Annotated in this window: 91 protein-coding genes (2 of these 91 running past the window's edge); 34 read left to right on the forward strand and 57 right to left on the reverse strand. The window is 68.9% G+C overall.

Annotation, left to right across the window (positions count from 1 at the left end):
• The 3 genes from HEP74_RS21275 to HEP74_RS21285 all read right to left on the reverse strand — a co-directional run.
• Window positions 1–1,133: the start of a TonB-dependent receptor domain-containing protein gene (locus HEP74_RS21275; RefSeq protein WP_185814559.1), read on the reverse strand. It extends 1,894 nt beyond the left edge of the window; 1,133 of the gene's 3,027 nt are visible here — the first part of the coding sequence; its start codon is at window positions 1,131–1,133; its stop codon lies beyond the left edge, outside the window.
• Window positions 1,134–1,224: 91 nt separating this feature from the next.
• The gene (locus HEP74_RS21280; RefSeq protein WP_185814560.1) at window positions 1,225–2,289 is read right to left on the reverse strand and encodes a LacI family DNA-binding transcriptional regulator; all 1,065 of its coding nucleotides are present in this window, start codon (window positions 2,287–2,289) and stop codon (window positions 1,225–1,227) included.
• Window positions 2,286–5,351 carry a galactose-binding domain-containing protein gene (locus HEP74_RS21285; protein WP_185816757.1) on the reverse strand — a complete coding sequence of 1,022 codons (3,066 nt, stop codon included), beginning with the start codon at window positions 5,349–5,351 and terminating at the stop codon, window positions 2,286–2,288. Before HEP74_RS21285 ends, HEP74_RS21280 begins: the two co-directional genes overlap by 4 nt.
• Before the next feature lie 388 nt (window positions 5,352–5,739).
• Between HEP74_RS21285 and HEP74_RS21290 the strand changes: the two genes are divergently transcribed.
• Together HEP74_RS21290 and plsB are read left to right on the forward strand one after the other, a co-directional pair.
• Complete coding sequence (locus HEP74_RS21290; RefSeq protein WP_185814561.1) at window positions 5,740–6,684, forward strand: hypothetical protein; 945 nt, start codon at window positions 5,740–5,742, stop codon at window positions 6,682–6,684.
• Window positions 6,684–9,356, forward strand: coding sequence for a glycerol-3-phosphate 1-O-acyltransferase PlsB (plsB, locus tag HEP74_RS21295; RefSeq protein WP_185814562.1), 2,673 nt, complete (start codon window positions 6,684–6,686; stop codon window positions 9,354–9,356). The genes HEP74_RS21290 and plsB overlap by 1 nt, the downstream gene beginning before the upstream one ends.
• Window positions 9,357–9,496: 140 nt before the next feature.
• On the opposite strand, the gene HEP74_RS21300 is transcribed toward plsB, so the two are convergent.
• From HEP74_RS21300 to HEP74_RS21320, 5 genes are all read right to left on the reverse strand, one after another.
• Window positions 9,497–10,075: a DUF488 domain-containing protein gene (locus HEP74_RS21300; protein ID WP_185814563.1), complete on the reverse strand. Its 579-nt coding sequence runs from the start codon at window positions 10,073–10,075 to the stop codon at window positions 9,497–9,499.
• The gene (locus HEP74_RS21305; RefSeq protein WP_003469862.1) at window positions 10,072–10,266 is read right to left on the reverse strand and encodes a YdcH family protein; all 195 of its coding nucleotides are present in this window, start codon (window positions 10,264–10,266) and stop codon (window positions 10,072–10,074) included. Before HEP74_RS21305 ends, HEP74_RS21300 begins: the two co-directional genes overlap by 4 nt.
• Before the next feature lie 165 nt (window positions 10,267–10,431).
• Window positions 10,432–11,448, reverse strand: coding sequence for a glycoside hydrolase family 43 protein (locus tag HEP74_RS21310; RefSeq protein ID WP_185814564.1), 1,017 nt, complete (start codon window positions 11,446–11,448; stop codon window positions 10,432–10,434).
• 31 nt (window positions 11,449–11,479) lie between these two features.
• The gene (locus HEP74_RS21315; protein ID WP_185814565.1) at window positions 11,480–12,964 is read right to left on the reverse strand and encodes an MFS transporter; all 1,485 of its coding nucleotides are present in this window, start codon (window positions 12,962–12,964) and stop codon (window positions 11,480–11,482) included.
• Window positions 12,965–13,141: 177 nt separating this feature from the next.
• Window positions 13,142–16,081: a TonB-dependent receptor gene (locus HEP74_RS21320; protein ID WP_185814566.1), complete on the reverse strand. Its 2,940-nt coding sequence runs from the start codon at window positions 16,079–16,081 to the stop codon at window positions 13,142–13,144.
• Between the two features lie 492 nt (window positions 16,082–16,573).
• Here HEP74_RS21320 and HEP74_RS21325 point away from each other — a divergent pair, with 492 nt between their 5' ends.
• The 5 genes from HEP74_RS21325 (at window position 16,574) to HEP74_RS21345 (ending at window position 24,543) form a co-directional block, all read left to right on the forward strand.
• A complete protein-coding gene (locus tag HEP74_RS21325; protein WP_185814567.1) occupies window positions 16,574–17,884 on the forward strand; it encodes an MFS transporter in 1,311 nt (436 codons plus the stop codon).
• Between the two features lie 99 nt (window positions 17,885–17,983).
• Complete coding sequence (locus HEP74_RS21330) at window positions 17,984–18,964, forward strand: endo-1,4-beta-xylanase (protein WP_185814568.1); 981 nt, start codon at window positions 17,984–17,986, stop codon at window positions 18,962–18,964.
• 58 nt (window positions 18,965–19,022) lie between these two features.
• Window positions 19,023–20,441 (forward strand): glucuronate isomerase, encoded by a 1,419-nt coding sequence (gene uxaC / locus HEP74_RS21335; RefSeq protein WP_185816758.1) that lies wholly within the window; start codon window positions 19,023–19,025, stop codon window positions 20,439–20,441.
• 101 nt (window positions 20,442–20,542) lie between these two features.
• Window positions 20,543–23,248 carry a beta-galactosidase GalB gene (gene galB / locus HEP74_RS21340; protein WP_524540808.1) on the forward strand — a complete coding sequence of 902 codons (2,706 nt, stop codon included), beginning with the start codon at window positions 20,543–20,545 and terminating at the stop codon, window positions 23,246–23,248.
• A gap of 95 nt (window positions 23,249–23,343) precedes the next feature.
• Window positions 23,344–24,543, forward strand: coding sequence for an endo-1,4-beta-xylanase (locus HEP74_RS21345; protein ID WP_185814569.1), 1,200 nt, complete (start codon window positions 23,344–23,346; stop codon window positions 24,541–24,543).
• 120 nt (window positions 24,544–24,663) lie between these two features.
• Here the strand turns inward: HEP74_RS21345 and HEP74_RS21350 are convergent, their stop codons facing one another.
• Together HEP74_RS21350 and HEP74_RS21355 are read right to left on the reverse strand one after the other, a co-directional pair.
• Window positions 24,664–26,007, reverse strand: a complete 1,344-nt coding sequence (locus tag HEP74_RS21350) for an XVIPCD domain-containing protein (protein ID WP_185814570.1) — start codon at window positions 26,005–26,007, stop codon at window positions 24,664–24,666.
• An 11-nt stretch (window positions 26,008–26,018) separates the two neighbouring features.
• Window positions 26,019–26,492, reverse strand: coding sequence for a hypothetical protein (locus HEP74_RS21355; protein ID WP_255427825.1), 474 nt, complete (start codon window positions 26,490–26,492; stop codon window positions 26,019–26,021).
• Window positions 26,493–26,852: 360 nt separating this feature from the next.
• Between HEP74_RS21355 and HEP74_RS21360 the strand changes: the two genes are divergently transcribed.
• Both HEP74_RS21360 and HEP74_RS21365 read left to right on the forward strand, forming a co-directional pair.
• Window positions 26,853–27,890 (forward strand): SMP-30/gluconolactonase/LRE family protein, encoded by a 1,038-nt coding sequence (locus HEP74_RS21360; RefSeq protein ID WP_185814572.1) that lies wholly within the window; start codon window positions 26,853–26,855, stop codon window positions 27,888–27,890.
• Between the two features lie 64 nt (window positions 27,891–27,954).
• A complete protein-coding gene (locus tag HEP74_RS21365; protein WP_185814573.1) occupies window positions 27,955–28,443 on the forward strand; it encodes a DMP19 family protein in 489 nt (162 codons plus the stop codon).
• A 441-nt stretch (window positions 28,444–28,884) separates the two neighbouring features.
• Here HEP74_RS21365 and HEP74_RS21370 read toward each other — a convergent pair whose 3' ends face one another.
• The gene (locus HEP74_RS21370) at window positions 28,885–29,760 is read right to left on the reverse strand and encodes an aldo/keto reductase family oxidoreductase (RefSeq protein WP_185814574.1); all 876 of its coding nucleotides are present in this window, start codon (window positions 29,758–29,760) and stop codon (window positions 28,885–28,887) included.
• 112 nt (window positions 29,761–29,872) lie between these two features.
• Here HEP74_RS21370 and HEP74_RS21375 point away from each other — a divergent pair, with 112 nt between their 5' ends.
• A complete protein-coding gene (locus HEP74_RS21375) occupies window positions 29,873–30,769 on the forward strand; it encodes a LysR family transcriptional regulator (RefSeq protein WP_185814575.1) in 897 nt (298 codons plus the stop codon).
• 187 nt (window positions 30,770–30,956) lie between these two features.
• Here the strand turns inward: HEP74_RS21375 and HEP74_RS21380 are convergent, their stop codons facing one another.
• The gene (locus HEP74_RS21380; protein ID WP_185814576.1) at window positions 30,957–31,520 is read right to left on the reverse strand and encodes a DUF6891 domain-containing protein; all 564 of its coding nucleotides are present in this window, start codon (window positions 31,518–31,520) and stop codon (window positions 30,957–30,959) included.
• Between the two features lie 208 nt (window positions 31,521–31,728).
• Window positions 31,729–32,166: a SymE family type I addiction module toxin gene (locus tag HEP74_RS22010; RefSeq protein WP_255427826.1), complete on the reverse strand. Its 438-nt coding sequence runs from the start codon at window positions 32,164–32,166 to the stop codon at window positions 31,729–31,731.
• A gap of 573 nt (window positions 32,167–32,739) precedes the next feature.
• Between HEP74_RS22010 and HEP74_RS21390 the strand changes: the two genes are divergently transcribed.
• The 7 genes from HEP74_RS21390 (at window position 32,740) to HEP74_RS21420 (ending at window position 37,143) form a co-directional block, all read left to right on the forward strand.
• Window positions 32,740–33,153: a hypothetical protein gene (locus HEP74_RS21390; protein WP_185814577.1), complete on the forward strand. Its 414-nt coding sequence runs from the start codon at window positions 32,740–32,742 to the stop codon at window positions 33,151–33,153.
• A 639-nt stretch (window positions 33,154–33,792) separates the two neighbouring features.
• Window positions 33,793–34,380 carry a hypothetical protein gene (locus tag HEP74_RS21395; RefSeq protein WP_185814578.1) on the forward strand — a complete coding sequence of 196 codons (588 nt, stop codon included), beginning with the start codon at window positions 33,793–33,795 and terminating at the stop codon, window positions 34,378–34,380.
• 83 nt (window positions 34,381–34,463) lie between these two features.
• Window positions 34,464–34,976: a hypothetical protein gene (locus HEP74_RS21400; RefSeq protein WP_185814579.1), complete on the forward strand. Its 513-nt coding sequence runs from the start codon at window positions 34,464–34,466 to the stop codon at window positions 34,974–34,976.
• Between the two features lie 79 nt (window positions 34,977–35,055).
• Window positions 35,056–35,439, forward strand: coding sequence for a hypothetical protein (locus HEP74_RS21405; protein WP_185814580.1), 384 nt, complete (start codon window positions 35,056–35,058; stop codon window positions 35,437–35,439).
• A 60-nt stretch (window positions 35,440–35,499) separates the two neighbouring features.
• Window positions 35,500–35,742 carry a hypothetical protein gene (locus HEP74_RS21410; RefSeq protein WP_185814581.1) on the forward strand — a complete coding sequence of 81 codons (243 nt, stop codon included), beginning with the start codon at window positions 35,500–35,502 and terminating at the stop codon, window positions 35,740–35,742.
• 71 nt (window positions 35,743–35,813) lie between these two features.
• A complete protein-coding gene (locus tag HEP74_RS21415) occupies window positions 35,814–36,347 on the forward strand; it encodes an NIF family HAD-type phosphatase (RefSeq protein WP_185814582.1) in 534 nt (177 codons plus the stop codon).
• Between the two features lie 310 nt (window positions 36,348–36,657).
• Window positions 36,658–37,143, forward strand: a complete 486-nt coding sequence (locus HEP74_RS21420) for a metal-dependent hydrolase (protein WP_185814583.1) — start codon at window positions 36,658–36,660, stop codon at window positions 37,141–37,143.
• 120 nt (window positions 37,144–37,263) lie between these two features.
• Here the strand turns inward: HEP74_RS21420 and HEP74_RS21425 are convergent, their stop codons facing one another.
• Entirely contained in the window at window positions 37,264–38,193 is a 930-nt protein-coding gene (locus HEP74_RS21425) for a LysR family transcriptional regulator (protein WP_185814584.1), read from the reverse strand.
• 139 nt (window positions 38,194–38,332) lie between these two features.
• Between HEP74_RS21425 and HEP74_RS21430 the strand changes: the two genes are divergently transcribed.
• Entirely contained in the window at window positions 38,333–38,731 is a 399-nt protein-coding gene (locus HEP74_RS21430) for a RidA family protein (protein ID WP_185814585.1), read from the forward strand.
• Window positions 38,732–38,817: 86 nt separating this feature from the next.
• On the opposite strand, the gene HEP74_RS21435 is transcribed toward HEP74_RS21430, so the two are convergent.
• Both HEP74_RS21435 and HEP74_RS21440 read right to left on the reverse strand, forming a co-directional pair.
• A complete protein-coding gene (locus HEP74_RS21435; RefSeq protein ID WP_185814586.1) occupies window positions 38,818–39,180 on the reverse strand; it encodes a VOC family protein in 363 nt (120 codons plus the stop codon).
• A 213-nt stretch (window positions 39,181–39,393) separates the two neighbouring features.
• Complete coding sequence (locus HEP74_RS21440) at window positions 39,394–40,035, reverse strand: TetR/AcrR family transcriptional regulator (RefSeq protein WP_185814587.1); 642 nt, start codon at window positions 40,033–40,035, stop codon at window positions 39,394–39,396.
• A gap of 88 nt (window positions 40,036–40,123) precedes the next feature.
• On the opposite strand from HEP74_RS21440, the gene HEP74_RS21445 reads away from it, so the two are divergent.
• Entirely contained in the window at window positions 40,124–40,789 is a 666-nt protein-coding gene (locus tag HEP74_RS21445; RefSeq protein WP_185814588.1) for an O-methyltransferase, read from the forward strand.
• 159 nt (window positions 40,790–40,948) lie between these two features.
• Here the strand turns inward: HEP74_RS21445 and HEP74_RS21450 are convergent, their stop codons facing one another.
• From HEP74_RS21450 to HEP74_RS21490, 9 genes are all read right to left on the reverse strand, one after another.
• Complete coding sequence (locus HEP74_RS21450; RefSeq protein WP_185814589.1) at window positions 40,949–41,347, reverse strand: hypothetical protein; 399 nt, start codon at window positions 41,345–41,347, stop codon at window positions 40,949–40,951.
• Window positions 41,348–41,431: 84 nt separating this feature from the next.
• Window positions 41,432–41,752 (reverse strand): immunity protein CdiI family protein, encoded by a 321-nt coding sequence (locus HEP74_RS21455; protein ID WP_185814590.1) that lies wholly within the window; start codon window positions 41,750–41,752, stop codon window positions 41,432–41,434.
• A gap of 66 nt (window positions 41,753–41,818) precedes the next feature.
• Entirely contained in the window at window positions 41,819–42,343 is a 525-nt protein-coding gene (locus tag HEP74_RS21460; protein WP_185814591.1) for a carboxypeptidase-like regulatory domain-containing protein, read from the reverse strand.
• 61 nt (window positions 42,344–42,404) lie between these two features.
• The gene (locus HEP74_RS21465; RefSeq protein ID WP_185814592.1) at window positions 42,405–43,868 is read right to left on the reverse strand and encodes a mannitol dehydrogenase family protein; all 1,464 of its coding nucleotides are present in this window, start codon (window positions 43,866–43,868) and stop codon (window positions 42,405–42,407) included.
• 253 nt (window positions 43,869–44,121) lie between these two features.
• Window positions 44,122–46,866 (reverse strand): glycoside hydrolase family 3 protein, encoded by a 2,745-nt coding sequence (locus tag HEP74_RS21470; RefSeq protein WP_255427827.1) that lies wholly within the window; start codon window positions 46,864–46,866, stop codon window positions 44,122–44,124.
• A 3-nt stretch (window positions 46,867–46,869) separates the two neighbouring features.
• On the reverse strand, window positions 46,870–48,522 hold the full coding sequence (locus HEP74_RS21475) for a glycoside hydrolase family 43 protein (protein ID WP_255427994.1): 1,653 nt from the start codon (window positions 48,520–48,522) through the stop codon (window positions 46,870–46,872).
• Between the two features lie 53 nt (window positions 48,523–48,575).
• A complete protein-coding gene (gene manD / locus HEP74_RS21480; protein ID WP_185814594.1) occupies window positions 48,576–49,835 on the reverse strand; it encodes a D-mannonate dehydratase ManD in 1,260 nt (419 codons plus the stop codon).
• Window positions 49,836–49,845: 10 nt separating this feature from the next.
• Window positions 49,846–51,837, reverse strand: coding sequence for a sialate O-acetylesterase (locus tag HEP74_RS21485; RefSeq protein ID WP_185814595.1), 1,992 nt, complete (start codon window positions 51,835–51,837; stop codon window positions 49,846–49,848).
• Window positions 51,834–54,035: an alpha-glucuronidase family glycosyl hydrolase gene (locus tag HEP74_RS21490; protein ID WP_185814596.1), complete on the reverse strand. Its 2,202-nt coding sequence runs from the start codon at window positions 54,033–54,035 to the stop codon at window positions 51,834–51,836. Before HEP74_RS21490 ends, HEP74_RS21485 begins: the two co-directional genes overlap by 4 nt.
• Window positions 54,036–54,217: 182 nt before the next feature.
• On the opposite strand from HEP74_RS21490, the gene HEP74_RS21495 reads away from it, so the two are divergent.
• Window positions 54,218–55,294 carry a LacI family DNA-binding transcriptional regulator gene (locus tag HEP74_RS21495; RefSeq protein WP_185814597.1) on the forward strand — a complete coding sequence of 359 codons (1,077 nt, stop codon included), beginning with the start codon at window positions 54,218–54,220 and terminating at the stop codon, window positions 55,292–55,294.
• Between the two features lie 28 nt (window positions 55,295–55,322).
• On the opposite strand, the gene xylA is transcribed toward HEP74_RS21495, so the two are convergent.
• Window positions 55,323–56,663 carry a xylose isomerase gene (gene xylA, locus HEP74_RS21500; RefSeq protein ID WP_185814598.1) on the reverse strand — a complete coding sequence of 447 codons (1,341 nt, stop codon included), beginning with the start codon at window positions 56,661–56,663 and terminating at the stop codon, window positions 55,323–55,325.
• 522 nt (window positions 56,664–57,185) lie between these two features.
• Between xylA and ttcA the strand changes: the two genes are divergently transcribed.
• From ttcA to HEP74_RS21515, 3 genes are all read left to right on the forward strand, one after another.
• Window positions 57,186–58,073, forward strand: a complete 888-nt coding sequence (gene ttcA, locus HEP74_RS21505; protein WP_185814599.1) for a tRNA 2-thiocytidine(32) synthetase TtcA — start codon at window positions 57,186–57,188, stop codon at window positions 58,071–58,073.
• A 132-nt stretch (window positions 58,074–58,205) separates the two neighbouring features.
• The gene (locus HEP74_RS21510) at window positions 58,206–59,114 is read left to right on the forward strand and encodes a recombination-associated protein RdgC (protein ID WP_185814600.1); all 909 of its coding nucleotides are present in this window, start codon (window positions 58,206–58,208) and stop codon (window positions 59,112–59,114) included.
• Window positions 59,115–59,706: 592 nt separating this feature from the next.
• Window positions 59,707–60,486, forward strand: coding sequence for a YgjP family zinc-dependent metalloprotease (locus HEP74_RS21515; RefSeq protein WP_185814601.1), 780 nt, complete (start codon window positions 59,707–59,709; stop codon window positions 60,484–60,486).
• Window positions 60,487–61,183: 697 nt separating this feature from the next.
• Here the strand turns inward: HEP74_RS21515 and HEP74_RS21520 are convergent.
• The 3 genes from HEP74_RS21520 to hemH all read right to left on the reverse strand — a co-directional run bounded on the left by HEP74_RS21520 (window position 61,184) and on the right by hemH (window position 65,489).
• The gene (locus HEP74_RS21520) at window positions 61,184–63,364 is read right to left on the reverse strand and encodes a methyl-accepting chemotaxis protein (RefSeq protein ID WP_185814602.1); all 2,181 of its coding nucleotides are present in this window, start codon (window positions 63,362–63,364) and stop codon (window positions 61,184–61,186) included.
• Between the two features lie 320 nt (window positions 63,365–63,684).
• Window positions 63,685–64,533, reverse strand: coding sequence for an alpha/beta fold hydrolase (locus tag HEP74_RS21525; protein WP_185814603.1), 849 nt, complete (start codon window positions 64,531–64,533; stop codon window positions 63,685–63,687).
• Complete coding sequence (hemH, locus tag HEP74_RS21530; protein ID WP_185814604.1) at window positions 64,530–65,489, reverse strand: ferrochelatase; 960 nt, start codon at window positions 65,487–65,489, stop codon at window positions 64,530–64,532. Before hemH ends, HEP74_RS21525 begins: the two co-directional genes overlap by 4 nt.
• A 165-nt stretch (window positions 65,490–65,654) precedes the next feature.
• Between hemH and HEP74_RS21535 the strand changes: the two genes are divergently transcribed.
• The 4 genes from HEP74_RS21535 (at window position 65,655) to tatC (ending at window position 68,186) form a co-directional block, all read left to right on the forward strand.
• Window positions 65,655–66,563: a lipid-binding SYLF domain-containing protein gene (locus tag HEP74_RS21535; RefSeq protein WP_185814605.1), complete on the forward strand. Its 909-nt coding sequence runs from the start codon at window positions 65,655–65,657 to the stop codon at window positions 66,561–66,563.
• A gap of 87 nt (window positions 66,564–66,650) precedes the next feature.
• On the forward strand, window positions 66,651–66,878 hold the full coding sequence (gene tatA, locus HEP74_RS21540) for a Sec-independent protein translocase subunit TatA (protein ID WP_179570189.1): 228 nt from the start codon (window positions 66,651–66,653) through the stop codon (window positions 66,876–66,878).
• Window positions 66,879–66,894: 16 nt separating this feature from the next.
• Window positions 66,895–67,446 (forward strand): Sec-independent protein translocase protein TatB, encoded by a 552-nt coding sequence (tatB, locus tag HEP74_RS21545; RefSeq protein WP_185814606.1) that lies wholly within the window; start codon window positions 66,895–66,897, stop codon window positions 67,444–67,446.
• Complete coding sequence (tatC, locus tag HEP74_RS21550) at window positions 67,443–68,186, forward strand: twin-arginine translocase subunit TatC (protein WP_179570192.1); 744 nt, start codon at window positions 67,443–67,445, stop codon at window positions 68,184–68,186. Before tatB ends, tatC begins: the two co-directional genes overlap by 4 nt.
• Before the next feature lie 236 nt (window positions 68,187–68,422).
• Here the strand turns inward: tatC and HEP74_RS21555 are convergent, their stop codons facing one another.
• The 7 genes from HEP74_RS21555 to HEP74_RS21585 all read right to left on the reverse strand — a co-directional run bounded on the left by HEP74_RS21555 (window position 68,423) and on the right by HEP74_RS21585 (window position 78,451).
• Window positions 68,423–69,322 carry a BPSS1780 family membrane protein gene (locus tag HEP74_RS21555; RefSeq protein WP_185814607.1) on the reverse strand — a complete coding sequence of 300 codons (900 nt, stop codon included), beginning with the start codon at window positions 69,320–69,322 and terminating at the stop codon, window positions 68,423–68,425.
• 48 nt (window positions 69,323–69,370) lie between these two features.
• Window positions 69,371–70,120, reverse strand: a complete 750-nt coding sequence (locus HEP74_RS21560; RefSeq protein ID WP_185814608.1) for a glutamine amidotransferase — start codon at window positions 70,118–70,120, stop codon at window positions 69,371–69,373.
• A 169-nt stretch (window positions 70,121–70,289) separates the two neighbouring features.
• Window positions 70,290–72,983 carry a bpX6 domain-containing protein gene (locus HEP74_RS21565; RefSeq protein ID WP_185814609.1) on the reverse strand — a complete coding sequence of 898 codons (2,694 nt, stop codon included), beginning with the start codon at window positions 72,981–72,983 and terminating at the stop codon, window positions 70,290–70,292.
• Window positions 72,976–74,829 carry a hypothetical protein gene (locus HEP74_RS21570; protein WP_185814610.1) on the reverse strand — a complete coding sequence of 618 codons (1,854 nt, stop codon included), beginning with the start codon at window positions 74,827–74,829 and terminating at the stop codon, window positions 72,976–72,978. Before HEP74_RS21570 ends, HEP74_RS21565 begins: the two co-directional genes overlap by 8 nt.
• Window positions 74,826–75,236: a bpX5 domain-containing protein gene (locus tag HEP74_RS21575; RefSeq protein ID WP_185814611.1), complete on the reverse strand. Its 411-nt coding sequence runs from the start codon at window positions 75,234–75,236 to the stop codon at window positions 74,826–74,828. Before HEP74_RS21575 ends, HEP74_RS21570 begins: the two co-directional genes overlap by 4 nt.
• Window positions 75,233–76,363 carry an AAA family ATPase gene (locus tag HEP74_RS21580; RefSeq protein ID WP_185814612.1) on the reverse strand — a complete coding sequence of 377 codons (1,131 nt, stop codon included), beginning with the start codon at window positions 76,361–76,363 and terminating at the stop codon, window positions 75,233–75,235. Before HEP74_RS21580 ends, HEP74_RS21575 begins: the two co-directional genes overlap by 4 nt.
• 267 nt (window positions 76,364–76,630) lie before the next feature.
• The gene (locus HEP74_RS21585; RefSeq protein WP_185814613.1) at window positions 76,631–78,451 is read right to left on the reverse strand and encodes a GspE/PulE family protein; all 1,821 of its coding nucleotides are present in this window, start codon (window positions 78,449–78,451) and stop codon (window positions 76,631–76,633) included.
• Between the two features lie 75 nt (window positions 78,452–78,526).
• Between HEP74_RS21585 and glyQ the strand changes: the two genes are divergently transcribed.
• Window positions 78,527–79,435 carry a glycine--tRNA ligase subunit alpha gene (gene glyQ / locus HEP74_RS21590; protein ID WP_003469925.1) on the forward strand — a complete coding sequence of 303 codons (909 nt, stop codon included), beginning with the start codon at window positions 78,527–78,529 and terminating at the stop codon, window positions 79,433–79,435.
• A 162-nt stretch (window positions 79,436–79,597) separates the two neighbouring features.
• Window positions 79,598–81,829, forward strand: a complete 2,232-nt coding sequence (glyS, locus tag HEP74_RS21595; protein ID WP_185814614.1) for a glycine--tRNA ligase subunit beta — start codon at window positions 79,598–79,600, stop codon at window positions 81,827–81,829.
• Between the two features lie 601 nt (window positions 81,830–82,430).
• Here the strand turns inward: glyS and rep are convergent.
• Window positions 82,431–84,407 (reverse strand): DNA helicase Rep, encoded by a 1,977-nt coding sequence (gene rep / locus HEP74_RS21600; RefSeq protein ID WP_185814615.1) that lies wholly within the window; start codon window positions 84,405–84,407, stop codon window positions 82,431–82,433.
• Between the two features lie 135 nt (window positions 84,408–84,542).
• Here rep and HEP74_RS21605 point away from each other — a divergent pair, with 135 nt between their 5' ends.
• Both HEP74_RS21605 and HEP74_RS21610 read left to right on the forward strand, forming a co-directional pair.
• Window positions 84,543–85,163 (forward strand): thymidine kinase, encoded by a 621-nt coding sequence (locus HEP74_RS21605; RefSeq protein ID WP_185814616.1) that lies wholly within the window; start codon window positions 84,543–84,545, stop codon window positions 85,161–85,163.
• Between the two features lie 295 nt (window positions 85,164–85,458).
• Window positions 85,459–86,214, forward strand: a complete 756-nt coding sequence (locus tag HEP74_RS21610; protein ID WP_185814617.1) for an SEL1-like repeat protein — start codon at window positions 85,459–85,461, stop codon at window positions 86,212–86,214.
• A gap of 403 nt (window positions 86,215–86,617) precedes the next feature.
• Here HEP74_RS21610 and HEP74_RS21615 read toward each other — a convergent pair whose 3' ends face one another.
• The 6 genes from HEP74_RS21615 to mutM all read right to left on the reverse strand — a co-directional run bounded on the left by HEP74_RS21615 (window position 86,618) and on the right by mutM (window position 94,578).
• The gene (locus HEP74_RS21615) at window positions 86,618–88,222 is read right to left on the reverse strand and encodes an OpgD/OpgG family glucan biosynthesis protein (protein ID WP_185814618.1); all 1,605 of its coding nucleotides are present in this window, start codon (window positions 88,220–88,222) and stop codon (window positions 86,618–86,620) included.
• Between the two features lie 58 nt (window positions 88,223–88,280).
• Window positions 88,281–89,243, reverse strand: coding sequence for a DUF4380 domain-containing protein (locus HEP74_RS21620; RefSeq protein ID WP_185816762.1), 963 nt, complete (start codon window positions 89,241–89,243; stop codon window positions 88,281–88,283).
• Window positions 89,244–89,779: 536 nt separating this feature from the next.
• Window positions 89,780–90,127, reverse strand: coding sequence for a low molecular weight protein tyrosine phosphatase family protein (locus HEP74_RS21625; protein WP_255423943.1), 348 nt, complete (start codon window positions 90,125–90,127; stop codon window positions 89,780–89,782).
• Window positions 90,128–90,264: 137 nt separating this feature from the next.
• Window positions 90,265–93,111: a serine/threonine-protein kinase gene (locus HEP74_RS21630; protein WP_185814620.1), complete on the reverse strand. Its 2,847-nt coding sequence runs from the start codon at window positions 93,109–93,111 to the stop codon at window positions 90,265–90,267.
• 18 nt (window positions 93,112–93,129) lie between these two features.
• Window positions 93,130–93,696, reverse strand: coding sequence for an ECF-type sigma factor (locus HEP74_RS21635; protein WP_185814621.1), 567 nt, complete (start codon window positions 93,694–93,696; stop codon window positions 93,130–93,132).
• A 69-nt stretch (window positions 93,697–93,765) separates the two neighbouring features.
• Window positions 93,766–94,578: a bifunctional DNA-formamidopyrimidine glycosylase/DNA-(apurinic or apyrimidinic site) lyase gene (gene mutM, locus HEP74_RS21640; RefSeq protein WP_185814622.1), complete on the reverse strand. Its 813-nt coding sequence runs from the start codon at window positions 94,576–94,578 to the stop codon at window positions 93,766–93,768.
• An 87-nt stretch (window positions 94,579–94,665) separates the two neighbouring features.
• Between mutM and HEP74_RS21645 the strand changes: the two genes are divergently transcribed.
• The gene (locus HEP74_RS21645; RefSeq protein ID WP_185814623.1) at window positions 94,666–95,124 is read left to right on the forward strand and encodes a hypothetical protein; all 459 of its coding nucleotides are present in this window, start codon (window positions 94,666–94,668) and stop codon (window positions 95,122–95,124) included.
• 60 nt (window positions 95,125–95,184) lie between these two features.
• Here HEP74_RS21645 and HEP74_RS21650 read toward each other — a convergent pair whose 3' ends face one another.
• Entirely contained in the window at window positions 95,185–95,520 is a 336-nt protein-coding gene (locus HEP74_RS21650) for an EF-hand domain-containing protein (protein WP_524540809.1), read from the reverse strand.
• Window positions 95,521–95,576: 56 nt separating this feature from the next.
• Entirely contained in the window at window positions 95,577–96,773 is a 1,197-nt protein-coding gene (locus tag HEP74_RS21655) for a DesA family fatty acid desaturase (protein ID WP_185814625.1), read from the reverse strand.
• 141 nt (window positions 96,774–96,914) lie between these two features.
• Between HEP74_RS21655 and HEP74_RS21660 the strand changes: the two genes are divergently transcribed.
• Complete coding sequence (locus HEP74_RS21660; RefSeq protein ID WP_185814626.1) at window positions 96,915–97,757, forward strand: ABC transporter ATP-binding protein; 843 nt, start codon at window positions 96,915–96,917, stop codon at window positions 97,755–97,757.
• A gap of 373 nt (window positions 97,758–98,130) precedes the next feature.
• Here the strand turns inward: HEP74_RS21660 and HEP74_RS21665 are convergent, their stop codons facing one another.
• From HEP74_RS21665 to HEP74_RS21705, 9 genes are all read right to left on the reverse strand, one after another.
• Complete coding sequence (locus HEP74_RS21665; protein WP_185814627.1) at window positions 98,131–99,765, reverse strand: MFS transporter; 1,635 nt, start codon at window positions 99,763–99,765, stop codon at window positions 98,131–98,133.
• Complete coding sequence (locus HEP74_RS21670; protein ID WP_185814628.1) at window positions 99,758–100,177, reverse strand: DoxX family protein; 420 nt, start codon at window positions 100,175–100,177, stop codon at window positions 99,758–99,760. The genes HEP74_RS21665 and HEP74_RS21670 overlap by 8 nt, the downstream gene beginning before the upstream one ends.
• Window positions 100,178–100,270: 93 nt before the next feature.
• Window positions 100,271–102,169 (reverse strand): amidohydrolase, encoded by a 1,899-nt coding sequence (locus HEP74_RS21675; RefSeq protein ID WP_185814629.1) that lies wholly within the window; start codon window positions 102,167–102,169, stop codon window positions 100,271–100,273.
• Window positions 102,162–102,443: a DUF1427 family protein gene (locus tag HEP74_RS21680; protein WP_185814630.1), complete on the reverse strand. Its 282-nt coding sequence runs from the start codon at window positions 102,441–102,443 to the stop codon at window positions 102,162–102,164. Before HEP74_RS21680 ends, HEP74_RS21675 begins: the two co-directional genes overlap by 8 nt.
• A 13-nt stretch (window positions 102,444–102,456) precedes the next feature.
• Entirely contained in the window at window positions 102,457–103,110 is a 654-nt protein-coding gene (locus HEP74_RS21685; RefSeq protein ID WP_185814631.1) for an isochorismatase family protein, read from the reverse strand.
• 116 nt (window positions 103,111–103,226) lie between these two features.
• On the reverse strand, window positions 103,227–104,651 hold the full coding sequence (locus tag HEP74_RS21690; protein ID WP_185814632.1) for an alginate export family protein: 1,425 nt from the start codon (window positions 104,649–104,651) through the stop codon (window positions 103,227–103,229).
• 8 nt (window positions 104,652–104,659) lie between these two features.
• The gene (locus HEP74_RS21695) at window positions 104,660–105,589 is read right to left on the reverse strand and encodes a VOC family protein (protein WP_185814633.1); all 930 of its coding nucleotides are present in this window, start codon (window positions 105,587–105,589) and stop codon (window positions 104,660–104,662) included.
• A 288-nt stretch (window positions 105,590–105,877) separates the two neighbouring features.
• Window positions 105,878–107,323: a DUF4832 domain-containing protein gene (locus HEP74_RS21700; RefSeq protein WP_185814634.1), complete on the reverse strand. Its 1,446-nt coding sequence runs from the start codon at window positions 107,321–107,323 to the stop codon at window positions 105,878–105,880.
• 587 nt (window positions 107,324–107,910) lie between these two features.
• The gene (locus HEP74_RS21705; RefSeq protein ID WP_524540810.1) at window positions 107,911–108,294 is read right to left on the reverse strand and encodes a winged helix-turn-helix transcriptional regulator; all 384 of its coding nucleotides are present in this window, start codon (window positions 108,292–108,294) and stop codon (window positions 107,911–107,913) included.
• A 240-nt stretch (window positions 108,295–108,534) separates the two neighbouring features.
• Here HEP74_RS21705 and HEP74_RS21710 point away from each other — a divergent pair, with 240 nt between their 5' ends.
• Window positions 108,535–109,443: an NmrA family NAD(P)-binding protein gene (locus HEP74_RS21710; RefSeq protein ID WP_185814636.1), complete on the forward strand. Its 909-nt coding sequence runs from the start codon at window positions 108,535–108,537 to the stop codon at window positions 109,441–109,443.
• A 24-nt stretch (window positions 109,444–109,467) separates the two neighbouring features.
• Here the strand turns inward: HEP74_RS21710 and mnmE are convergent, their stop codons facing one another.
• The 3 genes from mnmE to yidC all read right to left on the reverse strand — a co-directional run.
• Window positions 109,468–110,808: a tRNA uridine-5-carboxymethylaminomethyl(34) synthesis GTPase MnmE gene (gene mnmE / locus HEP74_RS21715; protein WP_185814637.1), complete on the reverse strand. Its 1,341-nt coding sequence runs from the start codon at window positions 110,806–110,808 to the stop codon at window positions 109,468–109,470.
• Window positions 110,809–110,837: 29 nt separating this feature from the next.
• On the reverse strand, window positions 110,838–113,579 hold the full coding sequence (locus HEP74_RS21720) for a polysaccharide deacetylase family protein (RefSeq protein ID WP_185814638.1): 2,742 nt from the start codon (window positions 113,577–113,579) through the stop codon (window positions 110,838–110,840).
• Between the two features lie 93 nt (window positions 113,580–113,672).
• Window positions 113,673–115,343, reverse strand: partial view of a membrane protein insertase YidC gene (yidC, locus tag HEP74_RS21725; protein ID WP_185814639.1) — the 3' portion only. The gene runs 72 nt beyond the window's last position; 1,671 of the gene's 1,743 nt are visible here — the last part of the coding sequence; its start codon lies beyond the right edge, outside the window — the gene reads right to left on this strand; it ends in the stop codon at window positions 113,673–113,675.

Consider the following 115,343-nt stretch of genomic DNA (forward strand, 5'->3'; position numbering starts at 1 on the left):
TTGGCGATCTGGGTCTCGTCGCGGTACAGGGTGCTCAGTTCGATGCGGTCGCGATCGGTCGGCTCGAAGTCGATCTTGCCGAACACCAAGTCCTCTTCGAACGGCATGTTCGCCGCGCCGAACTGGCTGGACAGGTTGGCCGGCAACACGCCGACGAAGGGCTGCGCATTGGCCTCGGCCTGCACGCTCTTGGGCGCGACGTTCTCCTTGCCTTCGTAGGCGACGAAGAAGTGCATGCGGTCCTGCAGGATCGGGCCGCCCAGGGAGAAACCGTATTCCTTGGTCTGCGAATCGATCTTGCCGTTGTCCTCGTCCGGACGCTTGTCGCGCAGGTCCTGGTCGGTATAGCGGTAGAACGCCTCGCCGTGGAACTCGTTGGTGCCGGACTTGGTCGCCGCGGTGATCGCCGCGCCGCTGACCTGGCCGTACTCGGCCTTGTAGTTGGAGGTGATGACCTTGTACTCGCCGATCGCCAACTGCGGGAACGGGTTGCCCTGGGTATCGGCCTGGCCGGCGATGCCGCCGCTGCGCACGTAGCTCTTCTGGCCGACGCCGTCGATGTACAGGTTGCCGGCGCTGGCGTTGGCGGCGCCGCCGCGCAGCTTGGTGTTGCCGTTGCCGTCGATGGTGAAGACCATGCCCGGCACGATGTCGGCGAACTCGAGGAAGTTGCGCGTGGCTTGCGGCAGCTGCTGGATCTGGTGCAGCGAGACGACGTTGCCGACCTCGGAGGTCTTGACGTCCTTGAGCGACGGCGGCGCGGTGACGTTGACCGTGCCCAGCGTGGTGGCGTCGCCACTCGGCGCGGCAGCCGCACTGGCGTCGAGATCGACCGTGGACGAGGAGGCGACCTGCAGCGTCACGCTGCGCTTGACGCCGTTGGACTCGACCGTATAGCTGCCCGGCGGCAGGCCGATCACGGTGTAGTTGCCGTTGGCGCCTACCGGCGTGCGACGCACCGAGCCGGTGGCGGTGTTGGTGACGATCACTTCGGCGCCGGCCTGGGCCTGGCCGCGCAGGATCGCGTTGCTGGACTGCGCCATCGCCGGCATCGTCGCGAACAGGCTGGTCGCCAGGGCGCAGCACAGCAGGCTGCGTGCGGGCATATTGGAAGCGGAACGCTTTCTCTTCATGACAGAAACCCCTCCCAGGGCAGTAAACGGGTTCATTCGTTGTTTCTTCTAGTTGGATGCAAACGGTGATGGCCAAACGCGATGGGCGGTGTCAGTCCATGGCGGTTCCTCGCTGGGCACTGGACGCACGGACGATCAGTTGCGGAGCGATATCGGTGGCGAGCGGGGCCTGTGCGGCGGCCGCGGCGGACTGCGGTTCCAGCGCAGCGATCAGCATCTGCATCGCGCGCGCACCGAAGCCGGCAATGTCCACCCGCATTGTGGTCAGCGCCGGGTGCACGTAGCGCGCCATCGGCACGTCGTCGAACCCGGCCAGGGCGATGTCGTCGGGCACGCGCAGGCCGGCGTGGGTGAAGGCGAACAGGCAGCCCAACGCCATCATGTCGTTGGCCGCGAACACCACGTCCGGACGCTCACCCTGCAGCAGCGCCTGTCCGGCGCGGTAGCCGGAGGCTTCGTCGAAGTCGCCCGGCAGCACCCGCGGCAGCGTCTGCGGACTGCGCTCGTGCAACTCGTCGCGGTAGCCGCGCAGGCGTTCGCGCGCGTCGAAGTTGTCGTCCGGCCCGGCGATGAAGGCGATGCGGCGATGGCCGCTGTCGAGCAGGTGGCGGGTCATCGCCCGCGCGCCGCCGTAGTTGTCCACGTTGAGCACCTGCGCGTCGGCGATGCGCTCGGCGCAATTCATCAGCACCGCCGGCAGCGTGCCGGGCAGCATGTCGGCGGCCTCGTCGGCGTCGGTGCTCAGATAGGGCGACATGATCAGCAGCCCGTCCACGCGCCCGGGCATGCGCCGCACTGCCAGCCGCTGCTCTTCCGGCTCGCCGTGGTAGCTGGACACCAACAGGTGCAGGCCGCGCTCGCGCGCGACCGTGTCGATGCCGCGGATCAGTTCGGAGAAGAACTCGCCGTGCAGGTCGGGCAACACCACGCCGATGGTGTGGGTGCGGCGGCTGCTGAGGCTGCGCGCGGCATGGTGCGGCACGTAGTGCAGGGTGCGCGCGGCTTCCAGCACGCGCGCGCGCACCGGTTCGGCCACGTGCTGGTGGCCGTTCATGGTGCGCGACACCGTCGCCACCGAGACGTTGGCCAGGCGCGCCACATCCTTGATGGTGATGCTGGCGCGCTGTTCCGGCGCGTGTGCGATGCGCGGATTCACCAGCGTGCCTCCAGGGTCCGGAACGGCTTGGCCAGCACGACGCCGGCGGCGTCGTAGGCGTCGATGCGCCGCCCGTCCACGCGCAGCTGCGCCGGCCGCGTGCGCGAGGGCCAGGCCACGCGCACCGCGGTGCCCGCGCGCAGGCCGCTGCCGAGCTCGATCCGCAGCGTGTCGCCGCGCTGGCGCGCGCGCATGCTCAACTGGCCGTAGGCGGTGGGCAGGCGCTGTACCGCCAGGCCCTCGCCCTCGACCCAGGCCGGCGGCGCGCCCGGCAGCAGCACCAGCGCGTCGTCGCCCTCGTGCATCAGCATGCCGAACACGGTGCGCGCGTACTCGGCGCCGATCCAGGTGTGCGGCATGTCGCCGAGGTAACGCGGGAAGCGCGGCCGCGAATGCACCACTTCGGCCAGCACCTGCCATTCGAACGGGCGGCGGTCGCGCAGCATGTCCTGCAGCAGTTCGTCGGCGACCTGCGGCTGGTCCAGGTGCACGTAGGTCAGCACGTTGCGCATCTCGTAGGGCGAATACGCCCACAGCGCGTTGGGCTGCTTGCGCTTGCGCACGTCGTCGAGATAGCGCGCGAAGGTGGTGCGCAGCGCCGGTTCCGGCAGCAGGTCCTGCTGGCCGGTGGGATCCAGCGCGATCGACACGCTGCTCGGATCGCCGTCGCCCAGGTCGGCCGCCGCGGGGATGAAGTCGGCGCCCTTCCACGCCATCGTGGCGCGGATCGAGGCGGCCAGCGAGGTACGCAGCGCGGCGTACTGCTCGCGCGCCCAGGCCGCGGTGGCCTTGTCGCCCAGCGACTCGGCCAGCCATGCGCCGTCGTGCCAGCCCTTCAGCGCCCAGTAGTCGTCCCAGTAGCTGTGGGTGGGGCTGGAATAGCCTTCGTGGCTGATCGATGGCGCCAGGATGCCGCGGAAGCGTTCCGGCGCCGGTTGCTCGCCCATGTAGCCCGGCACCAGGGTGCGCTCGCGCAGTTGCTGCATGAACTGCATCGCCAGCTTCACCTTCGGCAGGTAGGCGCGCACGCTGTCCGGGCCGCCATCCAGGCGCGCCACGTCGGCGACCAGGGTGATGTATTCGCCCTGGCTGTCGTATTCCAGGTCCGAGCCGAAGCCGTCGTTGACGCTGCCGTCGTCGTTGAGGATCGGCGACACCAGCCCGTTCGGGTGCACCGCGTGGTCGCTGTACCACTGCAGGTAGTCGCGCGCGACCTTGGCCTGGCCCATGCGCAGCAGGATCGCCGAGGTGGCCATGCCGTCGCGGATGAAGGAGCGGTTGTAGTTGCGCGGGCCGGGCTGCATCGCCGGGCCGGTCTGGTTGATCAGCATGTACGCGGCCTGCGCGCGCAGCATGTCGACCAGGCTGGCGTCGGGCAGGCTCAGGCCGACGTTGCCGAGCCGGCGTTGCCAGTCGGCGGACACGCGCTCGGCCAGTGCGTCGAAGCCGCGGCCGGAGTCGCGCGCATCGGCGCCGAGCAGCGCGGCGCGATCCAGCGCCGGTGCAGGTGGTAGCCGGCCCTGCGCATCGGCGCTGGCGGTACCGAGCGGGAACGCCAGCACCACGTCCTGCTGCGCGCCCGGCGCCAGCGTCACCGCGTAGTTCAGCATCGCCGCGGCCAGGCCGTCGGCGTCGTGCGCTGCGCGCTGCGCCGGCACGGTGCCGGCGGCGACATGGCGGGTGATCTCGGTTTCCCCGTGCGTGCCGAACGCCTCGGCGCCGGCGCCGCTGGGCGTGCTCAGCGATTCCAGCAGCAGGCGGCCGTTGACGAGCACCGCGGCGTCCTCGACGGCGATGTCGTGGATCGGCGACAGGCCGCCGTTCTGCCACGGCGGATTCATCTGCATCGGCCGCACCAGCAGCGACAGCGTGCCGCTGACCGGGCTGCTGCCGGTATTGCGCAGGCGGTGGCGCAGCAGCGTCACCGGTTGCCCGCCGTGTTCGATGGTGAAGGTCTCGCTGCGCAGTTCCAGCCCCGGCTGCGGCGACCAGCTCACCGACGGCATCGGCTTCCAGCCATCGCGCAGCGCATGCGTCAGCGCATGGCCGTCGGCGCCGGCGGCAGCGCCGGACGCATCGCGCCACAGCGGCTGCACCAGCGGCGCGCCCTTCCACGCCTCCAGGTTGCCGTACTCGTCGAAGATCGATTTCTGCCGCCCGGCGTGGATGCCGACGGCGGTCCAGTAGGTCTGCTGCATGTGCAGCGAGGCCGGGAACAGCGCGCCCTGGCTGCGCTGCGCGGCGACCTGGTAGCGCTTCATCGGCGTCATCACCGCCTTCGGCCCGAGCAGGCGCAGGCGCCGCAGCGCCGGTGCGGCGGCGCCGGGCGCGGCATCCACGCTCAGCCGCAGCGCGCGCGCCTCGACCGGCGCGGTGCCGGCCAGATAGGCGCTGTCGCTCTGCCCGGCCTGCGGATCCTCGGCCAGCGTGCGCCAACGGCCCGCGGCGTCCTGCGCCTGCAGCCGCGCCGCGCCATGCGCGCCGGCGAATTCGACGATCAGCCCGGCGCTGGCGAAGGCGCGCGGGAAGGCGATGTCCAGCTGCCGCGGCTGCGCGCCCTTGCCGGGCATGGCCAGCGCCGCGCCGCCTTGCCACAGCGCCGCCGCCGCATCCGCCGGCACGCCGCGCAGGCGCGCGCTGGCCGCTTCGCCCAGCGGCTCCATCTCGAAAATCGAGATGCCCCAGTCGGCGGTGCGTTCGGGACTGGCCAGGCGCAGGTAGCGCGCGCTACGCGGCGCGAAGAACAGCGTTTCGGTGCCACCCATCGAATCGGCCATGGTGTAGACCGTGTCCCAGCGCTGGCCGTCGCGCGAGGCCTGCAGCAGGAAACCTTCCGGATTGGCGCTGTCCCATTGCAGGCGCACGCCGCCGAGCCGCGCCTCGCGACCCAGATCGACCTGGAACCAATGGCCGGGACTGAACGCGCCGCCGGTGCGGGTGGTGGCATCGCCGTCGATCAGGTAACCGATCGCCTGCGCCTTGACCTGGCTGGAAGAACTGGACGCGCGCCATGCCTCGCGCGGCGGCAAACGGCCGTCCTGCGCGTGCGCGGGCAGGGTCATGGCCAGGCCACACAGGACGCCGGCCAGGGTCAATCCGCCACGGCCGATACCAGCGTGACACAGTGCGCGGAAGATTTCGGACATGTATCGCACTGGGACCCCCGTCCAGTACCACCTCGAGGCAAGGTGGGCGGACGGTAACAGCAACTGCAAGCGGTTACATGATGCGCCGCAACATTGCGTAATGTGGCGGCACACTGTGCGATACGCCGACATCGCACCGACATCGTTGTCTCGACCGGTCCGATCGGGTCAGGAATTGTCCCGATGCGACATCGGCATCCAGCCGCGGCAATCGCCACGACCGCACCGCCAGCGGCGCACGGCTTGCCCGAATCGCGCGCGCCCAGCAAGATGCGGAACGTTTTGGGGAACGAGCCAGCACCATATGTCGCCACGTCCGACCCGGCTCACGCCCTTGCATGTCGTTCCCGCGCTGCTGCTGGCCGCGCTGGCCCTGTCCGGGTGCAAGCGCAGCCCCGCCGAGCTGCCCGGCGCCAGCGCCGAACCGGCCGCGGCCGTGCGCGAACTGGCGCACACGCTGCAGCGCAACGACCTGGCCGGCTATGCCCGCGCCGCGGTGCCGCCCGCGCACTATCAACGGTTGCAGCAGGCCTGGAGCGAAGACCGCAGCCGCTGGCCGCTGACCCAGCTGCCGCTGGCCGAACGCCTGCCCGAGGTGCTCGACACGCTGTCCGCGCCGGATGCCGAACGCCAGCTGCAGCGCGCCTTCGACGCGCAGTTCGGCGGACAGACCGCGAGCCTGCGCCAGGCCGCGCACTCGCTGGGCCTGTTCGGCGTGCAATACCTGCGCAACCAGGGCGACTACACCCCGGAACAGCGCGGCCACTACGTGCAACTGGTGCAGGCGCTGAGCGGCTGGGCCGAACACGCGCCGCTGGCCGAGCGCAAGCGCGCGCAGGCGGCGATCGCGCAGCTCAGCGCCGCCGCGCGCCGCACCGGCCTGCGCAGCGACGCCGACCTGCGCGGCCTGGGCATGGAGCAGAGCCTGCAGCGGCTCGGGCCGTTCCTGGGCGAGCTGAAGACGGTGCTGGCCGGCTATGGCCTGGACCTGGACGCCAGCGCGCGCGAACTGCGCACGGGGCTGGTCAGCCAGCAGGGCGATCAGGCGGTGGTGCGCATCCAGTACCCGCTGGGCAGCGCGCAGATCGACACCACCGCGGTCCTGGTGCGCCGCCAGGGCCGCTGGTACCTGCGCGATACCCTGCACGAGGTGGACGCATTGCTGGCCGCCGCCGCGGCACCGCACACGGCCCCGGCCGAGGCGCCGACGGCGCCGCCCGCCGACTCCGCAACGCCGGCTAAGCGATAATGACGCCGATGCCAGAACAAAACCCCCTACCCTTCCCCGACGACGCTGCGGCTGCGCGCGCCTCGGACCCGGCGCACGCGCCCGCCTCCGCGACCGGTGGCGATGCCGCCGGCAGCGTGCCGCCGGCCACCGGCGCCGCCGCGCTGCCGAGCCCGGTGCTCGCCGCGCGCGCCGCCAAGCGGCCGCTGTGGGCGCGCCTGCTCGGGCGCGTGGCCGATCCGTGGCTGGGCCTGAACATCGAACCGGCCGAACCCGGCCAGTACGACGACGGCCGTCCGGTGGTCTACGTGCTGGAGGACTACGGCCTGTCCAACGCGCTGATCCTGGACAAGGCCTGCCGCGAGGCCGGCCTGCCGTCGCCGCTGGTGCCGCTGCCCGGCGATCCGCTGGGGCGCAAGCGCGCCTATCTGGCGCTGTCGCGGCGCAGCAGCAACAACGCGCTGATCCCCGAGCAGCGCGGCGCCAAGACCCACTCCGATTCGCTGGCCAAGCTGCTGCAGGCGCACCGCGAACGCCCGGACCTGGACATTCACCTGGTGCCGGTGTCGATCTTCGTCGGCCGCGCCCCGGACAAGCAGAGCGGCTGGTTCGCGGTGCTGTTCTCGGAAAACTGGGCGCTGGTCGGCAGCTTCCGCCGCCTGCTCGGCGTGCTGCTCAATGGCCGCAGCACCATCGTGCGCTTCGCCCCGCCGGTGTCGATGCGGCTGACGATCGAGGAAGGGCTGCCGCCGGAACGCACCGTGCGCAAGCTGCAGCGCGTGCTGCGCACGCATTTCCGGCGCATCCGCGAGGCGGTGATCGGGCCGGACCTATCGACCCGACGCCTGCTGGTGGACCAGGTGCTGGCCGCCGAACCGGTGCGCGAAGCGATCGCCGCGCAGGCCAAGCGCGACAACAGCAAACCGATGGACGCCTGGCGCAAGGCCCACGCCTATGCCTGGGAAATCGCCGCCGACTACTCCAGCCCGGTGGTGCGTTCGGCCAGCTTCCTGCTCACCCACGTGTGGAACCGCATCTACGCCGGCGTGCTGGTGCACCACCTGGACAAGCTCAAAGAGGCCGCGCCCGGGCACGAAGTGATCTACGTGCCCAGCCACCGCAGCCACATGGACTACCTGCTGCTGTCCTACCTGCTGTACGAACGCGGCATCGTGCCGCCGCACATCGTGGCCGGCATCAACCTCAACCTGCCGGTGGTCGGACAGTTGCTGCGCAAGGGCGGCGCGTTCTTCATCCGCCGCTCGATCCGTGGCAACGCGCTGTACTCGGCGGTGCTCAGCGAATACGTGGCGCAGCTGGTGGCCGGCGGCTACTCGATCGAGTACTTCGTCGAAGGCGGGCGCTCGCGCACCGGCCGGCTGCTGCAGCCCAAGGGCGGCATGATCGCGATGACCCTGCGCGCGTTCCTGCGCCAGCCGCGCAAGCCGGTGCTGTTCCAGCCGATCTACGTCGGCTACGAGAAGCTGATGGAAGGCAACAGCTATCTGGACGAACTCAGCGGCCGGCCCAAGGAAAAGGAATCGATCTGGGGCCTGCTGTGGAGCATCCCCAAGGTGCTCAAGCAGAACTACGGCCAGGTGGTGGTGAACTTCGGCGAGCCGATCGCGCTGAGCCAGGTGCTGGCGCAGCGCGCGCCGGACTGGGACGGCCAGCCGCTGGGCGAGGACGAGAAACCGAGCTGGTTGAACGGCACCGTCGATGCGCTGGCCGAGCAGATCCAGGTGCACATCAACGCCGCCGCCGACGTCAATCCGGTCAACCTGCTGGCGCTGGCGCTGCTGTCCACGCCCAAGCACGCGATGGGCGAAGCCGACCTGATCGCGCAGATCGAACTGTGCAAGAAACTGCTGGCCGAACTGCCGTACTCGGACCGGGTCACCGTCACCCCGCATTCGCCCGAGCGCATCATCGCCCACGCCGAGGAGATCAACGTGCTGACCCGCACGCCGCATCCGCTCGGCGACGTGCTCAGCGTCAACGGCGACAACGCGGTGCTGCTGAGCTACTTCCGCAACAACGTGCTGCACCTGTTCACCGCCTCCTCGTGGGTGGCGTGCTGCTTCCAGAACAACCGCCGCATGAGCCGCTCCGGCCTGCTGCGGCTGGGCCGCACCGTCTACCCGTTCCTGCAGGCCGAACTGTTCCTGCCGTGGAGCGAGGACCAGTTCGCCGAGCGCATCGAGCGCACCATCGAGGTGTTCGCACGCGAAGGGCTGTTGCTGCAGGTCAACGACGACGACGGCGGCGTGCTGGCGCGCAACACCGGGCAGACCGACGAGGTGTTCCGCCTGCGCGCGATCGGGCATTCGCTGCAGCAGGCGTTCGAGCGCTACTACATCGCCATTTCGGTGCTGGTCAAGAACGGCCCCGGCAAGCTCGGCGCCGGCGAACTGGAAAGCCTGTGCCAGCAGGCCGCGCAACGCCTGAGCCTGTTGTACGCCCCGGCCGCGCCGGAATTCTTCGACAAGACCCTGTTCCGCGGCTTCATCCAGAAGCTGCGCGAACTGAAGCTGGTGTGGCCGGACGAGAACAGCAAACTGATGTTCGACGAGCGTTTGGACGCATGGGCCAAGGACGCCAAGTTCATTCTTGGTCGCGAACTGCGCCATACGATCGAGCGGGTCAGCCCGGAAGCGGCGAAGCCGGAAGAGCCGGTGGTGCCGCAGGATTGAGCGGCTCCACCGCATGGTGCTTTTCTCGCCGCTAACGGCATATCTGTAGGAGCGGCTTCAGCCGCGACAGACACCACCCGGCGAGACCCTGTCGCGGCTGAAGCCGCTCCTACAGGGTGACAGCGTGCGGGTCGAATCGCTCAGCCGCCGAACAGATCGCCAGTGACCGGCCCGGCAGGCGCGACATCCGCCGGATACACCAGCTGCCCATTCGCATCGCTGCGCGCGGCGGGGTTGAGGACCGCCAGCTCCTGGCGCCTGGCATCGATCAGGTGGATCACCGGGTGGCCGTGGTGCAGCAGATGGTCGCAGACGATCTGGCGGTGGCATTGGCGCCAGTAGGCTTCCGCGCACATCACCGCGCACGCGCCGCGGCTGCCGAGGTCGCGCAGGTGGGCGAAGGCCTCGCCGAATTCGGTGCCCAGCGCGTAGTCGGCATAGTTGTGGAAGCTGACGCTGCGCCAATGGCCGTTGCGCTGCGGGTCGATGCCTGGCTGCTTGCCGCGGCGCCCGCCCAGCGCGCGGAAGTGCGTGTAGCCGATGCCGGCCGCGGCCAGACTGCGCGCCAGTGCGCTGCCGTCGAACTGCGGAAAGCGCCGCGAGGACGGAAACGCGCGCACGTCGGCCAGGTGCGCGATCTGCGCGCCGTGCAGGATCTCCAGGAACGCGTCCAGGCCACGCGTGGAGTGGCCGATGCTGAAGAACGTCGCCGCGCTCACGCCGGTTCGTCGGGGATCAGCAGGTTTTCCAGGCGCATGATGCAATCCTTGAGCTGCAGCTTGCGCTTCTTCAGCCGCTTGGCCTGCAGTTCGTCGTCGAGGTTGGCCGGGGTGCGCTGGATCTGTTCGTCGAGCGCACGGTGCTCGCGACGCAGGGCGTCGATGCGCAAGGAGATCTCGGCGGGCGTCATGTCTTCCACTAGGCCCGAGCATACACAGCAGATGGGGCTGCCGTCACCGTGCATGGCGACGGCAGCTGGATCGGCGGCGGCGCCCTGTCGGGAATCGCGAACCGGTGATCCGTTCCGGCGCGCCGGTCGCGGCCGGCTACGTGAACCGACCGGCCCGCGCCGTCCTCACTCCCCGTACGGATGGACCAGGGCGATGCGCCCCTGCGCGTCGTGCTGCAGTTCGGTGAGCTTGATCGAGCGCAGGTGGGTGACGCCGCCGGACAGCATGGCGTCGTGATAGAACAGGTACCACTTGCCCTGGAACTCGCAGATGGAGTGGTGCGTGGTCCAGCCGATCACCGGGCTCAGCAGCGGCCCCTGGTAGGTGAACGGGCCGTAGGGCGAATCGCCGATCGCATAGCACAGCAGATGCGTGTCGCCGGTCGAATACGACAGGTAGTAGCGGCCGCCGTACTTGTGCAGCCACGGCGCTTCGAAGAAGCGGCGCGCATGGTCGCCGGCCAACAGCGGCTGGCCGTGTTCGTCGACGATGCTGACCTCGCGCGGCGGCTCGGCGAACTGGGTCATGTCCGCGCGCAGCCGCGCCACGCGTGGGCCCAGCGCCGGCTCGGCATCGGCCGGTTCCTCGTGCGCCTGCGCGTAGACGTTGTCGCGGTACTTCTGCAGCTGCCCGCCCCAGATCCCGCCGAAATACAGGTAGTGCTCGCCATCGTCGTCGGCGAACGCGGCCGGATCGATCGAGTAGCTGCCGTCGATGGCCTGCGGCTCGGCGGCGAACGGCCCTTCCGGGCGCGCACCGATGGCCACGCCGATCTGGAAGATGCCGTCGGCGCGCTTGGCCGGGAAATACAGGTAGTAGCGTCCGTCCTTGCACGCAGCGTCCGGCGCCCACATCTGCCGCTGCGCCCACGGCACGTCGTTCACATGCAGCGCCACGCCGCAGTCCACCGCCGGGCCGTCGGCGCTGTCCATGCGGAACACGTGGTAGTCCTCCATGTCGAAATGGCCGCCGTCGTCGTTGAAGGCGATGCCGGCATCGATGTCGTGCGAGGGATAGATGTACAACGCGCCCTCGAACACGTGCGCCGACGGATCAGCGGTGTACATGTGGGTCACCAGGGGTTGCGAGATGGCCTTGCTGGCCAGCCTGCGCAGGTCTGCGGCATCGGTGTCGGCGGACATTGCGTACCTAGAGCGTGAGGGGGAGGAAGCGTCAGTTGCCGAGCGCGGCGGCCTGCAGGCGGCGCGTGTCCAGGTCGCGTTCGATGCGCGACTCCAGCGCCTTGTCGATCTCGTACAGGAACAGCAGCGCCACGCCGAGCAGGAACGGAATCGCGCAGTACACGCTGACCGCCAGGCGGATGCCGCCGGTCACCGCGGCGCTCTGCTGCGGCAGCGCGGCGTCGTAGCCGTAGAACGCGAGCAAGCCGGCGACCAGCGCGCCGCCGACGCTCAGGCCGACCTTCAGCCCGCACAGCATCGCCGAGAAGATGATCGCGGTGGCGCGGCGGTGGTTCTTCCACTCCGAGTAGTCGGCCACGTCGGCGATCATCGCCCACAGCAGCGGGATGGTGATGCCGTAGAAGAACCCGTGCAGCACGTAGGAGCCGAACACCAGGCCGATCGCCTGCGGCGGATACACCGCGAACGCCAGCAGGAACAGCGTGGACACCAGCAGCGCCGCGCCGAACACGTTGCGCTTGCCGTAGCGGTCGGCCAGGCGCTTGGAGCAGCCGATGCCGACGATCATCGCCAGGATGCCGCCGGCGCTGAACACGCTGAAGGCGGAGGTCGGCGCGTCCTGCGGCCAGTGCAGCGCGGTCAGCCCGGCGCTGGCGAGCAAGCCGTTGATGCTGGCGATGAACCCGTTGAACCCGGCCTGGTCGAGGAAGCGCGTCAACGCCGCCGCATCCAGGTAGTACTTGAAGTAGTACACGTACATGCCGCCCTTCATCGCCAGGTTGACGAACACCAGGATGGTCAGCGCCAGCATCACCAGCCACGGCTTGTTGCGGACCAGGTCGCCCAGATCCTTGCGCACGCTGGACGGTTCGGCGGCGATCGGCAGCACCCGCTCGCGGGTGGTGAGGAAGGTGATCAGGAAGCAGATCGTGCCGACCACCGCGAACAGCGCCATGGTGCGCTGGAAGCCTTGCGCCTTGTCGCCGCCGCCGAGGATCAGCACCAGCGGCAGCAGCAGCACCTGGATCACGAACTGGGCGATGGTGACCGCGAAGAAGCGGTACGCCGACAGGCTGTTGCGCTGCTCCATGCTGCCGGTGAGCACGCCGCTGAGCGCCGAATACGGCAGGTTGTTGGCGACGTAGATCAGCACCAGCAAGGTGTAGGTGGTGAACGCGTAGATCACCTTGCCCTGCTCGCTCAGCGCCGGGGTGCTGAAGGCGAGCAGCGAGATCGCGCCGAACGGCAGCGCGGTCCACAGGATCCACGGCCGGAACTTGCCCCAGCGCGTGCGCGTGCGGTCGGCGAGCACACCCACCAGCGGCGTGAACACCAGCGCGCCGAACAGGCCGACCACCGAGATCAGCGTGGCCGCGGTGCCGGCGGGGATGCGGTAGATGTCGGTGTAGAAGAACGCCAGGAACGTGATCAGGGTCTGGAAGATCAGGTTGGCGGCCAGGTCGCCCAGGCTGTAGCCGATCTTTTCGCTGAGCGGGAGGCGGTGCGTGCTGGTCATGGGCCTGGGAGTCGCGGGAGGAGCTTGCTGCCCTCTCCGCCGGGAGAGGGACCGGAGGACGAGGGTACGGCGAACGCGGAAGCAGGTGCAGCGGTTGCGGCGCGTCTGGCCGCAGGCCCACTGCCGGCCGCGCGCGCGGTGCCTCGCCGCAGCGGGGCACCGCGCCCGGCGCCAGGATCAGAACGAGCCGCGGATACCGAGCATGATGGTGCGTCCGGGCTGGTACAGGTCGTAGGTGGCGTTCGGATACTGGAAGGTGGTACGCAGCGGTTCGTCGGTGAGGTTGGTGACGTTGAGGGTGATCTGCGGCGCCGAGCGCATCCACGCCAGCGTGTAGCTGGCCGACAGGTCCAGCTGCCCGCGCGCGTCGGCCATCAGCCGCGCGTCGGGAATGCCGTTCTGGTTGGCGCCGGAAATGATCATGTCGTCGTTCCAGGCGTAGGACAGGCGCACCGAGGCGTTGTTCTTCTCCCAGTACACGGTGCCGTTCCACAGGTTCGGCGCCACGCCCACCGCCACCGCCTGGATGCCGTCGCCCTCGGACTCCTGCTTGACGTGGGTGTAGTTGAGGCTGAAGCCCAGGCCGTCGAGCAGGCGGTCCAGCGGCTGCACCCAGATCGCTTCCAGGCCGCGGATGTTGAGCGTGCCGTCGGCGTTGACCTGGGTCTGCACGTCCACGGTCGCCGCGTTCGGACCGCCGCGCTGGTCGATCGCGGCCTGCTGGGTCGCGGTCAGGTCGCTGTAGGCCACGCCCAGATCCTGGAACGGAATGCGGCGCACGCCGTTGACGGTGAAGCCGTCGATGCGCTTGTCGAACAGGGTCAGGCCGACGAAGCCTTCGCCGCCGGTGTACCACTCGCCGCCGATGTCCACGTTGGTGGACCGGTACGGCGCCAGGTTGGAATTGCCCTGGGTGGCGGTCTGCGCGGAGGGATCGCTGAAGTTGGTGTTGGGCAGCATTGCGCTGGGATCGGGCCGGGTCAGCGTGCGCGAGCCGGACAGGCGCAGCACCACGCTGTCGGCCACGTCCCAGGCCACATTGAACGAGGGCAGCAGTTCGTTGTAGTCCGAGTTCAGCACCTGGTAGCGGCGCACACCGCCGACGGTGACCGGGCCGCTGATGGTCTGGTCGGTGGTCACGTAGCGCACGCCGGCGTTGAAGCGCATCGACCGGTTCCACACGTCGGTCTCGGCGTTGGTCTCGACGTAGAAGCCCCAGTTCTTTTCCTCGATGCCGCCGGTGGAGGCGCCGGTGTTGGCGGCGTTGGTCTCCGGCGCGGCGGCGCTCAGGCCGTAGTAGCCGCTGTCGCGCAGGAAGCGATCGAAATCCACGGTGATGAAGCCGCCCTGGCCGGATTTCAGGTACGAGGCCAATGCCGATTGCGGGATCAGCGAGCCGGGGCCGCCGGTGCAGGTGGTGCCGGCGCCACGACACACCAGGGTCTCCCAGGCAGTGCTGTTGTCGAAGCCGCGGATGCGGCGCTCGGCCTGGTCGTAGGCGACGCCGACCTTGATGTTGCGCTTGTCCTCACCGAACTGCAGGTCGGCACGGGCGCCGCGGGTCTCGGTCTCGCGCTTCTCGTTGCTGATGTTGAGCCGGCCGCCGGTCCAGCTCCAGCCCAGGTTCGGATCGTTGAGGTCCAGCGGGCTGTCGATCGAGGGCTGGTCGCCACCGGTGTTGCTGTAGTCCACGGTGGTGAACGGCGAGGTCACCAGGATGCTCGGCGACTGCCGCTCCATCCAGCTGCGCGTGGCATTGGCCTGCACGTTGAGCTTGATGTCCTGGTTCGCGCCGAACAGCAGTTCGGCGCCCGGATTGACGCTCCAGAACTTGACGTCCTCGTGGTACGGACGCGCTTCCAGGAAATACTGGGCGTTGGTGAAGGTGGCCTCGGTAACGACGTTGTTGCCGTCCAGCTGCATGTCCAGCGGGATCATGTTCCCGTTGCGCCCGATCAGGTTCATGCTGGTCCGATCGGTGGTGCGCTTGGCCTTGGAGAACATCGTGTCCAGGTAGAAATGCGCGGTGTCGCTGGGCCGCCATTCCAGCGACATCACCGAGGCGTCGCGGTCGCGGTCGCCCTGCATCTGCACGCGGCGGCCCAGACGCGGGATCAGTGCGTCGCTGATCTGCGCGATGCTCAGGCCGGGGTTGTGCGCCAGCAACCAGGCGGCGTCGATGCTCTCTCCCGGAGTGAGTCCGGCGCCGGCGGTGACCGGCACGGTGTCGGGGATGCGCCAGTTGCCGCCGCCGTTGGCGTTGCACGCGGCCGGTTGGTTGGTCGACGGCGTGCCGGCCGGCGGCGTCAGCCCGCATTGCGCGTAGGTCAGGCCCGGATTGGTCCAGCCGATCGTCTCGAACCCTTCCACGCCGATCTTGCTGCGCACCGAGGCCACGCCGAACAGCGCGCCGAAGGTGCCGGCTTCGTTGGTCCAGCTGCCCATCACGGCGCCGCGCGGCGTGGTCTTTTCGCTGGTGCTGTTCCAGTCGCCCTGCAGCTGGTAGGTCAGATGCGTGCCGGGCCGATCGAACGGCCGCGCGCTGCGCATGTCGACCACGCCGGACACGCCGCCTTCGAGCATGCTCGCGGTCGGCGTCTTGCTCACCGTCAGCTGGGTGAAGAACTCGGTCGGAAACAGGTTGAGGTCGACCTCGCGGTTCTGGTTCTGCGCGTTGATCCCGATCGAGGCGGTGGCGATGCTGGCGCCGTTGAGCGTGGTCTTGGTGAAGCTGGTGCCCAGGCCGCGGATGGCGATGTTCAGGCCTTCGCCATTGACGTCGCGCGCGAGCTGCACGCCGGGGATGCGGTTGAGCGACTCGGCGATGTTCATGTCCGGGAACTTGCCGATGTCCTCGGCGAACACGGTATCGCTGAAGGTCACCGAATCGCGCTTGGCGTCGGTGGAGAACTGGATGCTGCGGCGGTAGCCGGAGACGGTGACCGTATCCAGTTGCTTCACCGCATCGTCGCCGGTCGCCGCGGGCGCTGGCGCCGCCTGCACCGCAGGGGCTTCTGTGGGCGGTGCGGTCTGCGCCCAGGCGCTGCCAGCGGCCATGCCGAGCAATGCGGTGGCCAGTGCATGAGACAACGTGGTGCGCGCGTAACTGTTCTTCACCGTGATCCTCCCCAAAAAACAGGCGACCTGCGGCTCCGTGCAGTGTGACGCGGAGCGACCAGCCGACGAATTGCCCGAGTGACGGAAAAACGTGCAGCGACTTCAAATGCCCATGCTTGGGCAGTGGCCGCGGATGTTAGCGCTACCAGGATGGCTGTCACGCTGCAGGGCAACATAAACCCGCTGCACACCGATACATTCCGGAAAACGTGCGCCTGGTATGGCGGATGCACGTCGCATATCGGCGTCGGCATCGCGTTCGTGCTGCTGTGCACGATGGATCGCCTGTGGCGGCGTGCTAATGATAGCGCTACCAAACGGCGGCGATCGCCGCGCCCTGTGGGGATCGAAGCGTATGCACCGAGCCGGGAACAGCGCAGATTACGTGCTGCATCGCAATATCCGACAACTGCAAAGATGCAGCGCCGCATACCGCTGCCGACCTCCGCAGTGCGGCGCGTGTATCCGTGTCGCCATGCCGGTGCCGCGCACATGATTCCCTCGCCCGGCGCCGATGCCACCGACACCGCCGACACCGCCACCGGCGCCCGCCTGGGGCGCATGCGCTGGCGCATCTGCGCGCTGCTGCTGGCCGCCACCACCATCAACTACATCGACCGCCAGGTGCTCGGCGTGCTGGCGCCGTTCCTGCAGGTGCAGATCGGCTGGAACGAGATCGAATACGGCTACATCGTCACCGCGTTCCAGGCCGCCTACGCGCTGGGCCTGCTGTGCAGCGGCGCGGTGATCGACCGCTTCGGCACGCGCGCCGGCTACGCGCTGGCGATCGGCATCTGGAGCCTGGCGGCGATGAGCCATGCGCTGGCCTCCACCGTCATCGGCTTTGCGATCGCGCGCTTCTTCCTGGGCCTGGGCGAATCGGGCAATTTCCCGGCGGCGATCAAGACCGTGGCCGAATGGTTTCCGCGGCGCGAGCGCGCGCTGGCCACCGGCGTCTTCAATTCCGGCTCCAACATCGGCGCCATCGTCGCCCCGCTGCTGGTGCCGGTGATCGCCAGCACCTGGGGCTGGCAGTCGGCGTTCCTGTTCACCGGCGCGCTCAGCGCCACCTGGCTGGCGGTGTGGTGGCTCAACTATCGCGCGCCCGAGCAGCAGCCGCGCCTGAGCGCGGCGGAGCTGGCGCATATCCGCAGCGACCCGCCCGAACCCATGCAACGCCTGAGCTGGGCGCAGGTGCTGCGCCACCGCCAGGCCTGGGCGTTCGTGGTGGCGAAGTTCGTCACCGACCCGATCTGGTGGTTCTTCCTGTTCTGGCTGCCCAAGTTCCTGCATGCCGAGTACGGGCTGAGCCTGCTGCAGCTCGGCGCGCCGCTGATCGTGATCTTCGTGCTCGCCGACGTCGGCAGCATCACCGGTGGCTGGATCGCCGGGCGCTTCATCGCCCGCGGCTGGAGCGTCAACCGCGCGCGCAAGACCGCGATGCTGATCTGCGCGCTGTCGGTGGTGCCGATCGTGTTCGCCGCGCGCGCCGACAACCTGTGGCTGGCGGTGGGCCTGATCGGCCTGGCCACCGCCGCGCACCAGGGCTGGTCGGCGAACCTGTTCACCCTGCCCTCGGACATGTTCCCGCGCCACGCGGTGGCCACCGTGGTCGGCATCGGCGGCTTCGCCGGCGCGGTCGGCGGCATGCTGATCGCCACCTTCATCGGCTTCCTGCTCGAGGCCACCGGCAGTTACGTGCCGGTGTTCCTGATGGCCGGCTCGGCCTACCTGCTGGCGCTGGCGCTGGTGCAATGGCTGGCGCCGCGCCTGCAGCCGGCACAGTTGGAAGACCATGCCTGATCGGGCCTGCCCAGCACATGCCGAAAAGCGCGCAAGCGCGAGCGTATCCGCATCCATCCGACACCGTTCCACCCCACTCTCCCACCGCGAGATGCCACGATGAAAACGATCGCATCGATCCTGTTCGCACTGTCGCTGGCCGTTTCCGCTGCGGCCGGCGCCGCGCCGCTGGCCGCCGGCAAGCAGCGCTTCCTGGGCAGCGCCTATGGGCCATCGCAGACGCAGGACTTCACCCGCTACTGGAACAAGGTCACGCCCGAGAACGCCGGCAAATGGGGCAGCGTGGAAGCGGTGCGCGGGCGCATGGACTGGAGCGCGCTCGATGAGGCCTACAACCTGGCCAAGCGCAACAACATGCCGTTCCAGATGCACGTGCTGATCTGGGGCAGCCAGCAGCCGCTGTGGATGCGGACGCTGTCGCCGACGGAGCAGCGCGCCGCGATCGAGCAGTGGTTCGCCGCGGTGGCGCAGCGGTATCCGGACATCGACCTGCTGGAGGTGGCCAACGAAACCCTGCCGGGCCACAATCAGCCCGACGACAGAAAAGACGACAGCGGCAACTACCTGCGGGCGCTGGGCGGCACCGGCAGCACCGGCTGGGACTGGGTGCTGCAGTCGTTCCGTCTGGCGCGGCGCCATTTTCCCCATGCCAAGCTGATGATCAACGACTACGGCATCACCAACAGTGCCGACGCCACGCGCCAGTACCTGCACGTCATCCAGCTGCTGCAGCGCGAGCGCCTGATCGATGCGATCGGCCTGCAGCAACATGCCTTCGAGACGCGGGCGGACGTGCCGATCTCGGTCCACCGCGCCAACCTCGACACGCTGGCCGCGACCGGCCTGCCGATCTACGTCACCGAACTCGACCTGGACGGCCCCACCGATGCGCAGCAACTGGCCGACTACCAGCGCGTGTTCCCGCTGTTCTGGGAACACCCGAGCGTGCGCGGGGTGACCCTGTGGGGCTTCCGCCGCGGCCTGTGGCGCGACAAGGAAGGCGCCTACCTGATCCGCGACGACGGCAGCGAGCGCCCGGCGCTGGCCTGGCTGCGCGGCTACGTGGCGAGCAAGCCGTAGCGCCAAGCGCGCTGCTTCCGACCATCATCATTCCACGACCCGCATCCCGCCCATGACCCTGTCCTCTCCCGCCCTGTCCCTGCATCCCGACCGCCTGCTGCCGCCGGAGCCGGGCATGCGCGCGATCGCGCGCCGCCTGTACGCGCAGGTCGCCGCGTTGCCGATCGTCAGCCCGCACGGCCACACCGATCCAGCCTGGTTCGCCGAGGATGCGCCGTTCGCCAACGCCACCGAACTGCTGCTGGTGCCCGACCACTACGTGTTCCGCATGCTCTACAGCCAGGGCGTGGACCTGGACGCGCTGGGCATCCCGCGCGCCGACGGCAGCCGCGCCGCGGTGGATCCGCGTGCGGCCTGGCGCGTGTTCGCCGAACGCTTCCAGCTACTGCGCGGCACGCCGTCGGCGCTGTGGCTGAATCATGTGTTCCACGAAGTGTTCGGCCTGCGCGTGCGCCTGGACGCGGCCAGCGCCGACCTGTACTACGACCACATCGGCGAGGCGCTGCAGACGCCGGCATTCCGGCCGCGCGCGCTGTTCGATCGGTTCGGCATCGAGGTAATCGCCACCACCGAGTCGCCGCTGGATCCGTTGCAGCACCACGCCACGATCCGCGCCAGCGAGTGGAACGGGCGGGTGATCACCGCCTACCGCCCCGACGCGGTGATCGACCCGGAACACGAGCAGTTCCCCGATGCACTGCACCGTTTCGGCGAGCTGACCGGCGAGGACGTGTATGCCTGGGACGGCTACCTGCGCGCGCATCGCCAGCGCCGCGCGTTCTTCGCGCAGATGGGCGCCACCTCCACCGACCATGGCCATCCCAGCGCGGCCACCGCCGACCTGCCTGCGGCCGAGGCGGCGCGGCTGTTCGCACGGGTGCGCGGCGGCGGCGCCAGCGCCGCGGATGCGGAACTGTTCCGCGCGCAGATGCTGACCGAAATGGCGGCGATGAGCGTGGACGATGGCCTGGTGATGCAGTTGCACCCAGGCTGCTTCCGCAACCACAACCGCAGCCTGTTCGCACGCTACGGCCGCGACAAGGGCGCCGACCTGCCGCTGCGCACCGACTACGTACACGCGCTCAAGCCGCTACTGGACCGCTTCGGCAACACGCCGGGCTTCACCCTGATCCTGTTCACCCTGGACGAGAGCACCTACGCGCGCGAACTGGCGCCGCTGGCCGGGCACTACCCCGCCCTGCTGCTCGGCCCGGCCTGGTGGTTCCATGACGCGCCGGAAGGCATGTGGCGCTTTCGCGAGCAGACCCTGGCCAGCGCCGGTTTCTACAACACAGTCGGCTTCAACGACGACACCCGCGCGTTCCTGTCGATCCCGGCGCGGCACGACGTCGCGCGCCGCGTCGATTGCGCGTTCCTGGCCAAGTTGGTCGCCGAGCATCGCCTCGACGAGGACGAAGCGGCCGAGGTCGCACTGGACCTGGCATATCGGTTGCCGAAGCGGGCCTACCGGTTGTGACAGCGGGTGCCGCCTGCGCCGACGCCGCATCGGCGCGCGAACCTGCGCGCACGGCCGGGGCGCTGCCCAGGCGCGCACGGCGACACGCGCTCGCACCGCTGCTGGCGCTGGCCTCGCTTGCCGCCGACGGCGTTGACGCAGCGCCGTCGCAGCAGTCGCCTTCCCCACGCGAACGGCTGTCGCTGGATGCCGATTGGCGCTTCCATCGCGGCGATGCGCCCGGCGTCGGCGACACGCTGGACTACGACGTGCGCCCGGACATCGAGCGCAGCGCCGACGGCAAGGTGGCCGATGCCCGCCCCGACACCGCCGCCGACCATGTCGCGGCACGCATCCGGCCGGTACTCAAGCCGTGGATCCTGCCCACCGGCAATGCCTTCATCGCCGACCCGGCGCAACGCCACCAGCGCCCGCCCGGCGACCCGGGCAGCGACGTGGCCTTCGTGCGCGCCGATTTCGACGACAGCGCCTGGACCCGCGTGGACCTGCCGCACGACTGGGCGATCGCCGGGCCGTTCCTGAAAGACGGTCCATATGGCGGCATGGGCCGGCTGCCGAGCTGGGGCGTGGGCTGGTACCGCAAGCGCCTGGACATTCCCGCCAGCGACCGCGGCCGCGCGGTGTTCCTCGACATCGACGGCGCGATGTCCTACGCCACGGTCTGGCTCAACGGCCACCTGGTCGGCGGCTGGCCATACGGCTACAGCTCCTGGCGCGTGGACCTGACCCCGTACCTGGTGCCCGGCGGCAGCAACCAGCTGGCGATCCGTCTGGACAACCCACCCGAATCGGCGCGCTGGTATCCCGGCGGCGGCCTGTACCGCAGCGTGTGGCTGAGCAAGACCGCGCCGGTGCATGTCGGCCAGTGGGGCACGCAGGTCAGCACGCCGCAGGTGTCGGCGCAGGCGGCGACGGTGCGGGTGGCGATGACACTGGACAATAGCGGCGACGCGGCGGCGCAGGTGCAGGCCAGCACCGCGATCTATGCACTGGATGCCGAGGGCCGCCGGCAAGGCGCGGTGGTGGCTAGGATCGCCGCGGCCAGCACCCGCATCGCCGCGCACGCCAGCGCCACGCTCGACGGCAGCGCACGCATCGCCAAGCCGCAGTTGTGGGGCCCGCCGCCGACGCAGAAACCGCACCGCTACGTCGCGGTCACCGAGGTGACGCAGGACGGCCGCGTGATCGATCGCTACGAAACCCCGTTCGGCGTGCGCACGCTGCGCTGGGATCCGGCGCGCGGCCTGCTGGTCAACGGCGAACACGTGCCGATCCGCGGCGTCAACAACCACCACGACCTCGGCGCGCTCGGCGCGGCGTTCAACCTGCGCGCTGCCGAGCGCCAGCTGCAATTGCTGCAAGGCATGGGCGCCAACGCGATCCGCATGAGCCACAACCCGCCCGCGCCGGAACTGCTGGAGCTGACCGACCGCATGGGCCTGCTGGTGGTCGACGAGATTTTCGACAGCTGGGAAATGAAGAAGACCCCGCTGGATTTCCACCTGCTGTTCGCCGACTGGCACGAGCCGGACCTGCGCGCGCTGCTGCGCCGCGACCGCAACCACCCGTCGGTGATCCTGTGGAGCGTGGGCAACGAAGTCGGCGAGCAATACACCGGCGAAGCCGGCGCGGCGATCGCACAACGCCTGCAGGCCATCGTGCACGAAGAAGATCCCACCCGCCTGGCCACCGCGGCGATGAACTACGCCGCGCCGGACATGCCGCTGCCTGCGGCGCTGGACGTGATCGGCCTCAACTACCAGGGCGAAGGCATCCGCGACACGCCGGAGTTCGCCGGCACCGAGCGCATCCGCAAGCCGCCGCAATATCCGCTGTTCCATGCGCGCTTCCCGCACAAGCCGATCTTCAGCAGCGAGACCGCCTCGGCGCTGAGCAGCCGCGGCGTATACCTGTTCCCGGTGAGCGCGGACAACAGCGTGCCGGTGCGCGACGGCCGCGGTGGCGATTCGGTTGCGCACCAGGTCAGCGCCTACGAACTGCACGCGGTGGATTTCGGCGCCAGTGCCGACAAGGTGTTCGCGTCGCTCGACACGCATCCGTTCGTCGCCGGCGAGTTCGTGTGGACCGGCTTCGACTACCTGGGCGAGCCTACCCCGTACTATTCCTCGCGCAGTTCCTACTCCGGCATCTTCGACCTGGCCGGCTTTCCCAAGGACCGCTACTGGCTGTACCAGGCGCGCTGGCGCCCCGAGTTGCCGATCGCGCACCTGCTGCCGCACTGGACCTGGCCGGGCCGCGAGGGCCAGGTCACGCCGGTGCACGTGTTCACCTCCGGCGACGAGGCCGAACTGTTCGTCAACGGCATCTCGCAAGGGCGCAAGAAGAAAGCGCCGCTGCAGTACCGGCTGCGCTGGGACGAGGTGGTCTATGCGCCGGGCGAACTGCGCGTGCAGGCCTACAAGGACGGCAAGCCCTGGGCCAGCGAGCGCGTGCGCACCGCCGGCCCGGCCGCGCGGCTGCAGGCCACGCCCAACCGCACCACGCTCCGCAACGACGGCCGCGACCTGGCCTTCGTGACCGTGCGCCTGCTCGACCGCGACGGCACTCCCGCGCCCACCGCCGGCGACCGGTTGCACTTCCGCGTCGAGGGCCCGGGCGAACTCGTCGCCACCGACAACGGCGATCCCACCGACCTGGAATCGTTCGCCGCGCCCGCGCGCAACGCGTTCAACGGCCTGGCGCTGGCGATCGTGCGCACCCTGCCGGGCAAGACCGGCACCATCACCTTGCATGTCGAATCGGACACGCTGCAGGCCGCCAGTACGCAGATGCGGGTGCAGCCATGAGCGGCGCGCTGGCCGGCATGCAGGCGCCGCCTGCACGTCGCCGCACACGCACCACGCCTCCGCATGACATCCACGCTCGAACAAGGACCGCCGCCATGCCTGCATTGCGCAACACACGCATCGCGACCCTGCTGCTGGCCTGCCTGCTCGGCACGGCGACGGCCAGCGCCGCCGATCAACCTGCCGCCGCATCGCGCACGCCGTCCGCAGCGGCGGACGGCCGCGGCCTCAAGGACGCCTACGCCGGCGCGTTCCTGATCGGCACCGCGGTCAACGCCGACATCGTCTCCGGCAAGGACGCCGCCTCCGCCGCGCTGGTGCCGCGGCAGTTCAACGCGATCACCGCCGAGAACGCGATGAAGGCCGAGGTGGTCAATCCGCGCCCGGGCGTCTTCGACTTCGCCGCCGCCGACGCCTTCGTCGAGTACGGCCGCCGCCACGGCATGTTCGTGGTCGGCCACACCCTGGTCTGGCACAACCAGACCCCGGACTGGTTCTTCGTCGATGCGCAGGGCAAGCCCAACAGCCGCCACGCACAGATCGAACGCATGCGCGCGCACATCCAAGCGGTGGCCGGGCGCTACGTCGGCAAGGTGCAGGCCTGGGACGTGGTCAACGAGGTGATCGACGAGGACGGCAGCTACCGCAACACCAAGTGGGTGGAGCGCGTCGGCGACGGCGACGAGCTGGTGCGGCAGGCGTTCCGTTTCGCCGCGCAGTACGCGCCGGATGCGCAGTTGTACTACAACGACTTCAACGCCTGGCGCCCGGAAAAGCGCGACGGCATCGTGCGCATGGTGAAGATGCTGCAGCGCGCCGGCATCCGCATCGACGGCGTCGGCATGCAGGGCCACTGGGGCCTGGACTATCCCAGTCAGCATGACATCGAAGCGGCGATCGACGCCTACGCCGCGCTCGGGGTCAAGGTGATGATCACCGAGCTCGACGTGGACGTGTTGCCGCTGACCAAGGAAGGCCAGGTGATCGGCACGGGGATGGCGCACAAGCAGTTCCAACTGCCCGAGTTCAAGCGCTACCTCGATCCGTACCGCGACGGCCTGCCGGCGGACGTGCAGGCGCAGCTGCGCGATCGCTATGCCGAATTGTTCCAGCTGTTCTGGCGCAAGCGCGACAAGCTGGCGCGGGTCAGCGTGTGGGGCGTGGACGACGGCATGTCGTGGAAGAACGACTACCCGGTGCCGGGGCGCCGCAACTATCCGCTGCTGTTCGACCGCGAACGCAAGCCCAAGCCGGCGTTCGACGCGGTGCTGGCGGTGCCAGCGCAGGCGCAGTAGCGCGCCCGGGCGGCGCAACCACAACGGCTTCGACCGCCGCGGCACGCCCTGGCCTTTTCGCCAGGCAACCAGCCGCACAGCCGCGAAGGCCGGCGCGCGTACCGGCGCGCCGGCAATGCCTCAGCGCGTCAACACCTGCGGCGCCTGGGCCTGGGCCTGGGTCTGCGCCTGCGTGGCCTGCTCCTGTGCCTGCACGGTGCGCTGAGTCTGCGCCTGCTGCGCGGTCTGCTCCTGCAGCTGCTGGTAGGTTTCCTGCGCCGGCCGCGCGATCGCCTCGCTGGTCGGCATGTGCGCGCGGTTGGCGTAGGGATCGGGCGACGCCGAGGCGCCTTCGCGGTACACGAACGCCAGCTCGCCGCCCTGGTGCGCCCCGGTGGGCCGGTTGAAGCCGACCGACAACTGGTCGCGCTCGCTGAAACCGCTCTGCCTGGCCAGCAGGGTCAGGCTGGCGGTCATGCGGTCGCTGTTGTCGTCCCAGCCCTTGCCCAGCGCCTGCTCGGCCTGGGCGACGCCGCTGCGCACCTTGTCGTGCAACGCGCGATCCGCACCGGTCGGCTCGGCCGCGGGCGCAGCGGCGCGCGGCGCCGGCGGAGTCGCGCCGGTATCGCGGAAACCGTTCGGGATCCACTCCGGCCGTACCTTGTCCTGGTCGATGCCCAACGCCTTCAGATCGGCGCGCACTTCCGGCGGCGCGCGCTTGGGATCGCGCAACTGCGCGGCATCCTCGGCTTCGGCGACCATGCCCAGGTCGCGCGCGCCGTATTCCTGCGGATAGCCGCGCGCGTCGTAGAACAGCTTGCCCATCGCCTCGACGTTCTTCGGCGCGTTCGCGTCGATCTTCAGGTCGTTGCCGAAGGTCAACCCATCCTTGGCCTTGTAGGTCGCCTTGGCGCCCTCGCCGTCCTTGTCGATGTAGCTGGCCATCTCCGTGCTGGCGTTGTACAGATCCTTCAGCGTCGCCTTGGGATTGCTGTGCTTGACGTAGTCGGCCAGCGTGTTGATCCCGGCGATCTCGTCCTTGGACTCGCGCGTGCGCTCCTCGGCGCTGTGCTCCTTCAGTGCCGCGGTGTAGTCGTGCGGCGAGGGCGACTTGGCGATCTCGTCGATCTTGTCCTTGAACGCGGTATCGGATGTGTCGATCGCCGCCTTGTTGATCGCATGGCCGATCTCGTGGCCGAGGATGATCCGCGCGGTATTGGCCGAATCGTCGCGCGGCGCATCCATCTTGGCGGTGCGCAGCACGTCCATCGGCAGCAGGATCTCGCCGGTGCTCGGCCGGTAAGCGCCATTGCCGTCGCGCGGGTGCGCCCCGAACCCGGACAGCTGCTTCTGCTCGATCGCCTGCTCCACCCGCGCCTTGAGCTCGGGCGTGTTGTCCAGCATCTGCCGCAGCGCCTGGCCTTCCTTGGCATGCGTCGCCTCGAAGGTGTCCACCATCTTCTTCAGGTCATCGTCGGTCGCCATCACCCATCTCCTTATGCGGTGGCCAGGATCTGCAGCAGCGACACGCAGGCCTGCGCGTCATCCGCGCCGGCAGCGTTGCCGACGAACGCATACACCACCACGGCGCCGCGCTCGAAGTGCCAGCGCCCCGGGCTGCCCAGTCGCGGCGGCGCGATCCATTGCGCGGCGAAACCGGCCTCGGTCAGCGCCTGCTTGTACGCGCCTAGCGGCTGCGTGCAGCGCGCCGGTGAATCGGATGCCGGCGCGAAGGCGAAGTCCAGCCGCGACGGCGGCTGTCCATCGGCGTCGGCGACCGACTCCAGCGAATAGCGCCCGCCGCCGGCGACCGGGCCGGACGCGCTGAACGCATGCGCGGTGTCGCCGGCGTCCACCTGCAGGCCCGCGTGCGCGGCGACCTGCGCCGGGGACAGGTCCTGCTTGCCGCCGATCGCCAGGATCAGCCGCACTACGCCTTGTGCCAGTTGCTCTGGCGTCATCTCCGACATGGCCCGCTCCTTTGTAGTGGGAATCGATGAAGGTTGGGAATGTGCACCGGCGCAGGCGGCCAGCAGCGCCGCCGCCAGCAGGGCAGCGCCGCGCTGCACGAGCCGGCGCCCAGCGCGCGGCGGTGGGCGGATGTCGCCGGGGGAAACAGAGTCCATGGTGCGCCTCTCCTTTGTACGCCTGTCGCGCGTCTCCGCGGCCAGGCATGTTGCCGGCGATTGTAGCCATCGCGCCGGTACGCTGCAGCCGCACGCGCGGCGCCATCGTGGCCGCGAGCATACGCAGCCGTGCGTACGCGCGGAGGTGAAGAGCGCGCGCCCGGCAGATGGCATCATCGCCCCACACCACCCAGGAATCCTCCGATGCGATTTCCGACCCGCGTCCTGCTCGCCGCCGCCGTGCTGGCGTTGCTCGCCTGTTGTGCGAAGAGCCAGGCGCCCGCGCCGCGCTTTCCCGTGATCGGCCATGTCACCGCGTTCGACCCCGCGTTTAGCGACACGGTGGCCGCTGACGCGCGCATCGAGCGCATCGCCGAAGGCTTCACCTGGGCCGAAGGCCCCGCCTGGGTCCGCGACGGTGGCTACCTGCTGTTCAACGACGTGCCGCAGAACACCATGTACCGCTGGTCCGAGCGCGACGGCCTGTCGGTCTTCCTCAAGCCCTCCGGCTACGCCGGCCCGCCGCTGGACGTCTTGCGTGAGGCCGGCGCCAACGGCATGCACGCCGAACCGGCCGGCAGCGTGCTGCTCGCCGATTCGGGCACGCGCGCCGTGGCCCGGCTCGATCCGGCCACGCGGCGCAAGACGATCTTGGCCAGCGCCTACGACGGCCACCGCCTCAACAGCCCCAACGACCTGGTGCGGCGCAGCGACGGCGTGGTGTTCTTCACCGATCCGCCGTACGGCCTGAAGGACGGCGACAACTCCCCGGTCAAGGAACTGCGCTACAACGGCGTGTACCGGCTGGACACCGACGGCAGCGTGCACCTGCTCGACGACAGCCTGAGCCTGCCCAACGGCATCGCCCTGTCGCCCGACGAACGCACCCTGTACGTGGCCAACTCCGACCCGGCGCGGCCAATCTGGACCGCCTACACGCTGGACGCGCGCGGCGCGGTCACCGGCAAGCGCGTCTTCGCAGATGCCTCCGACATCGTCGGCGACGCCAACCCCGGCCTGCCGGACGGCATGGCCGTGGCCAGCGACGGCCGCCTGTTCGCCACCGGTCCCGGCGGCGTGCTGGTGTTCGCACCCGACGGCCGCCGCCTGGGCCGCATCGAGACCGGCGGCCCCGTCGCCAACTGCGCCTTCGGCGACGACGGCCGCACGCTTTACATGACTTCGCACAAGATCCTGGCGCGGGTGCGGGTGAAGGCGACGGGGTTGGGTTTTACGCCATAACCGACCGGCGGGTTCCGCCCGTCCATTCAAGCCGCCTCGTGCGGCCAATGCGGACATTGGATCTATGGAAATCACCGGATTCGCGGATGCAGTAGAGCTGGATGAACCCGCATATGCGGTCTTCAAGGCTGCGCTCGACCTAGTCTTCGACAAAGGCGACGGAATTACGGAGCATATCGACCGCCTCTCTCCTGAAGCGCGGCTTGTTTACTTGCTGTGGTGCTTAGATGGAGAGATCCACAATGGTGGCTTCGACCAACTTTTCACGAACTCGCTAGGCAACCATTGCGTCGAGATCCTTGGCCACTTGCAGACCATCGGCGCGGGCAAGTCCCACGACCTTCTGTCCAAAGCGGTTTCGTGGTTTCCGAACGCATTGCCATCCAACGATCGCCGGGTCAGGTGGTCGCAACATCAAGCCTTCTCCGGCACGCCTGAGTACGAGGCTGAGATGGACAGGCTGGACGCCGAGTTCTACAAGTACGAGGACAATCTAGGTTCACTGCTGAACTCGTATGTGGCCGAGCACCCCAATGCATCGATCAGGGCCTGATCCATTCAAGCGATCGGTCTCTTGTTAGGCATTCCATGGCTTGCCCTGGTGTCCACTTCGCCTTGCCGGGCGAAGACGCCACCATTCTTACATCTAAGCAAAGTAACGAAGAAGGCCTGGCCTTCTTCCAGTAAAGAAGTCGAGGGGCGCTACTTTGAGGAGCCCGGAACTTACCCTCCCTTCTCCCCCCGGGAGAAGGTGGCGCGCAGCGCCGGATGAGGGTACGTCCGCCCGAGGCATTTGCACGGCCCGCCAGACTGCTCCTTTCACGGCAGGCATCCACAGTGGACGCTCTTCAATCCAACCATTCGCGTCGCCGTGATGTCTGCCGCTTCGTTCGTCGCGGCTGAAGCCGCTCCTACAGGAGGAATTCAACCCGCTTCGCGCTGGAGCTAGGACGCGGCGTCGCTGCGAAACACACACTGATTTACGTTGAATTTCTCAGCCAGCCTTTTGCCCGATCCGATCCAACGCGGCCAGCACATCGTCCGATAGCGACAACTCAGCCGCCGCCAGGTTCTCCCGCAAATGCGCAACCGACGAAGTCCCCGGGATCAGCAGGATGTTCGGCGCACGCGCCAGCAGCCAGGCCAGCGCCACCTGCATCGGCGTCACGCCAAGTTCCTGCGCAATGGACGACAGCGCGTCGGACTGCAACGGAGAGAAACCGCCGAGCGGGAAGAACGGCACATAGGCGATGCCCTCGCGGCCCAGCGCGTCGATCAACGCGTCGTCGGCGCGGTGCGCCAGGTTGTAGTGGTTCTGCACGCACACCACCTTGGCGATGCGCCGCGCCTCCTGCACCTGCGCGGCCGTGGCGTTGCTGATGCCCAGATGCCGGATCAACCCGCGCTGCTGCAGTTCGGCGAGCGCGCTGAACTGTGCTTCGATCGAACCCTCGCTGGGCTTGTACGCATCCAGCATCACCCGCAGGTTGACCACGTCCAGGACCTCCAGGCCAAGGTTGCGCAGATTGTCGTGCACCGCCTGGGTCAGCTCGGCGGGGCTCTGCGCCGGCAGCCAGGACGCGTCGTCGCCACGCACGGCGCCGACCTTGGTGACGATGGTCAGCTGCTGCGGATACGGATGCAGCGCCTCGCGGATCAGCTGGTTGGTGATGTGCGGCCCGTAGAAATCGCTGGTGTCGATATGGTCCACGCCCGCGGCCACCGCCTCGCGCAACACCGCCAGCGCCGCGGCGCGGTCCTTGGGCGGGCCGAACACGCCCGGCCCGGCCAGCTGCATCGCGCCATAGCCGATGCGCGTCACCGTACGATCGCCGAGGGAAAAAGTGCCTGCTGTCGAAAGCTTGCTCATGACTGCCTCCAGAAGTGGTGGGCCGAAGCCCGGGTGAGGCCTGCACTGTAGGCCGCGCGCCGATGCGCGATAATCCGGTCGAATCGGCACGGGCTGTGCGGGAACTCGAACAATGACCACCGACCTGCAAGACCTCTTCGCCTTCCTGGCGGTGCTGCGCGGCGGCGGCTTCCGCGAAGGCGCGCGGCTCAGCGGCAGTTCCGCCTCCAGCCTGAGCGAAGCCGTGCGGCGCCTGGAAGCCCGCCTTGGCGTGCGCCTGTTCAACCGCACCACCCGCAGCGTGCTGCCCACCGAAGCCGGCGCGCGCCTGGCCGAACGCCTGATCCCCGCCCTCGGCGAAGTGGAAGCGGCACTGGACGTGGTCAACGGCTTCCGCGACCGCCCCAGCGGCACCCTGCGCCTCAACGTGCCGGGCGCCGCCGCGCGCCTGGTGCTGCCGACCATCGTCACCCCGTTCCTGAAGGCCTATCCCGAGATCAGGCTGGAAGTGATCGTGGAGGACAGCTTCGTCGACATGCTGGCGGCCGGCTGCGACGCCGGCATCCGCTACGACGAGCGGCTGGAGCAGGACATGATCGCCGTGCCGATCGGCCCGCGCGTGCAGCGCTTCGCCACCGCCGCGGCGCCCGACTACCTCGCCGCGCACGGGCACCCGCAGCACCCGCGCGACCTGCTCGCGCATGCCTGCCTGCGCGGCCAGTTCGCCAGCGGCGCCATCCCCGCCTGGGAATTCGAACGCGACGGCGAAGTGGTGCTGGTCGAACCTACCGGCCCGTTGCTGGTGCGCCTGGGCGCTGCCGTGGACCTGGCCATCGACGCCGCCGTCGGCGGCCTGGGCGTGATCCACCTGTTCGAAGACTGGCTGCGCCCGCACCTGGACAGCGGCGCGCTGCAGCCGGTGCTGGAACCATGGTGGCAGCGCTTCAGCGGCCCGTTCCTGTACTACCCCGGGCGCCGTCATCTGCCGGCGCCGCTACGCGCGTTCGTGGATTTCATCCGGACGCCGTGATCGCGGTGCAGGCGGAGACGCCACGACGCCTCTCCGGCATTCGGAATGCATCGCCAACCGCCGCTCCCTGCTCCCTGCTCCCTGTAGGAGCGGCTTCAGCCGCGACCCGCCTCACCGACAACGCCCAGCGCGCCTGCCGGAGGCACGCCATCCGCCATCGCCCCGCTACTTGCAAGAAAACTCCCAGCTACTCCCGAAACCGCCGCAACCAAACAAACCCAGGCACCGCGATCCGCATCTTCGACGTCCCATCCCACGCCAATACAAACCCCGCTTCCACCAACGCCGCAGCGACCTGCCGCCCGACCGCAAGATCCGCATCCGCCCCACCCTGCAAATCCCCGAACGCGATAAACAACCCACCACCATCCACAGCGCACTCCACATCCTGCCCGTGGTAGAAACAATAGCCGCGGTACTCGCCCTCGGGCGCTTCCGCCACCGCCTCTGTCACCTCGGTATGGCCATCGGACATCGTGTAGCCGGCATTCGCCAGCGCGCAGATGCCCACGTCGTGCAACTGCTCGAACACCGCGTCCAGGCGATCGCACTCGGTCTGCGCAGGCCAACCTTGCTCCGCCTGTTGCTTGGCCAGCCACTGGCCGGCGACCGCGGCGCGCAGCATCGGCTCGTCGCAATCGTCTTCCAGAATGTCGTCGAGCATCTCCTCGCGGATCTCGGACTCAGAGTAGTAGCCGGACCAGACCCACTGCCGGATCGCATTGAGCACATATGCATCGGTCTCGTTCACGCTCGCTCCTTTGGAGGCCAGGCACTTGCCTGGCGCGCACGGTAGCAGGACGACGTTTCGATCTTGGAAACGCCGAGTGAATCTCAGGATCGAGGCCAGCGCTATCGAAGCAAAAGTCGACAACCGACACCACGCCAGTCGCCGCCTCGTGCAACGCTGGCGTGGCCACGACGGCGCACGCCACACGGGCGTACGCATACCAATAACGTCAGACCTTGGATCGCAGCGGATGCGAAGCGGCGCGCGTTGCCCGCGCCTTCTTCTTACCCGTAGCCCGCGCCGATGGCACGACCGCAGCCGGCACGCGGCTGATCAACAACACCCCGCGCCCCACCGTCACCCGCAATGCATCGCCTACGGCAAAACCATACTGCTCCAGCCAGCGCCCGGAAAGGCGCAGCTTGGGCACGGCACAGCCGACGACATCCTCGGCGCGGCGCACGTCGTAGTGCTGGTAACTCATCGTGCAGCGCTCGGGCACGCGGAAGCGCAGGCGCGACGCGGCCGGTGTGACGAATGGGGAGGCATCGGCGGTCGCAGGGTGCTCAGCGGCCTGCGTGTCGGCTGATCGAGCGCGGCGCTTGGTTGTACGCGACGCGGACGCAGCCTTGGGGGGAGTGAAGGTGGTTCTGTTGAAACGGTGCATGTCGGACTCCTTGTGTGCTGAGGAATCCACCGACTCGCTGTCAACCGAGGTGGCGGACGGTGCGCGGTTGACAGACCGGCCACAAGGAACCGGCAGACCTTTCGGCCTCCGCACACCGCCCGCCAAAGGACGAGCACGCGACCCATCCCGAAAGCCGGACAAAAGAAAAGCGCCGACATCGAGCAATGGGCGCTGGTGCGCCTTGTGGTTTCAGGCTGTCAATCCCGGCTGCGGAATGTGCCGCAGCGTTTCGATCATGCGACTTGGCATTGAATCCTGTCAATGGATTTCTATACACGATTTCAAGCAACTTGCTGGCAAAAGGAACCTGGCGACAGCAAATCAAACGTCTACCAGCCCGATAGCTAGAATGCTTGCGGCCGTCGAATTGTGCTGATACCGTCACATTGATAAGCTACGGGGAAGGACAACATGATTAGGCACAAGGATTACACACCTATCGAAGGTGAATTTGTTGGTGTGATAAGTTCGCCACGCCAGATTAGTCTAAGGAAGTCAGGATTAGATACCTCGATTACAACCCAAACTATCGCCGAATAGTAGTTAGACACTATGGGAACCAGCGTCGCCTACGATCTTGTAATGGCTCTTGTGCCGGGCTCAGCCGCCGGCTACTACGCTGGCTTGCTCATGGCAAAGCAGTCCAAGTTCAACTCCCTGAAATACGAAGCACTCCGAATTGTTCGAGGCATCAACTACATTAGAGATGACGCCAGGACTCAGATATTAAAATCGGACAAAGTAGAAGACCTACATTTAATTGCCTCAGAACTCTTTCAGTTAAAGCACAAGACGGCTGGTGAAAAAGTTCTTCTTGTAAGCCGCGAAGTTTCAAACGCAATCGCATCCTGCGAAATTTCCAACTATTCTGCGGAATCCCTTATGGAAAATATTGCGACGTGGCAGAAGCAGTTACGTGAAATTCGTGTCAGCAAGCGCTTCTTCTTGCCCTGGGGTCAAATCTAGCAATTTTTTCTAACAATTCATTCGAGCCAAACCCGCTTCGCGGCTCGGCTTAATTCGGGCATTAGGTTTCACCACAGACATGACAGACTTTCCGGCGCCGGCTATAGCTTTACTTACCACGCTAGTTGGTGGCTTGCTGCTGCTTTACGTACATCGCAAGAATGCTCGTCGCGCTGCCACTTCCAAATATCGGGGCACTCTCTTGGAGGCGTTTTCCGGGCTTTATCCAATCCCTAGCAACTGGCCTAAAAATGTGGATGCACATTTGCGCCAGTTATTCCCAATAGTACAGCGTGCGGTAGCAGAGTTTCGACCATATGTTCCTTTGCACTCCCGCAAGCGATATGACAAAGCCTGGTTCATCTATCGGCTAGGCGAGGATGGTCGGGAGATTGATAGGCACGTCTACCATCAGTACATGGGCTTCACTTCTCCCGGAGAGCCTGTCGTCGATCCTAAAGATACTTTCCGGACTAATGTTGGCAAGCTGTTGGAGTTCGCGGGTGAGACCTAACAATTCAAGCCGAACCCACATCAGGGCGGCGCCTGAGTAAGCGCCATCGGCTATATTTGCACTCAATCGCCGTCCCGCTGCGGGCCGGCTTAATTGAGGTGTTAGGCGCTCTTAGGAGAATACGTGTGACGACTGAGGTTCAGGCAACCAAAGACCAATGGCAACGATACATGGAGATGTTTTCGAAAGAGAGTGATCGAGCCTGCGTAATCTTGACGGTCTCCTTCTTAGACGAGCTCTTGACACTGTGCCTCAGAATGAAGCTCGTAGCGAATCCTAGCTCGGTCGACTGTCTTTTTGAAGGCGGAAATGCTCCCTTCTCAAGCTTCAGCTCGAAGATCGATGTGGCCTATAGGCTAGGTGCCATTAGCAATCGCCTCTGTCGCGACCTACACCTCGTCCGAAAAATCAGGAATGACTTCGCCCACAACATCGAGGGCTGCCACTTCTCTGATCAAAAGGTGAACAACAGGGTTCGTGAGCTCCGTAACGAATTTGCCGACCTCATCGATATATACAAAACAGAAGAGGCGGCGAAACTTTTCCAGATTGGCGATCGCGGCGATTTTCAATTCTGCTGCTCGTGGATGATCGATTACCTTTACAAACTTTCAAAATCATCGAAGCCGCTCCAAGAGGCTCCGCTGGAATGGGCCTACGATCGCCCAACAATGATCGAAAGGAAGCGCGGCGCCAATGCGAAGAGCGCCTAACAAACCTCAGGGTCAGGTTCACTTAAGAAGTCAACCTGACCCTGAGGTTTAGAGTCAAACTTTGGGCACCATAGGGAGTGCACGTGCTGAGTCTGCAAAGCAATCATTGGTCGGAGCTTCGGCATGCGTATGGCAGTGCGGCTGATATCCCCGAGCTGCTTGCACGCCTTCGCGGGCTTCCGAAGTCCGAGGCGGGAGCCGAGCCGTGGTTCACGCTCTGGAGCGCCTTGGCACATCAAGGCGATGTCTATTCAGCGTCCTTCGCAGCCGTTCCACACGTGATCGAAGCACTTGCTATCGCTCCGTCCGAAGCCAGTGATTCCTTCTTCCAGTTCCCAGCATGGATAGAGATCTGCCGTGCGAAAAACCGCATCGAGATTCCGCAAGATCTGGAGGCACCATACTTCGAGGCGCTTGCGCGCCTTCCGAGCCTGGTTGCGCAGGCGTCCGAGCGCCATTGGAACGCTGATTTTCTGGCGTGCGCATTATCTGCCATAGCGGCGGCGAAGGGTCAGCATAAGATCGCCGAAGCAGTGCTCGAAATGTCCTCGCCAGAAGCAGCTGAGGAGTTCCTAAATTGGCATTTTGAGCAATGACGCCCAACTCCTCCTTCAAGCAGACAGTCAACCGGCTACGCCCGTTGCCTGCCGCTTAATTCAAACGTTAGGTTGCCCAATGGTGCCATTCCAAGAAGGATGGACAGAGCAGGACGTTGAAGCTGTACTTGCCCGCGGGTTGCCCGATGAGCTGCTCTATGTACCGATCGTGATCACCATGGACCCAACCGACTGCGCATGGTCTGGGCGCATATGCCTCTCGCTGGCCTCGCACGACCACTTCAACGTTCGCGGCAATGCGGTACTTGGCTTCGGGCACCTTGCGCGTACTTGCGGACACCTTGACTTGGAGGCTGTCGTTCCCGTCATTGCGGCAGCTCTCCACGATGAGCACGAGTACGTTCGCGGCCACGCGATGGATGTAGCGGATGATTTGCTGCACTATCTGGGCGTCGGTGTGCCGGGTGAACTTCCGGTGCCGGACAATGAAGGCGCCGCATAACAGTTCGTCCGAGCCGACGCCGCTTCGCGGCGTGGCTTAACTCAGGTAGTAGGCGGGCCTATGGAACAGAACGAGTATGCGCAACTAGAGAAGCTCACAGATCGTGAGCTCTATGACTTCGTCACAGAAAAAGATTCGTCTCAGCGAAAATGGGTTGCGCTCCATCTGCTCGAGGAGCGTCGGAATGGGCGCCTCACCGCTGCCGCCAAGTCGTCCGCCCGTGCAGCCTGGGTTGCAGCTATCATCGCGGGCATCTCGGCAGCCGTAGCGCTGGGTGCATATTTCCATGGCGCGGCTGCCTAACAATTCGTCCAAGCCGACGCCGCTTCACGACGCGACTTAACTCAGGTATTAGGGCCCACACCCAGCATTTCATGACACTCTTGGTTCTAGATCTTGACGAGACACTCATCCATGCAACCGAAGGTTGCCTGGATCGTGATCCCGACTTTGAGGTTGGACCGTACGCTGTGTACAGGCGACCGGGCCTTGACTCGTTCCTGTCTACGGTAAGTTCGCACTTTGACCTAGCGGTTTGGACTTCTTCTACTCGTCTTTACGCGGCGCCGGTTGTCGCGGCCATCTTCCCACCCGACATCGACCTCAAGTTCATATGGTCCCGCGAGCGCTGCACGATGCGCTTTGATCCAGAGTATCAAGACTATGAGTGGGCAAAGAATCTTGGAAAAATAAAGCGCCGGGGTTATCGGCTTGAACAGGTGCTGATGGTAGATGACACTCCCGCCAAACTGGCCAAACACTACGGAAACCTCGTCAGGGTAAAGCCGTTCTTTGGTGATCTAGCGGACCAAGAGCTGTTCCAGCTGGGTGAGTACTTGCCCACCCTCGCAAAGGCACCAAATGTCAGAAAGATTGAAAAGCGCTTCTGGCGAAAAATCCGCTATTGAGTCCTAACAATTCATTCAAGCCGAACCCGCTTCGCGGGTCGGCCTAGTTGAAGCGTCAGCCTTTGATGGAGAGCTGCACCTGCGGTACTCGCGCTGCTCTTCAACACGGCCGCACACGCCGAGCGTAACATGGGGCCAGAGTGTAATTTTGTCCAGGTCTTGCGCTCCTAGAAGTGCACTGTGACCCCAGTTCTTATCGCACGACAGCGGCAGGCAGGCGACTCACCACAGGATGGGATCATGAGACAGTCCTTCCGAGATCACGAGCTCGGCATACGGTTTTACCTCACATCTTAGGTTCGCGACCGAAATGCCCTTCACACCCATACATCTCGGTCCAGGACTGGCTTTCAAGGCAGCAGGAGGGCGCCATTTCAGCTTTATGGTGTTTGGCGGCTCGCAAGTCCTCATGGACATCGAGCCTCTGATTGGAATCCTGCAAAACAAGCCGATCCTCCACGGCGTTACACACACACTGTTCGGCGCCACGGTCATCGGCAGTCTAGCGGCGGCCACTGGCAAACCCGTCAGCTCAGCCGTGTTGAAACTTCTCAGGATTCCCCACCCGCCACTCATATGGACTGCCGCAGTGTCGGGCGCGTTCGCCGGGACTTACTCCCATATCGTGCTTGACGGCATCATGCATTCGGACATCATGCCTCTGTGGCCACTGGTTTCAGGCAACCCGTTGTATCGCGTCGTTGACATCGATCAGCTTCATATCGTTTGCCTGCTCGCTGGCGTCATTGGCCTTGCGTGCCTCGGGCTGAAAGCGGCGTTCAAACGGCGGACCTGAGGCATGCGAGCGTTGAGCCGCAGGAAGATCACAAAACGTGGCCAGAGGAAATATCTAACCTCAAGCGCACACTCCTCCTTCTTGTGTTCTCCAGCTTTTTAGCTCGACCCGCAACCTTCCTCACCCTTCCGGCGGATGCCGCACAGGCGCATGCACCGCCATCAGCGCCGCGATCCATTCGATGAACACGCGCAACTTGGCGCTGACGTGCCGGTTGGGCGGAAACGCGACGTACAGCGGCATTGGCTCCAGCCGCCAGTCGGCGAACACGGGCACCAGTTCGCCGCTGGCCACGTGCGGCCTGGACATGTAGTCCGGCAGCCACAGCACGCCCATGCCTGCCAGGCCCGCGGCGAGATAGGCATTGCCGTCGTCCACGGCCAGCACGTGGCGGCCTTGCACGCTCAGCCGCTCGCCGTCGCGTTGCATGGCATAGGCGATGACCTTCCTGCCGCGACTGGCGCCGGTGAAGCCGACGATGCGATGGTGCGTGTCCTCCAGTTCGCGCGGATGCGCCGGCATGCCGGCGCGATCCAGATAAGCCGGGGCGGCGAACACGCCGGCCTGCAGCTCGCCGATGCGCCGGGCGCTCAGGGATTGCTCGTTGGGGACACCGCCGCGCACCACGCAGTCCACGTTCTCGCCGATCAGATCCACGCGGCGATCGCTGACCCCCAGATCGAGCTGGATCTCCGGATAGCGCGCGTGGAAGGCCGGTAGCGCCGGCACCAGGATCAGGCGCGCCAGCGGGCTGGGCACGTCCACCCGCAGCCGGCCGCGTGGCGCGGCGGCGGCGCCGGACAGGCTGGTTTCGGCATCGTCCAGATCCGCCAGCAGCTGGATCACGCGCTCGTAGAACGCCGCGCCATCGGCTGTCGCGTTGACCTTGCGCGTGGTGCGATTGAGCAGCTTCACGCGCAGACGCGCTTCCAGCTGCTGCACCGCTTGGGTGACGCTGGCCTTGCCGACGTGCAAGGTCTCCGCCGCCTTGGTGAAGCTGCCGGTTTCGACCACCCGCGCGAAGGCCAGCATCGCCTCGAACCGATCCATCCATGCTCCAGTGTGGTTGGGATTGTTCGGATTCTACAAACAGTGATGCAGCGATGCGCCGGTTTATCCGCCGGCATCCTGCGCGTACCGTCTGGCCATCGTCATGACTGGCCCACGCGGGCCGAGGAAGAGAAGACAGATGGCCACACGCGACGTTGTTTTTCCGCAGGGACGACAGGCCCTGTACGAGCGCAACCGCTATTCGCCGGCGGTGCGCGCCAATGGCTTGCTGTTCGTGTCCGGACAGGTCGGCAGCCGCGAGGATGGCTCGCCCGAGCCGGACCTGGAAACGCAGGTGCGGCGCGCGTTCGACAACCTCAACGCCATCCTCGCCGCGGCAGGTTGCACATTCGATGACGTGGTCGATGTCACCTTCTTCCTGGTCGACCCCGAAGCGACGTTCGACACGGTCTGGAAGGTGCTGCCCGCGTATTGGGGCGAGGCGCCGTATCCGACCGTGACCGCCGTGGGCGTCACCTGGCTGTACGGGTTCCAGTTCGAGATCAAGGTGATCGCGACGCTACCCGAGCTGCAGTAGCAGGCGGGCGCGGAGCGCTGACGCCGAACGACGACGATGTCCGCACCCCGCCCGGACGCGATCCGGGTGGTGCCGGCCGCCTTGACTCACCCCTCGGCCGGCCACTCGCGAAAATTCACGCACACCGTGGTCTTGTCCAGCATCGCGAATTCGCGCGCCCCCCAGGGCCTGAGCGCGACGGTGTTGCAATTCGGATGCAGCAGATGCGGCACGCGTGCGGACATTTCCGCGAAGATCGCATCGACATCGTCGGTGTCGATGCTGAGCTCCGGACGGTCCTTCGCCGCCCACTCGGGATTCTCGACCAGATAGGCCTTGGCGCCGTCGCGGGCGACGACGGCCATCGTGGCGTCTTGGTACTGCACCGCAAAGCCCAGGCCATCGACGAAGAAGTCGAGTCCGTCCTGCAGCTTGTCGTAGAAGATCTTCGGGATGAGGTTCTTGAACATTGGGCTACCTGCGTTGATGGAGGTATTTCAGCAAGGCGAGCGCTACCGCTCTACATCGGCACGAGCGCTTGCCGCCTATCACCGGGACGTCTTCGGCTAGAGCAGCATATGCGGTCCGGGATGCCTCGACCAAGCGTGTCCGCCCGCGCGGACAGGCCCGGTGCGCTGGCAGTGCTGCACCAGCGTTCCAGCCGCTTCCGTGGGCCGCTCCCGCTATGTCGCCGGACGCGACGCGAGCCGTTGCAGGTACGCGCAGAACATATCCGCCATGGCGTCGGCATAGGCGCGGATCTGCGCAGCGCTACGCGGCGTTTCCGAAAACTCCTTGGCCCCCGCCCCGAGCGTCGTCTTGATCAGGTTGCCGGCCAGGGTGCGGGTGGCCGCCGGCGCATCGGGCAGGACCTCGCGCATGAAGCGTCGCAACGTGCGCTTTCCCGAGGCGCGCGCCTGCTGCGCCTCGGGCGCGTCGCGGTACAGCGGTGCGGCGGTGGCGAGCGCCGTGCGCATCTGCGCCTCCTCGCATTCCGAGCGTACGAAGGCGTGCACCAGCAGGCGCAGCCGTTCCAGCGGCGGACGCTGCGCGTCCTCGAGGATGCCGCGCAGCAGATCGCTGGTCTGCCGCCATTCGTCGCTCTGCAGCCGGAACAGGATCGCCGCCTTGTTCGGGAAGTACTGGTACAGCGACCCGATGCTCACCCCGGCCTTCTCGGCCACCCGCGCGGTGGTGAAGCGCTGCATCCCTTCCTTGGCCAAAACCTGAGTTGCCGCTTCCAGGATGACCGCCACTAGCAGGTTGGAACGCGCCTGTTGCGGCTGTTTTCTCGGGGAAATCCTGGTTTTCCGGCGCTCGTTCATGCGGTCGGCCAATGCGAATAGCGAATGTGACGGATCAATCGCATTCTATTCCGGTCCGATGACGGACGCACAAAAACGGCAACTATCGATGAGCACCCTGACCACTGCACCACTCGCTCCCCTGCTCGACCGCCTGTTCGATGAGGCCGCCGCGACGACGGCGACGGCGATGTCCGCATTCGCGCAGATCCCGGCCGACGAGCGGGAGCGCCTGATGCGAAGCAAGACCGACTACGTGGAGTTCTACAGCCGGCTGAAGGACCTGCCGCTGGCCGTCTCGCGCGAGACCGGCGTGCTGCTGTACATGCTGGCGCGCAGCTGCCGCGCACGCACGATCGTCGAATTCGGCACCTCCTTCGGCATCTCCACCCTGCACCTGGCCGCGGCGCTGCGCGACAACGGCGGCGGGCGGCTGATCGGCAGCGAGTTCGAGCCGTCCAAGGTACTGCGCGCCCACGACAACCTGCGCGCCGGCGGACTTGCCGACCTGGTGGAGATCCGTGAGGGCGATGCCTTGCAGACGCTGCGCAGCGACCTGCCCGACAGCATCGACCTGCTGCTGCTCGACGGCGCCAAGGCCTTGTACCCGCAGGTGCTGACGCTGCTGGAAACGCGTCTCAGGCCCGGCGCGCTGATCGTCGCCGACAATGCCGACTACAGCCCCGAGTATCTGGCGCAGGTGCGCTCGCCCGACGCGGGCTACCTGTCCATCCCGTTCGCCGAGGATGTGGAGCTGTCGATGCGCATCGGCTGATGGCGATGGGTTCTCGGGCGCAGAAGGCAAGCAGGCGTCCGCTTGCGGTCGCCACTCGCGAAGATTACGCACACCGTGGCCTTCCAGCATCGCGAACTCGCGCGAACCTCAAGGCTTGAGCGCAACCGTGCCGCAATTCTGGAATGGAGCGGCTGTTGCTCACAACTCCGCGGCATCCTCCGCAAGCGCCCATTCCTTCATGTCCGGGATCACCTGCCCCGCCACGAACGCGAACACGTCTTCGAAGCTGGCGACGACGATGTTCCAGCTGCGAGGCGATGGCGTGGCACTGTCGGAGAACACGGGATGAAAGTAGACGACGGTGTCGCTGATGCTGCCATCGACCACCAGCAAGCCGACGAAGTCGTCGCGGTCCTGGCGCCTGGCGAAGGTGAAGACGTCGCCACCGCTCACATCCTCGCGGGCGAATGCGCGCGACGCGAACGCCAGCTCCGACGCGTCGGCGATGAAATGCCAGGGTGTGAAGCTGGTCAGATCCTGTGCAAGGAACCAGCGCAGTGCGTTAGGCCAGGTTGGATCGACTTTCGAACGTTCCATGCGTTTCCAAAGTTCGTGATGCTCTGCACCGCGAAATCCAACAGATGGTGTATCACGCTGCCGGATGTCTGCTCGCTCGGCAAGTCAGGCGACTGTTTCATCGACGAAGAAGAATTGCGGTGGCGGAAGTTCCCGGCATAGCAGGCGATACCCCTCCTGCGCAGCACTCATGAAACGATTGCGTTCTTCATCTGTCCAAGCCTTGCTGGCGTCGGATGGCGACGCCCAGTCGAGCGACATGTCGAACCATGCGATCAGATGCATCAGGTGATGCTTCGTGTTCTCCGACAGCGGCAACTCCCGATGATCGATCGGATAGCCGTATCGCGCGCGGGCAGCATCGTTCTTCGCCCAGAGGCAAATGCCGCTGCCGGCATCGAAGGCGATAGATATCTCGTAAGTCATCGCGGCGCCTTGGAGACGCATATGCCTGCAGGCGGCGCGGCGAAACAGCGCGGCTCGTGCGACATGTCAGGGGCAGCTGCGCGACAGTTCGGCATACGTTTCCTGCGAAAGTTTGTTTGTCGTCACGGTGCTTGTGACGGAAGTTCCTACAGGCGCAAGTCTAACGGTCGCTTCATAGCTGCCAGGTGCTGGCTTGATCACGACAGGCTTGTAACCAGGTGCCGATACACCAAACTCGAACGGCAATGCGTCCGGCCCGCCAAGTTGGAAGCAGCCAGATGCTGCCGAGCGCGTTTCGTAGCCATAGAGGCTTACGATGGCGTCGGCGATGGGCTGGTCGGTAATGGCGTCCTTTGCGGTGCCGGCGATGTAGGTCGCGGGATGGCATGCCACCAAGTGGCAGCAACCAGCAAGCATCGCCGGCAAATCCATGGCAGCGGCCAGGCGAAATTTCATCATCGACCAGCCGAATGGCCAGCGTCGTCCTGCCCAACTCAAACGTTCCAGCAACTGGCGCGGCATGGTCACTTCACGAATTGCGATGCTAGTACCCGGATCTTCCACGCTTTCTGGCGTTGGAGGAATACCCACCCGGCTCCGTGAGCGCGATCGGCTTTGATTGGAGACGAGGCGAGCGCCGCGCTTGGCGCAGCTACGTCGGCTCGAGAGCGCGCTGTACTCCAGCAGCGCTGCCATCGCCGAGCGCGGCGTAGGCCCTCCGCAACGCCCGGACAAAACGCACATCTCCCGATAGCGGTGCAAATACGGCTTCCAGTGCAAGGAGCGCATCGACGTCATTGCCCGCATCGCCAGTCGCACCACGTCCGATCTCGTTCAGCACCTCGCTCAGCGGGTCCACCAGCGCCACACCGTCGCGCGCCTGCCGGCGCACGAACTGCATCCATGCTGCGATGGGCAGGCACAGGCGGTCGATGCGGCGGCCGGCCGCCAGGGCGTCGGCGATGGTGCCGAGCAGGCGCACCGGCAGTTTCTGCGAGCCGTCCCAGGCGATCTGCGCCAGGCGGTGGGCGATGGCGGGGTTGCGGAAGCGGGCGAGGATGGCGCCGGTGTAGTGCTGTGGGTCGAAGCCGGGCATCGGCTGTAGCGTCGGTGCGATGTCGTCGCGCATCAGGGTTTCGACGAAGGCGGCCAGTTGCGAGTGGCGCATGGCGTCGGCGACGGTGTCCAGGTCGAGCAGGGAGCCGAGGTAGGCCAGCGCGGAGTGCGGGCCGTTGAGCAGGCGCAGCTTGGCGCGATCGAAGCCGGCGATGTCGTCGCTCAGGGTGACGCCGGCGCGCTCGAAGGCGGGGCGGCCGTTGCAGAAATTGTCTTCGATCACCCATTGGCTGTAGCGCTCGCGCTGGATCGGCCAGGCGTCGTGGCAGCCGAGTTGCGTGACGACGCGTTCGCGCAGGGCGTCGTCGCTGGCCGGGGTGATGCTGTCGACCATCGAGCGTGGGAACGCGGCTTCGGTTTCGATCCAGGCGGCCAATGCCGGGTCGATGGTGTGCGCGAACTGCAGCACGGCGCGGCGCAGCTTGCCGCCGTTGTCGGGCAGGTTGTCGCAGCTGAGCACGGTGTACGGCGCCAGGCCCAGGCGCAGGCGTTCGCGCAGGCCGGCGACGAGGTAGCCGATGGCGCTGCGCGGGGCGTGCGGGGCGGCCAGGTCGTGGACGATGTCCGGATGGGCGAAGTCGAGCTGTTCGCCGGCCAGGCAGTAGCCTTTCTCGGTGACGGTGAGGGTGACCAGGCGCACCGCCGGGTCGGCCAGGCGGGCGAGGACGGCGGGTTGTTCGTCCTGCGCGCACAGCACTTCGCGGATGGCGCCGATGATGCGCAGCTCGGGGTGTTCGTCGAGCAGGGCGAGGGTGTAGAGGCCGTCCTGCGGGCGCAGAGCGTCGCGGACCTGCGGGCTGTGCAGAGAGACGGCGCAGATTGCCCAGTCTGGTTCGTCGGCGAGCAGGTCGTCGAGGTAGACCGCCTGGTGGGCGCGGTGGAAGGCGCCGGTGCCTAGGTGGACGATGCCGATGCGGACGCTGTCCAGAGCGTAGGTTGGGCGGGCGATGGCCGGCGGCAGGTTGGGGAGTGTGGCGGCGGTGAGGCGTGGTTCGGTCACGAGAGATCCAGGAGGGGATTTTTTCTGGCTGAGGCTTGGTCGGTAAGGCTGTCGGGACTGAAGTCCCTCCCACAGGGGAGCTGACGTGGGCTGGTGCTTGATCGGTAAGGCGGTCGCGGCTGAAGCCGCTCCTACAGGGGATCGCGGGGGTCCGGTGCGTGGTCGGTGACGTGACTGGGGCTGAAAGCCCGAGGCTAGCTGCAGCCACGGCTTCGGTGGTGCGAGCGGTGACGGCTCGCACCACCGATTGCGGTCACGGCCGCGGCGTTGCCTCCGCCGCGGGCGACGGCTGCACGCTGAAGCGCTGGCGGGCGCGTACGTCGCTGCTGGAGGCGCCGACCTGCAGTTCGTAGTCGCCCGGGTCTACCACGTAGGCCTTGCGCGCTTCGTCGTAGATGCGCAGGTCGGTCTGCGGGGAGATGGCGAAGCGCACTTCGCGGGTTTCGCCGGGTTGCAGGGCGATGCGCTGGAAGCCGCGCAGTTCTTTGGTCGCGCGTTCGCGCTGCGGCGACAGCGGGTGCAGGTACAGCTGCACCACTTCGTCGCCGGCGCGCTTGCCGGTGTTCTTCACTTTGAGCGTGGCGTGCAGGCTGCCGTCGGCCGCGAGCTTGCTGCGGTCCAGGCGCAGGTCGGAATAGGCGAACTGGGTGTACGACAGGCCGTGCCCGAACGGATACAGCGCGGTGCCGGCGAAGTAGCGGTAGGTGCGGCCCCGCATGGCGTAGTCGTCGAACGCGGGCAGCTTTTCGCTTTCCTTGTAGAAGGTCACCGGCAGGCGTCCGCCGGGGTTGGCGTCGCCGAACAGCACGTCGGCCACAGCGCTGCCGCCGCGCTGGCCGGGGTACCAGGCCAGCAAGATCGCCGGCACGTGCTGCTGCGCCCAGTCGATGGCCAACGCCGAGCCGGTGGTCAGCACCGCCACCACCGGTTTGCCGGTGCCCTGCAGCGCTTCGAGCAGCTCGCGCTGCGGCTTGGGCAGGCGCAGGTCGGTGCGGTCGCCGCCGGCGAAGCCGGGATAGTTGACCTTCATCTCCTCGCCTTCGACGTCGCCGGTGAGACCGCCGACGAACACCACCACGTCGGCGCGACGTGCGACGTCCAGCGCGTCCTGCAGCGGCGGCTTGGCGCCGGGCTGGCGCCAGGCCAGGCGCACGCCCGCATCGCGCTCGCCTTCGAAATACTCCAGGCGCAGGTCGTAGCTGCGGCCGGCTTCCAGGCGCACATCGACGCCGTCGGCATGCAAGCGGTCGCTGGCGCTCCAGCGGTCGATCAGGCGCTTGCCGTCCAGATACAGGCGCACGCCATCGTCGGCCGCGGTTTCCAGGTGATAGGTGCCGGTGGCTGGCGGCACCAGCTTGCCGCTCCAGCGGATGCTGAAGTTGTCGGCTGGGATGGCTTGGTCCGGGCCGGCTTCGCCGCGCGCGAGCAGGTTGTCGGTGGGCGAGCCGCGGTCCCACTTGAAGCCGATCTGCGCATCGGTGCGCACCAGCGCCGGGGTGCCGGACAGCTCGCGGTTGCGGAAGTATTCGCCGCGCAGGCCGCGCTCGGGCGAGTCGGCCGACGGGCGCAGGTATTGCGGTTCGATCAGCGGCGTGGCGGCGGGATCGTCGCGGCCTTCGACCAGGTCGGCGCCGCGTGCATAGAGCACCTCGGCGTCGGGCGCGGCCTCGCGGATGCCCTGCAGCACGGTGACCGGTGCGGCCGGCGTGCCGTAGTAGTTGCCGAGCAGCGCCATGGTGTCGTCGGCGGTGGGACCGATCACGGCAATGCGCTTGATCTTGTCGCGCGACAACGGCAGCACGCCGTCGTTCTTCAGCAGCACCAGCGATTCGCGCGCGGTGCGCCGCGCCAACGCGTCGTGTTCGGGCGACTGGTTGGCCGAGATGGGAATCTGCGCCCAGCGCAGCTGGTCCGGCGGATCGAACATGCCCAGGCGCATGCGCGAATACATCAGCTTCTGCAGCGCCTTGTCGACTTCGGCTTCGCTGATCAGGCCCTTGCGCACGGCGGTGGGCAGCGTGGAGTACTCCTCGCCGCATTCCAGTTCGGTGCCGTTCTTCACCGCCAATGCGGCGGCTTCCTCGCGGGTGGCGACGATCTTGTGGTTCTTCCAGATGTCCACGATCGCCCAGCAGTCGGACACCACGTAGCCGTCGAAACCCCAGGTGTCGCGCAGCACGTCGCGCAGCAGGAACTTGCTGGCGCTGGCCGATTCGCCGAACACGCGGTTGTAGGCGCCCATCACCGAGTCCACCTTCCCTTCCTTGACCAGCGCTTCGAACGCCGGCAGGTAGGTCTCGTAGAGGTCGCGCTGCGACGGGTGCGCGTCGAAGTGGTGACGGTCGGCCTCCGGGCCGCTGTGCACGGCGAAATGCTTGGCGGTGGCGTCGAGCTTGCGGTAGGTCTCGCCTTGCGCGTTCTTCGGCGCATCCGCGCCCTCGCCCTGCAGGCCCTGCACGAAGGTCACGCCCATGCGCGCGGTGAGGAACGGATCCTCGCCGTAGGTTTCCTGGCCGCGGCCCCAGCGCGGGTCGCGGAAGATGTTGATGTTCGGCGACCAGAACGTCAGGCCCTGGTAGCGCGCGTGCTGATCGTGGCGCAGGGCCTCGTGGTGCTTGGCGCGCGCCTCGTCGCTGATCGCGGTGGAGACGTCGTGCATCAGTGGCACATCGAAGGTGGCCGCCATACCGATCGCCTGCGGGAACACGGTGGCGCCGCCGGCGCGGGCCACGCCGTGCAGTGCTTCGTTCCACCAGTCGTAGGCCGGCACGCCCAGGCGCGGGATCGCCGGTGCGGCGTTCTGCATCTGCGCGGCCTTTTCCTCCAGCGTCATCCGCGACACCAGGTCGGCGGCGCGCTGCTCGAAGCTGCGCTGGGTGTCCAGGTATGGCGGCGGCGCTTCGGCGGCGGACGCCGCGCACGGCGCGATGGCCAACAGCAACGCCAGCGTCGCGACGCGGCGGCCATGTCCTTGGTACGGCGCAGTCTCGGTGTGCATTGCCTACTCCTTGTCGGATCGATCCGGTTCGCGGCGGGCGTACGGCCCGAGGGTGGTGCCGGTGAAACCGCCGGCCACGGCCGTGCTGAGCATCGCCGCATCGTCGTCGCGGCGCAGCCACTGCCAGTCCTGGCCATCGGCGGCGAAGGCGAAGGCATAGCGGCCGCCGTCGCCGGCGATCTTCAGGCGCAGCGCGCCCTTGGCATCGACGGCGCTGCGCGCGACGGTGGTGGTGCGCTTGCCGTCGCGCTTGTCGAGGAACACTTCGGCGCGCGCGCCGCGCCGGCGCACGCCGAGCACATACCAGGCATCGGCATTCTGGAATGCGGCCAGGCCGGCGACCAGGCCCGGCTGCGCCGGTATCTGCACGGCGGTGCTGGCCTCGAAGCGGGTGTGCTGCTGCCGGTAGCCCAGGAACGCGGGATTGCCGCTGCCGTCCAGGCCTTGCGTGTCGGGTTGCAGGGTCAGCCAGCCTGGGCGCGCGCGCAGATCCATCCATTCGCGCTTGGGCGTGCGTAACAGCAGCCAGCGGGGATCGCGCGGCGGCGCGTCGAAACCGTCGCGCCAGGTGAAGTTGCCGCTCAATGGCGCGGTATCGGCCTCGGCGCGCAGTCCGGCCGGGCCTGGCGCGACGTAGGGAATCGGCTGCCCGGCGGGCAGGATCGACGGCCAGCCATCGTGCCAGGTGACCGGCAGCAGGAAGGTCTCGCGGCCGGTGTTGTAGCGGTCCTGCGCGTACGGGCGGCTGGCCAGGAACAGCGCCCACCACTTCCCGTCCGGACCTTCGACCAGGTCGGCATGGCCGGCGTTGCTGATCGGGTTGGCGCGTTCGGCGGGCAGGTCGCGCTGGGTCAGGATCGGATTGTGCGGCGCCGGCACGTACGGCCCCCACGGCGTGCGGCTGCGCAGCGCCACCTGCGAATGCTGCGGGCCGGTGCCGCCTTCGGCGCAGGACAGCACGTACCAGCCGTCACGCTTGTACAGGTGCGGGCCTTCGATCCAGATCGGCTTGCTGGCCAGGTCGGTGCCGCCGTTGACCAGTACCTTGCGCGGGCCGACCGGCTGCATCCGCGCCAGGTCGAAGCGCTGCATCCAGATCGCGCGATGGCCTTCGTACAGCGGCGCGCCATCGGGCGGGCCGTTGTTGAGCAGGTAGGCGGTGCCGTCGTCGTCGAAGAACAACGACGGGTCGATGCCGTCGATGTCCGGCAGCCAGTGCAGCGCCGACCACGGCCCAGCCGGATCGTCCGCGCTGGCGATGAAGTTGCCGCCGCTGTCCACCGCGGTGCCGACCACGTAGAAGCGGCCGTCATGGTGCGCGATGCTGGCGGCGAACATGCCGCGCGACACGCGCAGGCCGTCGTAGTTCAGCTGCTCGGCGCGCTCGACCACGTTGCCGACCTGCCGCCAGTGCACCAGGTCGCGGCTCTCGAATACCGGGAGCGCCGGGAAATAGGCGAAGGTGGAATTGACCAGGTAGTAGCGGTCGCCGGCGCGGACGACGCTGGGGTCGGGATAGAAGCCGGCCAGCACCGGGTTGCGGTAGTGGCCGGGCGGCAGCGGCGTGGCGAACACCGCATCGTCGCCGCGGTATTCGAACCAATCGAATTCGGCGATGCTGGCGGCCTGCCCGCGTTGCGCCGATGCCGTCTGCATCGCCACGACACACAGCAGCGCCAACACCAGTGCGCGTCCCCAGCGCATGCGCGTCACCAGTCCCACATCGCGCCGTCTTCCAGCCGCGCCACCGGCAACTGCTTGGGCGCGTACGGATAGCGTGCGGCCAGGGTTTCGTCGATGTCCACGCCATGCCCGGGGGTCTCGCCGCAGTGCAGGCGGCCGGCATGGAACGCGTAATCGTGCGGGAACACCGCGTTGGCCTCGTCGGAGTGAAACATGTATTCCTGGATGCCGAAGTTCGGCACCCAGGTGTCGAAGTGCAGCGCCGCGCCCATGCACACCGGCGACAGGTCGGTGGCGCCGTGGAAGCCGGTGCGCACCTGGTGCAGCGCGGCGAAGTCGGCCAGCCGGCGCACGTGGGTGATGCCGCCGGCATGCACGATGGTGGTGCGGATGTAGTCGATCAGCTGCTGCTCGATCAGGTGCTTGCAGTCCCAGATCGAATTGAACACCTCGCCCACCGCCAGCGGCGTCACCGAGTGCTGGCGGATAGTTTCGAACGCGCGCTGGTTTTCCGCGGGGGTGGCGTCTTCCAGCCAGAACAGCCGGTACGGTTCCAGGTCGCGCGCCAGCCGCGCCGCCTCGATCGGGGTCAGGCGGTGGTGCGCGTCGTGCAGCAGTTCGATCTCGTCGCCATGGTCGGCGCGCAGCTGTTCGAACAGTTTGGGCACCACACTGAGATAGCGCGGCGTGGACCACACGGTTTCGGTCGGCAGCTCGCTCTCGGCCGGTTCGTAGGGCTTGCCGCCGCTGGAAATGCCGTAGGTCTTCTTGATCCCGGGCACGCCGCATTGCGCGCGGATGGCGATGAAGCCGAGTTCGCGGAAGCGGGCGACTTCCTCGCTGGTCTCGGCGATGTCGCGGCCGTTGGCGTGGCCGTAGACCAGTGCGCCTTCGCGCGAGCGCCCGCCCAGCAACTGGTACAGCGGCATGCCGGCCATCTTGCCGAGGATGTCCCACAGCGCCACGTCCACCGCGGCGATCGCGGTCATCGTCACCGGCCCGCGCCGCCAGTACGCGCCGCGGTAGAAGAACTGCCAGATGTCCTCGATGCGGCCGGCGTCGCGGCCGATCAGGTTCGGCACCACGTGGTCCTGCAGGTACGACGCCACCGCCAGTTCGCGGCCGTTGAGGGTGGCGTCGCCCAGGCCGTACACGCCGGAACGGGTGACGATCTTGAGGGTGACGAAATTGCGCCCCGGGCAGGTGACGATGACCCGCGCCTCGACGATCTCGCGATCGCGGGCCGAGCCTTGGGCGGAAGAAGCGCTATCGGAAGTCTGGGTCATCGCGGATCGCTCACGGGGAAGAAGCCGCAGCCGCATGGGCCGCGGACGGGAGGGAAAGTTCGAACGGACCGGCCGGCAACCCGGCGCGGTCGAACAAGGTGCACACCGGGCTGTCGGCCCAGCAATAGCGCACGCGGGTAGGCGCGGTACCGGCGGGAACCGGCAGGCGCACGCTGCGGCCCTGCAGTTCGGCCTGCGCGTAACGGCAACTGCCGGATGCCGCGCCGCACAGTTCGAAACCGATCGGCGCAGCGGCGCTGTAGGTCTGCAATGCGCCATCGACGTCGTCGAAATCCACCACCAGCGCCGCGCCATCGCGACGCAGCGCATGCGGCACCGGCCCGGACGGCGCCAGTGTTTCGCCGTAGACCACGTGCCGCGCCGCGCGCGCCAGGCGGCGGCCGAGCTCCTGCTTGTTGGCCGGGTGGATGTCGTAGCGGTCGCCGATGTCGATCGCCACCGCCATGCCGGCGTGCGGATCGGCGGCGACGAAGCGCCGTTGCGCCTCGCGCAGCTGCGCCCAGCCGCTGTCGCCGGGCTGGGTGGGCGGCGCGCCGTAGTTGGCCAGTTGCACCAGCAGCAGCGGCAATTGCGCACCGAAGCGCTGCCGCCAGTCGCGCTGCCAGGCGTCGAGCAATGCCGGATAGCCGGCGGCATCGCCGGTATTGGATTCGCCCTGGTACCACAGCACGCCGCGCAGGCCGACCCGGCCCAGCGGCGCGATCATGCCGTTGTACAGCGTGGTCAGGCCCGCGGCCGAGGACCACGGCGCGCGCGGCGGCGTGCCCAGCTGCGGCGGCACGATGCGGTACTGCCACCCGGCCAGCGCCACGCGGCTGCCGTCGCCCAGTTGCAGCTGCTGCGCCTGCGCAGCGCCGAGCAGGCCGCCGCGGCGGTAGCTGTTGTGCACGTTGACCACCACGGTGTTCTTGCCCGCGTGCAACGTACCGCGCGGCAGGCGATAGCTGCGCGGTTGGTCGGCGCCGTAGCTGCTGCCCACCGCCTGGCCGTTGACCCAGGTCTGGTCGAGTTCGTCCACCGGCCCCAGCGCCAGCGTCGCCTGCTGTTTCGCCTGCTCGGCGCTCAACGTGACCGTGCTGCGGTACCAGACCATGCCGTTGAAATTGACCAGCTGCGGCACGCCCCAGTCGTCCCAGGCGCCCAGCGCCGCCGGTGCGTCGCGCCAGTCTTCACTGGCATCGTCCGGCTGCCACGGCGCGCCGCTGCCGTGCGCGCGCCACCACGTCTCCCACAGCTGGCCCCAGCGCGGCGCCGCCTGCTGCGGATCTTTGGCGTAGCGCGCCAGCACGTCCAGCGCCGGCGCGTTGCCGTCCACCTTGCGCAAGGCCGCATCGCCGATCCACGCCTGCATCTGCGAACCGCCCCATGAAGCATTGATCAGCCCCATCGGCACGTCCACCGTCTTGCGCAGTTCGCGGGCGAAGTAATAGCAGGCCGCAGAGAACGCGCCCACCGTCTCCGGCGTGGTCGGTTGCCACGCGGCCGCGCCGCCGAACTGCGCCTGCGGGGTCGGGCTGGACTGCGCCGGCACCTTGAACATGCGGATCGCCGGCTGCTGCGCATCGGCGATCTCGCTGCGCGTATCCAGCGTGCGTTGCACCGGCAGTTCCATGTTCGACTGGCCCGAGCACAGCCACACGTCGCCGAGCAGCACGTCGTCGGCGCGCTGCACGCGGCCGTGCGCGGTGCTGGCCTGCAGGACGTACGGCCCGCCGGCCGGCAATGCCGCCAGCTGCGCCTGCCAGCGGCCCTGGCGGTCGGCACGCGCCTGCACGCGCTGCTGCGCCAGCTGCACCGTCACCGTCTCGCCGGCCGCGGCTTGGCCCCAGACGCGGATCGGCGCATCGCGCTGCAGTACCACGTGGTCCTGGAACAGGGCATTCAACAACGATGCGTCTTCGGCATGCGCGAGCGCGGGCACGCACAGCGCCGCCAACAGCAGGCGGCGCGCGATGTGGACAGAGGAGCGGTGCGGCGTCATTTCGGATTTCCCGGTGCGTACGGAAACGACAGCGATTGGTAATACGCCAGTGGATGCGGCGGCGGCGCGGTGCCGGGCGGCAGCGCGCGTCCGGACACCTCTTGCCAATACGCAATGCTGGCATCGCGCCACCACTGCGCCTCGCGCTGTTGGATCGCCAGGAAGTCGGCGACCTGGCGATAGCGCTGCGCATCCACGTACGGCGCCAGCCCGGCCCAGGTCGCGCGCATCCGCGCCACCTCGGCCACGCCGTGGTCGTAGCGGCCGAGCAGCGCATTCCACAGCGGCTGACCCGAGGCCATGCGATGGTCCCACGGCACGTGGTGGAACCACAGCAGGTATTCCTCCGGCACCGTGCGCACGTCGCCGAAGCGGCGCGCCAGCGGCGGCGCGTACTGCGCCACCGCGTTGCTGCCGGTGGCACTGCGGTCGAAGCCGATGCCGTTGCGGTCGGCGCGGTGGTAGTACACCGGATCCCAGTCCGGCCGCGCGCTGCCCGCGTCCCACGGCGCCGGGCCGTAATGGTGGCCGCGGCCCATCAGGTGATGCAGGCCGAGCGGGGTCATGTAATCGACCGCGGCTTCGTGCGAGGCCATCATCATGCCGACCACCGGCGCGACCAGCGCCGGATCGTTGCCGAAGGTCATCCGCACCCAGTCCTCGGCGATGGCCTGCGCATCGCCCTGCGGATCCCAGGCCAGCCGTCCGAACGCGTACCAGTTGGCCTGGTCGAAGATCGAGCCGCACCAGTTGCGGTCGGCACCGATGTTGGCGACCCCGGCGATGCCGCTGAGCGTATGCCCGTCCACCACGCCCTCCACCACCCGCGCCACCGTCGCGCGCTTGCCGCGTCGCGTGTCCGCTTGCAGGGTTTCCTGGTACAGCGTACCCAGGTAGACCAGGTGGGTGGCGAAGCCCAGGTACTCCTTGGTGATCTGGAACTCCAGCATCAGCGGCGTCTTCGGCATCGCCCCGAACAGCGGATGGAACGGCTCGCGCGGCTGGAAGTCGATGGCGCCGTTCTTGACCTGCACCACCACGTTGTCGCGGAATTTCCCATCCAGCGGCACGAATTCGCTGTAGGCCTGCTTGGCGCGGTCGTCCGGTTGTTCGTGCGAATAGACGAACGCCCGCCACATCACCACCCCGCCATGCGGCGCCAGCGCGTCGGCGAGCATGTTGGCGCCGTCGGCGTGGCTGCGCCCGTAGTCCTGCGGGCCGGGCTGGCCTTCGGAATTGGCCTTGACCAGGAAGCCGCCGAAATCGGGAATGCGCGCGTAGATCTCGTCCGCCTTGGTCTTCCACCAGCGCCGCACCGCCGGATCCAGCGGATCGGCGCTGCGCAGGCCGCCGATCTCGATCGGCGCGCTGAAGCGCGCGCTCAGGTACACGCGGATGCCATACGGGCGCAGCGCCGCGGCCAGCGCCGCGGTCTTGTCCAGGTAGGCCGCGGTCAGGCTCACCGCCTTGGCGTTGACGTTGTTCAGCACCGTGCCGTTGATACCGATCGAAGCGTTGGCGCGTGCGTAGTCGGTGTAGCGCGGGTCCACGTAGCCGGGCAGCTTCTGCCAGTCCCAGAGCGAGGCGCCGGCGTAGCCGCGTTCGATCACGCCGTCCAGGTTGTCCCAATGATCGAGCACGCGCAGCTTCACCCGCGGCGCATCGCGCAACGCCAGCGGCGCCGGCGCCTGCCCGGTCTGCAGCAGGCGCAGGAAGCGGAATGCCGCATACAGTGCGCCGCGTTCGCCACCGCCGACGATGGCGGTGAGCGGGCGGCCGTCGACCACCACGCTGCGGATCAGGTAGCCCTCTTCGCCCAGGCCTCGCGTGTCCAGCCGCAGCCGCGCGATCGCCGGCGTGGCCGGGGTGCCGAGCACGATCGCGCCGGCGCGGTCCGCGCTTGTCGCCAGCGGCGGCTCGGCGCCGAGCAGGCCGCCCAGGCCGCGGCGCAGCTCGTCGCGCGCGGCCTGCTGCATCGGCGTGTCGGCGCCGGCCACCAGCTGCGTGGCGGCCGCGCGCCACGGCGCGGCCTGCGCCTCGGCCAGCGGCTGGTAGCGCAACCATAGATCGTAGCCGTCCTCGGCCTGGGCCACGGCGATCGGCAACAAAAGCGCCAGCCACACGCAGGCGCTGCGCAGCCAGCTGCCGCGCAACGGGCGCCGACGCTGCTGCGCACGCAACCGCGGGTGGCCGCTCATGCGCGCCCCCGCTGGCACGGTGCCGACGCACGCTTGCGGTCGCCGCCCACCCGGCTTCCCGGTACCATGCAGGCGTCACTCGTGTCGGGATCCACACCGTGTCGCGGCGTCGCCGCACACGCGGCTTGCGCAGCACGTCCCCGGTCGCGAGCCACGCCCGCAAGCCAACGAAGAGGCGCATCTTGGAGAAGGTCAGGAAATCGGTTCGCCGCAAGAGCCTCGCCGTGACCATCGACGAGGTGGCCGCACTGGCCAAGGTCTCGCCGATGACCGTGTCGCGGGTGATCAACGGCCAGGGCAACGTGCGCGACAGCACCCGCGAGCAAGTCATGCGCGCGGTCGACACGCTCGGTTACACGCCGAACCTGGCGGCCAGCGCGCTGGCTGCCGCGCAGAGCACCCGGGTCGCGCTGATCTACAGCAACCCCAGCGGCGCCTACCTGGGCGAGCTGCTGGTCGGCGTGTTGCGCGCGGCCTCGCGCACCTCGATCCAGGTGGTGATGGACTACTGGGACGACCTCGGCGCCGAGGCCGAACGCAAGGCCGCGCGCAAGCTGGCCAAGAGCGGCGTGGCCGGGGTGATCCTGCCGCCGCCGCTGTGCGAATCGGATGCGGCGATCCGCGAGCTGGTGCGCGCCAAGGTGCCGGTGGTGGCGATCGCCTCCGACCGTTTCAGCGACCAGGTCGCCTGCGTGCGCATCGACGAATTCAACGCCAGCAAGGACATCACCGCCTACCTGATCGCGCAGGGCCACACCCGCATCGGCTACATCGCCGGCCGCTCCAACCTGTCGGCCAGCGCGCGCCGCTTCGAAGGCTTCCAGGCGGCGCTGGCCGAGGCCGGACTGCGCCTGGACCGGCACCTGCTGCAGCCGGGCGACTACACCTACCGCTCCGGCCTGGACGCCGCCGAAAAACTGCTGTCGCGCCGCCATCGGCCCAGCGCGATCATCGCCAGCAACGACGACATGGCCGCCGCGGCGATCTCGGTCGCGCACCGGCGCGGCCTGGACGTGCCGCGCGATCTGTCGGTGGTCGGCTTCGACGACACCTCCGCGGCGACCACCGTGTGGCCGGAACTGACCACCATCCGCCAGCCGATCGCGGCCATGGCCGATGCGGCGATCGACATCCTGTTGCGCAGCATCCGCAGCAAGGAACGCACGGCCCGGACGAAGATCGATCATGTGCTCGCTCATCAGCTGGTCAAGCGCGATTCGGTGGCCGCACCGACCGCCGCGCGCAGCGAACGGCGCTGACGCGGCGGCGCGGGCGGCAGGTTCCGCATCAGCGGATCAGGTACTGGTTGATCAGGTTCTCGTAGGCTTCCTGGCGGCCGCTGGCCTGCTTCGGTGCGCCGGCCTTGGCCGCGTGCGCCGCCAGGTCCGCCAGCGTGCTGCTGCCGGCCGCGAACGCCGCGCCGGCGCCGCTGTCGAAGCTGCTGTAGCGCTCGGCGCGCCATTGCTCCAGCGGCGAGGACGTCAGCAGCGCATGGGCCACTTCCAGCCCGCGCGCGAACGCGTCCATGCCGCCGATGTGCGCCAGGAACAGGTCCTGCGGATCGGACGACTCGCGCCGCACCTTGGCGTCGAAGTTCAGCCCGCCCGGCGCCAGCCCGCCTTGGCGCAGCACCACCAGCATCGCGCCCACCGTGTCGTACAGGTCGGTCGGGAACTGATCGGTGTCCCAGCCGTTCTGCGGATTGCCGCGGTTGGCGTCGATGCTGCCGAGCAGGCCCGCATCGGCGGCGACCTGCAGGTCGTGCTCGAAGCTGTGGCCCGACAGCGTGGCGTGGTTGGCCTCGATGTTGAGCTTGAAGTCCTGGTCCAGGCCGTGCTGGCGCAGGAAGCCGATCACCGTGGCGCTGTCGAAGTCGTACTGGTGCTTCATCGGCTCCATCGGCTTGGGCTCGATCAGGAAATTGCCTTTGAAGCCGATGCTGCGGCCGTAGTCGCGGGCGATGGTCAAAAAGCGCGCCATGTTGTCCTGCTCGCGCTTCATCTGCGTGTTGTGCAGGCTGGCATAGCCTTCGCGGCCGCCCCAGAACACGTAGTTCTCGCCGCCCAGTTCGACGGTGGCGTCGAGCGCAGCCTTGACCTGCACCGCGGCGCGCGCGACCACGTTGAAATCCGGGTTGGTCGAGGCGCCGTTCATGTAGCGCGGGTGCGAGAACAGGTTAGCGGTGCCCCACAGCAGCTTGATGCCGGTGTCGGCCTGGCGCTGCTTGGCGATGCCGACCATGTGCTGCAGATTCTTTTCGTACTGACCGACCTCGTCCGCGTCCGGCGCCAGATCGATGTCGTGGAAGCAGTAGTACGGCACGCCGAGCTTGGTGAAGAACTCGAACGCCGCATCGGCCTTGGCCTCGGCGCGGCCCAGCGCGTCGCTGCCGGCGTCCCACGGATAGGCGCGCGTACCCGGGCCGAACGGATCGGCGCCGTTGCCGCAGAAGCTGTGCCAGTACGCCACCGCGAAGCGCAGGTGCTCGGCCATGGTCTTGTCGCCGATGCGCTTGGTCGCGTCGTAGACCTTGAAGGCGAGCGGATTGTCCGAGGCCTTGCCTTCGAACGCGATGCGGCCGATGCCCGGGAAGTATTCCTTGGCGCCGATGTAGACGGAGTTGCTCATGGGAGGTGGAATCCTGTCGAGTGGGAGGAACAAGAAGACGGGGGTTCGGCCGCGGCAGCAGCGGAAGGCAGCGGGAGGGACCCGGGCATGCAGGAATGGAGCAGCGCCGACCCGGACATGCGCGTGGCGCGATCGCCGTGGCCGGCCCGCGCACTGGTGGCGCGGGTGCAGCAGGCGCAGTCACGGACGATGCTCAAGCGCCGCATCCGGTAGCCTGCATGCTTGGCGCGCCGCGCCATACGCGACGTTATGGTAGCGCTACCAGAAACCGCGCTAAAAAAAGCTTCACTGCGGAGGGAAGCCGACGGGGCCATCAGATGCGGTTCGCAAGCCGGGGGACAGGCGGACTTTACCCAGCCCATCGGCGAAACGCTTGCTGCGCTGCGCCATCCGTGTCCGCAGCGTGCGCGCCACCACAGTGCAATGCGCCGGCCGCAACGTGCGCCACGTCGCGATCTCGCGCGGGTAACGCATGCGTCCCGCGCAACGCGCTGTGCAGTGCGCCGACTACAATGCGCGCCGATGACCTCCGCGCCCCTGCCCCTGCCCCTGCCGCAACGCCTCGCCGATCCCGCCCCGCGCGAGCGGCGCACGCCCTCGACGCTGGGCAAGCGCCTGTGCCGGCAGGTCGGCCAGGCGATCGCCGATTTCGGCATGATCGAGGCCGGCGACAAGGTCATGGTCTGCTTGTCCGGCGGCAAGGACAGCTACACGCTACTGGACATCCTGCTGCAGCTGCAGCGCAAGGCGCCGGTGCCGTTCGAACTGGTCGCGGTGAACCTGGATCAGAAGCAGCCCGGCTTTCCCGCCGAGGTGCTGCCCGACTATCTGCGCGGGCTCGGCGTGGCCTGGCACGTGATCGAGCAGGACACCTATTCGGTGGTCACCCGCGTGGTGCCCGAAGGCAAGACCATGTGCTCGCTGTGCTCGCGGCTGCGCCGCGGCGCGCTGTACCGCTATGCCGCCGAGAACGGGATCAGCAAGATCGCCCTGGGCCACCACCGCGACGACCTCGTCGCCACCTTCTTCATGAACCTGTTCTTCCACGCCAGGCTCGCGGCGATGGCGCCGAAGCTGCGCAGCGACGACGGCCGCCACGTGGTGATCCGCCCGCTGGCCTACGTGCGCGAGGCCGATATCGCCGAGTACGCGCAGGCGCGCGGCTTCCCGCTGATCCCATGCACGCTGTGCGGCAGCCAGGAGACCTTGCAGCGGCGCCAGGTCGGGCTGATGCTGCAGCAGTGGGACCGTGAGCATCCGGGCCGCGTTGAGCAGATCGCGCGCGCCATGGGCAACGTGCAGCCGGCGCAGCTGGCCGACCCGGCGCTGTTCGATTTCCGCACGCTCGGCGCCGCCGATGCCGCGCCGGCCACGGCAGCCTGGTCGCTCGACGACGACGACGACACCTGAGGCCGCTGCCGGCGGCGCGCACGCGCCGCTGAACCGCGCGTTGCGGTATCCGGGCGGGAGCGATGCGACAATGCCCGCCGCCCACCCTGCGCATGGCGCCGGGCCGTTCCGTTTCCTTCTGCTGGATGCTCGATGTTCTTTCGCAACCTGACCCTGTTCCGCTTCCCCACCACCCTCGACTTCTCCGAGATCGACAAGCTCCTGCCGGAAGTCCAGCTCAAGCCGGTCGGCCCGCTGGAAATGAGCTCGCGCGGCTTCATCTCTCCGTTCGGCCGCGACGAGCACGAAGTGCTGTCGCACCGCATCGCCGAGTTCCTGTGGCTGACCGTCGGCGGCGAGGACAAGATCCTGCCCGGCTCGGTGGTCAACGACCTGCTCGAGCGCAAGGTCGCCGAGATCGAGGAGAAGGAAGGCCGCCGGCCCGGCGGCAAGGCGCGCAAACGGCTCAAGGACGACCTGATCCACGAATTGCTGCCGCGCGCCTTCGTCAAGTCCTCGCGCACCGACGCGATGCTCGACCTGCAGCACGGCTACGTCGCGGTGGACACTTCCAGCCGCAAGACCGGCGAGAACGTGATGTCCGAGATCCGCGGCGTGCTGGGCAGTTTCCCGGCGCTGCCGCTGAACGCGGAAGTGGCGCCGCGCTCGATCCTGACCGGCTGGATCGCCGGCGAGCCCCTGCCCGAAGGCCTGAGCCTGGGCGAGGAGTGCGAGATGAAGGATCCGATCGAAGGCGGCGCGGTGGTCAAGTGCCAGCACCAGGAACTGCGCTGCGACGAGATCGACAAGCACCTGGAGGCCGGCAAGCAGGTCACCAAGCTGGCGCTGATCCTGGACGACCACGTCTCCTTCGTGCTCGGCGACGACCTGGTGATCCGCAAGCTGAAGTTCCTCGACGGCGCCCTGGACCAGTTGGAGAACACCGACCAGGACGGCGTGCGCGCCGAACTGGACGCCCGCTTCGCGCTGATGAGCGCCGAAGTGCGGCGCCTGTTCCTGTTGCTGGAAGAGGCGTTGAAGCTGAGCAAGGCGGAGACCTGAGGCGAGGCCGGCAACATCTGGGCCGATCGCGCCTCGCGCCATCGGCCCAGACAGGCACCGCAGCCGGCCCATTTCCGGGCTGCGTTCGTCGCGGCTGAAGCCGCTCCTACACAAGCCGCGCGCCTGCTGGGCCGGGTGCACTGCAGGAGGGGCTTCAGCCCCGACCAGCAGCTCCCGAAGCCGGACAACTTCCCGACTTCGCTCGTCGCGACTGAAGTCGCTCCCACAAGGGACCCTCGGCGTACCGGCTGGGTGCACTGTAGGAGGGGCTTCAGCCCCGACCGGCAGCTGCCGAAGCCGGACAACTTCCCGACTCCGCTCGTCGCGACTGAAGTCGCTCCCACAAGGGATCTCGGCGTGCCGGCTGGGTGCACTGTGGGAGGGACTTCAGTCCCGACTGCTGCCAAGCCGGCCAGCTTCCTCACTTCGCTCGTCGCGGCTGAAGCCGCTCCTACAGGGGCCTTGGCGTGCGCTGTCCGGATCTGCTGCCGAACGACCCGCAGGCCACCGTGACCGGAACTCAGCTGAAGCATGCAGCGCGATCGGTGCGCGCTGTCACCGTGCGCGTGCGCATGAGCGGTATGCTGTGCGCATGCCCGATTTCCTCCGTCGCCTGATCGCGCCGCCCGCCGCGGCCGTCGAACGCGACCTCGTCCGCCTGCGGCTGGACGAGCGCGAGATCGAGGTGCTGCGCGTGCGCGACCCGCGCGCGCGGCGGATCAAGCTCAGCGTCGACGAACGCGGCGCGCGCCTGACTCTGCCGCTGCGCGCCAGCCTGGTGTCCGGCGAGCGCTTCCTGCTCGAGCACCGGCACTGGCTCGGCGAGCAGCTGGCGCGCTACCAGGACGAAGACGACGAGCCTGGCCTGCAGCGCGGCGTGCCCGGCTGGCTGCCGCTGCGCGGCGAACGCCTGCCGCTGCGCTGGAGCGAGGGCCGCTATGCGCGGCTGCAGGTCGATGCCGACGGGGCGGAACTGCAATTGCCGGCGCGTGCCGGCGATGCGGCGATCGCACGCGCGCTGCGCGAGTTCTACGAAGCGCAGGCGCGCGCCGACGTCGGCCGCTGGCTGCCCAAGTACCTGCCCTCGCTGCCGCGCGCGCCGGCGCGGGTGCGGCTGAAGGTGATGTCCTCGCAATGGGGTTCGCTGGCGCCGGACGGCTCGATGGCGCTGGATCTGGCGCTGGTGCTGGGCCAGCCCTCGGCGTTCGAGTACGTGCTGGTCCACGAGCTGTGCCATCTGCTGCAGGCCAACCACTCGCCGGCGTTCTGGCGCGAGGTGGAAGCGCGGTTCCCGGCCTGGCGGGCCGAGCGCGACTATTTCCACGCGCACGGTCGGCGCCTGAAGGCGCAACTGCGGCGGCTGTTGAGCTAGGGCATCGCGCGCGCCGTTGTTGCGCCCACGAGGCAAGGAAACGCAGGAAAGCATGGAGGCTGTTTCAGCCCGAACGATGGCGTAGCGCCGGGCGACGACCTGCCGGCCGCGATGCACCGCGTGCCCAACGACGGCAAGCCGGCCATGCCTGGACCCATGAGAGCGGCCCTGCAAGTTGGGCCTGTCAGGCCGGCAGCCAGCGTAGTGCGACACGGCCGCCCGGCGCGCAGTCGCAGCGCGCCGGGCGAATCCGGCGGCGTCTTCGGGAAGGGATCGCGCGCATCGAGGCGCGCAGCGCCGCGGCGATGGACAGATCGGAGAAAACGGAAGGACGGCGGGTTTCGCCTCAGCGCTGCGGAAGAAGAACTCCATGCGCAGCGCCCGGCAGGCCCCCTCTCCCCGCCTACCTCACACCTGGCGCGACCTCCGGCGCCAGCGAACGATACGGTCCGAGCGGCGCTACGCCGGCATGTCAGGACGCCGGGATCGGGCCGCGTACGCAAGACGTATCGCGTCTATGCCTGTTTTGTCGGCAGGCGTGGCGGGAACTTAAGCGAAATTTTTTCTACACACAAGCTTCACAAGCGTTGTGTAGGCGCCGCATTCAGCCGCCGGCCCAGGTAAGGCCGATCCACTGCGCCACGCGAGCGGGAGCGCCCCTGCAACGGCCCCCCGCCCACGCGCTATGCCCACCCGCTCAGCCGCCGACGGCGAGGGCGAGCCCGGCAGGCACTGACACCGGCGCAGCGGCCACCGGCCGCCGTTCCGGCACCGCCGGCTGCAGCCGGAACACCGCCACCGCCGCGGCCAGCGTGCCGGCCTGCTGTTCCAGCGCATGCGAGGCCGCGGTGGCCTGCTCCACCAGCACCAGGTTCTGCTGCGTGCTGCGGTCCATCTGCGCCATCGCCTGGCCGACCTGCTCGATGCCGGCCGACTGCGCCTGCGAGGCCACCGCGATTCCGGCCACGACGTCGTTGACCTCGCGCACCGAGGCCAGCACCCGGCCCATGGTCTGGCCGGCGCCGTGGACCTGCGCCGAGGCCACCGCGACCTGGGACAGGGAGGCTTCGATCAGCGTCTTGATCTCTTTCGCCGCGCCGGCCGAGCGCTGCGCCAGCGCGCGTACCTCGCTGGCGACGACGGCGAAGCCGCGCCCCTGCTCGCCGGCACGCGCCGCCTCCACCGCCGCGTTCAGGGCCAGGATGTTGGTCTGGAACGCGATGCTGTCGATCACCGCGATGATCTCGCCGATCTTGCGCGACGAGCCCTGCACGCCCTGCATCGCCGCCACCGCTTCGTCGATCGCCGCGCCGCCCTGGCGCGCGACCGACGCCGCGACGGTCGCCAGCTGGTTGGCCTGGTCCGCGTGCGCGGCGTTCTGTTTGACCGTCTCGGTCAGTTGCGCCGCCGATGCCGCGGTGCGCTCCAGCGCGCCGGCCTGCTCGGCGCTGCGGCGCGACAGGTCCTGATGCCCGCCGGCGATGGCGCCGGCCTCGCTGTCGATCGCCGCCGCCGCCTGCTGGATGCCGGCCACGATCCCCGCCAGCTGGTCGGCGGTGGCGTTGGCGTCGTCGCGCATGCCCGCGAACACGCCATGGAATTCGCCGTGCATGCGCACGCCCAGGTCGCCGCAGGCGATCGCGCGCAGCAGCGTCGACAGCGCGCCGAGGTTGCCGTCCACGGTCGCCATCAGCTGGTTCAGGCTTTCCAGCATGGTGCGGAAATCGTGCTGGTGGCGGCCGACGTCGCCGCGCGCGCTGAAATCGCCGGCCGCCGCGGCCGCCGCCAGGTGCCAGATGTCGCGGTTGAGCGCGCCGAGGTTGGCCTTGATCGCGTCCATGGTGTCGGAGATCGCCGCCTGCTCGCCGGGCAGGCGCGGCATGTCCTCGCTGAGGTCGCCGATGGCGTAGCGCTGCATCAACGCGACCGTGGACTGCACCGTGCCCACGTGCAGATCGACCAGCGCATTGGCATCGTGCAGCAGTTGCCCGTATTCGCCCGGGAACCCTGCCGCGTCGCTGCGGTGCGCGACCGCGCCGGCGGCGTGGCGCTGCGCCATCTGCCGTTGCTCGGCGAGCACCGCGCGCAACTGCGCCTGCATGGTCTGCATGCTGCGCAGCAGCTCGGCGGCCTCGTCGTTGCCGTGCACCGGCAGCGGTGCGTCGAGCCGACCGGCGGCGATCGCCGCGGCGATCCGCGTGCCTTCGCGCAGCGGCCGCACCAGGCTCTGGGTGATGCACCAGCCCAGCCAGGTGCTGACCGCCAGCAGCAGGCCGCCGCCGATCAGCAGCATCCAGCGCGCGCGGTCCATCGTCGTCACCGCATCGGCATACGCCTGGTCGCTGAGCGAGCGCAGGTGCGTGGCATTGCGCTGGATCGCCTGCTGCCAGTTCGCCAGCAACGGCTGCAGCGTGTACAGGTGCAGGGTCTGCGCGTCCAGGTTCTGGTTGTCGGCGGCCAGCGCCAGCACCTGGGTCTGGAACGGCTGCACCTGGACATAGGCCTGGTCGATCGCGGCGCGGCGCTGCGCGCCGGTGCGGTCGGCCGGATCCAGGCGCATCGCGAACAGCTTGCGGCGCACCTGCGCGTAGTCGCGCGCGGCCTGGTCGATCGCGCGCACGATCTCGCGCTTCTCGTCGGGGTTGGTCAGGATCACATCGTTGAGCAGGCCGATTTCCAGCCGCGCCTGGGCGGTGACCATGGCATCGGACAGCCGGATCTTCTCCATCTTGTCCAGGCTGATGTCGTCGAGCTGGCGGCGCGCCATGGCCATCGAGGCCAGGCTGGCGACGATCAGTGCGCCGCAGAGCAGCAGCAGGGCTGCGAAGGCGAAGGTCAGTCGGGGACCGACGGGATAACGGCGAAGGAGACGGATCATCGGGGCGGGGAAGGTTCGGGCGCAATTGCCCACGCGTACCCTGGCCACCAAGCTTTACCGAAACGCGACCGGCCTACGACAACATGACGAACTGTGACGCCGGGTGGATCGCAACCGCGGCGTGCCGCGCGTCCCAGGCATTTATCGGCGGCAATGCCGGGAACTTGAGCAGGCGCTGGCGCCGTTCGTGCACGCGTTGACGTTCGAGGGCGTGTGCTGGACGTGCGACGGCGTCGGTTCGGGCGAGCGGCGCAGCGTCCCACTGCGGCGGTCGCACGATGCCGCGATGGCAGGGCGGCGCAACAGCGCCGGCCGGCGGCTCAGAAGAAGTCGTGCAACAGCGCCGCCACCGCGGCCGGCTGCTCCATGTGCAGGTGATGGGTGCCGGGCAGCACGTGCACGCGGCCATGGCGCAACCGCGCCGCACGTTCGTTGCGCAACGGCTCGGGGAAATACGGCTGCGCCGGGTCGGCGTAGATCACCCGCGCGGGGCAGTCGATGCCGGCCAGCAGCGCCTGCACCTGCGCCTCGCTCAGCCGCACCGCGGTGGGCAGGGTCAGGCGCCGGTCGCTGCGCCACACGTAGCCGCCCTCCACCGCCTCGACCCCGCGCTCCACCAGCAGTCGCGCCGCCGGCTCGCTGAGCTGGTTGGCCAACATCCGCGCGCGCACCGGCGCGGCCAGGTCGGGGAACACGCGCAGCGGCGAGGCGCTGGCGTTGGCGCGGCGGGTCGCGGCGACGCTGTCGCGCAGGCGTTCCAGGGTGCCCTCCACGGTCTCGGCCAGGCCGCCGAGCATTTCGATCGCGACCAGCTTCTCGATGCGCTGCGGCGCCGCCGCGGCCAGGGTGCTGGCGATCGCCGCGCCCATCGAATGGCCGATCACCGCGAAGCGCTCCCAGCCCAGCGCGTCGGCCGCGTCCAGCAGCGGATGCAGCGCGCCGGTCAGCAGATAGTCGGCGCCGGCCGGCAACGGTTCGCTGTGGCCGTGGCCGGGCAGGTCCAGCATCACCAGGTCCAGCTGCGGCAGCTGCGCGCTCAGCGGCACGAAGCTGGCGGCGTTGTCCAGCCAGCCATGCACCGCCAGCACCTTGGGCCCGTGCGGATCGCCGCTGCGCAGACCGGCCAGCGTGCCTACCCGCGACGGGCAGGCGAAGGTGCGCAGCGTCATGCGGCGCGGGCGGCCAGCTGCGCCAGCGCGCGCGCGTGCGCCGGGGCGTCGTTGAGGCAGGGGATGTAGCGCACCTGCATGCCGCGCGCGGCGCAGGTCTCGACGAAGCCCATCGCCACTTCTTCCAGCGTCTCCAGGCAGTCGGTAGCGAAGCCCGGGCAGATCACGTCGACCCGCTTGGTGCCCTGCTCGGCCAGCTGCCACAGGCTCGGCTCCGCATACGGCTGCAGCCAGCGCTCGGCGCCGAAGCGCGACTGGTAGCCGAGCTGCCATTCGTTGGCGCCCAGGCCCAGCGCCGCGGCAATCGCCTGCGCGCTGGCCTCGCAGCGTTGCGGATACGGGTCGCCGTTGTTGGCCACGCGCTGCGGCAGGCCATGGAAGGAGAAGAACAGGGTCTCGCCGCGGCCGTGCTGCGCCCAGTGCGCGCGCACGCTGTCGGCCACCGCCTCGACCCAGGCCGGGTCGGTCGGATAGTCCTCGATCAGGGTCACCGGCAGCTGCGGATTGCGCGCCTGCCAGGCCTGCACCACGTCCTCGATCGAGGCGGTGGTGGTGGTCGAATACTGCGGGTACAGCGGCAGCACCACGATCCGGCCCACGCCGCCGTCGCGCAGCGCGTCCAGTGCCGGCGCCAGCGCCGGGGTGCCGTAGCGCATCGCCCAGGCCACGCGGTGCCCGGGCAGTTCGCGCTGCATGCCCTCGGTCAGGCGCCGGGTGTACACCGCCAGCGGCGAGCCTTCCGGCAGCCACACCAGCGCGTACTTCTCCGCCGAACGCGGCGAGCGCCGCGGCAGGATCACCCAGTTCAGCAGCGGCCACCAGAACAGCTTGGGGATGGCGACCACGCGTTTGTCGCCGAGGAATTCGGCCAGGTAACGGGCGACCGCAGGCGCGGTCGGCGCCTCGGGCGTGCCTAGATTCACCACCAGCACGGCGGTCTCGGGTGCGTCGCTCATCCACGCATTGTGGCAGAGGCGCCCGCCCCGCGCGCCGCGATCGTGTCTATCGCAACGATCGATGCGCCCGCGCAGCGCCGCGCGCACTCATTGCCGATTCATTGCGCTGTGACTAAGTTCAAGGACTTGCAGTATCTTGCTGCGGACCTATTTCGGAAGCCCGCCATGCCCCGCCTGCCGCGCCTCGCCCTGTTGTTGAGTACCACGCTGTTCGTCGGCCACGCCGTGGCCGGCCCGGAAGAAGACGAGCGCGCCCGCAACGCGCTGCGCGTGCTGAGCGACATCCAGGAGATCCCGGAGCAATCCATTCCCGACAAGCTGCTCGACGAGGGCCGCGCGATCGTGGTGATCCCGGACACGCTCAAGGCCGGCCTGGTCATCGGCGGCCGCCGCGGCCACGGCCTGATGTCGGTCAAGCGCCCCGACGGCACCTGGTCCAACCCGGTGTTCGTCAAGCTCACCGGCGGCAGCATCGGCTTCCAGGTCGGCGTGCAGTCCTCCGACGTGGTGCTGGTGTTCCGCAACGACCGCAGCCTGGACAACATCGTCAACGGCAAGTTCACCCTCGGCGCCGATGCCGGCGTGGCCGCCGGCCCGGTCGGGCGCAATGCGTCGGCCGCCACCGACGGCCAGCTCAAGGCCGAGATCTGGTCGTGGTCGCGCGCGCGCGGCCTGTTCGCCGGCGTGGCGCTGGACGGCGCGGCGCTGCAGATCGACGATGCCGCCGACCTCAACGTGTACGGCAGCAACACCACCCCGCGCATGATCTTCGAAGGCCGCACCACCGGCCTGCCGTCCAACGACGTGGTCGCGTTCCGCGACAAGCTCGAGGAAGCGACCTACGCCGCGCGGCAGAACCGCGGCACCGACAGCGCCGGACGCACCGCCACGCCGCCGCCGCCGCGGCCGCAAGCGTCGGCGCAGGCCGCACCGCCGCCGGTCGCCGAACCGGCCGCCGCCGACGGCGCCAGCACCGCGCCGTTGCACGCCCCGCCGCAGACACCGCCGCAGCAGGGCTTCCAGCCTGTGTCCGAAGGCGAGATCCGCACCGAGTCGCTGGACGGCAACCACTAGAATCCGCGGCACCGCGTGCGGCACTGAACGCACCGCGGCGCGGTGCGTTATCCTCTTTATTCCTTACGACTTCTCTGCGAGCGGATCATGGGCGGTTTTAGCATCTGGCACTGGCTTGTCGTGCTGGTGATCGTGCTGCTGGTGTTCGGCACCAAGCGGCTGACCAGCGGCGCCAAGGATCTGGGCAGTGCGGTCAAGGAATTCAAGAAAGGCATGCGCGACGAGGACAAACCCGCCGGCCAGCTCGGCGACGAGTCGCGCAGCAGCGAGCAGTCCCGCGAGACCCAGGCCGAGCGCGACCGCGACGCGCGCTGAATAGGACGCTGTCGGCGTGTTCGATATCGGATTCAGCGAACTGCTGCTGATCGCAGTGGTGGCGCTGGTGGTGCTCGGCCCGGAACGCCTGCCCAAGGCAGCGCGCTTCGCCGGCCTGTGGGTGCGCCGCGCGCGCGCGCAGTGGGACTCGGTGAAGCAGGAACTGGAACGCGAACTGGAAGCCGAGGAACTCAAGCGCAGCCTGCAGGACGTGCAGGCCTCGCTGCGCCAGGCCGAATCGCAGCTGCGCGACAGCGGCCAGCAGTTGCAGCGCGAGACCGACGCGCTGCGCCGGGAGATCGACCCGACCGGACCGGAACCGCTGGCCGAGGCCGCGCCTGCGGCCAGCGAGCCGCAGCCGACGGCGCCAGCGCCGGAAGCGTTGCCGTCGTCGGGCGCTCCCGCCGCTGCCCCAGCGGTGCCGGCTACCGCGCCAGCGGCTCCAGCCGCGCATGCGCATCCGCACGCAGCAAGCGACGCACCGCCGCCCGCCGCGCACGAGTCGGCCCCCACACCGCCGGCGCCTGGCGCCGCACCGCTCAGCGGCGACCCTGAGGTGCCGCGATGAATCCGGAAGCCGAAAGCAGCCTGATCGAGCATCTGGTCGAATTGCGCGCGCGCCTGGTGCGCGCGCTGATCGGCCTGGGCGTGGTGGTGCTGGCGCTGCTGCCCTTCTCCAAGCCCATCTACACCTGGCTGGCCGCGCCGATGCTGGCGCAGCTGCCGATCGGGCAGAGCGTGATCGCCACCCACCCGGCCGGCGCGGTGTTCGCCCCGCTCAAGCTGACCTTCTTCGTAGGCGTGTTCATCGCCGTGCCGTGGCTGCTGTACCAGGCCTGGGCGTTCGTCGCCCCGGGCCTGTACCAGCGCGAGAAGCGCCTGGCGCTGCCGCTGCTGGCCTCGGCGGTGCTGCTGTTCTACGTGGGCTGCGCCTTCGCCTATTTCCTGGTGCTGCCGGCGGTGTTCCACTTCCTGACCACGTTCAAGCCGGACATCATCCAGCTCACCCCGGACGCCGGTGCCTACCTGGATTTCGTGCTGGCGATCTTCTTCGCCTTCGGCGCCAGCTTCGAGCTGCCGGTAGCGCTGGTGATCCTGGCGTTGCTGGGCTGGGTCACCCCGCAGCAGCTGCGCGAAGGCCGCGGTTATGCGGTGGTCGGCATCTTCGTGCTGGCGGCGGTGCTGACCCCGCCGGACGTGGTCTCGCAGCTGATGCTGGCGATCCCGATGTGCCTGCTGTACGAGATCGGCATCATTGCGGCTAGTGCGGTAACCAAGAAGCCGTCTGAAGCCGAGATTCGGGATTAGGGATTGGGGATTCGCAAAGGCCGGGGCAGCCGCGCCTTCGCCATGTAGCGCGGCTCCAGGAACCTCAGGCTTCGTCAATAGCGGCAATCCGCGAAGCCGAAAGCGTCGGAGCTGAAGCCTCTCCTACAGATGCGACGGCCTGGCAAGGCTAGAGCTCTGCAAAAGCGACGACAGGGAAACCGTCAGCTGCCGCTTTTACGAATCCCCAATCCCGACTCCCCAATCCCGGCCTTCAATCAAGCTGCAAACACATTGGAAGGCGGCGGCGGCACCGCCGGCGCGGCGTCGCCGCTGTGCACGAACATCTGCTTCCAGGCCGCGTAGACCGCGCCGGCCAGCGCCGGCATCGCCAGCGCCATCAGCAGCAATTGCGCGACCAGGGCGGCGATGGTCGGCCCGGCCAGCGCCTGCACCAGCAGGATCACCAGGACCAGGGCGAAATACAGCGCGAACATCGCGATGAAGGCGAGGATGAAGAACACCAGCATCGCCGGCAGGTTGTGCAGGCAGGCGCGCAGGCTGTTGCGCATCGCCGCCAGGCCGCCGCGACCGTCGAACATCACCTGCGGGGCGAGCACGAACAGGGTCAGCGTCACCGCCACGAAGCCGACGAACACCATCAGCAGCCACAGCAGGATGCGCATCGCCGGCAGCGTGGCCACCAGCTGCTCGACCTGCGCCGGATCCGGCTGGGCGCTGGACTGGCCGAGTTCGTTGAGCTTGTTCATCACCGTGCCCAGCTGCTCCCAGCCGCTCTGGCCGACCACCACCAGGGCCAGCGCGCCCAGCGCCAGGCCGACCAGCACCTGCGGCAGCAGCGCCACCAGCAGGCGCGGCGCGCGGCCGTCGTGCAACCCCTGCAGCAGGTGCGCCGGCTGTGCGACGCGGCCCTGGTCCACTTCGCGCACCGCCCACACCAGGCCGCCGAACAGCAGCGGTCCGGCCAGGCCCAGCAGCAATTGCGCCAGCATGCCCAGGGTCGGGTTCAGCGCGCCCATCAGCAGCGCCAACAGCGCCGCCAGGCCCCAGATCACGCCCAGCAGGCCCAGCGCCAGCGGCGCCCGGCGCAGCAGCGCAATTCCGCTCAACAGCCATTCCGCGCCGGCCGAGGCCGGCAGCTTGCGAATCTCGATCATTGCCAATCCGAAGTGGGGGAACGCCGTACAGCGCGGCGCCTGTACAGATTATCGCGGTTTTGCCAGGCCGCCGGCGGTTTGCTGGCCGCGCGCGCGCTGAACGAAGCGCCGCAGCAGCTTGCGCGCCAGCGGCGCGGCGCTGACCTCGCGGGCGATGGTACGGGCGCAGCGGCCGGCGCTGCGTAGACACTCGGCGCGGGCGTGCACGTAGCCGCGCATGTGGTGGGTGGCGAATTCCGGGTGGAACTGCACGCCCCAGGCCGCCTCGCCCCAGCGGAAGGCATGGCACTGGTCCTGCGCCGAGCGCGCCAGCACGGTGGCGCCGGCCGGCGCGCGCAGCACCGTCTGCAGGTGCGTGGCATGGGCCGGGAAGCGTTCGGGCAGGCCGGCGAACAGCGGATCGTCGAACGCCGGCGGATGCAGGTCGATGTGCACGGTGCCCGATTCGCGCCCGGCCGGGTTGTAGGCGACCTCCCCGCCCAGCGCATGCGCCAGCAGCTGATGCCCGTAACAGATGCCCAGCAGCGGCGTGCCGGCGTGAGCGGCCTCGCGCAGCCAGTCGGCCGAGCGCTCGCTCCAGTCGGCGCGGTCGGTGACGAAGGCGGCCGAGCCGGTGACGATGATCCCGGCGAACCCGGCGCGCGCGGGCAATGCGGCGCCGCCAGCGACATTGGCGACCACCGTGTCGCGCTCGGCCAGGCCGGCGGCGACGCGGATCCAGTGCGGGAAGCGCCCATAGCGCCGCATCGTCGCCACCGGCTCGCCGGTTTCGAGGATCAGGAAGGGCGCTGCAGGCATTCGGGCGAGTCCAACGGCATCGCCTGATTCTAGACGCCAGCGCAGCGCTTTTTCCAAGTGACGTCTTTGCCGGCGGCATAGCGAGATAACCAGGGCTCATGAGGCAAGCACGCTCGGCGGCGGCCGCATGCAGAGGCTCGGCTTCGACAGCGGCTTGGCCGCGAGCCGATCAGAGCACCGATAGCGGGTGCGCCACCGACAGGCGCAGGTCGATGTCCAGCAGGCGGCCGTCCGCGGCATACAGCAGCAGGTGTTCGGCTTGCTCGCGCGCGCCCAGCGGCAGACCCGCCGGCGTCTCCAGTGTGGCGATGCAAGCGGCATCGGAGAAACGGATGACGAAGTAGCGACTGCACTCGTGCAGATGCACGCCGACCAGCATGCCCTGCTCGAGCGCGACGAAGTGCTCGCCCTGCAGCGCCTCGGCCTGCACCTGCGGCAGCATGCACGCCCGCTGTTGCGCGCCGTCGCGGTAGACGAAGGCGACCTCGCCGTCCTCGCGCACCTCCAGCTGCGGCTGCTGCATCGCGCCGCAGCGATGCGGCAGCACCGCCAAGCCGTCCAGCAGCGCGATCTCGTCGCGGCCGCGCAAGCGCCTGTGCGGCAAGGAATACGTCCAGTCCTGCAGCATGTTGCCGCTACGCACCAGGAACACTTCGCAGTCGGCGAAGAAGCCGGCGGCGGCGACCGGACCGGGCAGGTCGCCCACGTGCCACAGTACCTCGCCCAGGCCCTTGCCGACGTCGATCACCAGGATGCGGTCGTTCATCACCACGGTCCAACCGGTCCCGTTGAGCGTAGGGGCGGAGAACTGCAGAGCCATTGCGCCGAGCTCGACACTGCTGCGGGTCGCCAGGTCCAGGCGTGCGATCCGCGCCACATGCTCGCGCGGCGCCACCGCCAGGGCCACCTGTCCGCTCGCCGCGAGCACCAAGCGGTACGCCGGCACCGCGTAATGCTGGGTCACCCGGCCGCGTGTGTCGAGCACGGCCACGCCGGCTTCGCCCAGAGCGACCAGGTAGTGGCGGTCGGGCAGCACTGCCGCATCGTGGATCCGTTGCACGCCGGCGGCGGGTAGCGGCAAGTCCAGGGCCGCGTCCAGGCGCCAGAACGGCGACGGGCTGCCGGCCTGCGCAACGCGCCACGCTGGCATGTCGCTCTTGAGGCAGGCGTCGGCAGCGAGCTGCATCAGCCGATCCAGGTCGCTGCGCCCCATGCCGTTGCGGCCCGCGCTGCAATCGGCGGCGACGGCCGGCAGCACGCAGGCGGCGAGGCGGCGCAGCGCGACCCCGTTGCCCTTGATCGCCAGCAAGGCCTCCGCCAATGCAGCCCGCGGGTAAGGGTCTGTGCCTGGATCGGCCAGCGCCTCGATCCTGGCCGCGTACTGCCGCAGCGTGTCCGGCAGCAGGCTGGCGCGCTGCACCAGCGCGCGCGCCGACAGGGCATCTCCCGCCTGCTCGGCCGCCAGCAGCCATTGCAGCGCCAGGTCGCGCGCCTCGCGCAGCGGCCAGACCACCTCGACCGCTTGCAGCCAGTGGCCGCCTTCGACCAGGGCGTGGCCCCATTCCAGGCGCAGCTGCCGCGCCAGCGCCGGGTGGGCGCCTTGCAGCTGCTGTACCGCGTCGGCGAAGGCGCCGTCGCGCCGCGCCACCTGGATCGCGCGGCGCTGGTCGCCGGCCAGCATCAGCAGGCGGATGATCAGCGATGGCGGCATGTCCCAGCCCAGCGCCAGTTCGGCGGCCTGCGCATGGCGCCCGTGCTGGACCAGATAGTCCAACGCCTCCTGCCGCGCATTGAGCAGCTCGGCCAGCACGAACACGGCCTCGTCGATCCTGCCCTTGCGGTCCAGCGCGGCGAACGCCTCGCGGTACATGCGCCGCAGGTGCGCGGTCAGGTCCTCGCCCAGGCCGAGGTTGGCACTCTGCCCGATGCGGCCGGACAGCTGCAGGCTGTCGCGCCGGCCCGGGGCGCCGAACGCCTGGCCCAGGGATTGCCCGAGACCGTCCAGCGGCAGGGCATTGCGCAGCGCCTCGTCCAGATCGCCCTGCTCGAACATCGCCATCATGCGCCGGAGATAGGCGCCGTGCCGGTAGCCGATCAGCTTGCCCAGGCGGCTGATCGCGGCCAGCCGTGCAAGCGCGTCGCGCCAGGCGCTGGGGCGCCCGCCGGACTGGCGTGCGGCCACGCTGCCATGCGGCGCGGCAGCCGCGGTCTGCCGCGGCAGCATGTGCGACAACAGGGCAAGGACGACGCCCAGCACACCTTCGCGCACCGCGGCCATGCCTCCCCGCGGGGATCCTGACGGACGTGCCCCGGCCATGGCCTGCAGGAACGCTTCGCTGTCGGCACTGCGTGGTGGGATGACCTCGCCGAGCGCACCGCGCACGTCCTTGCCTTGCAGCTGCGCCACGTCCAGCGCCGGCGGCGGGATGCGGCAATCGTAGGTGTCGTGCAGCGGGTAATCGTCCAGCGCGATCGCTTCGGACAGGTCCAGAAGCGTGCCTTGATCGAAACGCAGCCCCACCACCGCGGCACCGGCGACCAGGCCGAGATCGATGGCCGGAAGCGCGGCCAGCTCCGCCGCGGTCAACGGCGCGGAGCACAGCGCGCCGTGCAACCGGCGCAACGGCACCGCACCCACGCGTTCGCAGTACAGCGGCTGCGCGTGGGCGAAGCACAGCGCGTCGCCGGCGTCGAATCGATAGGCCCGGCAGCCGGGGTGCCAGGCGGCCAGCATGCGCGCCAGCCGCAGTGGCGCAGGCAGGATGCCGGCAGGCCACCACAGGCCGTCGAGCTCCTGCAGACCGCGCCACAGCGGATCGCGCACGCTGCCGGCCGCGGTCGCCGCATTCACCGCTTCATCCATCGAGATCGCCTCCGCGCTGCCCGTGCACGCACATCAGCACCCGGCGGCCACCATCGCCCAGGACCAGCAACTGCCCTGCCAGGTCGACCAACGCCACCGCGTCGCCATCGAACGAAACCGACGCGGCGCTGATGTCGCTGGATGCCTGGTACAGGATCTCCTGGCCGTGCTCGCCGATCCCGACCAGGGCGCGGCGATCATGGCGCAGCATCAACAGCTGGCTGCGTTCGGCGCCGTGCGGGTCCGGCACCAGGCCCAGCAGCTTCCAGCCCGGCGGCGGACGCAGTTCCAGTTCGGAATAGCCGTCTTGCGGCCCGCCTTGATACAGACGGTAGACACGTCCGCCATCGCGCTGGTCGCTGCGGTATTCCAGACAGATGGCGCCCTGCCACTGCCCATCTCGCATCAGCCCGCGGAACACCAGCTGGGTCGGTCGCGATGGCGCGGTCAGCTTGGTCAGCAGTTCGGTGTTGCCCTCGCGGTGCAGGCAGCTGATCCGCAGGTGGCCGGACGCGTAGCAGGCATACACCAGCCGCTGCGCGTCGATCTGCTGCATCGCCAGCACGTCGTCGTCCACCTTGGCGTGGGCAGGAGCATCGCGCCCGGGCCTGGTGCTGGCGTTGGTCCACGACAGCAGGTGCCCGGCGCCATCCAGGACGACCACGCGCTGCGTCTGCGCCTTTTCCGCGCCGCCCTTGAGCCAGGCGCAGCGCAGCCAGCGCGCGGTGCCCGGCACCGCGTCGAAGGCGTCGGCCGGCGGCCGCGTGACCACGCTGAAGCCCGGCATCTTCCAGAAATACAGGCCTCTCCCCTGCGTCGCCACGACGCCGGCGAAATCCTTGTGCACGATGACCCCGCCGATCAGATCGGCGTCGGCGGTCCATGCGCTGTAGCGCGGCGCAGCCCGCTTGTGGCGGCCCTCGCGCGGAATCTTCAGCATCACCGCCTGGTGCTCGCCCGCCAGCGGCAGCGCCACATAGCGGCCATCGACGCTGAACAACGGTGGCTGGCGCAGCGACAACCTGCCCTTCAGCGTGTCGGCGGGGACAGCCGCCGGTTGCGTCGGCGGGACGCTGAACTCCCCGCGCAGCAGGTGCGCGGCGCAGGGCGAACGCGGCATGCCGAGTGCCAGTTCGCGACGCGCGTGATGGGTCCTGACCGCCACGTGCAACTGGCCATCGAAGCCCTGGCGGATCCTCACGCTGTGGTCGCCGACGCCGGTGGCCTCGTCGTTGCCGGTCATCCACCAGCACTCGCTGGCCGCCTGGCCGCTGCGGGCGAGATGCGCGCGCCAGGCGCTGCGTTCGGCGTCCGTCGCCAGCTGGTGGGTGCGGGCCTGCAGCAGCGCGCGCAACGCGTCAGGCGTGCCCGCGTCATGCATCTCGCCCGGCCGCTGCAGCACGCCCCAGGCGAAGCGGGCGCGTGCCGCCTGCGCGCGGCGCGCCAGCAGGATCCACATCGCCACGTGCAGCAGGCGCGGCGCGCCGCGCTGTGCGGGGCCGGCGTCGAACAGCGCGACGACCAGCGCGTCGGTCTGGCGCTGGATCAGCTTCGGCGCCAGGAACAGGTGCTCGTGGTGCGCGGCGCGGCGCAGGAACTCGTCCGGCAGCAGGTCGGCCACGGCCCACTCGCTCAACAGCAGGCGTTCGTAGGGTCCGCGCCGGCGCAGATCCTCGATGCCGTCCGGATCGGCGATGCCGTGCTGCACGCGCGCGGCGCCGCGGCCGAGCAGCGGCTCCAGCCGCACCAGCCAGTCGCCGAGCATCGCGGCGATGTCCGGCTCGAACCATGCCAGCCAGGCGTGCCATGGCTGCAGCGCCGGCGGCAGCGTCGGCGCCGCGGTCATGCCGCCCAGCGCCGGCGGATCTGCTCCGCCAGCGTCGCGCCGAGCGGCAGCAGGCGGTTCAGCGGAACCAGCGCCGCCGGCGCGCGCAGCATCAGCCACGGCGGATCGGGATGGCGGCGCGCGACGGCCTGCGCCAGCAGGTCCAGGGCGATGCCCGGACGCTGTGCGGTCGGCAGCCACAGCGCCGGCGCTTCCGGGCGCGGCGCGATGTACAGCACGCCGTCGAGCCAGGGCAGCGCCGACGCCGGTCCGGTCAGGACCAGCAGCCCGTCGCTGGCCGTCGCCATCAGCGCATCTGCCGTCTCGCTGCGCGCGGCCCGCTCCAGCAAGCGCCGCGCGAGTTGGCCGATGCCCACGACGCCCTGCGGCGGCGGCGGCGCAGGATCGTCGTGCCACGACCACGTCATGCGGCGGCGCCGATCCGCTCGATCAGGCGCGCGCGCTCGGCGGCGAGCGCCTGCGGCAGCGACGCGGCGGTGAAATTGGCGTCGATCTCGCGCAACACCGCTTCGGCAGCGGTGCGCGCGGCGGCGTCCTCGGGATCGGCCACGGCCAGGCAGCTCTGGGCGGTCTCGAGCAGCCGCGCCACGCGCGACATCGGCTGCAATGCCGCATGTTCCACCGCCGCACGCAGCGTCGGATTGGTGGCCAGCGCCAAGGTGCCGCGCAGCGCATCCTGCGCGGCGGCCTGCGCCTCGCGCGTCGGCATCACGTAGAACAGCGGCCACAGGTCCGCCGCGGTGGCGACGTTGCGCCCGGCCAGCACGGTGGCCGCCGCCACCAGGCGCTGCGTCTTGACGATGCGGCGGTCCGACAGCGTCAGCCCTGCCTGGCGCAATGTGCGGACCGCCTGCGCCAGGGCGCCGCGCGCATCCTCCATCTGTACCTGCGGCACCTGGCGGGCGAGCATGTCCAGGTCGGCCAGGTCGGCCGCATGCACCACCTCGGCGCGCTCGGCCTGCCAGCCGCCGGCCAGCAAGGCTTCCAGCTGGTGGTCCGGCACCGCGTCGACGAACAGATGCAGCAGGAACCGGTCGGCGAAGGCGGCCAGCGACTCGTCCTCGGGCAGCGCATTGGCCGCGCCGACACAGATGCGCAGCGGGCAGGCCACATCGGTATGGCCGCGCCGGAACCGACGTTCGTTCAACACGCCGAGCAAGGTGTTGAGGATGGCGGTCGAACCCAGGAACACCTCGTCGAGGAAGGCGACTTCGGCTTCCGGCAGCATGCCGGCCACGTCGGTTTCGACCAGGCCCTCGCGCAGCTTGCGCAGGTCCACCGGACCGAACAGCTCGGACGGCTCGGTGAAGCGGCCCAGCAGGTATTCGAAATAGCGGCCGCCCAGCGCGGCGGCGACGCGCCTGACCACCGCGCTCTTGGCGGTGCCGGGCGGACCGACGATCAGCAGGTGTTCTTCGGCGATTGCCGCCAGCACCATCAGTTCGGCGAGCTGGTCGCGCCCGACCAGACCAACAGTGGCGGAATGGACGGCCTCGCGGACGCGCGCAGCGGCGGATTCGATGGAGAGGGGCATGCAGGCTATCGGCGATGCGCGCCATGCGCGGGAAAGCCGCCACGGCGCGCGAAGAAGGAGGGTCCGGCGCACTTTAGATCAATTCGAGTGCAGCGCAAACCGCGCCGGGCACCGGCATGCTGCCGGCAGAACGCGGTCAAGGCGCAAACCGATCGGCTGGCGCAGCGCTGCGGGGCGACGCGGTTTTTCGTGCATCCGCTGCCGACATGTTGGGCCGTGGTCGATGATGCCGGCCTGCGCGCGCGCGTCACCGCACGCGCATTGCGCTCACTCGCGCGGCGGCAGCACCGACAGCACTTCCTCGATGGTGGTCAGACCGGCGGCGACTTTTTCCAGGCCGGCGCGGCGCAGGCTGCGCACGCCCTCGGCCTGCGCGGCGCGGCTGAAGCCGGCCAGGTCCATGTCGGCGCGGATCAGCGTGCGCAGGCGCGGCGTCACCGGCAGCAGTTCGTACAGGCCGACCCGGCCCAGGTAGCCGGTGCGGCGGCATTCCAGGCAGCCGACCGGGGCGTGCACCTGCACGTCGTCCGGCAGCGCTTCGCTGGGTTCGCGCAGCGCGTCCCATTCGAGATCGCTGAGCGTGTGCGGGCGCTTGCAGTGGCTGCACAGCGTGCGCACCAGGCGCTGCGCCAGCACGCCGTTGAGGGTGGAGGCGACCAGGTAGTGCGGCACGCCCAGGTCGAGCAGGCGGGTGATCGCCGAGGGCGCGTCGTTGGTGTGCAGGGTGGACAGCACCAGGTGCCCGGTCAGCGAAGCCTGCACCGCCATCTGCGCGGTTTCCAGGTCGCGGATCTCGCCGATCATGATGATGTCCGGGTCCTGACGCAGCAGGGTGCGCACACCGCTGGCGAAATCCAGGTCGATGTTGGTCTGCACCTGCATCTGGTTGAACTCCGGCGCGATCATCTCGATCGGGTCCTCGACGCTGCACACGTTCACGTCCGGCGTGGCCAGGCGCTTGAGCGTGGAATACAGCGTGGTGGTCTTGCCCGAGCCGGTCGGACCGGTGACCAGCACGATGCCGTGCGGGCGTTCGACCAGCGCCGCCCAGCCGGCCGCTTCCTGCGCGCTGAAACCGAGCTGGTCCACGCTCTTGAATGCCGCGTCGGGGTCGAAGATGCGCATCACGCACTTCTCGCCGAACGCGGTGGGCATGGTCGACAGGCGCATCTCGGTCTCGCGCCCGCCCGGCGAGCGGGTCTTGATGCGTCCGTCCTGCGGGCGCCGGCGCTCGGCCAGGTCCATGCGCCCGAGCACCTTGATCCGGCTGACGATGGCGGTCATCACCGCCGGCGGCACTTCCAGCACCTTGTGCAGCACGCCGTCGATGCGAAAACGCATGCGCCCGGCTTCGCGCCGCGGCTCCAGGTGGATGTCGCTGGCGCGCTGCTCGTAGGCGTACTGCAGCAGCCAGTCGACGATGTGCACGATGTGGTGGTCGTCGGCGTTGACGTCGCCGCCGCGGCCCAGTTCCACCAGCTGCTCGAAGCTGGGCAGGCCGCTGCTCTGCTCGTTGCGCCCGTCCTTGGCCCCGCGCACCGAGCGGGTCACGCCGAAGAACTCCATCGTGTAGCGATGCAGGTCCAGCGGGTTGACCACCGCGATCTCGATCCGGCGCCGCGCCAGGTGTTGCACGTCGGCCAGCCAGTCCAGCGCCAGCGGCTCGCTGGTCGCCACCAGCAGGCGTTCGCCGTCCAGCGCCAGCGGCAGGATGCGGTGGCGGCGCGCGTAGGCATGCGAGACCACGGCTGTGACCGCGGCCACGTCGACCCGGGTCGGGTCGATGCGCAGGTAGCGCAGGCCGCAGCGCTGCGCCAGCCATTCGGTCAGCCGTTCCAGGCCCAGTTCGCTGCCCGGCGGGCGGGTGGCGGCCAGTTTCAGGTTGGACAGCAGCACCAGCGGATGCACGTCGCTGACGGTGCGCGCGGACTGCGCCGAGAACTGCATGCGGCCGCGCTCGGCCGGCGCGACCAGGCCGTCGGCGAGCAGCGCAGCGACCACGCGCTCGAAATTCAGGCGCCCCGGCGGCAGCGACACGGCGGCGGGTACAGGCACGGCGGGCGGCTGCGCGGCAGGTCGCGTATCCATGGTCAGGTCCGGTGCGCGGAAGTCCCCGCAAGTCGGTCGCTATACTAGCGCACCCCCTTTGCCGGCCTTTGCTGCATGCCCGTCTCCCGGTCCGTTCCGATCACGTTCCAGGGTCTGATCCAGACCCTCAACCAGTTCTGGGCGCAGCACGGCTGCGTGCTGATCCAACCGCTGGACCTGGAAGTGGGCGCCGGCACCTTCCACCCGGCCACGTTCCTGCGCGCGCTCGGGCCGGAGCCGTGGAACGCGGCCTACGTGCAGCCGTGCCGCCGCCCCACCGACGGCCGCTACGGCGAGAACCCGAACCGCCTGCAGCGCTACTACCAGTATCAGGTGGCGATGAAGCCGAACCCGGACAACATCCAGCAGCTGTACCTGGATTCGTTGCAGGCGCTGGGCATCGACCCGCTGGTGCACGACCTGCGCTTCGTCGAGGACAACTGGGAATCGCCGACGCTCGGCGCCTGGGGCCTGGGCTGGGAGGTGTGGCTCAACGGCATGGAGGTCACCCAGTTCACCTACTTCCAGCAGGCCGGCGGCCTGGAGTGCAAGCCGGTGCTGGGCGAGATCACCTACGGCCTGGAACGGCTGTGCATGTACCTGCAGAATTGCGACAACGTCTACGACCTGGTGTGGACCTACGGCCCGGACGGCGCGCCGGTGACCTACGGCGACGTCTACCACCAGAACGAAGTGGAGCAGAGCGCGTACAACTTCGAGCATGCCGACGTGGCCGAACTGTTCCACCGCTTCGACGCCTGCGAGCGCGAGGCGCAGCGGCTGGTCGAGCTGGGCCTGCCGCTGCCGGCCTACGAGCAGGTGACCAAGGCCAGCCACGCCTTCAACCTGCTCGACGCGCGCCGCGCGATCTCGGTGACCGAACGCCAGCGCTACATCCTGCGCGTGCGCGCGCTGGCGCAGGCGGTGGCCAAGGCCTACCACGCGCAACGCGAGAAGCTGGGCTTCCCCGGCGTGAAGCGCTGAGGCTGTAGAGCCCCTCTCCCTCCGGGAGAGGGGTTGGGGTGAGGGTACGCCGGCACGAGAACCTGCCACTCCCAAACTCCAAAGGCTCCGCCGTACCCTCATCCGCCCCTTCGGGGCACCTTCTCCCGCAGGGAGAAGGGAAACGCTAGCAAGGTCTGACACATGAGCGCACTACATCCCCTGCTGATCGAACTGGGTACCGAGGAACTGCCGGTCAAGGCGCTGCCGGGCCTGGCGCAGGCCTTGTTCGACGGCGTGATCGCCGGTCTGGAGAAGCGCGGCATCGCGGTCGAACGCGGCGATGCCAAGCCGCTGTCCACCCCGCGGCGGCTGGCGGTGCTGCTGCCGGGCGTGGCCGCCGAGCAGCCGGAGCAGCGTTCGGAAGTGCTCGGCCCCTATCTCAACATCGCGCTGGACGCCGACGGCCAGCCGACCAAGGCGCTGGCCGGTTTTGCCGCCAAGGCCGGCATCGACTGGACCGCGCTGGAGCGCACCAGCGACGCCAAGGGCGAGCGCTTCGTGCACCGTGCAGTGACCGCGGGCGCGCAGACCGCCGCGCTGCTGCCGGAGATCCTGCGCGAGGCGATCGCGGCGATGCCGATCCCCAAGCCGATGCGCTGGGGCGACCACGACTACGGTTTCGCGCGGCCGGTGCACTGGCTGGTGCTGCTGTTCGGCAACGACGTGGTGCCGGTGCAGCTGTTCGGCGTGCAGGCCGACCGCATCAGCCGCGGCCACCGCTTCCTGCACGACGCGCCGGTCGCGCTGGCCCAGCCGGGCGACTACGTGGCCGCGCTGCAGGCGGCGCAGGTGCTGGTGGACCCGGACGCGCGCCGCGCGCGCATCGTCGCCGAAGTCGAGCAGGCCGCGCGCCAGGCCAGCGGCAGCGCGCGCATCTCCGACGACAACCTGGAGCAGGTGGTGAACCTGGTGGAATGGCCGTCGGCGGTGCTGTGCCATTTCGAACAGGCGTTCCTGGCGGTGCCGCAGGAAGCGCTGATCGAGACGATGGAGAGCAACCAGAAATTCTTCCCGGTGCTCGACGACGGCGGCAAGCTGACCGAGCACTTCATCGGCATCGCCAACATCGTCTCGCGCGACGTGGCCGAAGTGGCCAAGGGCTACGAGCGGGTGATCCGCCCGCGCTTCGCCGACGCCAAGTTCTTCTTCGACGAGGACCTCAAGCAGGGTCTTGAAGCGATGGGCGCGGGCCTGGCCAGCGTGACCTACCAGGCCAAGCTCGGCAGCATCGCCGACAAGGTGCAGCGCGTGGCCGCGCTGGCCGAGGCGATCGCGCCGCTGGTCGGCGTGGACGCCGCACAGGCGCGGCGCGCCGCCGAGTTGAGCAAGAACGACCTGCAGTCGCGCATGGTCAACGAGTTCCCGGAACTGCAGGGCATCGCCGGGCGCCACTACGCCAAGGCCGCCGGCGAGCCGGGCGAGATCGCGCTGGCGATCGACGAGGCCTACCAGCCGCGCTTCGCCGGCGACGACATCGCACTGTCGCCGCTGGGCAAGGTGCTGGCGATTGCCGAGCGCCTGGACACGCTGGCAGGCGGGTTTGCCGCGGGGCTGAAGCCGACCGGCAACAAGGACCCGTTCGCGCTGCGACGCAATGCGCTGGGGTTGGCGCGGACGGTGATCGAGAGTGGGTTTGATGTGAGTCTGAAGGTGCTGCTGACCGATGCAGCAACCCGTGCGATGGAAGCCATTCGCCTAACCGCGGTAATGAAGAAAGTAGAAGCCGCCAACGAAGCAAAGCGGAAAGGAGCGGAAACATCGCCGATGCAGTCTCAGGTGGGCGGGGTATCGTTGGAGCAGGTTGAAGAGGTCTACGACTTCATCCTTGACCGCCTGCGCGGCTACTACGCCGACAAGGGCGTGCCGGCAACGCATTTCAACGCGGTGGCGGCCTTGTTCTCGGTAGCGGCTGAAGGAAGCGCGGCTCCTGTAGGAGCGGCTTCAGCCGCGACCGCCATCCACGGCTCGCTCTACGACTTCGACCGCCGCATCGATGCGATCGGCATCTTCGCCACGCTGCCGGAGGCCGAGGCGCTGGCTGCGGCCAACAAGCGCATCCGCAACATCCTGCGCAAGGCCGAGGGCGCGATTCCTGCGCAGATCGACCCGACCCTGCTGCGCGAGCCGGCCGAAAGCGCATTGGCCGAAGCGGTGGAAGCGGCGATCGTGGAAACCGACGGCGCGCTGCGCCAGCACGACTACGTCACCGTACTGAACTTCCTGGCGCGGCTGCGGCCGCAGGTGGACGCGTTCTTCGACGGGGTGATGGTCAACGTCGAGGACCCGGCGCTGCGCGGCAACCGCCTGGCCCTGCTCAAGCGCCTGGGCGACCGCCTCGGCAGCGTTGCGGCGATCGAGCATCTGTCGTCGTAAGCAGGGCTGCGAACTGATGCATGTAGGGGCTGCGAAAGCAGCCTCTTATTTTTGTGGGGAGCGATTCTGGGTCGCCTTGGGCCATCAGTCGCGACAAACGAAGCCAGCACTCCCACAACCAAGTGAAACAGCGTCGGGACTGAAGTCCCTCCCACAGTGCACCCAGCCAGCTACCGGCGAGCGCCAGCCAAGCGGCTGCACTTGAAAGAGCCGCAGCCTCCGGCGACACCGCTTCTTGTGGGAGCGACTTCAGTCGCGACGCGCGAAGCTGCAATCCCCGTTGTGCTGAGAAAAAGCGTCGGGCCTTAAGCCCCTCCTACAGTGCACTCGGCCGTCCATGTACAAGCACCTGTTTTTGAGCCCCTCTCCCCTCGGGAGAGGGGTTGGGGTGAGGGTACGGCGCGAAGCGTCTCGCGGAGTTTGGGCGTACGAGGCTTCGCCCGTACCCTCATCCGCCCCTGCGGGGCACCTTCTCCCGATGGGAGAAGGAATCGCCCGCATGCCCAGACACACGAGCGCATTTCAGCTCAGGCCTGCCACGCAAAGTGCGACACACAACCGCCTTTACGAATCCCCACTCCCCAATCCCCAATCCCCGCCGTCAATCAAACAACGCCTGGATCGCCGCCAGCCCGGCATTGGCGCGCTCCTTCTTGCGCTCGGCGTCGGCCACCGGGTCGGCGCCGTCGCGTTGCATTTCCTCGGCGGGGATTTCGTCGAAGAAGCGGCTGGGCTTGAGCCGGATGTGCTCGCCGAACTTGCGGGTCAGCTTGCTGTAGCTCATCCACAGCTGTTCCTTGGCGCGGGTGATGCCCACGTACAGCAGGCGCCGCTCTTCCTGCAGGTTGCCCTCCTCCAGGCTGACCTCGTGCGGCAGCACGCCGTCCTCGCAGCCGACGATGAACACGTAGCGGAACTCCAGGCCCTTGGACGCGTGCATCGTCATCATCCGCACCTGGTTGCCGCCGTCGTCCTTGTCGTTGCGCGACAGCAGCGCCAGCTGCGCCGCCAGGTCGCCGACGGTGGCGCCACGCGGGCCGCCCTCGAACCACTTGGCCAGTTCTTCCAGGTTGCTGCGGCGGCGCTGGAAGGTGGTTTCGTCCTTGCACTGGCTGCGCAGTTCGCGGATCAGCCCCGACTGCTCGGCGAGCTGGCGCACCACGTCGGCCGAGGACAGGGTCAGCGAAGCGGTGCGCAAGTCGTGCAGGACGTCGACGAAATCGCTCAGGCCGTTGGCCGCGCGCGGCGGCAACTGCTGCAGCGCGCCCATCGACTCGGCCGCGCGCGACATCGGCAAATTCTTCGCCGATGCCAGTTCGGCCAGCTTGGCCAGCGAGGTCGCGCCGACTTCGCGCTTGGGCGCCTGCACCGCGCGCAGGAACGCGGCATCGTCGTCCGGATTGACCAGCAGCCGCAGCCACGACAGCACGTCCTTCACTTCCTGCCGTTCCAGGAACGCGGTGCCGCCGGTGATGTGGTACGGCACGCCGGCGATCTGCAAGGCCTTTTCCAGCGGCCGCGACTGGAAGTTGCCGCGGAACAGGATGCAGAAATCGCTCCACGGCACCTGCTTGGCGGTGCCCAGGTAGGCGATCTCGGCGGCGACCTTCTCCGCCTCGTGCTCGCTGTCGCGGCATTCCCACACGCGGATGCGCTCGCCGTCGGCCTGGTCGCTCCACAAGGTCTTCAGGTGCTCGTGCGGGTTGTGCGCGATCAGCGCATTGGCCGCGCGCAGCACGCGGTTGGAACAGCGGTAGTTCTGCTCCAGCTTGACGATCTGCAGCGCCGGATAGTCGCGGCCCATCTGCATCAGATTTTCCGGGTTGGCGCCGCGCCAGGCGTAGATGCTCTGGTCGTCGTCGCCCACGCAGGTGAAGTTGCCGCGCGGGCCGGCCAGCATCTTCAGCAGCCGGTACTGCGCGTCGTTGGTGTCCTGGCTCTCGTCCACCAGCAGGTAGCCGATGCGCTCGCGCCAGGCCATGACGATGTCCTCGTTCTCCTCCAGCACCTGCACCGGCAGGCGGATCAGGTCGTCGAAGTCCACCGCGTTGAACGTGCTCAATCGCGCCTGGTAACGCTCGTACAGGCTGGCCGCTTCCTGTTCGCGGTTGCTGCGCGCCGCGGCCATCGCCTGCTCCGGCGACAGCCCGGCGTTCTTGGCGCGCGAGATCAGGTTCTTGGCGTCGTCGATCGCATCGGGCTTGGCGCCATGCATCAGGTCCTTGATCTGCGCGGCCGCATCGTCGGCGTCGAAAATCGAGAAGCCGCGCTTGAGGCCGACCGCGGCGTGCTCGATCTGCAGGAATTTCAGTCCCAGCGCGTGGAAGGTGCAGATGGTCAGGCCGTCGGCGGCGTCGCCGCGGATGCGCTTGGCCACGCGCTCGCGCATTTCCTTGGCCGACTTGTTGGTGAAGGTGATCGCGGCGATGCGCTTGGCCGGATAGCGGCCGGTGGCGATCAGGTGCGCGATCTTTTCCACGATCACGCGGGTCTTGCCGCTGCCGGCGCCGGCCAGCACCAGCAACGGGCCTTCGCAATGCAGCACCGCGGCGCGTTGGGGGGGATTGAGACCGTGCATGAAGACTTCCCTGGGCCGCGCATTGTAGCGGGCGCCGGCCGGTGGCGAGGACCGCGCCGCCGCGCTGGCGCTGAACGGGTTTTCCCGCGCGCCTCCGGCCTGCGACGGGGCCGGCCGCCGCGCTAGAATCGGCCCATGGCGAAACTGTACTTCTACTATTCGGCGATGAACGCCGGCAAGACCACCACGCTGCTGCAGTCGGCGCACAACTATCGCGAGCGCGGCATGCGCACCGCGATCCTGACCCCACGCCTGGACCACCGCGACGGCAGCGGCGTGGTCGCCTCGCGCATCGGTCTGCGCGCCGATGGCAACACCTTCGTGCCGGACACCGACCTGCTGGCGCTGCTGCAGGACGACATCGCCCGCGATGGCGCGCTGCATTGCGTGCTGGTGGACGAGGCGCAGTTCCTCAGCCGCGCGCAGGTCTGGCAGCTCAGCGAGGTGGTCGACCGGCTGCGCATCCCGGTGCTGTGCTACGGCCTGCGTACCGATTTCCGCGGCGAGCTGTTCGAGGGCAGCCAGTACCTGCTGGCCTGGGCCGACGAACTGCAGGAGATCAAGACCATCTGCCACACCGGCAGCAAGGCGACGATGACCGTGCGCGTGGACGCCGACGGCCACGCCGTGCAGGACGGCCCGCAGGTGGAGATCGGCGGCAACGAGCGCTACGTGTCGGTGAGCCGCGCCGAGTTCAAGAAGATCATGCGCGGCGAGGGCCGCATCGACCCGTTGCAGATCGCGTTGCCGCGGTAGTCGGCCCGCCGCGCCGGCTGACGGCTGCGGCGGCGGACGAAAGACGGCGTTGGCCGAACGCGACGCCACTTTTCGCGGTTCAACCGCATGCGCAGGCGAACGCCGCGCGAGTGCCATGCACTGCCTTGGTGCATCCATCCGCCGATCCGTTTCGGCGGCAGTCGACGCGACACCGACCATGAACATCGGTTGAAAACGTCGACACCGTCCTCGGCCGCATAGGCCATCAGTCTATGGATCGCGGCCGCGACGCCCATTTAGAATCGTCGGCGATCGCACTCATGGGAAGAGTTCTATGCATCAGTTCAAGGGATATGCCATCGGCGGCTGCGCCGCGCTGGTCGTTGCGGTTGCGCTGGCGCTGTCCGGCCCGGCCGCCGCCGCCGACAACGCCCGCACCTTCGACGACATTCCGGCGCAGGTGATGACCGACGGGTTCCTCGAGGCGCACCTGGACCTGTTCTATCGCCGCGCCGGGATCCGCGCCGACAAGAAGGGCGAGTTCGCCGAGGCCAAGAAGAACTACCAGCTCGCCGCGCGCTACGCCGACAAGCCGTCGCAGGCGCGGCTGGGCGAGATGTACTGGGAAGGCCAGGGCGGCGCGCAGGATCGCGCGATGGGCTTCCTGTGGATGGCGCTGGCCTCCGAGCGCGGCTACGACGCCTTCACCACGCGCAAGATGGAGTACTGGAACCAGCTGACGCCCGAAGAGCGGCAGCGCGCGGTCAAGCAGGACAAGAAAATGCTGGCCACGTATGGCGACCAGGTGGCCAAGCCGCGCCAGGAAGCGGTACTGCGCCGCGAAGCGTCGCGCAGCACCGGCAGCATGCTCGGCTACTCCGGCGCCTCTGGCCTGCAGATCAACGGTCCGCGCGGCGGCAGCGTCGATCCGGAAGTGTTCTACGCCAAGGAATTCTGGGAACCGGCGGCGTACTGGAAGCTGCAGGACCGGGTCTGGGACGGCCGCACGCCGGGCCGCGTGGATATCGGCGATGTCGAGGACATCACCCAGGAAACCGCGCCGAAGCCGCCGCAACCGGCCAAGCCCTGAGCCGCCGCAACGCGCGATGCCGGACAGGTCGCGCGTCGGGACTGAAGTCCCTCCCACAGTGCACCCGGCACCTTGCTGCGAGCCTCTTATGGGAGCGACTTCCGTCGCGACGCGCGAAGCCAGCCGATGCGTAGCGTTGCGAAAAGCGTCGGGACTGCAGTCCCTCCCACAGTGCACCAGGCCGCTATCCGCAAGCCACTGTAGGAGCGGCTTCAGCCGCGACGAGCGAAGCCGGCAATTTCATCGCACTGCAAAAGGCGTCGGGGTTGAAACCCCTCCTACAGTGCATCCAGCACGGTGGCCCCGCGAGCTTTTGTAGGAGCGGCTTCAGCCGCGACAAACGACGTCGGGCACCGCAAGTAGCGAGGCGATGCCGCGCATGACGCGGCAGCCCCGGCCACGCTCAATACAACTTGCGCTCGGCCGCCGGCGGCGGCGTCCACTGGTACAGCCAGGTCTCGGTCAGCGGCGTGTCGCCGGCGCGCAGGAACAGGCGGATGTCGATCTGCTGGGTGCCCTCGTCCGGCGGCACCACGTCGAACATCGCGCGGTAGCCGGAGAGTTCGTGCAGCGGCCGCGCCGAGACGATCTCGGTGCTGCCGCGGCTCAGCTGCAGCACCGCCTCGACCTTGGCGTCCTTGTCCTTGCCGAGCCTGGCCAGTTCGCCGCCGACGAAGTCCACCGCGAAGCGCCAGGAGAAATGGCTGCGCTTCTGCCCGACCACGCCGCCCAGGCCGGTGCGCGTGGCCACGCATTGCGCCAGCGGCGAGGACGCTGGCGGCTTCGCGCCCCAGTACAGGCGATAGCCGAACAGCAGTTCCTGCCCAGGCTGCGGCTTGTCCTGCGGATTCCAGAACGCGACGATGTTGTCGAAGGTCTCGTCGATGGTGGGAATCTCCACCAGCTGCACCGAACCCTTGCCCCAGCCCTGCTTCGGTTCCACCCACAGGCACGGGCGCTTTTCGTAGTACACGCCGTCGTCGTGGTAGTGGTCGAAGTTGCGGTCGCGCTGCAACAGGCCGAAGCCGCGCGGGTTCTCGTCCACGAACATGTTGAAGCGCAGCTGCGGCGGGTTGCACAGCGGCCGCCAGATCCATTCGCCGCCGCCGGTCCACATCGCCAGGCCGTCGGTGTCGTGGATCTCCGGGCGCCAGTCCCAGTCCATGCGGCGGTCGTTCTCGCCGACCTGGTACATGCTGGTGCACGGTCCCAGGCCCAGCCGCTCGATGGTCTTGCGCGGATACAACGCGCTGTCGATGTCCATCAGCAGCACGTCGCCGTTGGTGATCGCGAAGCGGTAGGCACCAGCCACGCTCGGCGAGTCCAGCAGCGCGTACACCACCACGGTGTCCGAGCCGGCCTTGGGCTGCTCCAGCCAGTAGGCGATGAAGTCCGGGAATTCCTCCGGCCCGCCGGTGCCGGTATCGATCGCCAGCCCGCGCGCGGACTGGCCGTACTGGCCTTCCTTGCCCACCGCGCGGAAATAGCTGGCGCCGAGGAACGCGGCGAAGTCGCGGTCGGTGTCCTGCTTGGTGTTGAGGCGGAAGCCGGCGAAGCCCAGCTCCTTGGGCAGGTGCTTGCCCTGCAGACCGCTCTTGCCGTAATCGAACGCGGCGCCGTCGTAGGCCAGTTCCTGCGCCTGCCCGTCGACCAGGTCGAACATGTGCACCGGCGACTTGAAGTACAGGCCCAGGTGGAAGAACTTGGCCTGGAACTTCGACTCGTTGTCCACCGCCCACAACGCGTGGTCCTGGCGGTAGCGGATCGACTGGTACTGGTCCCAGTTCAGCGATTCCAGCGGTCCCGGCAGCACCCGCTTGTGGCTCTGGTAGGGCGCCTGGGCCATGGCCCGGGCATGGCCCTTGAGCCAGGCGTAATCGAAGGGCTGCGGTTTGCCGAGGCGGCGCAGGCCGACCGCGGGCGCGGCCTGGCCGAGCATCGGCATCGCGGGCAAGCCCATGGCGGCGAAGGCGGCGGCGGCGTTCTTGAGGAAATCGCGTCGTTGCATGGGCCGGATCGAAGCGGAAAGGGCCTCCATCATAGACAAGCGGCGTTAAACGCGAGAGCTAGGGCGTGGTGCAGGCGCCCGCCAGCGCCAGCGCCGCGGCGTGCCGGCACAGGAAGCTGCGCTGCTGCGCCGGGTCGTCGCCGCCGGTGTAGTCCAGCAATGTCCATTGCTCCTCGGCCTGCATGGTCTGGCCCGGCGCCAGGGTCCGGTACGGCGCGTGCACTTCCATTTCCAGCAGGCCACTGCCCGGATCGGAGGCCGGCGCATCCAGGTAGAACTCGACCTGCCCCTGCTCGGGATGGATGCGCGCACGCGGCTGGTGCGCGAAGCGGATCACCCACGCCTGGCCGTTGGCGAAGGCGGCGATCCAGCCCGCCGACGGCTGCAGCAGCAGCTTGCCGCGTTGTCCAGCGCTGCCCGGCGGCGCGGCCGCCAGCGCCATCAGCCCGTCCTGCAGCAAGTATTGCGGCGGCGCGTAGCCGGCGCCATCGCTGGGCTGCACGCGAATGTCGGCGGCGGCCGCGACCGGCACCAGCACCCGCGTGGCCGCGCTGACCCGGGTGTTGAACCACAGGTCCCAGGCCACCGCGGTCTTGCGCACGTTCTGCGCCTGCACCTGCAGCAGCACGCTGTCGGCGCGCTGCGGCGACACCGCGAAGATCTTGCGCAGGCGCACGCCGCTGACCGGGCTGTCCACGCCGCGCAGCTGCAGGCGCTGCGGCGCGCGCGCGGTGACGGTAGTGGTGGCGAAGCTCAGGTACGGGTCCGGCGGCCAGTTGGCATGGGCCGCGCGCCGCGCCGGATTGGCGTCCTGATGCTGCCACCACGCGCTCTGCGGCCCGACCCAGACGTCGTGGCCGAAATAGGGGATATCGTTCGCCGCCGCGTTGACCGTGGGCAGCGGCTGGCGCTGCACCGCGTCGCCGACCTTGATCAGGTTCGGCCCGCCGCTGCGCTGGAAGCCCAGCACGCGCCCGCCCAGGGTCGGCGTGACCGTGAGCCGGACCACGCCGTTGTCCATGACCCACGGCGCGGTCGCATCGGTGCCTGGCGCAGTTGCCGGAGCGGCGGCGGCGAGCAACGGCCAGGCGCCGAGTAGCGCGAGCAGCGCCGCGCGCGGTCGCGGTCGCGGCCGTCCATTCTGCGTATCGGTGCGCATGGCGAACCTGCGATCGAGGAAGGAAGCCCGATTGTGGCGACTCTGCGGCCGCGGCGACAGTCGGCCGGTTGCGCATGCGCCGCGGCCGTTGCCGCTCGGCGCAATCCGGCGGACGCGGCTGTCGCAGGAGAGCGCGCAGCTTCGGCAGCGGGCTGATTCGGACACCTGCAGTTGTCGCAGCAGCGAAGGCGACGGTCGTGGCGATTTCGGTCGCGGCTGGCGAAGTCCTTGAGCAGACGCGATAGTTCCGCCGCTTCTCGACGACGAGGTGGCGGAGGCACTGCACTGGCACAGTCGTAGCGAGCGGCGCCGTGCGACCGCGCGGCAAGTGAGAGGTTCGCTGCCGCGCTCGTCGCGGCAGGCGACGGGTTAAGGCGCGCGTCCACGCCGCCTGTCGCTCAGAGCGCCGGATGACGCCGCGGCAGATGCGGCGTCACCGCTTGCTGCAGCCGCCGGACCAACGCCGGATCCATGAACGCATAGTCGTCGGGAATGTCCAGGCAGACGATGCGCTTGCCGCTCAGGTGCCGCTGGAATGCGGCCGACAGCTTGCTGCGGTGGCGCCGTTCCATCACGAAGATCAGGTCGGCCCAGGCCAGCAGCTCCGGCGTCACCGCGCTATCGGCATCGGCATTGACTCCCGCCGACGCGGTCTCGATGCCCGGCCAGTCGGCGAAAAGCTGTTCGGCGGTCGGGCTGCGCAGCCGGTTGCGGGCGCACAGGAACAGGATATGGCGGACGGGCACGGCGCGGCGGATCGAAGGGCGATGGCCCATGGTAGCGGCGATCGCCGGCGGTTCGGGGCGGCGATGCCAGGCCGCCGTCGGCTGGACCCGCCACTGCGCCGGGAGCGGCCGGCGTCGCGCCGCCGCCGCAGCAGGACTCAGCGCGCCGCGGTCAACGCCGCCGGCGGAGCGCATGCGGCACGCAGCTCCTCCACCTCGTGCACCAGCGTGCCGCCCTGCGGCTGCGCCTGCGCCAGTTCGCGCTGCAGCGCCTGCAGTTCGCCACGCCCGTCGCCCGCAGCGCCGCGCCGTTGGCAATGCAGCTCGGCGGCATAGGCGCGGGCGCGCCAGCGCAGCTTGCGGCTTTCGATGCCGTCGCCGCCCTGCCGCGCCTGCGCCTCCAGTTCGTGCAACGCCTGCGCGTCGCGGCCGAGCCGGCCCAGGTTGCGCGCCCAGGCAACGCGCACCGCGCGCGTGCGCGGATGGGTCGGGCCGTAGCCGGCCTCGGTGCGGCGCAGCGCCTGCGCCAGCAGCGCATCGGCCTGCCGCGGTTCGCCGAGCGCGGCGCGCGCCTCGGCGATCAACCGCTCGCTGTCGCCGACCGCCGGGTTGTTCTGGCCGAGCTGCGCGATCCAGCGCGCGCGCGCTTCGTACAGCGGCGCCAGCGCATCGCGGTGGCGGCCCGCCGCCGACAGCGCCAGGCCCTGGTTGAGCAGCATGTACGGCAGCAGCGCCTGACTGTCGGGCGCGCGCATGATCGCCACCGAGCGGTCCATGTCGGCGATCGCCTGCACGCCCTGGCCGCGCTCCAGTTCCAGCATCGCCAGCGAACTCCAGCTCATGCCGGTGTCGCGGTGGGTGGGGCCCAGCCGCTCCACGGTCAGCGCATGCGCGGCGCGCAGTTCGCGCTCGGCGATGTCCAGGCGGCCCTGGTCGATCATCACCGCCGCCCGCAAACGCCGCAGCCCGAGACTCACCGGGTGGCGATCGCCGTTCAAGCTGCGCGACAACGTCAGCGCCGCGCTCACCGCCTGCTCGGCCTGGTCGACATCGCCGCGATCGCGGTAGGCCACGCCCAGGCTGCGCAGCAGGTTCACGCTGAGCGGATGCCGCGGGCCGGCCTGGCGATCGAGCAAGGCCAGGGCCTGCAGGTAGCCGGCGATCGCCGCATCGGTGTTGCCGATGTCGCTGTCCATCGAGGCGATGTCGGTCATGCTCTCGACGATGCCGGCCGGGTCCTTCAGCACGTCGCGGTGCAGCGCCAGCGCGCGCTCGAACCAGGCCCGCGCCGGCGCGCGTTCGCCGAGCACGCGCCGGCAACGTCCCAGTTGCGAGAAGAACCCCGCGGCCTGCAGCGGCAACTGCGCCTGCGCTTGCTGCGCCTGCGCCGCCAGCGGCTGCAGCAGCGCCACGCACTCCTGCGAACGGCTCAGCAGGCGCAGCGCTCGCCCATGCTGCGCCGCCGCTTCCAGGCGCAGCGCCAGCGGCACATCGTCCTGCGTGGCCAGCAGCGCGCGCTGCCGTTGCAGCAACAGCAACGCTTCTCGATAGTCGCCCAGGCCGATGCGCAGGCGCGCGATCACCCCCTGCAGTTCCGCACGCGCCAGCGGCTGCCGCAGCAGTTCGCGTTCGCCGCGCTGTTCGCCGCTGGCAAGCAGCCCGCGCAGGTCGAAGCCGTCGCCGCGCTGCGCGTTGCCGGCGCGATCGAACAGGCCGATCACGAAGTCCTGCATCGCCTGCGCGCGCACCGTTTCGCGATGCGCCTCGCGCACCTGCCACAGCGCCACGCCCGCGGCGCCGAGCAGCGCGGCGGCGGTCAGGCTGCCGAGCACCACGCTCCAGCGATGCCGCTGCAGGTATTTCTGCAGGCGGTAGGCCACGCCCTGCGGGCGCGCCTGCACCGTGCGCCCCTGCAGATGGCGGCGCAGGTCCTGGGCCAGCGCCTCGGCCGAGGAATAGCGCTGCGGCAGCGGCTTCTGCAGCGCCTTGAGCAGGATGTTGTCCAGGTCGCCGCTCAACCGTCGGGCCAGGCGCCGCGCCTCGGCCGGGTCGCGTTGTCCTTGCTGCGCGGCGCGCGCCACCGCCGCCGACGGCCGCGGCGCCTCCACCGCCAGGATCGCGCGCTCCCATTCGGCATCGCTGCTGCGGCGCAGGTGATAGGGCTTCTGGTCGGTGAGCAGTTCGTACAGCACCACCCCCAGTGAATACACGTCGGTCAGCGTGGTGATCGGTTCGCCGCGCACCTGCTCCGGCGCGGCGTAGTGCAGGGTGAACGCGCGCGCCTCGGTGCGCGGATGCGCGTCGGCCGCAGGGTCGGCCTCGGTGTCGAGCAGCTTGGCGATGCCGAAGTCGAGCAGCCGCACGTCGCCTGCGGCGTTGACCAGGATGTTGGACGGCTTCAGGTCGCGATGCACGATCAGGTTGGCGTGCGCATGGCTGACCACCTCGCACACCTGCAGGAACAGCCGCAGCCGCGCGCTGACCGGCAGGTGCAGGCGCTGGCAATAGTCGGTGAGCGGCTCGCCTTCGACATAGGCCAAGGCCAGGTACGGGCGTCCGTCGCTGGCGATGCCGGCGTCGAGCAAGCGCGCGAGGTGCGGATGCTCCAGCCGCGCCAGGATCTCGCGTTCGCGGGTGAAGCGCTGGCGCAGCGCGGCATCGGCATAGCCGGGGCGCAGCAGCTTCAGCGCCACCTGGCGCTGGTACAGGCCGTCGGCGCGTTGCGCCAGCCAGACCTGGCCCATGCCGCCTTCGCCGAGCAGCCGCTCCAGCGCATACGGCCCGATCCGGCTACCGGCGCACAGGCACTCGGTGGCGGTGGCCAGCAACGGCTCGCTGAGCAGGTCCGAGCCGGCCGCGTCCAGCGCCAGCATGCGCACCAGGTCGTCGGCGCTGGCCGGATCCTGCGCGTGCAACTGCGCCAGCCGCGCCGCGCGCGCCTCCGGGGTCAGATCCAGCAATTCGTCGAGCAACGGCGACAGGCGTTGCCACTGCAGCGCGTCCATGCGGTGCTCCGGTCGGTCCTAGTGATCCTGCATCGCCGCCAGCAGGAAGATGCGCGCCTTCTGCCAGTCGCGGCGGATGCTGCGTTCGGAGCGCTGCATCAGCTCGGCGATTTCCTGTTCGGACAAGCCGGCGAAATAGCGCAGCTCCACCACCTTGGCCAGGCGCTCGTCGATCGCCTGCAGCCGGTCCAGCGCCACGTCCAGCGCCAGCAGATCCTCGTCCAGGCGCACCCCGCCGCTGTCCTCGGGGATCTCGGCGACGCGCTTGAGATCGCCGCCGCGCTTGCGGGTCAGGCGGTTGCGCGCGTAGTCCACCACCACGCTGCGCATCGCCGAGGCGGCGTAGGCGAAGAAATGCGCGCGGCCGTCGAAACGGGCCATGTCGTGCGCGCCGAGCAGCTTCAGATAGGACTCGTGGACCAGCGAGGTCGCATCCAGGGTCTGCGCCTGCTGCCCGGCCAACTGGCGCCGGGCCATGCTGTGCAGTTCCTGATAGAGCGTACTGAGCACGCGATCGAGCGCCTCGCGGTCGCCGCCGCGCGCGGCATCCAGCCACACGGTGATCTCGGGGGCGGTCTCTACCACGGCGGTCTCTCCTCCGGCCGGGAGTCGCGCGGACTATAGCGCGCGCCGGCGGCCAGCGGCTGCCGTCCGTCAGCGCTGGCAGCTCCCGCACCAGACGCTGGCGCGCTGGCCGATGCTGGCGTGACGCAGCGGCCGCCCACAGCGTTTGCAGGCCTCGCCCTCGCGGCCGTAGACCGCCAACTCCTGCTCGAAGTAGCCGGGCGCCCCGTCCGGGCTGATGAAGTCGCGCAAGGTGGTGCCTCCGCGGGCGATGGCATAGCCGAGGATCGCCTTGGCCGCCTCGGCCAGGCGCGCATAGCGTGCCCGCGAGACCTCCCCGGCCTCGCGCAGCGGACTGATTCCTGCCTGGAACAGGCTTTCGGCGGCATAGATGTTCCCGACTCCGACCACGACGCGTTGGTCCATCAAGAACGTCTTTATCGGCGCACTCCGGCCACGGCTGCGCCGGAACAGGTAATCGCCGTCGAATTCGTCCGACAGCGGCTCCGGCCCCAGCTCCTCGAGCAACGGATGCACCTGCCCCAGCGCCTGCCACAGCAGGCAACCGAAGCGGCGCGGATCGTTGAAGCGCAGCACGCGCCCATCTTCCAGGCTGATGTCCACGTGATCGTGCGCCCGCGGCGGCGTGTCTCCTGGCAGCACGCGCAGGCTGCCGGACATGCCCAGGTGCAGCAGCGCGCTGCCGGCGTCGGTGTCCATCAGCAGGTATTTGGCGCGGCGGCGGATGCCATCGATGCGCTGCCCCGGCAACTGCTGCGCCACCTCCGGCGGGATCGGCCAGCGCAGATCCGGCCGGCGCAGGATCACGCCGTGGATGCGCCGCCCCAGCAGATGCGGCTCCAGGCCGCGCCGGGTGGTTTCTACTTCGGGGAGTTCGGGCATGGGTGCTGGACTGCAGTGGCGTGCGATTGACAAGCTTAGCTGGCGTACGACCTTATGCGCAGTCTGGCAATCGGATGGAAACCAGTCATGGGAACGATAGCTGCGCCGCGAAAATTTCGGTTTCTCTGCGTGGTCGCATCGCTCGTGCTGCTGATGAACGGCTGTTCGCGCGATTCCCTGTCGGGGCGCAACGCGGAATGTCGACTGACACATTTCGAAGTACTGCGAGCGATCGCGGATGATGCTGAAATCCGGCACTATGCGGCAGCGCACTTCGAGTCCCGCGAGACGACTTTTCTGTGGGATCGAATGCCGACAAAAGTACAGGAGTGCGGAACATCGAGGAGTGGCATCAAATTCGTGCGCTCCTCGTCTCCGGGCTTTGATCCGCACCACGAGTTTATTGCGATCGAGAAGATGTATTTCGATGAAGATGCTGCATTCGTAGAAGTCGGCTTTCCTCCCACCGGCAAGAACAGTGACGTTTTTCTTAGGAAGGTTGCGGGAAAGTGGGTGGTTGTCGAGAAATATTTGTGGGAATCATGAGGAATTGATAGGCGCCGCCCACTTCATATTCGCGGCGAGAGATGCTCGGGTTATACCGCCTCACTGCGGTGGCGCCGCCAACTCTCTTGCGCTCAAATACCCATCGCCATTGCTGTCCTGCTTGCGAAAGCGCGCAGTCAAAGTCGCCTGGTGCTGGACGCGGCTGATCGGCTTGCCGCGGCCGCCAGGCAGTTCCGCGGGGCTGAGCACACCATCGTGGTCGAGGTCGCGGGCGTCGAAGGCGTAGCTCATCCAGGCCAGGTATTCGTCCAGGCTCACGCGGCCGTCGCCGTCGCGGTCCATGCGCTGCAGGTAGCTTCCGGTGCTGTCGACGACCTGCGCGCTGGCGGTGCCAACGGCACCGCCAAGCGCGACCGACGCCACGAACACGACCATGAACGACGAACGCCGCACGAGGCGGCGTTCGCGAAGCGGCTGCAGCAGACCGCGGGTCATGCCAGGGCGTAGCCCTTCAACCGTGCCGCATAGGCCTGCAGGGCGGCGATGCCGCTGGCCTCGGCGTCGTGGCACCAGGCCTGCAGTTGCTTCAGGCGTTCGCTGGCGTCGTGGCTGCGCGCTTCCAGCAGGGCGGCCAGGCGCGCGCGGTGTTCGACCAGGGTGCGCATGCGCGGGCGCTGCGCGACCCAGTGCTGCAGCTGTTCGCGCGCGTCGGGCTTGAGCCAGCGGCCATCGTCGACCAGGCCCTTGCGCAGGCGCCGCGGCAGCAGCTGGCGCAGCTTGGCGCCGGCCAGCGCGGCCTCTTCCTTCAGCGCCGGGGTGAACACGTTGCGCTGGTAGTCGGTCATCGCCTGGAAGCGGTGCGAGAGCAGCGCGCGCAGGGTGTCGGCATCGGGCACGGCGATGTTCGGACGCACGTCCAGGGTCGGCGCCACACGCAGGACCTTGGCCAGGCGCAGCGCCGCCAGCGCGCGGATCGCGACCCAGCCGATGTCCAGTTCCCAGCGCCGCATCGAGAAGCGCGCCGAACTCGGGAACGCGTGGTGGTTGTTGTGCAGTTCTTCGCCGCCGATCCACAGCGCCCACGGGGTCAGGTTGGTCGAGGTGTCGGCCGATTCGAAGTTGCGGTAGCCCCACCAGTGGCCGAGGCCGTTGACCACGCCGGCGGCCCAGAACGGGATCCAGGCCATCTGCAGCGCCCACAGGGCGATGCCGGGCAGGCCGAACAGCAGGAAGTCGAAGGCGAACAAGGCGATCGGCCCCCAGTTCGCATGCGCGGTGTACAGGCGGCGCTCGATCCAGTCGTCCGGCGCGCCCTTGCCGTACTGCTCGATGTCGCCGCGCATGGCGCGCGCTTCGCGGTACAGCTCCACGCCGCGCCAGAACACACGGCCGATGCCCTTGGTCTGCGGGCTGTGCGGATCCTCGTCGGTCTCGACCTTGGCGTGGTGCTTGCGATGGATCGCCACCCACTCCTTGGTGATCATGGAGGTGGTGAACCAGGTCCAGAAACGGAAGAAGTGCGACAGCAGCGGATGGAAATCGACGCCGCGATGCGCCTGGCTGCGGTGCAGGTACAAGGTCACCGCGAAGATGGTCAGCTGGGTGAACACCAGCAGCACCGCCAGCATGCCCCACCAGCCGACATCGAGCAGGCCGGTACTGAGGAAGTCGAGGATCGCGTCGGACATTGCCAGAACTCCAGGCCGGTGAAGGCGTGCGCCAGGTTGGTATAGGAGACATGATGGGGCCAGTGGCGGCAAACTTCACCCATCGCCTGCGTACGGTATTCAGCCGCTGCGCGCTCTTGATCACAGAACGGTTTCACTTCCATGTCCGTCGCCATCCCCGATGCAACTCCCATGCCGGCCGCCGCGCCACTGATTGAACTGGACCGCGCCAGCGTGGTGCGCGGCCAGGTGCGCGTGCTGCACGAGCTAAGCCTGCGCATCGCGCTCGGCAAGCACACCGCGCTGCTCGGCCCGAACGGCTGCGGCAAGTCCTCGTTCATCAAGCTGATCACGCGCGAGTTGTATCCGTTGGCGCGCGCCGGCGAAGCCGCCCCCGTGCAGGTGCTGGGCCAGAGCCGCTGGCAGGTGGACCGGCTGCGCAGCCAGCTGGGCATCGTCACCGGCGACCTCAGCGTCAATCTCGCCGACATGCCTGGGCTGGACGTGGAGAGCGCGGTGCTGTCCGGGTTCTTCGCCAGCTACGTGGTGCCGCCGCATCGCGAGGTGACCCAGGCCATGCGCGACCGCGCGCGCGAGGCGCTGCAGCTGGCGCACGCGTTACCGCTGTTGCAGCGACCGTACGCGGAGCTGTCCGCCGGCGAGACCCGGCGCGTGCTGATCGCGCGGGCGCTGGTCAACCGGCCGCAGGCGCTGCTGCTGGACGAACCCAGCACCGGGCTGGATCTGATCGCGCGCCAGCACCTGCTGGCGACGATGCGCGGCCTTGCCCGCCAGGGCATCACCCTGGTGCTGGTGACCCACCACATCGAGGAGATCGTGCCGGAGATCGAGCGGGTGATCCTGCTGCGCGGCGGCCACGTGTACGCCGACGGCACGCGCGAGGAACTGCTGGCCGATGCGCCGCTGTCGGCGGTGTTCGGCGGCCCGGTGCGGGTGCGGCGCGATGGCGCGACCTATAGCGCTAGCGTGGCCGAGGTGGAATAGGCGGGTGCGCGGGCTTGTGGTCTGCGTACTGCCATCGACGCTGGTCTTTCATGGCCAGCAGTTTGTGAGCTGGACATGCCGTCGAGACATCGGTGCCGATGCTTCCACTCGACCTGGTGTGCCGATGACTTCGTTCGTCGCGGCTGAAGCCGCTCCTACAATGGCGTGATGGCGTTGCTGCATCGGCCGACATCCGAGAAGGCTAGATCGGCTAGCCTCTCTCCGCATCCGGTCGTATCGCGGGCAACACCTGTGGGAGTGACTTCAGTCGCGACGAGCGTTACTGACACGTCATCGCAACTGAAGCCCTTCCACCACCGCCACTTCTGCTCCTTAGCATTTCGCCAAGCGTGGAAACCTGCGCTGAAACGCGCTAGTCGCCACGTCCATCGGCAGCCGGCGGTTGCGCCTGATGCAGGTCCAGCGCCAGGAAGTGGTGCACCGCCGGCCGTTCCGGGCCGATGTGGTAGCGCAGCGCTGCCTCCTGCAGGTTGGCGTCGGCATGCGAGACGCGCTGGTGCTGACGCAGATGCTCGGCCCAGGATTCGACCAGGAACCATTCCATCACCCGCTCCGGCTCGTTGCTGTGCTCGGTGATGCCCCAGGCGTAGGCGCCGTCGCGGCGCCGCTCCTGCGACAGTGCGCGCAAGGCGTGCAGGAACGGCGGCCGGTCGGAAGCACGCACGCGGTATTCGATCTGCACCATGACCGGGCCGCGGTCGTGCGCCACCGGTGCATTGAGCAAAGGTTCGGGCCAGTGGTTGGACGGCTGCAGGTCGGCCTCGCCCTTGGGCAGGCGCAGGCGATGGAACACCAATGCGACCAGCAGCAGCGCGCCGGCGCCGAGCAGCAGCGTGGCGGCGATGCCGAGCTGCGCGGCGATCAAGCCCCAGCCCAGGCTGCCTCCGGCCATCGCGCCGTTGAACACGGTCAGATACACCGCCAGGCCGCGGCCGCGCACCCAGTTCGGCAGCACCGCCTGGGCCACGCCGTTGAGCGTGGTCAGCGCCACGATCCAGCCGACGCCGAGCACCAGCAGCAACAGCACCGCGACGGTCTTTGACGGTGTGGCCGCCAGCGCCGCCATCACCGCCGCGGTCAGCACCGCGGCCAGCAGCACCAGGCCATCGGCGTCCAGGCGCTTGCGCAACTGCGGCAGCACGATCGCGCCGAGGATCGCGCCGACTCCGACCGCGCCAAGCAGCACGCCGTAGAACCCGGCGCTGCCGCCGAGCATGCGCCGCGCCACCAGCGGCAGCAGCGCCCACACCGAACTGGCGAACACGAAGAACACCGCCGCGCGCAGCAGCACCACGTGCAGTTCGCGGCTGGCGCGGGCGTAGCGCAGGCCGGCACGGAAAGCGCCGAAGAACTGCTCGGACAGGCCGCTGTCGGCGACCTTGGCGCGCGGCCACCACAGCAGCGCGGCGACCACGAACACGTAGCTGAGCACGTCGCTGGCGTAGGCGGCGGCCGCGCCCAGGCTGGCCAGCAGCAGGCCGCCGCCGGCCGGGCCCAGCGCGCGGGCGATGTTGATGCCCAGCGAGTTCAGCGCCACTGCGTTCTTCAGGTCCGCGCGCGGCACCAGTTCCGGCACGATCGCCTGCCAGGTCGGCCCCATCAGCGCGCTGCCGATGCCGCCGACGAAGGTCAGCGCGACCAGGTACTCGACGGTGAGCGCGCCGGTCTTGGACAGCAGCAGCAGGCTGGCGCTGACGCTGGCCAGCAGCAGCTGCACGCAGATCAGGAAGCGGCGCCGGTCGAGGATGTCCGACAGCACCCCGGCGGGAATCGCCAGCAGGAACACCGGCAGCGTCGCCGCGGTCTGCATCAGCGCCACCGCGGCGGGATTGTCGGACAGGTCGGTGACCAGCCAGGAACTGGCGACGTCGCGCATGAAGCTGCCGACGTTGCCGAGCACGGTGGCCGCCCACAGCACCGCGAACACGCGATGCCGCAGCGGGGCGAAGCTGCCGGTGGCCGGTGCGGGCGCGGTGGACTCAGCCATGCGCACGCTCGCGCAGGTCGTGCCAGGCCACCAGCATGAAGCCGCCGACCAGGCCCAGGTGTTCGTAGAACGCGTTCATCGCCGCGAAGCGTTGCATGCCGCTCATCTCCCAATAGCGGTTGGCCACGCACGCGGCCCCCAGGGTGAAACCGGCCAGGGCCAGTGCGCCCAGCCAACGATACGCGCCGCTGAGAATCAGCAGCGACGCGCCCAGTTCCAGCACGATCACCGCCGCCGCCAGCGGCGCGGCCGGCGCCATGCCGAAATGCACCATCTCCGCCACCGCGCCGTCGAAGGCGAAGGCCTTGACCAGTCCGCCCTGCAGATAGGCCGCGCATAGCCCGAGCAGCGCCAGCCAGCGCAGCCAGGCCGGCGTCAGGCGCGTGCCGATCGAATGGCTGGACTCATGCATGGCGCATGCTCCGCGCGATGCTCGCGGTGCGCGATACGTTCTGCGCACCGATGCCGGCCTGCGTGCTCATCGTGTCCATCGCACTCCTCCGGCTCATACCGCCCAGCACGCGCAACCCAGCGCGCCCCAGAAGCTCTTCAGGTCGGCGATCGGCAGCTGGCTGCTCCACGCGGTGGCGTGCTGGTGCCCATGGATGGTGCAGTCGTGGGCGCAGCCGCAACTGGCCGCGATCTGTTGCGACTGCGACAGCGCCGCCTTCGGCGCCTCTCCCCAGGCGCCATAGCCGCGGAAGCTGCGCGCCGGCGACCAGTCCGGCAGCGCCGGCGGCGGCGGCGCTTCGTCGTGGTCGGCGAACGCGCCGCTGGCCCACACCACCTTGCCGCCGACCATGGTCAGCAGCGCGGTGGTATCGGCGATGTCGCTTTCCGCGCAGCCGAAGAAGTCGCGATCCGGCACCACCAGATCGGCGAACTGGCCGACCTGGATGCGGCCCTTCTTGCCTTCCTCGTTGCTGAACCAGGTGACGTGCTCGGTCCACATCCGCAACGCGGTTTCGCGGTCCACGCAATTGCGTTGCGGATACAGGCGCAGGCCACCGACGGTGCGCCCGCTGACCAGCCACGCCAGCGACACCCACGGGTTGTACGAGGCGACGCGGGTGGCGTCGGTGCCGGCCGAGACCTTGACCCCTTTCTCCAGCATGCGCTTGACCGGCGGCGTGGCCTGCGCCGCGCCGATGCCGTAGCGCTCGACGAAGTATTCGCCCTGGTAGGCCATGCGGTGCTGCACGGCGATGCCGCCGCCGAGCTCGGCGATGCGGTCGATGGATTTTTCGGAGATGGTTTCGGCGTGGTCGAAGAACCAGTGCAGCCCCTGCAGCGGGATCTCCCGGTCCACGCGTTCGAACACGTCCAGCGCGCGGCTGATGGTCTCGTCGTAGGTCGCATGCAGGCGCCAAGGCCAGCGGTTCTGCGCCAGGATCCGTACCACGTCCTCCAGCTCGGTTTCCATCTGCGGCGGCATGTCCGGCCGCGGCTGGCGGAAGTCCTCGAAGTCGGCGGCGGAGAACACCAGCATCTCGCCGGCACCGTTGTGGCGGAAGTAGTCGTCGCCCTGCTGGTAGCGCGAGCTGGCGGTCCAGTTGAGGAAGTCTTCCTTCTCCTGCTGCGGCTTCTGGGTGAACAGGTTGTAGGCCAGGCGGATGGTCAGCTGGCCGGCGTCGGCCAGTTCCTGGATCACCTTGTAGTCGTCGGGATAGTTCTGGAAACCGCCGCCGGCATCGATCGCGCCGGTGACGCCGAGCCTGTTCAGTTCGCGCATGAATTGCCGGGTCGAATTGACCTGGTAGGCGTAGGGCAGCTTCGGCCCCTTGGCCAGCGTCGCGTACAGGATCGAGGCGTTCGGCTTGGCCAGCAGCAACCCGCTCGGGTTGCCCTCGGCGTCGCGCACGATCTCCCCGCCCGGCGGCGCCGGCGTGTCCTTGCCGTAGCCCACTGCGCGCAGCGCGGCGCCGTTGAGCAGCGCGCGGTCGTACAGGTGCAGCAGGAACACCGGCGTGTCTGGCGCGACCGCATTGAGTTCGGCAATGGTCGGCAGGCGCTTCTCGGCGAACTGGTGCTCGCTGAAGCCGCCGACCACGCGCACCCACTGCGGCGCCGGGGTGATCGCCACCTGCCGGCGCAGCATGTCCATCGCGTCGGCGAGGCTGCGCACGCCGTCCCAGCGCAGTTCCAGGTTGTAGTTGAGGCCGCCGCGGATCAGGTGCAGGTGGTTGTCGATCAGGCCCGGCAGCACGCAGCGGCCATGCAGGTCGATGCGCCGGGTGTGCGCGCCGGCCAGCGGCAGGATCTCCTCGTCGCTGCCGACCTGCAGGAAGCGGCCGTCCTTGATCGCCACCGCGGTGGCACTGGGACGCGCGCGGTCCAGCGTGGTGAAGCGGCCGCGGTACAGGACCAGGTCCGGCGCGGCGTCGGTCGCATGCGGCTCAGCCATTGTCGCGTTCTCCCCGTTCCGGTTGCGCCGGCGCGCGCGTGCGCTGCGGCAGTTCGCCGAACACGTGCGGCTTGACCTGGTGGTGGAACCACGCGGTCGGGTTGGCGTCGCTGCGCAGCAGGCGCTGCACCAGCGGCGGCAACTGTTCGCCGAGCAGGATGCCGAGCAGGCCGACCAGCGCGATCACCGGCGGCGCCGGCGAGCGCACCTTGAACAGCGCATAGATCACCCCGACCAGCAGGCCCAGGCCCAGCGATACCAGATAGGTCTTCATCGGTGCGCTCCGCTCAGCCTTCGTGGGCGCCGAACATGGTCCGGGCATAGACGATGCCCAGGCCGTAGGCGCCGCCGTACTTGCGCGCCACCTCGGTGGTGGTGGCGTAGGTGTCGCTGCGCGCCCAGTCGCGCTGCAGTTCCAGCAGGTATTGCAGCGCGGTCATCGGCCGGCCGCCGGCCTGCACGATGCGTTCGATGGCGCGGTTGTGCGCCTCGGCCGACACGTCGCCGCAGGCATCGGCGATCACGTAGACCTCGAAGCCCTGGTCCAGCGCCGACAGCGCCGGGCCAACGATGCACACGCTGGTCCACAGCCCCGCCAGCACGATCCGCGGCTTGCCGATCTCGTTGACCCGGCGGATCACCGCCGCGTCTTCCCAGGTATTCATCGACGTGCGGTCGAGCAGCGCCTGGCCCGGGAACGGCGCCACCACTTCGTCGAACATCGGCCCGGAGAAGCTCTTTTCCGCGACCGTGGTCAGGATCGTCGGCACGCCGAAGCTGGCCGCGGCGTTGGCCACCAGCGCCGCGTTGGTGCGCAGCGCGCTCGCATCGATCGAGTGCGTGGCGAAGGCCATCTGCGACTGGAAGTCGATCATGATCAGGGTGTGGTCGCCCGAGGAAAGCAACGAGGCGCCCGGAACGGGCAGAGCGGCGAGCGGCATGGTGACATCCTGGTGTGCGGGGGAAAGCACGATGCTGGCGCGCGCTGGCGGCCGCGTCTTGGAGATTCGTGTCGCTTTTTTGTGCAAGGCGCATGGCCATTCCGGTAGCGGCGGCGCTACCAGGCCCAGCGCAACTCCACGCCGACATAGTTGCTGTCGCGCGCGCCGGCCTGGCGCAGCGCGCTGCCCACGTCGTAGCGCACCGCTTCCAGCGCCGCGGTGAGCTGCGGCGACAACGGGCGCTGCAGCCGCAGTTGGGTGTAGCGGCCGGTCCAGCGCCCGCCGTGGCCAGCGGTGCCGGCGACCGGCACAGTGGGCTGCAGGTACACCGCATCGGCGCTGCTCTGCCGCCACAGCAGGCCCACGCCCAGGGTCGCGGTCAGCGCCGGCGCGGCCTGCCACTGCAGCGACGGCTTCAGATGCAGCAGATTGCTGTAGCCGGTGTAGCCGGCGAGCGCGAAATAGTAGCCGTTCGGAAACAGCGGGTTGAACGTGCCCACGCGGCCGTCGCCGGCGTGCGCGTCGCCGGAGGCGGCGTCCAGTTGCAGGCCCAGGCGTGGCTGCGTGGCGAAGCGCTGCAACGTGTACCCGGCACGCGCGCCGACCGCCCAGGCCCGGATCGCCTGCTGGCCGACGCTGCCGCGCTGCGCCATCGTTTCCAGGTCCCAGTCCGCGCCGCTCGCGGCACCAGCGAAACGCAGATCGAGCACATGGCGGCGCTCGCGGCCACTCCCATCCAGGTAATGCGCCTGGTCACGCGCGTACAGCGCGTAATAGACGGACAGTTCGTTGTCGCCGAACACCTTGCGCTCGGCGCGTAGCGTGCCGAAGCGCACGCGGCGACTGGAGCTATCGTCGAAGGCGCGCGCATCGGCGTACTGCACCGGTTGGCTGAGGAAGCCGAGCACGCGCCAGCGCGCGGTTTCCCAATCGGCCCACACCGCATCGAACGATTGGCGCACGTTGGGACCGTCGCGCGAAGACACGAAGCGTTGCAGGTCGAAGGCGAAATCCTGCCGTCCCACGCGCGCCTTGAAGGTACCGGCGGCGAAGGCATGCTGATAGGCAACGAAGGCCAGGCGCAGGTCGAGCCGGTTCTGGTCCGCGCCGGAATGCACGCGCTTGGCATAGGCGCGTACGTCCTCGAGTTGCGCGAACGCCTGCCATTCGCTGCCTAGGCGCAGGTCGGCGTGCAGCTGCAGCCGCTGCAGCAGGTAGGCATCGGCGGCGTCGCCGCTGCTCAGGCCGGGGGCGTCGTTCGACTCGAAGCGCTCACGCAGGTTGGCGCCCAGCGACAGGTAGCGTTGCGGGTCGTCGGCGTCCAACGGCAGGTACTTCAAGCGGTCCAGCGGCGCTTGCCGCAGGGCCGGATCGGCCAGCGCCGACCAGTCTTCCTGCCAGCGGTTGGTGCTCGGCTGCGGCCGCGTCGCCGCCACGGCCGGCTGCGGCGCTCGTTCCTCTGCACGCACCGGTGCCGAGAGCGCGACCGTGCAGGCCAGCGCCAGCAACGCGCCGTGCCGCAGGCGCCCGGCGTCGTGCATGCCCCCGCTCAATGCGCCAGCGGGCTATGGATCTCGGCGACGTAACCGCCTGGGAACTCCACCACCGCGCTGCGCCGGTCCTGCGCGGCGAACGGCGCCACCAGCACCTGCACCCCGGCCGCCTTGGCCTTGTCCAGGGTCTGCTGCAGGTCCTCGACTTCGTAGCCGGTGGTGTCGCGGCCGTACGGATACGGCAGGTGGCCGTCGCTGACCGCCACCGTGGTCTTGCCGAACTCCGAGAGCAGACGGATGCGCCGGTAGTGTTCGCCCGGGCGGCCGATCTCCTGCCCCGGCGCCTGCCGCGCATCGTCCACGAGCTTGCCGTGGGAGAAGGCGAGGAAGCTGCGCACGAAGGCGTCGGCGCGATCCGGCGACAGATACACGCGGTTCTCCGGCAGCGTGCGGAACGCCGCGTAAGACGGCGCGGTGGTATGCCAGTACAACTGCGTGTTGACCCCGCCCGGCCATTGCACCACCGCATCGCGGCCGATCGGATCGGGGAACGGCGCGACCAGTACGTCGGCACCGGCGGCGCGCGCGGCGGCGACGGCCTGGTCCAAGTCGCGCACCAGCAGGCCGTTGCGCTCGGCGCCGAACGGATGCGGGATCGGCGTGGTGAAGCCGAACAGCGAGACCGTGCCGACCGGGGTCTGCAGCAATTGCGAGGTGGTGCTGCTCGGCGTCGGCGTCACCGTCGCCACCACCTGGCGCGTGCTGGTGCCGCCGAAGGTGGCCAGGAAACTGGCGACGAAGCGGTCCACATCGGCCGGCGCGACATAGACGTGGGTGGTGTCGTATTGCGGGCCGACCGCGACCGGCGGCGTGGCGGCGGTACGCGCGGCTGGCGGCGCGGCGGACGCGGCGAACGCACTTGGCGACTGCGCGCCGAGCGACAGCACGCTGAGCGACAGCAGGGCGGCGGCGATTTTCAGGCGCATGCGGAAACATCCTCGGCTTGCAGCGAAGACCGGCGCAGGCAACGGCGCAGGCAACCGGCACCCGATGCGCCGGCCTCCGCATGCTGCGCGGCGGCACGCTGGACGTCTTGGAAATTCGCGCGGTGTTGCGCTGCCTGTATCGGGATGGCCGGCATTTGCAAGGTGATGCGGCTGGCGGTCGCTTCCCCTCCGAGCGAGCACGCCAGATCTTCTGCGCCCATCCGCCCCGCCGCGCCGATTCGAATGGCGCACCGCGACCGCAATGTGCGGCCGCGGTGCGCCGTCGGATCAGGGCACCTGCACCTGTCCCAGCGGCAAGCGCCGTTCGCTGTCCTGGCCGTCGTTCTGCGGGGCGATGTGGCGGCGTCCCGGCGCGTCGTCGGCCAGGGCCAGGCGCAGCGCGTAGCTGCCCGACGGCAGCGTGGCCGGAACGGTGAAGCTGGCGCTGCGGCTGAGGGTGGCGCCGGGCATGATCTCGTTGAGCGCGAAGTCGGCGACGGTGGCGCGTGCGCGCGTGGTGCCGTCGCTGGCGACCCAGTGCAGTTCCACGTGGTAGCCGTGATAGAGCGGTGCCGAACCGCGGTTGGTCATGTCCAGTTGCAGCGTGGCCTGCTGGCCGCGGGTCTGCGTGTCGGGCCAGCTCGCCTTGGCGACCGCCAGGCGATAGCCCAGGTCGCGTTTGATGTCCTGCAGCTTGCTGGCGTTGCCGCTGGTTTCGTGCGCGCCGGCCGGGCCGAGAAAGCTGAAGTGGTAGTCGCGCAGCAGCTTGCGGATGTCGGCGGTGCGGTTGATCCAGGTGCTCTTCTGGTTGGCGTTGGGACTCTCGCCGCTGATCGGGCTCACCATCCAGTTCTGGCGCGCGGCAGGCACTTCGTTGCTCAGGCCGTACTCCAGGTTCCACCATCCGTCGTCGCTGCAACTGGGCAGCGCTGGACTGAACGCGCTGCAGCTGGCGGTGAAGGACGGAAAGAAATCCTCGTGGAAGCCGAACATCGCCGATCCCACATCGGACTGGCGTGCGTAGCGCGTCTGCAGCGGCGTGCGCTGGAACGCGGCGACATAGGCGTCGCGGATCAAGCTCCGGGTCTGCGCGTTCGGCTGCAGGTCTTCGCAGCCGCTGGTATGCCATTCGCCCCAGAAGCCGAGCAGCCCCACCTGGATGGCGGTGATGCGCGGATCGCCGTCGTAGCGCGCGCCCAACGCCGCCACGAACTGCTGCATCTGCTGGCGCGCCTTGGCGTTGTTGTAGTCCAGGCTGCGGATCGGCCCGTCGCCGTCGCAGCTGGCGCGGACCGCGAAGGGAATGGACAGCGGTTGCTGCTCGAGGAACTTGGGGTAGTCGCGCTCGTTCTCGCCACCGGTGTAGTGGGCGTCGATCTGGCTGCCTGCGCTGTCGGGATAGTCGGCGACCGGGCGCAGCACGAAGGTGGCCAACGGATCGTCGTTGAGGATCGGTTGCAGGTAATGCGTTTCGATCGCCTGCCAGTCGAAGACCTGGTCGGACGTCTCGATCATCCGCCACGGCAGGTACACGTGATAGATGTGCGCGCCATGGAAGTTGTCCACGCCGCCATCGGCGGCGTAGGAACTGCCCCACAGCATGAACCCGCGATGCGGGTTGTCGAACTCCTGGGTGGATACCGCCGGACTCAGCGTGCCGGCGTGCGCGCAGGCGGCGCTGAAGATGCAGGCGACTGCGAGGGGCAAGCGTCGGGAAACGGGACGTGACGACATGGGGCGACCTCTTCGTTGTGGAGTGGAGACGTCAGACAACGTGGCGAGCAACGGGGGAATTGCGTTTCCGCCGTGCCGATGCCGGCGAACGGCCGGCACCAATCCGGCACCGTGCGAGTCCCGCGTGCTGGACGGCACTCGTTGCAGCTGGATGCGCCGAACGCACCGCGCCGGCAGGCGTCGTCATGGGCGAAACGGCACCGATGCAACGGAATCGAGCCTAGTATATGTTTCGTTATGCATCAATCTGGAAATATAACGAAATTATCTTTGTCTACCTGGATGGACTGGATCCTTGATGGCCCCCCCCTTTCCATGGCTGGCGCAGCCGCAACGGATCGATCCGCGTCGCGTGCGCGGCGATCCAGGCAGACCCTTTAAGGTGCCGCCGGCGTCGTGGGTGATGGGGGCGTTGCGCGCCATGCGGGACCAACGACATCGGGCGCACTAGCCGGATCGGCGAACCTGCGGCAGGCAGCGCCACCTCAGGCGCACCGCGGCACGCCCGACTTGCCGCATTGCGCGACGGGCCCCGCTTCGATCACGCATGCCTGTGGCACAGGCAGCGCATCGCCATGCGACCGCGGTCAGGCGCGGCGGCGGGTCTCCACCGAGGTCGCGGCGCCGGGCTGCTCGTGTTGGAACGCCGCGCGCGCTGCACGGACGTCGCCGTGATGGGCTTCGGCCCAGCGCACCAGTTGCGCCAGCGGTTCGCTCAGCGACTGCCCCAGCGCGGTCAGCCGGTATTCCACGCCCGGCGGCACCAGCGGCAGCACCGCGCGCGCGACCAGGCCTTCGCGCTGCAGGTCGCGCAGGGTCTGGGTCAGCATGCGCTGGGAAATGTCCGGCACCGCGCGGCGCAATTCGCCGAAACGGTGCGGGCGCTCGGCCAGCAGCAGCAGGAACAGCGTGCTCCACTTGTCGCCGATCTGCGCCAGCACGTCGCGCACCGGGCAGCGGTCGATCGGCATGCCCTCGCCGCGGTAGTCGCGCAGCTTCTGGCTCAGCGGCGGCTCGGTGGACACGGCAGCCAATGGCGCAGAGACGGACATGGCGGTTACCTCGAGGGAATCAGGGGCGGGAAAAGTGCCGTATTTACAGCCCTGCGGCGATCTCTACTATGCACCTGGTTCCTTTTCCAGACCACCGCAGTCCGCTGCACGGCCGCGCCGCCTGGCGAGCGCCGGCAGCGTCCACTCCCAAGGAAACCCATGTCCCCTCATCCCGATTCCCTGCTCGTCACCGGCTCCGGCGGCCAGTTCGGCCAACGCGTGCTGGCCCATCTGCTGGACACGCTGCAGCTGCCGCCGACGCGCATCGTCGCCCTGACCCGCCGTCCCGAGACCCTGGCCGCCTGGGCGGCGCGCGGCGTCGAGGTGCGCCACGGCGACTTCGACGCGCCTGCCTCGCTGGATGCCGCGTTCGTCGGCGTGGCGCGCCTGCTGCTGATCAGCACCGATGCGATCGACCGTCCCGGCCACCGCCTCGCGCAGCACCAGGCGGCGATCGCCGCGGCCGCACGCGCCGGCGTGCGCCATGTGGTCTACACCTCCTGCCCCGAACCGCAGGATTCGCCGCTGCTGATCGCGCCCGACCACGCCGGCAGCGAGGATGCGCTGGCCGCCAGCACCCTGGCCGGCTGGACCGTGCTGCGCAATCACTGGTACTTCGAGAACCTGTTCATGAGCCTGCCGTCGGTGCTGGCCTCGGGCCACTGGTACAGCGCCGCCGGCGACGGCCGCATCGCGCATATCGCCCGCGACGACCTGGCGCGCGCGGCGGCAGTGGCCCTGGCCGGCGGCGGCGAGGCCAAGCGCACGCTGACCCTCAGCGGCGCCCGCGCCTACAGCACCGCCGAGATCGCCGCGTTGGTCGCGCAAACGCTCGGCACGCCGATCCAGGTGGTGCCGGTACCGGTCGAAGGCCTGGTCCAGGGCATGGTCGGCGCCGGACTGCCGGAGCCGCTGGCGCGCGTGCTGGCGTCGTTCGACAGCAACACCGCCGCCGGCCGCGTGGCCACCGTCAGCGGCGATTACCTGGCGCTCACCGGGCAGACGCCGCAGCCGTTCGAACAGTGGCTGCAGGCCAACCGCGCGCAACTCGCCGCACTGGCACCGTGAGCGCCACAGGCAAGTGGGCGTGGCCTACTTGCCGATACAGAAGCTGGAGAAGATCCGCCCCAGCAAGTCGTCGGCGCTGAGATGGCCGACGATCTCGCCGAGTGCGGCGTGCGCCAGGCGCAGTTCCTCGGCGGCCAGTTCCAGCCGCTCGTAGCCCAGTTCGGCAGCCGCGGCCGCGGCGTGTTCCGCGGCGCGCTGCAGCGCGTCCACGTGGCGCGCACGCGCGGAAAATTCGCCGTCGCTGCCGTCGCCGGCGGCATGCCCGGCGATCGCGCGCAGTTGCGCGTGCAGCTGGTCGAGACCGCTGCCGGTGCTGGCAGAGACGTACACGCTGTCTTCCGTCGCTTGCGGCACGGCCTCGAGCAGGTCGCTCTTGTTGTGGATCCACAGCCGTTGCGGTACTCCGGCGATGGCCTCGGCGATGGCGGCGCGGCCGGCATCCGCATCGCGCGCGTCGAGCACGATCAGCGCCAGATCGGCGCGCTGCAGTTCCAGCCGCGCGCGGCGCATGCCTTCGCGCTCGATCGCATCGCCGCCGTCGCGCAGGCCGGCGGTGTCCACCAGGGTCAGCTCGACGCCATCCAGACGCACGGTTTCGCGCAAGGTGTCGCGGGTGGTGCCGGCGATGTCGGTGACGATCGCGCGCTCGCTGCCGGCCAGCGCGTTGAGCAGCGAACTCTTGCCGGCGTTCGGCGGCCCCACCAGCACCGCGTGCAGGCCGTCGCGCAGGCGCCGGCCACGCTCGGCATCCAGCAGCAGTTGCGCCAGGTCCGCGCGCGCTTGCGCCAAGCCGGCGCGGACTTGTTCGCCGCCGAGCGTGTCCAGCGCTTCGTCGGCGAAATCGATCGCCGCCTCGATGTGAATGCGCAGCCGCACCAGGTGCTCGGCCAGGGCTTCGACCCGGCGCGAGAACACGCCGTCCAGCGACCTGCGTGCCGCGCGCGCGGCGCGCAGGTCGCCGGCGGCGATCAGGTCGGCGATCGCCTCGGCCTGGGCCAGGTCCAGCTTGCGGTTGAGGAAGGCGCGTTCGCTGAACTCGCCCGGCCGCGCCGGCCGCGCGCCGAGTTCGCAGCAGCGCGCCACCAGTTGCCGCAGCAGCACCGGGCTGCCGTGCGCCTGCAGTTCCAGCACGTCCTCGCCGGTGAAGCTGCGCGGTGCCGGGAACCACAGCGCGATGCCGTCGTCGAGGGTCTCTCCCTGCGCATCGCGGAAGCGCGCATAGCGCGCGGTGCGCGCGGGCAGCGCGCCCAGGCCGAGACCGGTGCCGATCGCCGCGGCCAGGCGCCCGGACACGCGCACCACGCCAACGCCGCCCGCACCCGGGGCGGTAGCGATGGCGGCGATGGTGTCGGCGGCGTGCGGCATGGCGAAGAACGTCCCGGCGGCGCTGCAGGCTACAACGTCTGCAGCTGGGTGCGCGCGTAGGCCGCCGAGGCGCCGCCCGGCTGCAGTTCCAGGTAGGTCTGGAACGCATGCTTGGCCTTGGCCGCATCGCCCATCTGCCGATAGGCGTCGCCGAGATTGATGTAGGCCACCGCGCGCGAGGGATCGATCTTCAGCGTGTTCTCCAGCCAGCGCGCGGCCTGCGCGTACTTGCCCTGGCGGTAGTAGATGAAGCCGAGATTGTTGGCCGCCAGCGCGAAGTCGGGACGCAGCTTCAGCGCTTCGGTGAACTGCGCCTCGGCCTCGTCGTAGCGCTTTTCCTTGTACAGCTGCAGGCCGCGGTCGTTGGCGCGCTGCGCCTGCTGGCGATCGGACAGCGGCCCGGCCGCGACCGGCACCGCCAGCGGCCGCTCGCCGCCCTGCAGGTCCTTGACCACGGTCGGCTTGGCCGCAGGCGCCGCGGCCGATGCCGCCGCCGTGGCGGGCGTGGCCACCGCCGGCACCGCCGCGGCGACCCGATCGTTCATCGCGATCGCCGCCGAGGAGAGCTGCTGGGTGTTGGCGGTCAGGAATTCGTCGCCTTCCGGCACCTGCAGCACGAACTCGCCGCCCTGCGAGCCGGGCAGGCTGCCGAACGCAGGCGTCTGCGGCGAAATGCTCGACACCGCCGGCGCCACGTACGCGGCCAGTTCGGTGCCGGTGATCAGGCCGTCGCCATTGAGATCGCCCTTGCCCGACAGCGCCTGCAGCAGCACCCAGGTGAACACCGAATGGCCGTTGGGGCCGCTGTCGGCGACCTGCTGGTCGGCGCCGCCAGCGGTGAGCATCTGCCGCGCCACGCGCCGCGCGTTCTCGCGCAGGTAGGCGCCGGTGCCGCCGCCGCCGCGGGTCAGGCCCAGGCCGCTGTAGCAGGCATCCATCACGAACAGCACGTGCTTGGCTTCCAGGCTCTCGGCGATGTCCTGGATCTCGGTCATCGGGATCGCGTCGGTGGCGAACTGCGCCGGGTCCGAATCGGCCGGCACGATGTAGCCCAGGTCGCGCCCGGAGGCGAGCTTGCGGGTGGCGCCATGCCCGGCGAAGAACACGAACACGCGGTCGTTCTTGCCCACCCCGCCGTGCGCCAGGCGGTCGTGGAACGCGGCCAGGATATTGTTGCGCGTGGCCTCCTGGTTCTTCAGCACGATCACCTGCGACGACGGGAAACCAAAGCTGCCGGTCAGCGTCTGCGCGATCGCCTGCGCGTCGTTGGCCGCGTACTGCAGCTTGGGCCAGTGCGCGTAGTCGTCGATGCCGATCACGATCGCCCACGACTTGTCGTAGCCGCTGGTCACCGCCGGCGCCGCCGCGTTGGCCGCCGCGCGCGCCACGCTGAAGTCGCGCCCGTTCCAGGCGGCGAACTGGTAGCCGTCGGCGCTGAGCCGGTCCAGGATCTGCGGCAGCGCCTTGACCGTGCGTGCGTGGATGTCGTGGAACAGCAGGATGCCGCGCTGCTCGCGGCCGACCTGCTCGAGCACGCGCTGCACGATCGACTCGGGCACCGGGTCGGCCCAGTCCAGCGAGTCCACGTTCCACATCACCGACTTCAACCCGGCCTCGCCGAGGATCTGCATGCCCTCGGCGTTGCGCGCGCCATACGGGAAGCGGAACAGCGGCGCGCGCTTGGCATCGACCGCGCGCAGCATGCGGTCGGTGTCCAGGATCTGGCTGCGCAGCGCGGCGCCGGTTTCCTTGGACAGCTGCGCATGGGTCAGGCTGTGGTTGCCGACCGTGTAGCCCTGCTCCATCAGCTCGCGGCTGACGCTGGCCAGCGGCGCCAGTTCGACCTTGCCGTCGGCATCGAGCTTGCCCAGGTTGCGGCCGACCTCGAAGAACGTGGCCGGCACGTCGTAGCGCTTGAGGATGGCGACGATCTCGTCGGTGTACTCGCGGTGCGGGCCGTCGTCGAAGCTCAGCACCACCGTCTTCGGCGGCAGATCGCGGCCGAACACTTCGCGGTCGCTGTCCTGCATCGACATCGGATACGGGGTGATCACCCCATAGTCGCGCAGGATCCGTTCGCGCGTGTACAGCGTGCCCAGGTGGGCGAGGTAGTCCTCCCACTTCTCGCGCTTCTGCACGATCGCGCGGGTGCGGTCGAAGCGGCTGAAGATCGCGGTGATCTCGCGGTTGTAGGTGCGCTCGATCTCGTCCAGCGCTTCCAGATCCTCGCCGATGCGCTGGTGCAGCTTGATCGCCGGCAGCGAGGAATCCTTGCCGATGCGCGTCTGCCAGTCGGCCAGGATCTCGCGGAACGCCAGGCGGTCGGCGTCGTACAGGTCCGGCGCCGATTCGACGTAGTCGAGCAGCGCGCCGACCGCGGCGAAACGCTGCGGGTCCGGCTGCGCCAGCAACGCATCGAACTGCTTGGCCAACCCGTCGCGCCGCTCCAGGCCTTCATGGAACAACTGCTGGCCCACGCCGCTGGAAGTCTGCCGCTCGGCCGGCGATTGCTTGGCCTCGTCGGCCAGCAGCACGATGATCTTGCGCTGCGCCGCCAACTGTTCCTGCAGCTGCGTGCGGATCGCCGCGGCCTGCGCCTGCAGCGCCGGCGAACCGGGCAACGGCGTGGCGTCGGTGCCCGCCGCGTGCGAGGACGGTGCTGCGCCCGTGGCGGTGGCCGTGGACGACGTACTGCGCTGGCAGCCTGGCAGCGCAAGCGCGATCAGGCACAGCGCGGTGAACGGCAGGGAGGCGGAACGGCGGTCGAGCATGGCCCGGGGCTCGCAAGGACGGTGGCAGACAGGCGAGCGCGCAATGCCGCGGCCGCATACGCAACGCCCGCCTGGCGGCGGGCGTTGTCGAACTTACTTCTTCGCCTTGGCCGGTGGCTTGGCGCCGGCGCCGGCCGTGGCCGCCTCGCCGTGACGCTTGGTCATCCACCATTGCTGCAGCAGACCCAGCGAACCATTGGTGACCCAGTACAGCACCAGGCCCGACGGCACGAAGGCCATCATCACGCCGAACACCAGCGGCATGAACTGCATCATCCGCGCCTGCATCGGGTCCATGCCCGGCGACGGCGTCAGCTTCTGCGTCAGCCACATCACCGCCACGTTGATCACCGGCAGGATGAAGTACGGATCGCGCGCGGTCAGGTCCTGGATCCAGGCAAACCACGGCGCCTGGCGCAGCTCCACCGATTCCACCAGCACCCAGTACAGCGCGAAGAAGATCGGCATCTGCACCAGCACCGGCAGGCAGCCGCCCATCGGATTGATCTTCTCCTTCTTGTACAGCTCCATCATCGCCGTCTGGAACTTCTGCTTGTCGTCGCCGTAGCGTTCCTTGAGCTGCTGGATGCGCGGCTGGAACTTGCGCATCTTGGCCATGCTCTTGTACTGCGCGGCCGACAGCGGATACAGCATCAGCTTGAGCAGGATCACCAGGCCGACGATCGACCAGCCCCAGTTGCCGAGCAGGGTGTGCAGGTGACTGAGCACCCAGAACAGGCCCTGGCCCAGGATCGCCATCAGCGAGAAGCGGCTGTAGTCGACCACGCGGTCCAGGCCGCGCACATTTTCCTTGGCGATCTGGTTGACCAGCTTCGGGCCGATCCACAGCCGTGCTTCGCTGCTGGCGCGCGCGCCGGGGGCCACGGTGAAGCCCGGACCGCGCGCTTCGATCACATGCCGCGGGCCGTCGTTGGACAGCACGTACAGCGCGTCCTGGTCGGCCTGCGGGATCCAGCCGGTGAAGAAGTGGTGCTGCAGCAGCGCGATCCAGCCGCCCTTGATGGTCTGGTTGACCGGGCCGTCTTCCAGGAAGTCCTTGAACGCGCGGCGCTGGTAGCCGTCCTGCGCGCTGAACCAGGTGGCGCCGTTGAAGCTGAAGGAATCCGGGTTGGTCATGCCGCGGCTGACGATGGTCGGCACCCGGCTCAGCTTGCGGAACACGTAGCCCTGCCAGGGCTTACTGCCCTGGTTGATGATCTCGTCCTTGATCTGCACCGCGTAGTGGCCGCGCTGCACGGTGTAGACGCGGCGGATGCTGATGCCGTCCGGGCCATTCCACACGAACGGCACCTGCAGCGCGTCCTGGCCCTTGGCCAGCACGTAGTCCTTGCCCGGCTGCTCGGGGCGGAAGCCGCCCGGACCCGGCGAAGGCGCGTTGTGCTCGCCGACCCAGCCGCTGGTGGCGGTGTACGGATGCACGGGGTCCTCGGTCAGCAGCGCCACCGGCGGGCTGCCGGGCTGCTTGGTCTGCGGGAACATCAGCAGATCCGCGTCGAACACGCTGCGCCCGTCCAGGGTCAGGTGCAGCACGTCGGTGGTGATGGTGACCCGCGGCGCGGCGCCGGCGGCGGTCGGGGTGGCGGCCGTCTCGGGCGTCGAGCCCGGCACGGTAGCGGCACCGGGCACGGTGGCGCGCGGCACGGCAGGCGTGCCGGCGTTGCCGGCGTCGGCGTCCTGCGCGGGCGGCACCGTGGTCGCGGCCGCAATGGCGGTCGCATCGGCCGCAGGCGCGGCGTGCTCCTT

The sequence above is a fragment of the Xanthomonas sp. SS genome (assembly GCF_014236835.1).
GTDB lineage: Bacteria > Pseudomonadota > Gammaproteobacteria > Xanthomonadales > Xanthomonadaceae > Xanthomonas_A.

Coding starts and splice junctions, on each gene's coding strand:
- HEP74_RS21355 (WP_255427825.1), bottom strand. CDS start 26,492: ATGTCGGAGATGACGCCAGAGCAACTGGCACAAGGCGTAGTGCGGCTG.
- HEP74_RS21430 (WP_185814585.1), top strand. CDS start 38,333: ATGGCCACACGCGACGTTGTTTTTCCGCAGGGACGACAGGCCCTGTAC.
- HEP74_RS21560 (WP_185814608.1), bottom strand. CDS start 70,120: ATGCCTGCAGCGCCCTTCCTGATCCTCGAAACCGGCGAGCCGGTGGCG.
- HEP74_RS21405 (WP_185814580.1), top strand. CDS start 35,056: ATGGTGCCATTCCAAGAAGGATGGACAGAGCAGGACGTTGAAGCTGTA.
- HEP74_RS21710 (WP_185814636.1), top strand. CDS start 108,535: ATGTCCCCTCATCCCGATTCCCTGCTCGTCACCGGCTCCGGCGGCCAG.
- HEP74_RS21660 (WP_185814626.1), top strand. CDS start 96,915: ATGTCCGTCGCCATCCCCGATGCAACTCCCATGCCGGCCGCCGCGCCA.
- HEP74_RS22010 (WP_255427826.1), bottom strand. CDS start 32,166: ATGCACCGTTTCAACAGAACCACCTTCACTCCCCCCAAGGCTGCGTCC.
- HEP74_RS21425 (WP_185814584.1), bottom strand. CDS start 38,193: ATGGATCGGTTCGAGGCGATGCTGGCCTTCGCGCGGGTGGTCGAAACC.
- HEP74_RS21360 (WP_185814572.1), top strand. CDS start 26,853: ATGCGATTTCCGACCCGCGTCCTGCTCGCCGCCGCCGTGCTGGCGTTG.
- ttcA (WP_185814599.1), top strand. CDS start 57,186: ATGACCTCCGCGCCCCTGCCCCTGCCCCTGCCGCAACGCCTCGCCGAT.
- HEP74_RS21535 (WP_185814605.1), top strand. CDS start 65,655: ATGCCCCGCCTGCCGCGCCTCGCCCTGTTGTTGAGTACCACGCTGTTC.
- HEP74_RS21665 (WP_185814627.1), bottom strand. CDS start 99,765: ATGGCTGAGTCCACCGCGCCCGCACCGGCCACCGGCAGCTTCGCCCCG.
- HEP74_RS21365 (WP_185814573.1), top strand. CDS start 27,955: ATGGAAATCACCGGATTCGCGGATGCAGTAGAGCTGGATGAACCCGCA.
- HEP74_RS21585 (WP_185814613.1), bottom strand. CDS start 78,451: ATGGATACGCGACCTGCCGCGCAGCCGCCCGCCGTGCCTGTACCCGCC.
- HEP74_RS21580 (WP_185814612.1), bottom strand. CDS start 76,363: ATGCCCCTCTCCATCGAATCCGCCGCTGCGCGCGTCCGCGAGGCCGTC.
- HEP74_RS21690 (WP_185814632.1), bottom strand. CDS start 104,651: ATGCACGACGCCGGGCGCCTGCGGCACGGCGCGTTGCTGGCGCTGGCC.
- plsB (WP_185814562.1), top strand. CDS start 6,684: ATGACGCCGATGCCAGAACAAAACCCCCTACCCTTCCCCGACGACGCT.
- HEP74_RS21445 (WP_185814588.1), top strand. CDS start 40,124: ATGAGCACCCTGACCACTGCACCACTCGCTCCCCTGCTCGACCGCCTG.
- HEP74_RS21705 (WP_524540810.1), bottom strand. CDS start 108,294: ATGCCGATCGACCGCTGCCCGGTGCGCGACGTGCTGGCGCAGATCGGC.
- HEP74_RS21475 (WP_255427994.1), bottom strand. CDS start 48,522: ATGCAGACGGCATCGGCGCAACGCGGGCAGGCCGCCAGCATCGCCGAA.
- HEP74_RS21455 (WP_185814590.1), bottom strand. CDS start 41,752: ATGACTTACGAGATATCTATCGCCTTCGATGCCGGCAGCGGCATTTGC.
- HEP74_RS21375 (WP_185814575.1), top strand. CDS start 29,873: ATGACCACCGACCTGCAAGACCTCTTCGCCTTCCTGGCGGTGCTGCGC.
- mnmE (WP_185814637.1), bottom strand. CDS start 110,808: ATGCCGCACGCCGCCGACACCATCGCCGCCATCGCTACCGCCCCGGGT.
- HEP74_RS21370 (WP_185814574.1), bottom strand. CDS start 29,760: ATGAGCAAGCTTTCGACAGCAGGCACTTTTTCCCTCGGCGATCGTACG.
- HEP74_RS21325 (WP_185814567.1), top strand. CDS start 16,574: ATGATTCCCTCGCCCGGCGCCGATGCCACCGACACCGCCGACACCGCC.
- HEP74_RS21515 (WP_185814601.1), top strand. CDS start 59,707: ATGCCCGATTTCCTCCGTCGCCTGATCGCGCCGCCCGCCGCGGCCGTC.
- HEP74_RS21655 (WP_185814625.1), bottom strand. CDS start 96,773: ATGTCCGACGCGATCCTCGACTTCCTCAGTACCGGCCTGCTCGATGTC.
- HEP74_RS21630 (WP_185814620.1), bottom strand. CDS start 93,111: ATGGACGCGCTGCAGTGGCAACGCCTGTCGCCGTTGCTCGACGAATTG.
- HEP74_RS21490 (WP_185814596.1), bottom strand. CDS start 54,035: ATGAGCGGCCACCCGCGGTTGCGTGCGCAGCAGCGTCGGCGCCCGTTG.
- tatC (WP_179570192.1), top strand. CDS start 67,443: ATGAATCCGGAAGCCGAAAGCAGCCTGATCGAGCATCTGGTCGAATTG.
- HEP74_RS21415 (WP_185814582.1), top strand. CDS start 35,814: ATGACACTCTTGGTTCTAGATCTTGACGAGACACTCATCCATGCAACC.
- tatA (WP_179570189.1), top strand. CDS start 66,651: ATGGGCGGTTTTAGCATCTGGCACTGGCTTGTCGTGCTGGTGATCGTG.
- xylA (WP_185814598.1), bottom strand. CDS start 56,663: ATGAGCAACTCCGTCTACATCGGCGCCAAGGAATACTTCCCGGGCATC.
- HEP74_RS21285 (WP_185816757.1), bottom strand. CDS start 5,351: ATGACCCTGCCCGCGCACGCGCAGGACGGCCGTTTGCCGCCGCGCGAG.
- HEP74_RS21485 (WP_185814595.1), bottom strand. CDS start 51,837: ATGACGCCGCACCGCTCCTCTGTCCACATCGCGCGCCGCCTGCTGTTG.
- glyQ (WP_003469925.1), top strand. CDS start 78,527: ATGCCCGTCTCCCGGTCCGTTCCGATCACGTTCCAGGGTCTGATCCAG.
- HEP74_RS21645 (WP_185814623.1), top strand. CDS start 94,666: ATGGGAACGATAGCTGCGCCGCGAAAATTTCGGTTTCTCTGCGTGGTC.
- HEP74_RS21565 (WP_185814609.1), bottom strand. CDS start 72,983: ATGGATGAAGCGGTGAATGCGGCGACCGCGGCCGGCAGCGTGCGCGAT.
- HEP74_RS21700 (WP_185814634.1), bottom strand. CDS start 107,323: ATGTCGTCACGTCCCGTTTCCCGACGCTTGCCCCTCGCAGTCGCCTGC.
- HEP74_RS21290 (WP_185814561.1), top strand. CDS start 5,740: ATGTCGCCACGTCCGACCCGGCTCACGCCCTTGCATGTCGTTCCCGCG.
- HEP74_RS21315 (WP_185814565.1), bottom strand. CDS start 12,964: ATGACCAGCACGCACCGCCTCCCGCTCAGCGAAAAGATCGGCTACAGC.
- mutM (WP_185814622.1), bottom strand. CDS start 94,578: ATGCCCGAACTCCCCGAAGTAGAAACCACCCGGCGCGGCCTGGAGCCG.
- HEP74_RS21525 (WP_185814603.1), bottom strand. CDS start 64,533: ATGACGCTGCGCACCTTCGCCTGCCCGTCGCGGGTAGGCACGCTGGCC.
- HEP74_RS21695 (WP_185814633.1), bottom strand. CDS start 105,589: ATGCGCCTGAAAATCGCCGCCGCCCTGCTGTCGCTCAGCGTGCTGTCG.
- HEP74_RS21440 (WP_185814587.1), bottom strand. CDS start 40,035: ATGAACGAGCGCCGGAAAACCAGGATTTCCCCGAGAAAACAGCCGCAA.
- HEP74_RS21310 (WP_185814564.1), bottom strand. CDS start 11,448: ATGTCCGCCGACACCGATGCCGCAGACCTGCGCAGGCTGGCCAGCAAG.
- HEP74_RS21390 (WP_185814577.1), top strand. CDS start 32,740: ATGGGAACCAGCGTCGCCTACGATCTTGTAATGGCTCTTGTGCCGGGC.
- HEP74_RS21345 (WP_185814569.1), top strand. CDS start 23,344: ATGCCTGCATTGCGCAACACACGCATCGCGACCCTGCTGCTGGCCTGC.
- HEP74_RS21305 (WP_003469862.1), bottom strand. CDS start 10,266: ATGACGCCCGCCGAGATCTCCTTGCGCATCGACGCCCTGCGTCGCGAG.
- HEP74_RS21330 (WP_185814568.1), top strand. CDS start 17,984: ATGAAAACGATCGCATCGATCCTGTTCGCACTGTCGCTGGCCGTTTCC.
- HEP74_RS21685 (WP_185814631.1), bottom strand. CDS start 103,110: ATGCCGCTCGCCGCTCTGCCCGTTCCGGGCGCCTCGTTGCTTTCCTCG.
- HEP74_RS21610 (WP_185814617.1), top strand. CDS start 85,459: ATGCATCAGTTCAAGGGATATGCCATCGGCGGCTGCGCCGCGCTGGTC.
- HEP74_RS21680 (WP_185814630.1), bottom strand. CDS start 102,443: ATGAAGACCTATCTGGTATCGCTGGGCCTGGGCCTGCTGGTCGGGGTG.
- HEP74_RS21350 (WP_185814570.1), bottom strand. CDS start 26,007: ATGGCGACCGACGATGACCTGAAGAAGATGGTGGACACCTTCGAGGCG.
- HEP74_RS21620 (WP_185816762.1), bottom strand. CDS start 89,243: ATGGACAACGGCGTGGTCCGGCTCACGGTCACGCCGACCCTGGGCGGG.
- HEP74_RS21605 (WP_185814616.1), top strand. CDS start 84,543: ATGGCGAAACTGTACTTCTACTATTCGGCGATGAACGCCGGCAAGACC.
- HEP74_RS21615 (WP_185814618.1), bottom strand. CDS start 88,222: ATGCAACGACGCGATTTCCTCAAGAACGCCGCCGCCGCCTTCGCCGCC.
- HEP74_RS21450 (WP_185814589.1), bottom strand. CDS start 41,347: ATGGAACGTTCGAAAGTCGATCCAACCTGGCCTAACGCACTGCGCTGG.
- HEP74_RS21570 (WP_185814610.1), bottom strand. CDS start 74,829: ATGACCGCGGCGCCGACGCTGCCGCCGGCGCTGCAGCCATGGCACGCC.
- hemH (WP_185814604.1), bottom strand. CDS start 65,489: ATGAGCGACGCACCCGAGACCGCCGTGCTGGTGGTGAATCTAGGCACG.
- glyS (WP_185814614.1), top strand. CDS start 79,598: ATGAGCGCACTACATCCCCTGCTGATCGAACTGGGTACCGAGGAACTG.
- manD (WP_185814594.1), bottom strand. CDS start 49,835: ATGACCCAGACTTCCGATAGCGCTTCTTCCGCCCAAGGCTCGGCCCGC.
- HEP74_RS21420 (WP_185814583.1), top strand. CDS start 36,658: ATGCCCTTCACACCCATACATCTCGGTCCAGGACTGGCTTTCAAGGCA.
- HEP74_RS21435 (WP_185814586.1), bottom strand. CDS start 39,180: ATGTTCAAGAACCTCATCCCGAAGATCTTCTACGACAAGCTGCAGGAC.
- HEP74_RS21675 (WP_185814629.1), bottom strand. CDS start 102,169: ATGGCTGAGCCGCATGCGACCGACGCCGCGCCGGACCTGGTCCTGTAC.
- HEP74_RS21520 (WP_185814602.1), bottom strand. CDS start 63,364: ATGATCCGTCTCCTTCGCCGTTATCCCGTCGGTCCCCGACTGACCTTC.
- HEP74_RS21510 (WP_185814600.1), top strand. CDS start 58,206: ATGTTCTTTCGCAACCTGACCCTGTTCCGCTTCCCCACCACCCTCGAC.
- rep (WP_185814615.1), bottom strand. CDS start 84,407: ATGCACGGTCTCAATCCCCCCCAACGCGCCGCGGTGCTGCATTGCGAA.
- HEP74_RS21555 (WP_185814607.1), bottom strand. CDS start 69,322: ATGATCGAGATTCGCAAGCTGCCGGCCTCGGCCGGCGCGGAATGGCTG.
- HEP74_RS21410 (WP_185814581.1), top strand. CDS start 35,500: ATGGAACAGAACGAGTATGCGCAACTAGAGAAGCTCACAGATCGTGAG.
- HEP74_RS21670 (WP_185814628.1), bottom strand. CDS start 100,177: ATGCATGAGTCCAGCCATTCGATCGGCACGCGCCTGACGCCGGCCTGG.
- HEP74_RS21720 (WP_185814638.1), bottom strand. CDS start 113,579: ATGCTCGACCGCCGTTCCGCCTCCCTGCCGTTCACCGCGCTGTGCCTG.
- HEP74_RS21575 (WP_185814611.1), bottom strand. CDS start 75,236: ATGACGTGGTCGTGGCACGACGATCCTGCGCCGCCGCCGCCGCAGGGC.
- HEP74_RS21650 (WP_524540809.1), bottom strand. CDS start 95,520: ATGGTCGTGTTCGTGGCGTCGGTCGCGCTTGGCGGTGCCGTTGGCACC.
- HEP74_RS21470 (WP_255427827.1), bottom strand. CDS start 46,866: ATGCACACCGAGACTGCGCCGTACCAAGGACATGGCCGCCGCGTCGCG.